Source organism: Gracilibacillus sp. JCM 18966, assembly GCF_055392695.1.
On record NZ_AP043883.1, the window covers coordinates 3,806,319 to 3,921,661 of the forward strand.

At 36.4% G+C, this 115,343-nt stretch carries 108 protein-coding genes, 1 tRNA gene, 1 pseudogene and 3 riboswitches (2 of these 113 cut by a window edge); of the genes and pseudogenes, 18 read left to right on the forward strand and 92 right to left on the reverse strand.

Features of this window, described 5'->3' with window-relative positions:
- The 6 genes from ACZ5N5_RS18625 to ACZ5N5_RS18650 form a co-directional block, all read right to left on the reverse strand.
- Positions 1-63, reverse strand: partial view of an alpha-hydroxy-acid oxidizing protein gene (locus tag ACZ5N5_RS18625; protein WP_054859921.1) — the start only. It extends 837 nt beyond the left edge of the window; 63 of the gene's 900 nt are visible here — the first part of the coding sequence; its start codon is at positions 61-63; its stop codon lies beyond the left edge, outside the window.
- A 170-nt stretch (positions 64-233) separates the two neighbouring features.
- Positions 234-343, reverse strand: a riboswitch (SAM riboswitch).
- Positions 344-361: 18 nt separating this feature from the next.
- The gene (acsA, locus tag ACZ5N5_RS18630) at positions 362-2,041 is read right to left on the reverse strand and encodes an acetate--CoA ligase (protein WP_464372889.1); all 1,680 of its coding nucleotides are present in this window, start codon (positions 2,039-2,041) and stop codon (positions 362-364) included.
- Between the two features lie 22 nt (positions 2,042-2,063).
- Positions 2,064-2,801 carry an ABC transporter ATP-binding protein gene (locus tag ACZ5N5_RS18635; protein WP_425454563.1) on the reverse strand — a complete coding sequence of 246 codons (738 nt, stop codon included), beginning with the start codon at positions 2,799-2,801 and terminating at the stop codon, positions 2,064-2,066.
- 12 nt (positions 2,802-2,813) lie between these two features.
- Positions 2,814-3,587, reverse strand: coding sequence for an ABC transporter permease (locus tag ACZ5N5_RS18640; protein ID WP_245902279.1), 774 nt, complete (start codon positions 3,585-3,587; stop codon positions 2,814-2,816).
- A 104-nt stretch (positions 3,588-3,691) separates the two neighbouring features.
- Positions 3,692-4,693, reverse strand: coding sequence for an aliphatic sulfonate ABC transporter substrate-binding protein (locus ACZ5N5_RS18645; RefSeq protein ID WP_109983523.1), 1,002 nt, complete (start codon positions 4,691-4,693; stop codon positions 3,692-3,694).
- A 33-nt stretch (positions 4,694-4,726) separates the two neighbouring features.
- Positions 4,727-6,523: a PLP-dependent aspartate aminotransferase family protein gene (locus ACZ5N5_RS18650; protein WP_109983524.1), complete on the reverse strand. Its 1,797-nt coding sequence runs from the start codon at positions 6,521-6,523 to the stop codon at positions 4,727-4,729.
- A 102-nt stretch (positions 6,524-6,625) separates the two neighbouring features.
- A riboswitch (SAM riboswitch) is annotated at positions 6,626-6,732 on the reverse strand.
- Between the two features lie 73 nt (positions 6,733-6,805).
- Positions 6,806-6,919, reverse strand: a riboswitch (SAM riboswitch).
- A gap of 293 nt (positions 6,920-7,212) precedes the next feature.
- Between ACZ5N5_RS18650 and ACZ5N5_RS18655 the strand changes: the two genes are divergently transcribed.
- A complete protein-coding gene (locus tag ACZ5N5_RS18655; protein WP_464373796.1) occupies positions 7,213-7,290 on the forward strand; it encodes a hypothetical protein in 78 nt (25 codons plus the stop codon).
- A 13-nt stretch (positions 7,291-7,303) separates the two neighbouring features.
- Here the strand turns inward: ACZ5N5_RS18655 and ACZ5N5_RS18660 are convergent, their stop codons facing one another.
- The 4 genes from ACZ5N5_RS18660 to ACZ5N5_RS18675 form a co-directional block, all read right to left on the reverse strand.
- A complete protein-coding gene (locus ACZ5N5_RS18660; protein ID WP_054787050.1) occupies positions 7,304-8,422 on the reverse strand; it encodes an N-acetylmuramoyl-L-alanine amidase in 1,119 nt (372 codons plus the stop codon).
- A gap of 257 nt (positions 8,423-8,679) precedes the next feature.
- Positions 8,680-9,264: a DUF7010 family protein gene (locus ACZ5N5_RS18665; RefSeq protein ID WP_464367922.1), complete on the reverse strand. Its 585-nt coding sequence runs from the start codon at positions 9,262-9,264 to the stop codon at positions 8,680-8,682.
- Positions 9,265-9,267: 3 nt separating this feature from the next.
- On the reverse strand, positions 9,268-9,894 hold the full coding sequence (locus tag ACZ5N5_RS18670; RefSeq protein WP_245902254.1) for a hypothetical protein: 627 nt from the start codon (positions 9,892-9,894) through the stop codon (positions 9,268-9,270).
- A gap of 265 nt (positions 9,895-10,159) precedes the next feature.
- A tRNA-Arg gene (locus ACZ5N5_RS18675) sits at positions 10,160-10,232 on the reverse strand.
- Between the two features lie 262 nt (positions 10,233-10,494).
- On the opposite strand from ACZ5N5_RS18675, the gene clpP reads away from it, so the two are divergent.
- A complete protein-coding gene (clpP, locus tag ACZ5N5_RS18680) occupies positions 10,495-11,091 on the forward strand; it encodes an ATP-dependent Clp endopeptidase proteolytic subunit ClpP (protein WP_054787051.1) in 597 nt (198 codons plus the stop codon).
- Between the two features lie 35 nt (positions 11,092-11,126).
- On the opposite strand, the gene ACZ5N5_RS18685 is transcribed toward clpP, so the two are convergent.
- From ACZ5N5_RS18685 to ACZ5N5_RS18765, 17 genes are all read right to left on the reverse strand, one after another.
- A complete protein-coding gene (locus ACZ5N5_RS18685) occupies positions 11,127-11,387 on the reverse strand; it encodes an HPr family phosphocarrier protein (protein ID WP_054787052.1) in 261 nt (86 codons plus the stop codon).
- A 124-nt stretch (positions 11,388-11,511) separates the two neighbouring features.
- Entirely contained in the window at positions 11,512-12,465 is a 954-nt protein-coding gene (gene whiA / locus ACZ5N5_RS18690) for a DNA-binding protein WhiA (protein WP_109983527.1), read from the reverse strand.
- 59 nt (positions 12,466-12,524) lie between these two features.
- Entirely contained in the window at positions 12,525-13,481 is a 957-nt protein-coding gene (locus ACZ5N5_RS18695; protein WP_464372890.1) for a gluconeogenesis factor YvcK family protein, read from the reverse strand.
- 4 nt (positions 13,482-13,485) lie between these two features.
- Positions 13,486-14,370 (reverse strand): RNase adapter RapZ, encoded by an 885-nt coding sequence (gene rapZ, locus ACZ5N5_RS18700; RefSeq protein WP_109983529.1) that lies wholly within the window; start codon positions 14,368-14,370, stop codon positions 13,486-13,488.
- A gap of 287 nt (positions 14,371-14,657) precedes the next feature.
- Positions 14,658-15,608 carry a thioredoxin-disulfide reductase gene (gene trxB / locus ACZ5N5_RS18705; protein WP_054859913.1) on the reverse strand — a complete coding sequence of 317 codons (951 nt, stop codon included), beginning with the start codon at positions 15,606-15,608 and terminating at the stop codon, positions 14,658-14,660.
- Positions 15,609-15,678: 70 nt separating this feature from the next.
- Positions 15,679-16,686 (reverse strand): tetratricopeptide repeat protein, encoded by a 1,008-nt coding sequence (locus tag ACZ5N5_RS18710; protein WP_181397429.1) that lies wholly within the window; start codon positions 16,684-16,686, stop codon positions 15,679-15,681.
- Positions 16,687-16,886: 200 nt separating this feature from the next.
- A complete protein-coding gene (locus ACZ5N5_RS18715; protein ID WP_054859912.1) occupies positions 16,887-17,408 on the reverse strand; it encodes an acyltransferase in 522 nt (173 codons plus the stop codon).
- 2 nt (positions 17,409-17,410) lie between these two features.
- Positions 17,411-18,052, reverse strand: coding sequence for a pyrophosphatase PpaX (gene ppaX, locus ACZ5N5_RS18720; protein ID WP_109983531.1), 642 nt, complete (start codon positions 18,050-18,052; stop codon positions 17,411-17,413).
- A gap of 325 nt (positions 18,053-18,377) precedes the next feature.
- Positions 18,378-19,214, reverse strand: coding sequence for a prolipoprotein diacylglyceryl transferase (gene lgt, locus ACZ5N5_RS18725; RefSeq protein WP_464372891.1), 837 nt, complete (start codon positions 19,212-19,214; stop codon positions 18,378-18,380).
- A 27-nt stretch (positions 19,215-19,241) separates the two neighbouring features.
- Positions 19,242-20,201, reverse strand: a complete 960-nt coding sequence (hprK, locus tag ACZ5N5_RS18730) for an HPr(Ser) kinase/phosphatase (RefSeq protein ID WP_109983533.1) — start codon at positions 20,199-20,201, stop codon at positions 19,242-19,244.
- 355 nt (positions 20,202-20,556) lie between these two features.
- The gene (locus ACZ5N5_RS18735; RefSeq protein ID WP_054787055.1) at positions 20,557-20,898 is read right to left on the reverse strand and encodes a phage holin family protein; all 342 of its coding nucleotides are present in this window, start codon (positions 20,896-20,898) and stop codon (positions 20,557-20,559) included.
- 2 nt (positions 20,899-20,900) lie between these two features.
- Positions 20,901-21,098: a PspC domain-containing protein gene (locus ACZ5N5_RS18740; RefSeq protein ID WP_054787056.1), complete on the reverse strand. Its 198-nt coding sequence runs from the start codon at positions 21,096-21,098 to the stop codon at positions 20,901-20,903.
- Positions 21,099-21,201: 103 nt separating this feature from the next.
- The gene (gene bshB2 / locus ACZ5N5_RS18745) at positions 21,202-21,867 is read right to left on the reverse strand and encodes a bacillithiol biosynthesis deacetylase BshB2 (RefSeq protein ID WP_054859907.1); all 666 of its coding nucleotides are present in this window, start codon (positions 21,865-21,867) and stop codon (positions 21,202-21,204) included.
- A gap of 23 nt (positions 21,868-21,890) precedes the next feature.
- Positions 21,891-22,244: a YojF family protein gene (locus ACZ5N5_RS18750; protein ID WP_054787057.1), complete on the reverse strand. Its 354-nt coding sequence runs from the start codon at positions 22,242-22,244 to the stop codon at positions 21,891-21,893.
- Positions 22,245-22,496: 252 nt separating this feature from the next.
- A complete protein-coding gene (gene uvrA / locus ACZ5N5_RS18755) occupies positions 22,497-25,352 on the reverse strand; it encodes an excinuclease ABC subunit UvrA (protein WP_109983536.1) in 2,856 nt (951 codons plus the stop codon).
- A gap of 6 nt (positions 25,353-25,358) precedes the next feature.
- Positions 25,359-27,344, reverse strand: coding sequence for an excinuclease ABC subunit UvrB (gene uvrB, locus ACZ5N5_RS18760; protein ID WP_109983537.1), 1,986 nt, complete (start codon positions 27,342-27,344; stop codon positions 25,359-25,361).
- Between the two features lie 167 nt (positions 27,345-27,511).
- Positions 27,512-29,098 (reverse strand): peptide chain release factor 3, encoded by a 1,587-nt coding sequence (locus ACZ5N5_RS18765; protein WP_109983538.1) that lies wholly within the window; start codon positions 29,096-29,098, stop codon positions 27,512-27,514.
- Between the two features lie 170 nt (positions 29,099-29,268).
- On the opposite strand from ACZ5N5_RS18765, the gene ACZ5N5_RS18770 reads away from it, so the two are divergent.
- Complete coding sequence (locus ACZ5N5_RS18770; RefSeq protein WP_464372892.1) at positions 29,269-32,478, forward strand: DEAD/DEAH box helicase; 3,210 nt, start codon at positions 29,269-29,271, stop codon at positions 32,476-32,478.
- 271 nt (positions 32,479-32,749) lie between these two features.
- Here the strand turns inward: ACZ5N5_RS18770 and ACZ5N5_RS18775 are convergent, their stop codons facing one another.
- From ACZ5N5_RS18775 to ACZ5N5_RS18850, 16 genes are all read right to left on the reverse strand, one after another.
- Positions 32,750-33,907 (reverse strand): PDZ domain-containing protein, encoded by a 1,158-nt coding sequence (locus tag ACZ5N5_RS18775; protein ID WP_464372893.1) that lies wholly within the window; start codon positions 33,905-33,907, stop codon positions 32,750-32,752.
- Positions 33,908-34,041: 134 nt separating this feature from the next.
- Positions 34,042-35,523 carry a S41 family peptidase gene (locus ACZ5N5_RS18780; protein WP_464372894.1) on the reverse strand — a complete coding sequence of 494 codons (1,482 nt, stop codon included), beginning with the start codon at positions 35,521-35,523 and terminating at the stop codon, positions 34,042-34,044.
- Between the two features lie 180 nt (positions 35,524-35,703).
- A complete protein-coding gene (locus tag ACZ5N5_RS18785; RefSeq protein ID WP_277678761.1) occupies positions 35,704-37,095 on the reverse strand; it encodes a murein hydrolase activator EnvC family protein in 1,392 nt (463 codons plus the stop codon).
- A 126-nt stretch (positions 37,096-37,221) separates the two neighbouring features.
- Positions 37,222-38,115 carry a permease-like cell division protein FtsX gene (gene ftsX / locus ACZ5N5_RS18790; protein WP_109983543.1) on the reverse strand — a complete coding sequence of 298 codons (894 nt, stop codon included), beginning with the start codon at positions 38,113-38,115 and terminating at the stop codon, positions 37,222-37,224.
- Positions 38,105-38,791, reverse strand: coding sequence for a cell division ATP-binding protein FtsE (gene ftsE / locus ACZ5N5_RS18795; RefSeq protein WP_054859900.1), 687 nt, complete (start codon positions 38,789-38,791; stop codon positions 38,105-38,107). The genes ftsX and ftsE overlap by 11 nt, the downstream gene beginning before the upstream one ends.
- A gap of 472 nt (positions 38,792-39,263) precedes the next feature.
- Positions 39,264-40,368 (reverse strand): peptide chain release factor 2 gene (prfB, locus tag ACZ5N5_RS18800; protein ID WP_109983544.1). Its coding sequence is split into 2 segments (ribosomal slippage): positions 39,264-40,295 and positions 40,297-40,368, totalling 1,104 coding nucleotides; the frame shifts between segments, so codons are not numbered across the junction.
- 19 nt (positions 40,369-40,387) lie between these two features.
- Positions 40,388-42,895, reverse strand: a complete 2,508-nt coding sequence (secA, locus tag ACZ5N5_RS18805; RefSeq protein WP_277678760.1) for a preprotein translocase subunit SecA — start codon at positions 42,893-42,895, stop codon at positions 40,388-40,390.
- A gap of 466 nt (positions 42,896-43,361) precedes the next feature.
- Positions 43,362-43,922, reverse strand: a complete 561-nt coding sequence (gene hpf / locus ACZ5N5_RS18810) for a ribosome hibernation-promoting factor, HPF/YfiA family (RefSeq protein ID WP_054787065.1) — start codon at positions 43,920-43,922, stop codon at positions 43,362-43,364.
- 450 nt (positions 43,923-44,372) lie between these two features.
- Positions 44,373-44,726, reverse strand: a complete 354-nt coding sequence (fliT, locus tag ACZ5N5_RS18815; RefSeq protein ID WP_054859898.1) for a flagellar protein FliT — start codon at positions 44,724-44,726, stop codon at positions 44,373-44,375.
- Entirely contained in the window at positions 44,726-45,121 is a 396-nt protein-coding gene (gene fliS, locus ACZ5N5_RS18820) for a flagellar export chaperone FliS (RefSeq protein WP_054787067.1), read from the reverse strand. The genes fliT and fliS overlap by 1 nt, the downstream gene beginning before the upstream one ends.
- 15 nt (positions 45,122-45,136) lie before the next feature.
- The gene (gene flaG / locus ACZ5N5_RS18825; RefSeq protein ID WP_054859896.1) at positions 45,137-45,499 is read right to left on the reverse strand and encodes a flagellar protein FlaG; all 363 of its coding nucleotides are present in this window, start codon (positions 45,497-45,499) and stop codon (positions 45,137-45,139) included.
- Between the two features lie 112 nt (positions 45,500-45,611).
- A complete protein-coding gene (locus ACZ5N5_RS18830; RefSeq protein WP_109983546.1) occupies positions 45,612-45,788 on the reverse strand; it encodes a YjfB family protein in 177 nt (58 codons plus the stop codon).
- A 21-nt stretch (positions 45,789-45,809) separates the two neighbouring features.
- Positions 45,810-47,870 (reverse strand): flagellar filament capping protein FliD, encoded by a 2,061-nt coding sequence (gene fliD, locus ACZ5N5_RS18835; protein WP_464372895.1) that lies wholly within the window; start codon positions 47,868-47,870, stop codon positions 45,810-45,812.
- A gap of 91 nt (positions 47,871-47,961) precedes the next feature.
- The gene (locus tag ACZ5N5_RS18840) at positions 47,962-49,281 is read right to left on the reverse strand and encodes a DUF4129 domain-containing protein (RefSeq protein ID WP_464372896.1); all 1,320 of its coding nucleotides are present in this window, start codon (positions 49,279-49,281) and stop codon (positions 47,962-47,964) included.
- A complete protein-coding gene (locus ACZ5N5_RS18845; protein ID WP_464372897.1) occupies positions 49,262-50,383 on the reverse strand; it encodes a DUF58 domain-containing protein in 1,122 nt (373 codons plus the stop codon). Before ACZ5N5_RS18845 ends, ACZ5N5_RS18840 begins: the two co-directional genes overlap by 20 nt.
- Positions 50,380-51,342, reverse strand: coding sequence for an AAA family ATPase (locus tag ACZ5N5_RS18850; RefSeq protein WP_277679285.1), 963 nt, complete (start codon positions 51,340-51,342; stop codon positions 50,380-50,382). Before ACZ5N5_RS18850 ends, ACZ5N5_RS18845 begins: the two co-directional genes overlap by 4 nt.
- A 318-nt stretch (positions 51,343-51,660) precedes the next feature.
- Here ACZ5N5_RS18850 and ACZ5N5_RS18855 point away from each other — a divergent pair, with 318 nt between their 5' ends.
- The 5 genes from ACZ5N5_RS18855 (at position 51,661) to ACZ5N5_RS18875 (ending at position 55,612) form a co-directional block, all read left to right on the forward strand.
- Positions 51,661-52,722, forward strand: coding sequence for an NAD(P)/FAD-dependent oxidoreductase (locus tag ACZ5N5_RS18855; RefSeq protein WP_464372898.1), 1,062 nt, complete (start codon positions 51,661-51,663; stop codon positions 52,720-52,722).
- A 162-nt stretch (positions 52,723-52,884) separates the two neighbouring features.
- On the forward strand, positions 52,885-53,505 hold the full coding sequence (locus tag ACZ5N5_RS18860) for a CalY family protein (RefSeq protein WP_054787073.1): 621 nt from the start codon (positions 52,885-52,887) through the stop codon (positions 53,503-53,505).
- Positions 53,506-53,617: 112 nt separating this feature from the next.
- A complete protein-coding gene (tapA, locus tag ACZ5N5_RS18865) occupies positions 53,618-54,430 on the forward strand; it encodes an amyloid fiber anchoring/assembly protein TapA (RefSeq protein ID WP_464372899.1) in 813 nt (270 codons plus the stop codon).
- Positions 54,369-54,959 (forward strand): signal peptidase I SipW, encoded by a 591-nt coding sequence (gene sipW / locus ACZ5N5_RS18870; protein WP_464372900.1) that lies wholly within the window; start codon positions 54,369-54,371, stop codon positions 54,957-54,959. The genes tapA and sipW overlap by 62 nt, the downstream gene beginning before the upstream one ends.
- 23 nt (positions 54,960-54,982) lie before the next feature.
- Positions 54,983-55,612: a hypothetical protein gene (locus tag ACZ5N5_RS18875; protein WP_464372901.1), complete on the forward strand. Its 630-nt coding sequence runs from the start codon at positions 54,983-54,985 to the stop codon at positions 55,610-55,612.
- Here the strand turns inward: ACZ5N5_RS18875 and ACZ5N5_RS18880 are convergent.
- The 24 genes and pseudogenes from ACZ5N5_RS18880 to ACZ5N5_RS18995 all read right to left on the reverse strand — a co-directional run bounded on the left by ACZ5N5_RS18880 (position 55,590) and on the right by ACZ5N5_RS18995 (position 77,251).
- Positions 55,590-56,600, reverse strand: coding sequence for a hypothetical protein (locus ACZ5N5_RS18880; RefSeq protein WP_464372902.1), 1,011 nt, complete (start codon positions 56,598-56,600; stop codon positions 55,590-55,592). The two genes, ACZ5N5_RS18875 and ACZ5N5_RS18880, sit on opposite strands and share 23 nt — an antisense overlap.
- A 73-nt stretch (positions 56,601-56,673) precedes the next feature.
- Positions 56,674-57,678, reverse strand: coding sequence for a hypothetical protein (locus ACZ5N5_RS18885; RefSeq protein WP_464372903.1), 1,005 nt, complete (start codon positions 57,676-57,678; stop codon positions 56,674-56,676).
- Between the two features lie 85 nt (positions 57,679-57,763).
- Positions 57,764-58,807 carry a pseudaminic acid synthase gene (gene pseI / locus ACZ5N5_RS18890; RefSeq protein ID WP_464372904.1) on the reverse strand — a complete coding sequence of 348 codons (1,044 nt, stop codon included), beginning with the start codon at positions 58,805-58,807 and terminating at the stop codon, positions 57,764-57,766.
- On the reverse strand, positions 58,800-60,242 hold the full coding sequence (locus ACZ5N5_RS18895) for a GNAT family N-acetyltransferase (protein WP_464372905.1): 1,443 nt from the start codon (positions 60,240-60,242) through the stop codon (positions 58,800-58,802). The genes pseI and ACZ5N5_RS18895 overlap by 8 nt, the downstream gene beginning before the upstream one ends.
- Before the next feature lie 11 nt (positions 60,243-60,253).
- The gene (locus tag ACZ5N5_RS18900) at positions 60,254-60,988 is read right to left on the reverse strand and encodes a cytidylyltransferase domain-containing protein (protein WP_054787083.1); all 735 of its coding nucleotides are present in this window, start codon (positions 60,986-60,988) and stop codon (positions 60,254-60,256) included.
- An 11-nt stretch (positions 60,989-60,999) separates the two neighbouring features.
- The gene (gene pseC, locus ACZ5N5_RS18905) at positions 61,000-62,172 is read right to left on the reverse strand and encodes a UDP-4-amino-4,6-dideoxy-N-acetyl-beta-L-altrosamine transaminase (RefSeq protein ID WP_464372906.1); all 1,173 of its coding nucleotides are present in this window, start codon (positions 62,170-62,172) and stop codon (positions 61,000-61,002) included.
- Between the two features lie 11 nt (positions 62,173-62,183).
- Positions 62,184-63,152: a UDP-N-acetylglucosamine 4,6-dehydratase (inverting) gene (pseB, locus tag ACZ5N5_RS18910; RefSeq protein WP_464372907.1), complete on the reverse strand. Its 969-nt coding sequence runs from the start codon at positions 63,150-63,152 to the stop codon at positions 62,184-62,186.
- Positions 63,153-63,157: 5 nt separating this feature from the next.
- On the reverse strand, positions 63,158-64,993 hold the full coding sequence (locus ACZ5N5_RS18915; RefSeq protein WP_464372908.1) for a motility associated factor glycosyltransferase family protein: 1,836 nt from the start codon (positions 64,991-64,993) through the stop codon (positions 63,158-63,160).
- Positions 64,983-65,591 carry a hypothetical protein gene (locus tag ACZ5N5_RS18920; RefSeq protein WP_464372909.1) on the reverse strand — a complete coding sequence of 203 codons (609 nt, stop codon included), beginning with the start codon at positions 65,589-65,591 and terminating at the stop codon, positions 64,983-64,985. The genes ACZ5N5_RS18915 and ACZ5N5_RS18920 overlap by 11 nt, the downstream gene beginning before the upstream one ends.
- A gap of 116 nt (positions 65,592-65,707) precedes the next feature.
- Complete coding sequence (locus tag ACZ5N5_RS18925) at positions 65,708-66,667, reverse strand: flagellin N-terminal helical domain-containing protein (RefSeq protein ID WP_464372910.1); 960 nt, start codon at positions 66,665-66,667, stop codon at positions 65,708-65,710.
- A gap of 126 nt (positions 66,668-66,793) precedes the next feature.
- Positions 66,794-67,024, reverse strand: a complete 231-nt coding sequence (gene csrA / locus ACZ5N5_RS18930; protein ID WP_054787088.1) for a carbon storage regulator CsrA — start codon at positions 67,022-67,024, stop codon at positions 66,794-66,796.
- 1 nt (position 67,025) lies between these two features.
- On the reverse strand, positions 67,026-67,472 hold the full coding sequence (fliW, locus tag ACZ5N5_RS18935) for a flagellar assembly protein FliW (RefSeq protein WP_054787089.1): 447 nt from the start codon (positions 67,470-67,472) through the stop codon (positions 67,026-67,028).
- A 12-nt stretch (positions 67,473-67,484) separates the two neighbouring features.
- Entirely contained in the window at positions 67,485-68,075 is a 591-nt protein-coding gene (locus tag ACZ5N5_RS18940; protein WP_109983561.1) for a DUF6470 family protein, read from the reverse strand.
- Positions 68,076-68,133: 58 nt separating this feature from the next.
- The gene (gene flgL / locus ACZ5N5_RS18945) at positions 68,134-69,054 is read right to left on the reverse strand and encodes a flagellar hook-associated protein FlgL (protein ID WP_109983562.1); all 921 of its coding nucleotides are present in this window, start codon (positions 69,052-69,054) and stop codon (positions 68,134-68,136) included.
- Between the two features lie 9 nt (positions 69,055-69,063).
- A complete protein-coding gene (gene flgK, locus ACZ5N5_RS18950; protein WP_109983563.1) occupies positions 69,064-70,740 on the reverse strand; it encodes a flagellar hook-associated protein FlgK in 1,677 nt (558 codons plus the stop codon).
- A 15-nt stretch (positions 70,741-70,755) separates the two neighbouring features.
- Entirely contained in the window at positions 70,756-71,247 is a 492-nt protein-coding gene (locus tag ACZ5N5_RS18955) for a flagellar export chaperone FlgN (protein ID WP_054787154.1), read from the reverse strand.
- Positions 71,248-71,273: 26 nt separating this feature from the next.
- Positions 71,274-71,522: a flagellar biosynthesis anti-sigma factor FlgM gene (gene flgM, locus ACZ5N5_RS18960; RefSeq protein ID WP_054859875.1), complete on the reverse strand. Its 249-nt coding sequence runs from the start codon at positions 71,520-71,522 to the stop codon at positions 71,274-71,276.
- Positions 71,523-71,655: 133 nt separating this feature from the next.
- A complete protein-coding gene (locus ACZ5N5_RS18965; protein WP_464372911.1) occupies positions 71,656-72,069 on the reverse strand; it encodes a TIGR03826 family flagellar region protein in 414 nt (137 codons plus the stop codon).
- Positions 72,070-72,087: 18 nt separating this feature from the next.
- Entirely contained in the window at positions 72,088-72,528 is a 441-nt protein-coding gene (locus ACZ5N5_RS18970) for a ComF family protein (RefSeq protein ID WP_464373814.1), read from the reverse strand.
- A gap of 135 nt (positions 72,529-72,663) precedes the next feature.
- Positions 72,664-72,786 (reverse strand): annotated as a pseudogene (locus ACZ5N5_RS18975) (ComF family protein); the annotation flags it as partial.
- Positions 72,783-74,135: an ATP-dependent helicase ComFA gene (locus tag ACZ5N5_RS18980; protein WP_464372912.1), complete on the reverse strand. Its 1,353-nt coding sequence runs from the start codon at positions 74,133-74,135 to the stop codon at positions 72,783-72,785. The pseudogene ACZ5N5_RS18975 and the gene ACZ5N5_RS18980, both read right to left, overlap by 4 nt.
- A 132-nt stretch (positions 74,136-74,267) precedes the next feature.
- Positions 74,268-75,110, reverse strand: a complete 843-nt coding sequence (locus ACZ5N5_RS18985; protein WP_464372913.1) for a DegV family protein — start codon at positions 75,108-75,110, stop codon at positions 74,268-74,270.
- Between the two features lie 207 nt (positions 75,111-75,317).
- Positions 75,318-76,019, reverse strand: coding sequence for a response regulator transcription factor (locus ACZ5N5_RS18990; RefSeq protein WP_109983566.1), 702 nt, complete (start codon positions 76,017-76,019; stop codon positions 75,318-75,320).
- Positions 76,020-76,120: 101 nt separating this feature from the next.
- Positions 76,121-77,251 carry a sensor histidine kinase gene (locus ACZ5N5_RS18995; RefSeq protein WP_464373797.1) on the reverse strand — a complete coding sequence of 377 codons (1,131 nt, stop codon included), beginning with the start codon at positions 77,249-77,251 and terminating at the stop codon, positions 76,121-76,123.
- Positions 77,252-77,392: 141 nt separating this feature from the next.
- On the opposite strand from ACZ5N5_RS18995, the gene ACZ5N5_RS19000 reads away from it, so the two are divergent.
- Positions 77,393-78,043, forward strand: a complete 651-nt coding sequence (locus ACZ5N5_RS19000; RefSeq protein WP_054859870.1) for a YigZ family protein — start codon at positions 77,393-77,395, stop codon at positions 78,041-78,043.
- Between the two features lie 73 nt (positions 78,044-78,116).
- Here ACZ5N5_RS19000 and ACZ5N5_RS19005 read toward each other — a convergent pair whose 3' ends face one another.
- From ACZ5N5_RS19005 to ACZ5N5_RS19015, 3 genes are all read right to left on the reverse strand, one after another.
- Positions 78,117-78,260 (reverse strand): hypothetical protein, encoded by a 144-nt coding sequence (locus tag ACZ5N5_RS19005; protein ID WP_181397431.1) that lies wholly within the window; start codon positions 78,258-78,260, stop codon positions 78,117-78,119.
- A 40-nt stretch (positions 78,261-78,300) separates the two neighbouring features.
- Positions 78,301-78,795, reverse strand: a complete 495-nt coding sequence (locus ACZ5N5_RS19010; RefSeq protein WP_109983567.1) for a VanZ family protein — start codon at positions 78,793-78,795, stop codon at positions 78,301-78,303.
- A 179-nt stretch (positions 78,796-78,974) separates the two neighbouring features.
- On the reverse strand, positions 78,975-79,304 hold the full coding sequence (locus tag ACZ5N5_RS19015; RefSeq protein WP_054859869.1) for a helix-turn-helix domain-containing protein: 330 nt from the start codon (positions 79,302-79,304) through the stop codon (positions 78,975-78,977).
- 290 nt (positions 79,305-79,594) lie between these two features.
- Here ACZ5N5_RS19015 and ACZ5N5_RS19020 point away from each other — a divergent pair, with 290 nt between their 5' ends.
- Both ACZ5N5_RS19020 and ACZ5N5_RS19025 read left to right on the forward strand, forming a co-directional pair.
- The gene (locus tag ACZ5N5_RS19020) at positions 79,595-80,182 is read left to right on the forward strand and encodes a class D sortase (RefSeq protein WP_109983568.1); all 588 of its coding nucleotides are present in this window, start codon (positions 79,595-79,597) and stop codon (positions 80,180-80,182) included.
- 65 nt (positions 80,183-80,247) lie between these two features.
- On the forward strand, positions 80,248-82,266 hold the full coding sequence (locus ACZ5N5_RS19025) for a penicillin-binding transpeptidase domain-containing protein (RefSeq protein ID WP_109983846.1): 2,019 nt from the start codon (positions 80,248-80,250) through the stop codon (positions 82,264-82,266).
- Between the two features lie 265 nt (positions 82,267-82,531).
- Here ACZ5N5_RS19025 and ACZ5N5_RS19030 read toward each other — a convergent pair whose 3' ends face one another.
- Together ACZ5N5_RS19030 and ACZ5N5_RS19035 are read right to left on the reverse strand one after the other, a co-directional pair.
- Positions 82,532-83,527: a Gfo/Idh/MocA family protein gene (locus ACZ5N5_RS19030; protein ID WP_464372914.1), complete on the reverse strand. Its 996-nt coding sequence runs from the start codon at positions 83,525-83,527 to the stop codon at positions 82,532-82,534.
- 192 nt (positions 83,528-83,719) lie between these two features.
- Entirely contained in the window at positions 83,720-84,163 is a 444-nt protein-coding gene (locus ACZ5N5_RS19035; protein ID WP_054859868.1) for an IDEAL domain-containing protein, read from the reverse strand.
- Positions 84,164-84,351: 188 nt separating this feature from the next.
- Here ACZ5N5_RS19035 and ACZ5N5_RS19040 point away from each other — a divergent pair, with 188 nt between their 5' ends.
- On the forward strand, positions 84,352-85,392 hold the full coding sequence (locus tag ACZ5N5_RS19040) for an FUSC family protein (protein ID WP_277678777.1): 1,041 nt from the start codon (positions 84,352-84,354) through the stop codon (positions 85,390-85,392).
- Between the two features lie 103 nt (positions 85,393-85,495).
- Here the strand turns inward: ACZ5N5_RS19040 and ACZ5N5_RS19045 are convergent, their stop codons facing one another.
- Entirely contained in the window at positions 85,496-87,211 is a 1,716-nt protein-coding gene (locus ACZ5N5_RS19045) for a methyl-accepting chemotaxis protein (RefSeq protein WP_464372915.1), read from the reverse strand.
- A 194-nt stretch (positions 87,212-87,405) separates the two neighbouring features.
- Here ACZ5N5_RS19045 and pxpB point away from each other — a divergent pair, with 194 nt between their 5' ends.
- Genes pxpB through ACZ5N5_RS19060 form a run of 3 tightly spaced genes read left to right on the forward strand, consistent with a single transcriptional unit; the run spans position 87,406 to position 89,778 of the window.
- The gene (gene pxpB, locus ACZ5N5_RS19050) at positions 87,406-88,095 is read left to right on the forward strand and encodes a 5-oxoprolinase subunit PxpB (protein ID WP_464372916.1); all 690 of its coding nucleotides are present in this window, start codon (positions 87,406-87,408) and stop codon (positions 88,093-88,095) included.
- Positions 88,092-89,036 (forward strand): 5-oxoprolinase subunit C family protein, encoded by a 945-nt coding sequence (locus tag ACZ5N5_RS19055; protein ID WP_245902256.1) that lies wholly within the window; start codon positions 88,092-88,094, stop codon positions 89,034-89,036. Before pxpB ends, ACZ5N5_RS19055 begins: the two co-directional genes overlap by 4 nt.
- A 4-nt stretch (positions 89,037-89,040) precedes the next feature.
- Positions 89,041-89,778 carry a 5-oxoprolinase subunit PxpA gene (locus ACZ5N5_RS19060; protein ID WP_054859863.1) on the forward strand — a complete coding sequence of 246 codons (738 nt, stop codon included), beginning with the start codon at positions 89,041-89,043 and terminating at the stop codon, positions 89,776-89,778.
- A gap of 30 nt (positions 89,779-89,808) precedes the next feature.
- On the opposite strand, the gene ACZ5N5_RS19065 is transcribed toward ACZ5N5_RS19060, so the two are convergent.
- The 8 genes from ACZ5N5_RS19065 to lacZ form a co-directional block, all read right to left on the reverse strand.
- The gene (locus ACZ5N5_RS19065; RefSeq protein WP_464372917.1) at positions 89,809-90,441 is read right to left on the reverse strand and encodes a DUF624 domain-containing protein; all 633 of its coding nucleotides are present in this window, start codon (positions 90,439-90,441) and stop codon (positions 89,809-89,811) included.
- A gap of 104 nt (positions 90,442-90,545) precedes the next feature.
- A complete protein-coding gene (locus tag ACZ5N5_RS19070; protein WP_464372918.1) occupies positions 90,546-91,556 on the reverse strand; it encodes a LacI family DNA-binding transcriptional regulator in 1,011 nt (336 codons plus the stop codon).
- Between the two features lie 94 nt (positions 91,557-91,650).
- On the reverse strand, positions 91,651-92,283 hold the full coding sequence (locus ACZ5N5_RS19075) for a YesL family protein (RefSeq protein WP_464372919.1): 633 nt from the start codon (positions 92,281-92,283) through the stop codon (positions 91,651-91,653).
- A 26-nt stretch (positions 92,284-92,309) separates the two neighbouring features.
- Positions 92,310-93,146, reverse strand: coding sequence for a carbohydrate ABC transporter permease (locus ACZ5N5_RS19080; RefSeq protein WP_464372920.1), 837 nt, complete (start codon positions 93,144-93,146; stop codon positions 92,310-92,312).
- A 14-nt stretch (positions 93,147-93,160) separates the two neighbouring features.
- Entirely contained in the window at positions 93,161-94,090 is a 930-nt protein-coding gene (locus tag ACZ5N5_RS19085) for a carbohydrate ABC transporter permease (protein WP_109983576.1), read from the reverse strand.
- A gap of 69 nt (positions 94,091-94,159) precedes the next feature.
- Complete coding sequence (locus ACZ5N5_RS19090; protein ID WP_464372921.1) at positions 94,160-95,443, reverse strand: ABC transporter substrate-binding protein; 1,284 nt, start codon at positions 95,441-95,443, stop codon at positions 94,160-94,162.
- Between the two features lie 339 nt (positions 95,444-95,782).
- Entirely contained in the window at positions 95,783-95,965 is a 183-nt protein-coding gene (locus tag ACZ5N5_RS19095) for a cold-shock protein (RefSeq protein ID WP_054787101.1), read from the reverse strand.
- Positions 95,966-96,089: 124 nt separating this feature from the next.
- Positions 96,090-99,194, reverse strand: a complete 3,105-nt coding sequence (gene lacZ / locus ACZ5N5_RS19100; RefSeq protein WP_464372922.1) for a beta-galactosidase, LacZ type — start codon at positions 99,192-99,194, stop codon at positions 96,090-96,092.
- A 141-nt stretch (positions 99,195-99,335) separates the two neighbouring features.
- On the opposite strand from lacZ, the gene ACZ5N5_RS19105 reads away from it, so the two are divergent.
- Positions 99,336-100,298: a LacI family DNA-binding transcriptional regulator gene (locus tag ACZ5N5_RS19105; protein ID WP_277678767.1), complete on the forward strand. Its 963-nt coding sequence runs from the start codon at positions 99,336-99,338 to the stop codon at positions 100,296-100,298.
- Positions 100,299-100,315: 17 nt separating this feature from the next.
- Here ACZ5N5_RS19105 and ACZ5N5_RS19110 read toward each other — a convergent pair whose 3' ends face one another.
- The 5 genes from ACZ5N5_RS19110 to ACZ5N5_RS19130 all read right to left on the reverse strand — a co-directional run bounded on the left by ACZ5N5_RS19110 (position 100,316) and on the right by ACZ5N5_RS19130 (position 104,338).
- A complete protein-coding gene (locus ACZ5N5_RS19110; RefSeq protein ID WP_109983580.1) occupies positions 100,316-101,074 on the reverse strand; it encodes a sugar phosphate isomerase/epimerase family protein in 759 nt (252 codons plus the stop codon).
- A complete protein-coding gene (locus tag ACZ5N5_RS19115; RefSeq protein ID WP_464372923.1) occupies positions 101,075-102,070 on the reverse strand; it encodes a hydroxyacid dehydrogenase in 996 nt (331 codons plus the stop codon). It lies immediately after the preceding gene.
- Positions 102,071-102,239: 169 nt separating this feature from the next.
- Positions 102,240-102,851 (reverse strand): hypothetical protein, encoded by a 612-nt coding sequence (locus tag ACZ5N5_RS19120; protein WP_054787106.1) that lies wholly within the window; start codon positions 102,849-102,851, stop codon positions 102,240-102,242.
- 97 nt (positions 102,852-102,948) lie between these two features.
- Complete coding sequence (locus ACZ5N5_RS19125; protein ID WP_054787107.1) at positions 102,949-103,317, reverse strand: VOC family protein; 369 nt, start codon at positions 103,315-103,317, stop codon at positions 102,949-102,951.
- 10 nt (positions 103,318-103,327) lie between these two features.
- A complete protein-coding gene (locus tag ACZ5N5_RS19130) occupies positions 103,328-104,338 on the reverse strand; it encodes a dienelactone hydrolase family protein (RefSeq protein ID WP_109983583.1) in 1,011 nt (336 codons plus the stop codon).
- Positions 104,339-104,519: 181 nt separating this feature from the next.
- Here ACZ5N5_RS19130 and ACZ5N5_RS19135 point away from each other — a divergent pair, with 181 nt between their 5' ends.
- Both ACZ5N5_RS19135 and ACZ5N5_RS19140 read left to right on the forward strand, forming a co-directional pair.
- Positions 104,520-104,771 carry a YkuS family protein gene (locus tag ACZ5N5_RS19135; RefSeq protein WP_054787109.1) on the forward strand — a complete coding sequence of 84 codons (252 nt, stop codon included), beginning with the start codon at positions 104,520-104,522 and terminating at the stop codon, positions 104,769-104,771.
- 184 nt (positions 104,772-104,955) lie between these two features.
- Positions 104,956-106,353 (forward strand): Na+/H+ antiporter NhaC family protein, encoded by a 1,398-nt coding sequence (locus ACZ5N5_RS19140; protein WP_109983584.1) that lies wholly within the window; start codon positions 104,956-104,958, stop codon positions 106,351-106,353.
- A gap of 148 nt (positions 106,354-106,501) precedes the next feature.
- Here ACZ5N5_RS19140 and ACZ5N5_RS19145 read toward each other — a convergent pair whose 3' ends face one another.
- The 6 genes from ACZ5N5_RS19145 to ACZ5N5_RS19170 all read right to left on the reverse strand — a co-directional run.
- Positions 106,502-107,155, reverse strand: coding sequence for an SGNH/GDSL hydrolase family protein (locus ACZ5N5_RS19145; RefSeq protein ID WP_464372924.1), 654 nt, complete (start codon positions 107,153-107,155; stop codon positions 106,502-106,504).
- A gap of 411 nt (positions 107,156-107,566) precedes the next feature.
- Positions 107,567-109,756, reverse strand: coding sequence for a YhgE/Pip domain-containing protein (locus tag ACZ5N5_RS19150; protein ID WP_464372925.1), 2,190 nt, complete (start codon positions 109,754-109,756; stop codon positions 107,567-107,569).
- Positions 109,757-109,940: 184 nt separating this feature from the next.
- The gene (gene yicI / locus ACZ5N5_RS19155; RefSeq protein WP_464372926.1) at positions 109,941-112,205 is read right to left on the reverse strand and encodes an alpha-xylosidase; all 2,265 of its coding nucleotides are present in this window, start codon (positions 112,203-112,205) and stop codon (positions 109,941-109,943) included.
- Position 112,206: 1 nt separating this feature from the next.
- Positions 112,207-114,240 carry a beta-galactosidase gene (locus tag ACZ5N5_RS19160; RefSeq protein WP_464372927.1) on the reverse strand — a complete coding sequence of 678 codons (2,034 nt, stop codon included), beginning with the start codon at positions 114,238-114,240 and terminating at the stop codon, positions 112,207-112,209.
- On the reverse strand, positions 114,230-115,132 hold the full coding sequence (locus tag ACZ5N5_RS19165) for an ROK family protein (RefSeq protein WP_464372928.1): 903 nt from the start codon (positions 115,130-115,132) through the stop codon (positions 114,230-114,232). Before ACZ5N5_RS19165 ends, ACZ5N5_RS19160 begins: the two co-directional genes overlap by 11 nt.
- Before the next feature lie 80 nt (positions 115,133-115,212).
- Positions 115,213-115,343: the 3' end of an ABC transporter substrate-binding protein gene (locus ACZ5N5_RS19170; RefSeq protein ID WP_109983590.1), read on the reverse strand. The gene runs 1,552 nt beyond the window's last position; the window shows 131 of its 1,683 coding nt (coding positions 1,553-1,683); its start codon lies off the right edge, out of view; it ends in the stop codon at positions 115,213-115,215.

Sequence of the window (115,343 nt, forward strand, 5' to 3'; positions counted from 1 at the left end):
TGTCAATTTTTGTTTTGCCTCTTCCTCTAATAATTTTATCCAGTTCATTTTGGTTACTGTCATGTTGTCTCCTCCTATTGTAAATGGTTTTCCTTATCCTTAACCCAAAAGGGTACGCGACCGTCCGTTAGTCAAAGCGACGCTTTCGAATCCTAGAGGCGATGTCCTAAAGACGGCTTTTCTTTAAGAAAAAAACTCCCTCCTGTTCATCAAAACAAGAGAGAGTTATTTCCCTCTTATCTTCCAAACTTTTGACGTTTGCTGGATTTAGCACCTTGTAAACATTGAGTTTATAGGTTGCTGGGCTTCATTGGGCCATTCCCTCCACCGCTCTTAATAAGAGTATGTTGTATTATTTTTTTCATGTTTGTTGTTTTTGAATTTCTTGTGCTTTCAATTGTCTTCGCAAAATCTTTCCACTAATTTTCGTTTTTGGTAGCTCTTCTACTACTTCTATTTCGCGAGGAGCAGCATGTGCTGAAAGATTTTTGCGAACAAATAAGCGAATCTCATCGAGTAATTCCTCTGACTCTGTAAAGCCCTGACGTAAAGTAATAAATGCCTTGACTAATTCACCACGTAATTCGTCTGGCTTTCCAATAACCCCAGCCTCTTCAACAGCTGGATGCTCGATTAATTTACTTTCTACTTCAAATGGACCAATTCTTTCCCCTGCAGAATTTATCATGTCATCATTTCTACCTTGAAAAAAGACATAGCCTTCTTCATCCTGTAAGGCCAAATCCCCAGAAAGATACCAGCCTTCATATTGAAAATACGATTGAAATTTATCTTTATTTCCCCATATCTCCTTCATCAAGCCTGGCCAAGGAGTTTTTACTGCTAATTGTCCTACTTCACCACTATCCAGGATATTTCCTTCATCATCAAGAATACCAACTTCCATTCCTGGTAGTGGTCGCCCCATTGAACCTGGCTTAATCTTTTCAGATGGTAGATTTACAATTAAGTGACCACCCGTTTCTGTCATCCACCACGTATCATGAATTCGTACACCGAGATTTTCCCAAGCCCAATTAATAACTTCGGGATTTAGTGGCTCTCCAACACTTAATACATGACGGAGAGAGGATAGATCATATTTTTCATGGAGTTTTCCTTCTGATAACAGCATTCGAAATGCGGTTGGGGCACTATACCAAATTGTAACACCTAATTCCTCAATTAACGAATACCAACTCTCTGCTTTAAATCTGCCCCCTTGAACCACCACCGTTGCTCTGTTTAATAATGGGGCGAACAATCCATACACACTACCAGTCACCCACCCCGGATGAGAGGTACACCAATAGACATCCTCATCTTTCATATCGAGCACCCATCTACCTGTTACGATATGATGCTGAACGGCTCGGTGGGCATGTAACACACCCTTAGGCTTTCCAGTTGATCCACTTGTATAATGAATTATTAAACCATCTTCCCAGTCAACCCATTCTACAAGCTCATCACCTTCAACAGGTACTAAAGGTTGTTTTTCCAAGTCTTCTACAAATAAAATAGTATGTAGACTAGGAATCTCTTTTTGTGGAACTCTTCCTACTAGTTGTTGATCTGTAATTAGTACTGTTCCTCCACAATCATTCATCCTATCCTTTACCGCCTCTTCCATAAAGGCTTCAAAAAGCGGCCCTGCGATTGCTCCTACTTTGATAACCGCTAAGATTGCTATATAGCATTCTGCTGTTTTTGGTAAAAATACAAAAACACGATCCCCTCTTTTGACTCCCTTTTCTTTTAAAATCCTAGCATAATGATCTGTTTTATCTTTTATTTCTTTAAATGTATAGGACTTTCGCTCTGTTCCATTTATATAATGTATCGCAATCTTATTACCAAAGCCTTCTTCTACATGGCGATCAATCGTTTCATAAGCAGCATTGATCTTTCCTTGCTTCACAGCATTCGATAGGTAATTTTTTGCTTCTTTCCAATCAAATGACGCTTGAATTTGTTCATAATTGGCTAAATTGTGGTCTGCTTCGAAACTTGGAATAGGTTTCACTAGTTGTTGTGTCACGTGTTATGCCCCCTTACAACGGTTAACTTCTATGGTTTAAGTCAAGTGATGCTAGTATATCTGATTTTATCTTGGCTAATTGTTCACTTGCTCGATCTCTTGGTCTTGTTTGATCAATAGTTATTTCTTTTTTGACCACCCCTGGCTGTCCCCGAAGAATAATCACTCGATCACATAAGTATAGTGCTTCGTCAATATCATGGGTCACTAATACGATAGTAGATTGATATAATTTCCACACATCAAGCAATAAATCCTGTAGCTGCATTTTCGTAAAAGCATCTAATGCACTAAACGGTTCATCAAGTAATAAAATTTCTGGTGATGTTACTAAAGCTCTGGCAATAGCTACCCTTTGTGCCATTCCACCTGATAACTCTCTTGGATACAATGCTTCTTTCCCTTTTAGACCAACACTAGCTAAATATTCAATCGCTCGATTTTCTTTATCTTTTCTTTTACCGTTCAAGCCAAATGTTACATTCTCTAATACATTTAACCATGGTAAAAGTCTGGGCTCTTGAAAGATAAAACCAGTAGTATCATGTATTTCCTTTGAAACTTTTCCATTGATTTCTATCTCACCATCGTATTCTGCATCTAAACCGGAAATGGCACGAAGTAGGGTGCTTTTTCCACAACCACTTGTGCCTAATAGGCCGATAATCTCGCCAGGCTTGACCTCAAGATTGACATCTTTCACTGCTGTTGTTCCATTAAATGTACGACTTACCTTTCGTAAAGCTAAACTCAAGTCCATCATTCCTTCCTGTTATTGTCCCATGCGATCCTGCCAGTGAAGTGATTTTGTTTCGATTTTTTTCAGTATCCAATCTGTAAATTTACCGATAATGGCGAACAAAATAATACTAGCTAAAATCGTTTCAGGCTGTGCCATGTTTTGACCGAAGGTAAGCAGGAATCCAAGACCTTGACTGGCTCCCATCAATTCTGCTGCCACAACAAACATCCAGCCAAGGCCTAAGCCGCTGCGCATGCCAACTAAAAAGGATGGCATGGATGCAGGAAGTATGATTCTTTTTATTAGCTGAAATGTATTGAGTCCATACATTTTTCCCACTTCAATCAGCTTGCGATCAACTCCAATAATTCCACTTACAATGTTTAAGTAGACAGGAAAAAATACCCCAATTGCTATCATCACTATTTTAGATGTTTCACCAATACCCATCCATAAAATAAAGAGTGGTACCCATGCTAAGGAAGGGATAGAACGAAAAGCTTGAATTAATGGATCAAATAATTGCTCTGCTTTTTTATAAAAACCTACAAATGAACCTAATATAATTGCTATGACTGTTCCTAAAATAAATCCAACAAACACTCTATATGTCGTAATACCAATGTGCCCCCATAGTGTACCATCTTGGGCCATGTTATAAATTTTTTCTACAATAGTTGATGGTGCTGGGAGCTGATAAGAAGGAACAATACCTGCACGACAAACTAGCTCCCAAGCAATAATTAATAGAATTGGGATGATACTGCCAAGTAAAATTGTCTTAACGGTTGAATGTTTGTTCATATTCTTGGCCTTATCATCTTTTTGATTAACCTTATCTATATAGGCTCCACTTGTTAATTCTTGGTTATCTGCCATGATTGTTCCCCCTCTAATTCCCTACCATCTCATTCTATTATTTCTTTTGCATATTCAGGATTGATTAATTCTTGTGTTAATTTTTCTACATCCGCATCTGGATTTAGTACATCCGCATCCTGTAATACCTTTCCTGCTTCCACAATCGCATCCTCATGAACTTGACCAGGTATTGCATTAGAAAAATCATTTCGTTCCATTTGTATCTTGGCTACTTCTAAATCTATATCTGCTTCTTCTGCTAATAGTTGAGCTGCTTCTTCAGGATTCTCTAAAACCCAATTACGAGCGCGCTCATACAATTCAATTACTTTATTTACATATTCCGGATATTTGTCTGCAAACTCTTGACGAACATTTAAAAAGCCATACGTGTTTAAGTCTGCATTACGGAAGAATAATTGCGCATTTTCTTCTAATTCTAATTTTGCCATATGTGGATCAAGCCCTGCCCATGCATCTACATCGCCTGATACAAGGGCTGAACCACCATCTGCATGCTGCAGGTTAGTCAATGTAATATCATTAATCGTTAAGCCTTCTGAATCCAATGCTCTTACTAGAAAGATGAAGGGGTCTGTTCCCATAGTTGCTGCAACATTCTTTCCTTTTAAATCTTTAATGGATTCAATTCCTGAGCCTTCATTCGTTACTAATGCCGTCCATTCTGGCTTCGAATAGATGTATACATTCTCTATTGGTGCACCACTCTCCTTAGAGATTAAGGCTGCAGCACCTGCCGATGAACCAAAGTCAATACTATCACTTCTTAAAAACTCTAATGCTTTATTACTTCCTTGACTTAATGTCCACTCCACCTCTATATCTTCTTCCGCAAAAACTTCTTCTGCCCATTCGAATTTCTTTAATACTAAGCTTGTTGGCGAATAATAAGCATAATCTAAACGGATTTTTTCAGGCTTTCCCTCTGTTTCTCCTTCTGCTGCACAGCCTGATGCAATAACAAGAATGAAACCAAAAAGCGCGATAGCTAAAAAACTACGTAAATCTATTAATGGTATTCTTTTCATGATAGATTGTCCCCTTTTTTATTTTCTTTTCTATTAAATTTCACAAGCATAAGTGGAAATTGTTCCTCTTAACCGCTGGGCTTCTTTGTACGTACATCTATTGTGTACAACCTGTAACCCTGCTTCTCTTGCCACTTCTTCTGCTTTTGGTGAAACAACACCTTCCTGTAGCCAGAATACTTTTGGTTTAACTTCCACCGCTTCTTTTGCTACTTCTACCGCAGCATCAGGGCTACGGAAAACTTGTACAATGTCAATAGGAACAGGAACACTTTTTAAATCTGGGTATGCTTTTTCTCCTAAAATCTCTGTTTCCCTTGGATTAACTGGAATAATTTTATATCCAAGACGTTGCATTTTTCTTGCTAGACGGTAGCTCGGTCTTGCTTCCTTCCCACTCAGACCAACAATAGCCAATGTTTTTTGGCGAGTCACCTCTTCCCCATTCTCGATTACCCGCTCATATGGAGAATTTAATGCCCATTTAATTACCCCTTCATCATTTACGACGATTTGTTTTGCTTCATCTGCACCGATTCCTGTTGCTTTGGCAAGTGCTTGATCAAGATCATTTTGAATATCACGAATTGATTCGATTCCTACAGATAAACGAACAAGCTCTTCTGTTACTCCTGTTTCCTCTAATTGCTCTTTACTTAACTGTTGATGAGTAGTAGAAGCTGGATGAATAATTAATGACCTAGCATCTCCAACATTGGCTACATGGGACCATAGAGAAACATTATTGATTAGATCTCTACCTGCATCTCGTCCACCTTTAATACCAAAGACAATGATTGAGCCAAAGCCATTGTTCAAAATACGCTTCGCTAGTGCGTGTGATGGATGGCTTTCCAATCCTGGATATCGAATCCATTCCACCGCTTCGTGTTCTTCTAGATATTCTGCTAATTCCTGAGCATTTCGATTATGTCTTTCCACTCTTAAATGAAGTGTTTCTAATCCTTGTAGTAACTGGAAGGCATTAAATGGGCTAAGTGCCGCACCGAAGTCTCTCAATAACTGGACACGCACTTTTGTGATAAATGCTAATGTTCCAAAGTCTATTGCATAACGAATTCCATTGTAGCTCGGATCTGGTTCAGTAAATTGAGGATATTTTTCTGAATTCCAGTTAAAACGACCTCCATCAACTATAATTCCGCCAATCGATGTACCGTGACCACCTATCCATTTTGTCGCAGAATGAACCACAATATCAGCACCTAATGTGATTGGTTTACAACCATAAGGTGTGGCAAATGTATTATCAACGATCAATGGTACACCTGCCTCATGAGCAATCTCTGAAACTTTTTCTACATCCAATACTTGAAGGCCAGGATTTCCGATAATCTCACCATAAACTGCTTTCGTATTTTCATTGATGGCTTGACGGAAATTCTCAGGATCGGTTGGGTCTACAAATTTTACGTTGATTCCGTATCTTGGTAATGTTACAGCAAACAGATTATAGGTTCCGCCATACAAGTTCACACCTGCAACAATTTCGTCTCCCGCACTTGCTAGATTTAAGATCGATAGGGTGATGGCTGACATCCCCGAAGCTGTTGCAACTGCTGCAACGCCATCTTCTAAAAGGGCTAATCTTTTCTCAAAAACATCGACAGTTGGATTACCAATTCTTGAATAGATGTTTCCTGGTTCATCAAGTGCAAATAGTCTCTCTGCATGTTCTGTGTCATGGAAAACGAACGAAGTAGATTGATAGATAGGCACTGCTCTTGAACCTGTTGTTGGATCAGGCGCCTGACCACCGTGTAAATTTAAGGTCTCCGCATCATACGTTGAATTTTTAAAAGCTGTCATGTTAGTTTCCTCCTTGAATATTCCATTCATTTAATTAATATAAGTATAAAGAAAAGCCTTCTTCGACAAGAAGAAGGCTTTGGTTATCTACCAGCTGTCTCCCTCTTATCTATCAGGAATGTTTCCTGCAGGATTTAGCACCTTTTAAGCTGAAGCTTAATGGTTGCTGGGCGTCATCGGGCCAGTCCCTCTGCCTCTCTTGATAAGAGCTATTTAATTTTTATCGGATCAAAAAATCCTCTCTACATGGAGATAGAGAGGATTCAGTGTGAATAATTCGCTCTCTTATCTCTCCAAGCATGATCACTTAGTGGAATTGGCACCTTTATTAAGCTTTTGTGCTTAATGGTTGCCGAGGTTTCATAGGGCCAGTCCCTCCACCTCTCTTGATAAGATTTATTGTCAAATATTGTAATTCCGAGTGGATTACTTATATTTAATTTAGTTATTACATACTTTAGCATGGTAGACCACCACTGTCAACAAGTATTTATAAATTATTGAATATTTTTCTTTTAAGAGTATTCATGATTTATATCGACATGAAATAGCTTTTTTTTAATCCATTCATTTATGTTTTCAAAAAAATAGCGCATACTCATCCTAGAAAGAGGTTTTATTATGATCAACTACAAAAAAAAGTTGCCATCGTAACAGGAGGTGAAAGTGGTATCGGACGAGAAACATGCTTGCAATTAGCCAAGAAAGGTGCACGCATTGCCGTTATTAATATTTCCGATGATAGAGAAACGCCTGCATCCATTTGATGCAGCCACTTCTCTATTTAAAATAAGCTAAAAGACCTTTGGTGATCCCTTCTGCTAAGTTATCTTGATAGTCGCTTGTTCGGATTGTGAGTAAGTCATGAGGATTCGTAATAAATCCCATTTCTAATAAGAGTGCTTTATTTTGATTGTTTCTTAGTACATAGAAATTACTACTTCGAACCCCTCGATCTCTCATTGTGACATGTTGAGATAAAGAGGACTGCATTTCATAGGCAAGCTCTTTACTATCTGGGCCAAAATAGTGTGTGCTAATTCCATTAGCAGAAACTATTGGACTTGCATTAAAATGTAGACTTATAAAAGCATGAGTCTGATAAGCATGACTTATTCTCAAGCGGGTGGCATGATCTACATAGCTATCATTACTTCTCGTTAATAATACCGTTGCACCTGCTTGACGGAGCTCACTTGCTATCTCAGAAAGCACCTCCATAATGACATCCTTTTCAAAGATACCCCCAAGTCCTATGGCTCCAGGATCCATGCCACCATGCCCTGGATCGAGCACAATATTAAAGCCATTTAAGTTCTGCTCATTGCTTACCGTAGTTGTAGTAGCTGTTTGTTCCACAGATTGCTCTGTATCTGACGTAGCCTGGGCTGATGGTTCTTCAGGTATGTATGTGGTACTTTGATGATTCGTCAACCAGCCCGCAATCCATCCAATTTTACCATTCTTTAAATCTACTTTTATCCATTGATCTTCAGTATCAACGACCGAAAAAGACTCTCCAATTGTTGTAAAACCGATAATAGGATAATTTGTACCTGGTCCTGAACGAATCCGAACACCAGTGGCAGTAATAGAAACATCGTTTAAACTATCATTAGTAGCTGCTCGCTCTTGCTCTTCCACCATTAAAAATTGTGAAGCTATCCAAGCCTCTTTCCCATTATAAAAGGTTTTATACCAGCCATATGCCTCATCAAACACTTGTACTTGATCTCCAGCTTGTAATTTACCAAGAATTTGTCCATTTAAAGATGGCTCTGAGCGCACATGTAAATCTGTTGCTCCCACATGATATGTTTTCCCCTCTGCCTCTATAATCAAAGGGAAAACAAAGAAAAACGATAAAAATAAGATGATGGCTGTACTCTTTTTTATCAAAACAATATCACTTCCTTTTTCAGGATTTACTCGATAGTTTCTGATACCCAGAAGTGACCAATACTAAACCTATTTTTTATCGATTTTTGTAGAAAATATGATGATTAGTCATAATTACTGAATAGTCTCCATGAATAAAGATCATTTATTTATACATAAAAAAGCCCCACTACATCGATTAAACGATTTTAGTGAAGCTCTTTTATAAGATAATGCACCCGGAGGGGGCTTAAATTGTTGTACTAATGGAATAAACGTTATGAATTCAATTTTTTCCTGTAATCAATATAAAGAAGTATAGTTAAAATAAGCAAAAATATGATCATAGAAAACGGTATTAACCACAACTCATTCTGATTTAAATTCCATCCAATTAAGATAATAGCAAATGATACAATTGGAGCCATTATAAAATAAGGCTTTGAAAGGTAAAACCATCCATAAGGGAAAAAATGTGCTGCTGTAATGATGGAAAAAAAGATAATAGCTTCTTCTGGGCTTTTACCTATCGCCCAAAAAAGAATTGGAAAATATACGAGCTGAGCAATGTTCAAGAATACTCCTAACTTACCTAAGGGATTACCTTCAAATTTCCAATCTGCTTTCAAGAGATTGGAAAGACCCATCGATAAAGGAAACATTAATCCCGTTGAGAATAACATATAAATATTTTTTAGTTCTAGTGTGATTGGTTGTAAAAATATTATGGTAATAATTAACCAAATGATTACAGCTGACAACAAAAAGGAAACACCATTTTTCCCACTAATCGATAATCTTTTACGGAGATCATTAATTTGCAAACTAATTTCCCCTTCTTTTTTAAAATTTTCATCATTCATAAGCTACTCCATTGTTTGCATATCTTCTGGGTAATGAATGGTGTCAAATACCTCATCTGATTTAGAATCTTTAACATTGATCGTGACATCATAGTCATCTGGAGATGCTCCATCATAAAGTTGATACATCATTCCTGTTATTCCAATTCCCAGCACAGCAAAACCGTCCATACTATTTTCATACCCTTCTCTATCAACACTTAAATGAAACTCTGAAAAATCTTCATTGGAGGTAATGTCTTGAATTGACGGGAAGTCACCACTTGTCTTAATCTCCTCCATGGATTGATCTAATTGTTTTTTTATTTCATTCATCATTTCCTTGTGTTTGGATTTTGACATTTTATAAGTCAAGCTTCCGTCTTCATTCTCTGTTACTTTTAACCCTTCCTCTTCAGCTTTCGCTATCGATTCATCGGTAGATTCTATCATAGAGGAAGGTATGGTAACTTCCACACTTAATAAGTTTTTATCTACTTCAACCGCTTCTTTATCGTCATTCTGATTTGGTTCTGAATCTTTAGTATCTGTATCTATAGCTTCTTTTCCTTCTTCTTCATTTTTCTCGACTTCGAATCCACAAGCAGTTAAAAATATAATACAGAATAAAAAAACTAATAATTTCTTCATGCTCATTTCCTTCCTAGGTATATTTAATAGGATTTTATCACTATTTGTAGGATATTACTATGGAAAAAGCGTCTGTAACTAAAAACTTTGATAATGTCATCATTATTTTGTTCGTTGTTTACTCGATTTCATTCAATTATTTTTCGACTTTCTTTGGAACAAAAAACCCCTCCTCCGGCTAACTATTTAGGTAGACGGAAGAGAGGTGCTTTTATTACCTATATGCAATTCAATGAACTTATTGACATCATATACAAGGATATTACGCGCCCGGAGGGATTCGAACCCCCGACACATGGTACCGGAAACCATTGCTCTATCCCCTGAGCTACGGGCGCATGAAAAAATACGACAAGATTAATTATAGCGAAAGATATAATTAATTTCAACGAAATCTATATTTTTCTTTTGCAACAATTGAATTGATTGTTTAAATTATGTTATTTTCGGGTAGGATGAACATAGATTATAATAGACGAAAAGATCATCCATCCAAGAAGGTCAAAAGTCAATCAAATCTTTTGACCTTTTTTGACCATTAAGTTATGATGTTAATAGTTAAATAATAAAATGATGAAGCAATAAAGGAGGAGTTTTCTTATGAATTTAATCCCTACAGTTATTGAACAAACTAATCGTGGTGAGCGTGCTTATGATATTTACTCTCGCCTATTAAAAGACCGAATTATTATGCTAGGTAGCGCCATTGATGACAATGTTTCTAATAGTATCGTGGCTCAACTATTATTCCTTGCTGCAGAAGATCCAGATAAGGATATCTCCCTATACATTAACTCTCCTGGTGGTTCCATTACAGCAGGTATGGCGATCTATGATACGATGCAATTCATTAAACCAAATGTATCTACCATCTGTATTGGAATGGCAGCATCTATGGGAGCATTCTTACTCGCTGCAGGTGAACCTGGAAAACGATTTGCTCTACCGAACAGTGAAGTCATGATTCACCAGCCACTTGGCGGAACACAAGGTCAAGCTTCTGATATTCAAATTCATGCAAATCGTATTATCGAAATGCGTAAAAAATTAAACCAAATTCTAGCTGATCGTACTGGCCAACCGATTGAAGTTGTTGAAAAAGACACAGATCGCGATAATTTCATGACAGCAGAGCGTGCAAAAGAATATGGTCTAATCGACCGAGTGATGGAAAAGAAACCAACTGATTTAAATTAATACATTGGAAAACCCTGCATCATCGCAGGGTTTTTCTATTCTGAATTTCCTTCTATAAAGCTTACTAGATCTGCTAATGCTTGTTCTTCATCCGTACCATCGACGATTATTTTAATTTCACTCCCTTTGGAGAGTGCTAAACTCATCAATCCCATAATACTTTTCGCATTGATTCTTTTTTGATCTTTTTCAATAAAAATTTCGGCAGTATAATGATTTGCCTTTTGTACAAATTGTGCTGCAGGACGAGCCTGTAAGCCAGGATCTACCCCTATAATAACTGTCTGTTCAACCATTCCCATCCTCCTCATTTTTGAAAGCGTTATCATTTTATTATACTATATCACTTCTTCCAATATTACACAAAAGTTTTTACTTAGCATTTTAAAAGGTAAAGAGCACATGTTTAACACATATGCTCTAGGATTTATTTACAGTAAGTTTTTCACTTCTTATTTGTTCCGCAAATTGATCTATTTTCTTCAATCGGTGGTTAATTCCTGACTTACTAATCTTCCCTCCAGAGACCATTTCCCCTAATTCCTTAAGAGATACATCATTATGTTCTAATCTAAGTTCCGCAATTTCCTTTAACTTATCTGGTAGTGCATCTAGTCCAACCGTTTCTTGAATATATCGGATATTCTCCACTTGTCTAAATGCCGCACCAATCGTTTTATTTAGATTTGCTGTTTCACAATTCACAAGGCGATTTACGGAATTACGCATATCACGAACAATTCGAACATCTTCAAATTTAAATAATGCCTGATGTGCTCCAATATAGCTTAAGAATTCGGTGATTTTTTCGGCCTCTTTTATATACGTAATAAAACCTTTCTTCCGTTCTAAAATTCTTGCATGTAATTCATAATTATTTAATAAATCACATAATGCTTGATTATGCTCTTCATAAAAGTTATAAATTTCAAGATGATAAGAGGAGGTTTCTGGATTATTCACAGAACCACCTGCTAAAAAAGCCCCTCTTAGATAGGCTCTTCGACAGCAGTCTTTCTTAATATACTTATCTGAAATAGTTCGAATAAATTGATACGGCTCTTGAAGTATGTCCATATCCAAGAGCATTTCCTTAACTCCTTCATTCATTCTTACAATATATACATTATTTTTTTTCAGTTTCATTTTTTTCCTTACGAGTAATTCAACAGGATAGGCATAAATTGTTTTAATCAATGTGTATATTCTACGTGCTATTGCTGCATTTTCTGTTTGAACATCGAGTGAATAATGTAAGCGTGAAAAGGAAACTGCTCCATTCATTCTAATCAGGGCAGCCAGCTCTGCACGATTACAGCAATTATCGTTCTCGATTTTCGTTAATTCTTTCTTAATTTCCGATGCAAATGACAACTTTCTCCCCCCTCCTTATACAGGTCGATTCTTGAAGTGTCCCTTACAGACATTTAACACTATTCTAAAAAAGACATAAGAACATCTGCAATTTTATCCTTATCATGTCTTAGAGAATGGTTTTTTTGTTTTACTATATCTGCTTCAATTATTTCTATGTCTAAGCTTTTTAATTTTTCGACATCAATTTTAACAGGAGCAGCATTTTCCTCTGCATAAATTAATTGTACGGATGGATCAATCGATTTATTATGAACAATAATAGATTGAATACATCCTGGTCCAATATGATCCATAATTGCTTGAACATGATCAGAAGCTGTGTAACCATTAGTTTCCCCAACCTGTGTCATCACATTACATACATATACCACTTTGGCGTTTGTTTCCTTTAATGCTTGACCAATTTGAGGAACAATTAAATTAGGTAGAATACTTGTATAAAGACTACCAGGTGAAATGACAACTATATCCGCCTCTTTAATCGCTGTCACTGCTTCAGGTAGTGGTAAAACCGGGTTCGGCTTTAGGAATACTCGTTTAATTCGTTTTCGTGCTTTTGGAATATTGGATTCACCTAATACAATCTCTCCATCCTCATATTCTGCATGAAGGAACATATTTTGATTAGCAATTGGATAAATATTGCCTTCCACATTAAGAACACGAGAAATTTCCTTTATTCCTGTATAAAAATCGCCTGTAACAGATGTCATCGCTGCTAACAGTAGGTTTCCCATGGAATGACCTAATAATCCGTTTCCTTTCGTAAACCGATGCTGAAACAGATCCATTAGCATTGGTTCTACATCGGATAATGCAGCAATCACATTCCTTATATCGCCCGGTGCTGGTATTTCCATCTCTGTGCGAAGGCGACCAGAACTCCCACCATCGTCTGCCACTGTTACAATAGCGGATAGGTCAATGGGATATTCCTTAAGACCACGCAAAAGTACCGGCATACCTGTTCCACCGCCGATCACAACTATTTTTTTTCTATCTGTTTGTGTCATATTTTTATTTTCCCTTTCGCTTATCGATATCACGATGGCTTACATGTGTGACATAGTTCTTTTGAAAATATTTTGCTAAATATTCCGCAATCGCAACAGAACGATGCTGCCCGCCGGTACAACCTATTGCGACAACGAGTTGACTTTTCCCTTCCCGTTTATATTGTGGAAGCATAAATTCTAATAAATCAACCGTTTTATCAACAAAGGCTTTTGTATCCGACCATTTGAATACATAAGAGGATACATCTGTATTTAAACCTGTTAGTGGTCGTAAATTTTCGACATAGTGGGGATTGGGTAAGAAACGCACATCAAATACTAAATCTGCATCAATAGGCAATCCGTACTTAAAGCCAAATGATAACGTATGAATCGAAAAGATTTCTTGCTCTTTTTCACTATATCGTTGCACTATTTTTTCTCGTAATTGCTTTGGTTTTAATTCAGAGGTATCGATAAAATGTTGTGCACGTCCTCTTAATTCATCTAGAATCTTTCTTTCTGCATGGATCCCCTCTAACGGTAATCCATCCTGTGCAAGTGGATGTGATCGACGCGTTTCTTTATAGCGCGAAACAAGTACTTGATCACTCGCATCTAAAAAAAGAATATGCTCCTCTAACCAATTTTCCTGACCCAATTGGTCCAAAGCCTCAAATAAGGAATCAAAAAATTCTCTACCTCTTAAATCCATCACAAGTGCTACTTTTTGAATATTATTCGTTGCATCTCGCATTAATTCTAGGAATTTAGGCAATAACGCTGGAGGCAAATTATCAACACAATAATACCCTAAATCTTCAAAACTTTGCACAGCGACCGTTTTACCCGCACCAGACATCCCTGTTATAATAACTAGTTTTGTTTCTTCCTTTTTTGTCCCCATTGCATTACTCCTCCCATTTCATCCACTTACCGCAAAAGGTTATCTTTTTTTGCTCTCACTCTATTATATACTGAGTGGAGAAGGAGTTACAAATATCGAAAATAAAATTTACTAAGGGATTTAATGGATAAAAAAAAATTGGCATAGGTGAAAACCTATGCCGTCAAGTAATATATTTATTAAAAAGGGGGTCAATTAGTTAACTACATTATATCCTTTTTATATTTCGTCCGTGTTACAGGGAAGTTAATTTCTTTTTACGTTCATATGTCGAAAAGATGACAGGACTAGCTAGGAATATTGACTGACTCCTTTAAATTCTCAATATATGCCTGTGCTGCTTGTGCCGCGATACTTCCATCTCCTGTAGCTGTTACGATTTGACGCAATTCTTTTTCACGAATATCACCTGCAGCAAAGACTCCTGGTACACTCGTTTCCATATTCTCATTTGTTGGAATATAACCTTCCTCATTCGTGATTCCTAGAGATTTAAAAGGCTCACTTAATGGCACCATACCAATATAAATAAAGGCACCATTAGTTTCATGTTCAAATTCTTCTCCCGTTTTTTTATTGAGTAATGTGACGCTTCCTACTTTGCCATCCTTCTCATTGATCGATTTCACAATGGTATCCCAAATAAAATCAATTTTGTCATTTTTAAAAGCGCGGTCCTGTAGGATTTTCTGTGCACGTAGTTCATCACGACGGTGAATAATTGTTACTTTGCTGGCAAATCGAGTCAAATAAACACCCTCTTCTACCGCTGAGTCTCCACCACCGACAACTACTAATTCTTTTTCTTTAAAGAAGGCACCGTCACAAACAGCACAATAGGATACTCCACGTCCACCTAATTCTTCTTCACCTGGTACTCCAAGCTTTTTATACTGTGCACCAGTGGTAATAATTAATGCACGTGTCTTATACTCTTTTGATCCAGCAATCACGGTTTTATATTCGTTTCCATCAATTACTTCTTTTATGTCACCATAAGCATACTCTGCACCAAATTTTTTGGCATGATCAAACATTTTATTCGACAAATCCGGACCTAAGATATGGTCATATCCTGGATAATTTTCGACATCTTCTGTATTCGCCATTTGTCCACCAGGTATACCTCTTTCCAACATTAATGTATCTAAATTAGCGCGTGATGTGTATACAGCTGCAGTCATGCCTGCAGGTCCTGCACCAGCGATAATAACATCATAAATTCTTTCCTCTGACATCGTAGCTCATCCTTTCTTCTAATCCTACACTTATTATCTTATTCAAGATGAAAAAGGTCTAATGTTTTGCTCATGGCTTTTCAGGTGTTTGCCATGGTGGTGATTGTTCTAATAAAATATTATGTTCCTTACATCCTTCTCGCCAAAGATCCTCTGCCTTTTTTTCATCACCTAAAAAATAATAACAAGTACTATACCATCTATAATAAGAAGGATGTCCTCTTAATTTACCTTTATTCAACTGTTTAAATCGATCTAATGCTTTTCCATATAAACCGATTTGTGCAAAAGTTGTCGCCATTCGGAGCTTTTGTTGCTCATGTATCGGAAATGTATGATCGAGAAGAGAAATGATGTGCTTCAACATTTTGACTTCATTTTCATGATAATAGAAAACAGCAAGATTCATATAACTAAAAAGGCTATCTGGATGTTCCTTTAGATACTTTTCTTCTAGCGCAATTGCTTCTTCACGTTCACCTGCGAAAAATAGGGCATAATGATATTCATGTCGAGCTTGAGTGAATTCAGGAAATAAGGTAATCATTTCTTCCAATAGGGCAATCGCTTCCTGCCATTCTTGACGCTCTAAATGATAAAAAGCAGTTTCTTGGTAGATAAGGACATCATCCTCTTCTTCTAATGCCCATTCATCTTCCTCTTCTTCCTCATCAAAATCCAATACGTTTAATAGTCCAATCGCTTCCTCAGCGAATTCACCATCAGGTGCTTTTTCTACATATAGCTCTGCATATTTTGTAGCATCCTGCAATAAACCAAGATGTGCATAATTATTAGCAATTAAATAATAGCAATCCATATAGTCTTCCCCATGCTTTGCTAGTACGTCTGTTAGTAATTGATTCGCCAGATGGTAAGAGCCTATCTCTGTATAAACAATGGACAATTGACATTGATATAAAGGATGATTAGGTTTTTCAGATAGAGCCTTCTGAAACCACTTGATAGACAGCTCAAATTTTCGCTTCTGGTAAGCCTCCACACCTTTTGAAAAATAAAAATCCCCTTCAGGGATGAAAGGTATGACATTTTCCTTTGTTTTGTTAGGTTTGGGCACGCTGATGATTCCATCCTCTCTATTTTTCGTTCTATATCTATAATAATTAGTTGTATTTAATATCGATGACTAATGCATTATAACATATATTTTAAGGATGAAAATACTTTTTTTAAAAATGAGAGAATGAAAGAAGGAGATCTTTTATTATAACCGTCAGCAGGGCCATACTGATAAAGTCTCCTTATTTACACTTTCTCCTATAAGAACTCATCTTGTGTGATTCGTTTTTCCATTTCTTCTTTTGTATAAATAACCTTCATCGGATTTCCTCCAACAAATGATCCTGGTTGTACATCCTTATGGACAATAGTGCCGGCAGCGACAATGGCATTGCTACCAATCGTAACTCCTGGCAAAATCGTACTATTGGCACCAATCATAACCTCATCGCCAATGTACACTTCTCCTAGCCTGTATTCCTTAATCAAGTATTCATGGGCCAAAATGGTTGTATTATAACCAATTACCGAATTCTTACCAACATGTATTTTCTCAGGGAACATAATATCTAGCATGACCATTAAAGCAAAAGCCGTCTTATCTCCTACCTCCATTTTTAGCAATGTTCGGTATAACCAGTTTTTTACTTTTAAAAAGGGGGTATATCTTGCTAATTGGATCACAGTGAAGTTTTTTATAACCTTCCAAAAAGGAACGGTTTTATAGACATGCCACAATGAATTAGCTCCATATACTTTATAACGGTCTGTTTTTCGCATGATTATTCCACTCCAACTATTGCTAATAAATCGCGCATTTCTTCAAGCATGTAATCTGGATCATGCTTTTCTAAGACCTTTCTTCCCTTTAGTGACCATGCAACCCCGGCTGTTTTTACTCCAGCATTATGCCCTGCTTCGATATCATGATAATTATCTCCAACCATCAAAGTTGTCATTGGATTTGCATGTAAGAGATTCATCGCCTTTAATATTGGCTCTGGGTGTGGTTTAGCATTCTCTACATCATCTAGACCAATAAGCACATCAAATAGTTGATCCATTCCTGTAATTTTCAGTCCTAGCTTTGCTGTATCAGACAATTTTGTTGTGACGATTCCTAGCTTCAGCCCAGCTTGTTTTAGTTCATTTATTGTCTCTACAACGGTTGGATATGCTTCTACATATTGCTCATGATGGGCATAATTGTGTTCCCGATATGTCGCCATCATTTCTTCTACTAGGTCAGGATTTACTTTTTGGAAACTATCGATTAAAGGGGGGCCGATAAAGTCAATAATTTCCTCTCTCGTGTATGGTCGATCAGCATATTTCTCTATCGTATGAGTAAATGAAGCGATAATTAATTCATTCGTATCAATTAACGTTCCATCTAAATCAAACAAAACAGTTTCCATCCTCATTTTAATCCTCCTACTTTTATGAAAAAGTTTGGCTGGGACAAAAGTAATAAGGAAGAAAAAATCCGAACATTAATATTTGTGCACTGAAACCGCTCCGTCAAAATACTTCGCTTTTACCGATAGGGCGTCAACATCTGCTCAAGTAAACTTTCGCAGTGTTTCCTTTACAGTGGGCACGGCAATCTGCTAACTTTGCAAAGTCGCAAAGTAAATCCAGCTCGTACTGTTCCCAAAGAGTCTACGTATTTTGACTACGCTCAGTCAGAAGATGTTCGGATTCTCATTCTCCCTATTTAGTTATGTCTCAGTCAATTACTACACCATATTATTTTTTCTCTATTTTTTTACCTTGATACGTTTTATCGGATAATCCTTTCTTACGACGATAAATAATGAGAGCAATCGCAACAATAATTAATATTACAGAAAGTAATTGTGCTGCTCTTAGATTCGCTACCACATATAAGCTATCCGTTCTCATTCCTTCGATAAAGTATCTGCCAATTGAATACCAAATGACATAGGATAAGAATAGCTCCCCTCTTCGTAGTGGATATTTTCGTAATAAAAGGAGTAAACCGAAACCAAAAATATTCCAGATCGATTCGTATAAGAAGGTCGGATGATACATTGTTCCATCTATACACATTTGATTCATGATAAAATCAGGCAAATATTGATGGAAATTGTTATATGTAGCTTCTGAAATTGGACCACCATGAGCCTCCTGATTCATAAAATTACCCCAGCGGCCAATTGCTTGTCCTAAGATAATACTCGGTGCAAGGATATCTGCAATTTGCCAGAATGACAAACGACGAACTCTTGTAAACACAATAGCGGTTAGTACTGCACCGATCAGTGCACCGTGTATCGCAATTCCGCCTTCCCAAACAGCGAAGACCTTCCACCAAGGCCCGCCAGCATAACGATCCCATTCAAATATAACATAATATATCCTAGCAAATAGAATGGCAATCGGAATAGCAAAGACAACTAAATCAATGATATAATCCTTTTTAACTCCTAAACGATCTGCTTCTCTTGTTGCAACCCAAAGTCCTAAAAATGCTCCAGAAGCAATAATCACCCCATACCAATAAATAGGTAAGGAGCCAACCCAGAGAAATACTGGATCTAATGCGGGTGCTTCACATGCCAAGCTCCATCTCCTCCATTTCCGTTCCGCTTATTCGATATCGAGATCAAATTCTGATTCGATTTCGCGTTCTCCATTTTGAATCATTTTAGATAATCTTTGTGAAAACTCCTCTGCTGCGTTGACACCCATTCGCTTCAATCGGAAGTTCATTGCAGCCACTTCTATAATAACAGCAAGGTTACGTCCAGGTCGAACAGGAAGGGTTGCCTTAGGTACCTTTACATCAATAATTTGCATCGTCTCTTCCTCTAGACCTAATCGGTCATACTGCTTTTTTTGATCCCATGTCTCTAAGTTTATGACTAACGAAATTCGTTTATGAGAACGTACAGATCCCGCACCGAATAATGTCATCACATTAATAATACCAAGTCCTCTAATTTCAAGAAGGTGTTCAATCAATGGAGGAGAAGAACCGATTAATCGATCATAATCCTCTTGACGAATCTCGACACTATCATCTGCTACAAGACGATGTCCTCTCTTTACAAGCTCTAATGCAGTTTCACTTTTCCCTACACCACTCTGGCCTGTAATAAGAACGCCAATCCCATATATATCTACAAGTACACCATGGACTGCTGTAAATGGTGCAAATTTCGCTTCTAAAAAATTGGTGATCCGACTTATCACACGTGTTGTCTTATAGGGTGATCGCATAAGTGGCACCCCGGAATTTTCACATGCCTCTACTAATTCTTCCGGAACCTCCATATCTCTTGTTACTACAATGCCTGGTGTAATGTCCGTACATAATTTATAAGAGCGATCCTTTTTCTCCTCCACTGTTAGCTCAGAAAAATAAGATAACTCTGTCTTACCTAATAATTGCAGTCTATCCTTTGGGTAATATTTAAAATAACCAGTTAATTCAATCCCTGGTCGAGATACCTCACTCATAAAGATTTCTCGGTGAACCCCTTCTTTACCTGCAATAAGCTCCATCTTAAACCGATCAAGTAAATCCTGTGTACGAACTTTCGCCATTTCTAAAGCCCCCCTTTAACTACCACTTCATCTGTTGTTTTTGTTCTCGTGTTTTGTGAACGACACCTTACTATATAGCACGAATAATTTCATTATATATTGTAGCATTTTTTTAAAGTTTTCGTATACTTTTATTCTGATTTGTTGAAAAAGTGCGGTATGGATTATGTCCTGTTCATTTCACGGAATCTCTTTATTTTGCTAGGTTAATCTATTAGTAAAACGCAGATGGTTAGCTTTTCTTATACTTTGGACTTCAAAATTTTCGATTCGTCGCTTTACTTCCTGCAAAAAATTTATACTTTCCTAACGTACAAAAAAACCGTTATAACTAAATAGTCATAACGGCTCATTTCTAATCTTTTATGATTCGGTTGATGAATAAGTTTAGTATCGAAAATAGAATAGCAGCAAGAATAGCTGTTCCAAAGCCTTCAATAATAAAACCATCCCCTAATAAAAGCTGTGTAATCATTAATGTTATCGCATTAATGATGAACAAAAACAAACCTAAAGTTAAGATGGTAATGGGCAATGTTAATACTACTAAAATTGGCTTTACGATCACATTAAGAATAGATAATATGAGGCTTGCTAATATGGCGATGAGAAAGCCATCAATAATAATTGAGTCAAATAAATAATCGATAAGCATTAAGGCTAGTGCATTTAGGACGAGAGAAATGAGCCAACGCATTCTTACTCAGCCTCTCTTCTTGGAATAATAATCGCACTTGCTATATAAAGCACAAAAAGGGGAAAACCAGCAGTGAAAATAGTCAAAATCACGTAAATAATTCTTAAAATGGTTGCATCTAGATCAGTTAACTCTGCTACCCCACCGAGTACTCCTGCTAGCATTTTCTCATGATCTGAGCGGTATAGTTTCTTACCCATTGCATTTCCTCCTTAGGAAAATCATTAAAGCCTATAAGTAGAATTCCACATATTCACGATACTAAACTTATTTTATGCTAAATATTTGTTATGATGCCAATCCTTAAGACTTAAAATCCCAAATATAAAAGGATTCTACGCCCAACCAACTTTGTGCTGCCTTTTCAGCATCTTCTGACTCTTTTTTTACCTTTGCCAGCATACCATCTGCTTGTGATTTGTGAGCGGTAATTGCTGCAAATTTTTGTTTAAATACTGGTGTAATGTCATTTTTAATTTGCGGCTCTCCTAATTCCTCGACATGTGTTAAACTAATTGCTTGGGCCCATACAGTAGGTCGCTCGTCTACTGGAAACTTTTCAACAGCCGCTATTGCTGCAGCCCCAAAAGCATCATGATCCGGATGAACGGCATGTCCTGGGTAGTGTGTAATAACTAGACTAGGTTTTATTTTATTCAAATACGAAAATAAATGCTCTGCCATTTCCTCCTTTGATTCAAACTCTAATGTTTTATCCCGGTAACCAAGCATCTCTAATTGAACATCCATGATTTCACATGCCTTGATCAATTCTTTTTTCCGTATTTCTGGTAGGGTTTCTCTTGTAGCAAATGTTGGGTTTCCCATATTTCTCCCCATTTCGCCTAATGTACCACATAAGTATGTAACTGGAATTCCCTTTTCCCTAAATGTTGCAATGGTTCCGGAAGCCCCGAACGCTTCATCATCTGGATGTGGGTATATGACAACAACATGTTCCTCCTGCATGTTGATTCCTCCTTTTTTCTAAATTAGTAATGAAATGGTGTTTCACCTATTTGGAGTGCAACCATTAAACGGCCTTCTCGATCATGTCCTGCCATCAGAAGTCTACCCTCTTCATCTACTTCAAATTGGTTAACGCCCTCTGCATAAATCCAGCCGATGTCTAATTTCAAGCCAACTCGATATGTACTCCCCGTACCGACGACCTTTCCTCTTTGATAGGTTACTTTCGCATTACGTATAAACGCTCCAACATTATAAGCATCTTTATTAAAATGACTAGCATACGCTCCATTCGTCGTTTCCAAATGTACATATACTTCTCTATTGGCTAATTGATCAATTTCTACTTGTAGCTTCTTCATTTCAATTGGTTCCATGTTCGTTGCCTCCTTTGCCTCTTAATGATACATAGAATATTTTATCACAGACATGTTTTAAACGCTTGTAATGGAGCTTAGATAGAAGCTTTTAATTAGATAATAACAAAACTGCACCATCGGATGATGTCATCCATCCAAGGTGCAGTATCTTGAGGTGCTGGAACAAGAGAGTTGTAAGCAGGATCCGATCAATAATATCTGTATATTTTATCCGCTCTGTCAAAATACTTCGCTTTCCGGGGCACGGCTTCAGCTTGTTACTTCGATTCCCATTCTTTTCTTATCTCGTTCTAAAATAGGTTTTAAATAACGACCAGTATGTGATTCTTCTACCTCTGCAATCTCTTCTGGCGTACCAGTAGCTACTATGGTACCTCCACCATCTCCCCCCTCTGGGCCAAGGTCAATGATGTAATCCGCAGCTTTGATTACATCGAGGTTATGTTCAATAATAACGACAGTATCACCATTTTTGACTAGTCTTTGAATAACGTCTAACAATCTAGAAATATCATCAACATGTAAACCAGTTGTCGGCTCATCAAGAATGTAGAGAGACTTCCCATTCGAGCGACGGTGTAATTCACTCGCTAGCTTCACCCTTTGTGCTTCCCCTCCAGAAAGAGTAGTAGCAGGCTGTCCTAGACGTACATAGCCAAGCCCAACATCAAACACTGTTTCCAGTTTTCTTTTAATTTTCGGGATATTTTCGAAAAATTTTAGTGCTTCTTCAATGGTCATGTTTAGAACATCGGCAATATTTTTCCCTTTATATTTCACTTCCAATGTTTCTCGATTATAGCGTTTTCCTTCACATACTTCACACGGAACGTAAACATCTGGTAAAAAGTGCATTTCGATTTTTATAATCCCATCTCCCCGGCAGGCTTCACAGCGACCACCTTTTACATTAAAGCTAAAACGACCTTTTTTATAGCCCCTGATTTTGGCTTCGTTTGTTTGGGAGAAAACATCTCGAATATCATCAAATACCCCTGTATATGTTGCCGGATTGGAGCGGGGTGTTCTACCAATTGGGGATTGATCGATATCTATAACCTTTTCAAGGTGTTCGATCCCTTTAATCTCTTTATGCTTACCGGGCTTATGTTTAGCTCGGTGTAATTTTGCTGCAACGCTTTTGTGTAAGATTTCATTGATCAGACTACTTTTCCCTGATCCAGATACACCTGTTATAGCAGTAAATACACCGATCGGAATTTTAGTATTGACATTTTTTAGATTATTCTCGCTTGCCCCGATAATTTCAATAAAACGCTCTTTAATTTCATGGCGCTCGCTTGGAATAGGGATGAATTTATTACCAGAAAGGTACTGTCCTGTTAAAGAGCCTTTCTTTTTCATTACCTGTTTAGGTGTACCTTGAGCAACAATTTCTCCACCATGCTCTCCAGCTCCTGGACCGATATCAACTAAATAATCAGCAGCAAGCATCGTATCCTCATCATGTTCGACGACAATCAACGTATTGCCAAGATCTCGCATTCTTTCTAATGTTGCAATTAACCGATCATTATCACGTTGATGCAGACCAATCGATGGCTCATCCAATACATATAAAACTCCCGTTAAAGCTGAACCAATTTGAGTCGCAAGACGTATACGTTGTGCTTCTCCACCAGATAATGTCCCTGCAGCTCTCGATAAGGTTAAGTAATCCAGTCCCACATTGGACAAGAAGGTTAGGCGATCATCCAATTCTCGAATGATCATCGCAGATATCTGCCGCTCTTTCTCTGATAAATTCAATGTTGTAAAAAAATGATGTGCCTCCGTGACAGATAATTCGGTAACTTGTCCTATATGTTTTTGATTAACTTTTACTGCCATCGCTTCTTGGTTCAATCGATAGCCTTCACAAGTTGGACATGCTTTTGTTGCCATATATTTTTCCATCTGCTCACGAATGAAATCAGAGGAGGTTTCTCTATATCGACGAGCAATATTGTTTAAAACACCTTCAAAATAAATATCATTCTCTCTCGTCATTCCATAATCATTTTCATAGCGGAAGTTTATCTTTTCTTTGCCACTACCTTTTAAAATTTTATCCAACTGGCTTTTCGGAAGCTTCTTCACAGCTATATCCATATCAATACCATAATGATCACAAACACTTCTCAACAACTGTGGATAGTATTGCGAGCTAGTCGGCTCCCATGCTGAAATAGCCCCTTCATTTAGTGATAGATCACGATTTGGAATAACCAAATCTACATCAACCTCTAACTGTGAGCCAAGCCCATCACATGTTGGACAAGCACCAAAAGGACTGTTAAAAGAAAATAGTCTTGGTTCTAGTTCGTTAATAGAAAATCCACAAATTGGACAGGCATGCTTCTCACTAAATAGTAATTCTTCTTGACCGATAACATCTACTACTACTTGACCGTCTCCTAATCGAAGGGCTGTTTCAAGCGAATCGGAAAGACGTCCTTCTATGCCTTCTTTGACGACAATTCGATCAATAACTACTTCAATCGAATGCTTTTTATTTTTATCCAATTGAATTTCATCACTTATTTCACGCATCTCTCCATCTACGCGTAGTCGAACATATCCTTCTTTTTGGAGATCTTCTAATACTTTAGTATGCGTTCCTTTACGTCCAGTCACAACTGGAGACAGGATCTGAAGTTTGGTTCTTTCTTCATATTCCAATATTCGGTCAACCATTTGCTCGACCGTTTGTGAAGTGATTTCAACCCCATGATGAGGACAAACGGGGTGCCCGACACGTGCAAACAGTAGTCTCATATAGTCATATATCTCCGTGACCGTACCTACGGTAGAACGAGGATTTCTACTGGTTGTTTTTTGATCAATCGAAATGGCCGGTGATAATCCTTCAATTGCATCGACATCTGGTTTGTCCATCTGTCCTAAAAATTGACGTGCATAGGCAGATAAAGACTCAACATACCGGCGCTGTCCTTCTGCATAGATTGTGTCAAAAGCTAGTGATGATTTACCTGATCCTGATAAACCAGTTAAAACGACGAGCTTATCCTTAGGGATCTCTATGGATACATTTTTTAAATTATGGGCACGTGCTCCCTTAATCGATATTGTTTTTTTTGCCATTGAATGTCACCCTTCTGCTTTCCATTCTAAAACTAAATCACGAAGCTCTGCTGCTCGCTCGAAGTCTAATTCTCTTGCTGCTTGCTTCATTTCTTTTTCCATTTTTTCGATTAGCTTGTCTTTCTCTTTCTTTGTCATATCCTTTAGTTTCGGTGTTTCCTCACCATACGCTTCTTCTGTCTCTGCTGCCATCGTTGCTCGAATCACATCACGAACTTCTTTCTTAATCGTTTGTGGTGTAATGCCATGCTCTTGATTATATGCTTGTTGCTTTTCCCGTCGACGATAGGTTTCGTCAATCGCTTTTTGCATAGAGTCGGTCATTTTGTCTGCATACATAATGACCTTTCCATTTTCATTTCGGGCAGCCCTTCCCATTGTTTGAATCAACGAACGCTCTGATCTTAAAAAGCCTTCTTTATCAGCATCTAATATCGTCACTAAGGAGACCTCAGGAATATCTAACCCTTCACGTAACAAGTTAATACCTACTAGAACATCGTATTTACCAACACGTAAATCACGAATGATTTCAATCCGCTCTAATGTTTTTATTTCAGAGTGTAGATAAGCTACCTTCATTCCAATTTCTTTTAGGTAATCCGTTAAATCCTCGGACATTTTTTTCGTCAATGTCGTAACCAACACTCTTTCATTACGTGCTATTCTTTGATTAATTTCCCCAATCAAATCATCTATTTGTCCATCGATTGGTCGAACGTCTACTTTAGGATCTAAAAGCCCAGTTGGACGAATAATTTGCTCCGTCATTTTTGGCGTATGTTCGAGCTCATATGGCCCAGGTGTTGCCGAAACAAAGATAAATTGATTAGCTTTTTCTTCAAATTCCTGAAAGGTTAGTGGTCGGTTATCTAAAGCAGATGGCAATCGGAATCCATGATCTACTAATACTTGCTTTCTTGCCTGGTCTCCATTATACATTCCCCTTATTTGCGGTAAGGTAACATGAGATTCATCAATTACGATTAAGGAATCCTCCGGAAAATAGTCTAGTAATGTATAAGGAGTAGAGCCTGCATCTCGTATTGCTAGGTGACGGGAGTAGTTCTCAATTCCTGAACAAAAGCCCATCTCTGCCATCATTTCGAGATCATAATTGGTTCTTTGCTCAAGTCTTTGTGCCTCCAATAATTTATCCTCTTCCCGGAACTTCTTCAATTGATCGGCTAATTCCTTTTTAATGTTTTCCATTGCAACCTTTAGCTTCTCTTCTCTTGTGACGAAGTGGGAAGCTGGAAATATAGCAATGTGTTCTCGATCTCCGATAATTTCACCTGTTAGAGCATCAACTTCACGAATTCTGTCAATCTCATCACCGAAGAACTCTACACGGACACAATGCTCTTCTCTTGAGGCTGGAATTATTTCAACCGAATCGCCCCGTACACGAAATGTTCCACGCTGAAAATCTATATCATTCCGTGCATATTGGATGCTAACAAGTGTTCGCAATAATTCATCACGTTCCTTCTCCATTCCCACTCGTAAAGAAAGAACTTGACTACGGTATTCCTCAGGTGAACCTAAACCATATATACAGGAAACACTTGCTACAATTAAAACATCATTCCGTTCGAACAATGCAGAAGTAGCAGAGTGCCTAAGCTTATCTATTTCATCATTAATGCTCGCATCTTTTTCAATAAAGGTATCTGTTGATGGCACATATGCTTCTGGCTGGTAGTAATCATAATAACTAACAAAATATTCGACTGCATTATTCGGAAAAAATTCCTTGAATTCACTATAAAGCTGTCCAGCTAATGTTTTATTATGGGCGATAACAAGAGTTGGACGATTTATTTCTTTTACAACATTAGAGATGGTAAAGGTTTTCCCTGTACCTGTAGCTCCTAATAATGTTTGATATCGTTTCTTTTTCTCTACTCCATAGACTAATTCCTTAATCGCGCTTGGTTGATCCCCTTGCGGCTTGTAAGGCGATTCTAGTGAAAAAACATTTTGCTCCATCGTGATACCTCCATTCAACATATTCTCTATTATACACTAACTTCCAACAAAAAGCGAACAAATATTCGTTCGTGTAGTTATATTTTTCATTATAACCAACTAGCGAACGTCAAAACATCCCATAGCAAAAACACAGCTATCGAATTATAGCTGTGCTTCCTCTTACATCACGTCGCTTGGTCATACTGATTCACTTCAAACAAATCAATTAACTCAATATCCGCATGTTTATCTATAAACCATCTTAACGCAAAATCATTTTTAAATAAAACGAGAAACTCATCCTCACGATCCTTTACAAGTAAATTACGCTCATCAAATAATGCTGGATCTACTTGCTCCTTCTTCAACCACCGTGGTATTCTATCACCGATTGATTCAAGCAGGACCTCGACATTATATTCGTGCTTCATACGATGCTGAAATACTTCATATTGAAGCTGACCAACTGCACCTATAATGTAAGAATCCGTTGGATAACCACGAAACAGCTGAATGGCTCCCTCCTGTACCAGCTGTTCAATTCCTTTTCGAAACTGTTTAGCCTTCATGACATTCTTTGCTGTTACACGTTGAAATAGCTCTGGTGGAAATTGTGGTAATTCATCATATTCAAAGGTTTTCTTTCCCTCTAACAACGTATCTCCAATCCGATAAGAGCCCGGATCATATACTCCAATGATATCACCAGGATAGGCTTCTTCTACTGTATCACGAGATGAAGCAACGAACTGCTGTGTTTGGCCTAATCGAATGGTTTTTCCTGTTCTAGCTAGCTGTACATTCATTCCCCGCTCAAACTTCCCTGAGCAAACACGTAAAAAAGCAATTCGATCACGATGCTGAGGATTCATATTTGCTTGGATTTTAAAGATAAAGCCTGAAAAATCTGGATAATCAGGGTGGATTACCTCTTCTTTCGTTCTTCGCGGTCCTGGTGCAGGGGCTAATTTAATAAAAGTATCAAAGAATACTTCCACACCAAAGGGTGCTAATGCACTACCAAAAAATACTGGAGTTTGCTCACCTTGGAGAACCCGTTCTAAGGAAAACTGATCACCAGCCTCATTTAATAATTCCAGCTCCTCAAATGTTTCTTTGTAAGTCGGATGTTCGCTAATCTCTTTATTCTCTTCTAGATCCATATCCTTTAAATCAATATACGTCTCCGCTTCATTTCCATTAAACCGAATAAATTGATCATGATAACGATCCAAAATCCCTAAAAATCTTTTCCCCATACCAACAGGCCAATTCATTGGATATGTCTCAATATTTAATACTTCCTCAATTTGGTCTAATAAATCAAGTGGTTCTCTACCTTCTCGGTCTAATTTATTAATAAAAGTAAAAATAGGAATTCCGCGCATTTTACAGACTTTAAAAAGCTTAATCGTTTGTGCCTCAATCCCTTTCGTTGCATCGATGATCATCACAACACAGTCAACAGCGGTTAATGTTCGATACGTGTCCTCACTGAAATCCTCGTGCCCAGGTGTATCTAGAATATTAACTTTCAATCCTTCATATTCAAAGTTCATCACACTTGACGTTACCGAGATACCCCTCTGTTTTTCGATTTCCATCCAATCTGATGTGGCAAATTTCCCAGATTTCTTCCCTTTCACTGTTCCTGCCGATCTAATCAAATTCCCTTGTAAAAGTAATTTTTCTGTCATGGTCGTTTTCCCTGCATCAGGGTGAGATATAATCGCAAAGGTCTTGCGCTTTTGAACCTCTTCCTGTAATCCCATTCCAATCCCTCTTTCACCGATTTATTGATTTCATTACTTATAACGTCAACTTTTTCCGATAGTTAAAAATAGCAGTTTATTGATCAAAAGTCAATCATGATGAAATCCGTTATTTTTCTTGTTATAATATAATGATGGTTTGCAAAAGTGTTTGATAAGGATGGGATTTTATGCAACACATACAAATGAACGAACAATCGATTCGCCAATTAACTGGTGATCGTTTTTATCATAGAGGACTTCAATATTATAAAGATGGTAAGGTTTACGGCCTGTCCTACAACCCTTCTACAAATTCGTGGAGAGGATTAGTAAAAGGAGCAAAGGTATATACGATTCGCATCTATTTTACAGACAATTTAGATATAGAAACCACCTGCAATTGTCCAGCATTTGCATCACATGAGACGTGTAAACATATTGCAGCGGTTTTACTTGCTATCACACAGGATGCTCAATCGAATCGAAGGAGATATGCGGTGGACCGTGATACACGTTCCGCTCCTACTCAAGATACAGATTTATTTGCTAAGCAATTACTTCACACCTTCCGTGAACAGAAGAAAGCAGATGGATCGCCACAAATGCTCCAAACCGAATTTCAACTTATTCTAAAACGAGCAAATAAAAATACGCAATATGCCTTAGCTTTAGAATTAAAAATAGGGGACAAGAGACCTTATGTCATACGGGATATTCGCTCTTTTTTTAAGGCATGGCTAATGGGGGAATCCTATAAAGTCAACCATTCCTTTACCTATTTTCCATCCCAACATTTTTTTCCTTCATATGACAAGGAATTAATCGAGCTATTATTGTCCTGTTATGAGCAAGAAAGGCTATTTGGTAATAGCTATACACTAAAAATGGAGCAACCAAGAAGTGTTTATTTACCACCAAGTGTTAGTGATCTATTTTTGAAAAAACTATCGAATACGAATCATACATTTAAACAAGAGCTGAACAGAGAATTTAGTTCGATTGAATTTAGCGAAATGACCGAACAGTTAGAATTTAAAATTGACTATTTACAATCAAATGCTTATTCATTAGAAATGTCTGATTTAAGCTCCTATTATTTTCTGGAAAGCTATCGCTATTTAATTAAAGATCATCATATTTATAAGATGAATAATAAGCAAAAGTTAATTTTAGAGAAGCTATTTCGAATTGTTCCACTTCAATCTAAGAAAAAACAACTTATTTCACCATCTGAAATGGATACGTTTGTTCGAAATGTTCTGCCCCAATTCGAACAAGTTGGGAAACTGGAAATGACAGAACGGATGTCTAAACAATTAAACACAAATCCCCTTAAAGGCAAGGTGTGGGTAGAGGAAGTGGAAGGGGCTATCAGATTAGATATTGCCTTTCAATATGGAGAAACAACTATTTACCCATTAAAAGATGAAATCATTGGGGAAGGAATTGTAAAAAGAGATCCTGTAAGAGAAGAGCAACTAATCCTTCTCTTGCGCGATAGTGGTTTTATCGAGATTAATCAAGCCATGTTTTTGTTTCAAGAGGAAGCTATCTATCAGTTTCTTCACGATGGCTTAGAAGCATTAGAGCAGCTAGCTACCGTCTTGGTTTCATCCCAAGTTAAAAATATGATCATTGATCCATCACATTACACGTTAAACTCTATGGTAGATTATCAACCTTCCGAGGGTATGCTAGATATCACATTTGATATCGAAGGAATTACAGAGGAACATGTCACAAATATACTACAAGCATTAATTGAGAAAAAACGGTTTTATCGAATACCGAACGGCGCATTATTACAACTCGAATCTGAGGATTTCTCATCCTTTCAACGCTTACAGGAGCAATTACATTTAACCAAAAAACAATTACAAGAGGGACAAATCAGTGTTCCCGCAGCAAGAAGCTTTCAAATTGAGGAGCTGCTGGAGGCTAACAAGCATCGTTTCACAGATGCCTTTAAGAAAATGCTAACAGAGCTTAAAAACCCTGCACAATTAGAGTTTTCGCTTCCAGATAAGCTCAAAGCAGAAATGCGTGATTATCAAATTACTGGATTTCAATGGATGAAAACCTTGTCCCATTACCATTTAGGTGGCATACTGGCAGATGATATGGGACTTGGAAAAACATTACAAACGATTAGCTACCTATTATCAGAAGTAGAAATGACAGCAGATCGATATCAGGCATTGGTTATCGCACCGGCTTCCTTGCTATACAACTGGCAAAAGGAAATCGAAAAATTCGCACCAACTCTCAGTTCGGCGGTTATCATCGGTTCCAAGACACAACGGGAAAGCCTATTAGAAAGGAATAAGGATACGAATATTTTAATCACATCCTATCCCACTTTAAGAAAGGATCAAGATTTATATGAGGATAGCAGGTTTGATTGTATTATCTTAGATGAGGCACAAGCCATCAAAAATCACCTAACCTTGACAGCAAAGGCCGTTCGTTCCTTACAAGCTAAACAATTTTTTGCATTAAGTGGTACACCGATAGAAAATTCACTTGAGGAGCTTTGGTCCATTTTCTATACGATCTCACCTGGTCTTTTTGGTAGCAAAAAGACATTCAGCAACCTAGACTCCAGCTATATTGCAAGAATTACAAGACCATTCATTTTACGACGTGTAAAAAAAGATGTATTGGATGAGCTTCCAGAAAAAATCGAGTCTGTTCAATATTCTGAATTAACTAAGCCACAAAAAGAGGTATATTTAGCTTATTTACAACGGATACAACAAAATTTAGATAAAACGATTGAACAAGGTACTTTTGATAGAGGTAAGATAGAGATTTTAGCAGGTATCACAAGATTAAGACAAATCTGTTGTCATCCGAGCTTATTCCTTGAAAATTATCAAGGAAGCTCTGGAAAGCTGGAAGAATTATTAGAATTAGTGAAAGATCTGAAATCTCAAGGAAAAAGGGCGCTTATCTTTTCTCAATTTTCGAGTATGCTTACAATTATACGCAATGCACTAGAAGAGGCAGAAATTAATTGTTTTTATCTCGATGGATCGACACCATCTGATCAACGGATGAAAATGACCGAGGCATTTAATGAAGGGGAAAATGGATTCTTCTTAATTTCATTAAAAGCCGGTGGTACAGGTCTAAACTTAACTGGTGCAGATACAGTCATCTTATTCGACCTCTGGTGGAATCCGGCAGTAGAGGAACAAGCAGCAGGTCGCGCCCATCGCATTGGACAGAAAAATGTGGTCCAAGTCATTCGCTTTATTACAGAGGGAACGATTGAGGAGAAAATCTATCAGCTCCAGCATAAAAAACGGGAATTAGTGGAGCAAATTATTCAGCCTGGCGAAACCTTATTATCCAAACTCTCCGAAGACGAATTAAAAGAATTGCTACAATTTTAAACTTGAATATGGAATTGCTCCCGAAGATTAGATATTTAGTCTAATTTTTGGGGGTAGCTTATATTCGAGGATTTTTTTTATAATATAATTTGACATAATGAGTTGTTGCAAGGCAGGATAAAAGAATTTATCTTGGTTAAAGTAGGTTTGATTAGTGAGATCACCAAGATAAAAAAATATATCTCGGCTATACCCAGCTTGCTTACTGAGATAACCAAGATATAGACTATTTCTAGATTTTATCAAAAGCGTCGACCTATCAGCACACATGTTATTCTTTTACAAATAACGCTCCGAGCTCATGGTGCTCTCCTTCATAAAGGGCAGCCTGCGCAAATCGCACCTCTCCATTAGTGTCTTTAATCGAAAGCTTGCAAAATGCACGATTTGCTTGTACTGCGTGATAAAACTGATTTTCTGTTTCTACTTTTTCTCCATTAACCTTCACAATTCGTTCACTTGGCTTCAATCCTAAGGTAACAGCAACCGTTCTTGGTAGGACACCAAGAACCATGACCCCTTCTCCCCCAAGCTGAAAAACAGAATCCTGTTCTTGATCATGTAGTCGAAAGCCATATTGGATAATAAACCTTCCAATCATCGAAACTATAACGGCAATCAACGAAATGAGCGGATAAAAATATCCGGCAATTGCCAACAACACGATGACGCCAGCTAATAGCATGACATTTCTAGCAATCCACCTGGCACCCTTTACAGGTAAAATATTGCTCACTGCATGCTCAAAACCAATAATAAACGGGATCAGCATTAAACCATAGGATTCTCCTCCAACATTTAGTACTGGCCACCAATCTGCAAAAGGCTCAATTGCACCAGACGGTAACAAACAAAATAAAGGGACAATCGTTGCTTTTTTAATGCGATGTCTACCTAGATTCTTTCCACGTTTACTTTTCGTAACTTCTGGATAGGTGTCCATTGTTTTCGTTCGGTATAATAAGATACTTTCGATTATAAGTAATGCAGCAATTAAATATGGTATGTACATAAAATCAATATTGCTCAAGTCTTTCCACCAGCTTACAGGTAAGATAGCTTCGCCAAACACGTCTAATAAATAAACCATAATTGTTAGAATTCCTAATGTATAGCTTGCTGACAAGAAAAAAAATCGTTTAAATAACGATAATACGATCATAATAATCGCCAAAAGATATACAACAGGAAAGGTTACAGTAAGTCCAAGTCCTACTACTAAAATGGATAGAAGCAGTCCACTTATAATGGAGAAGGCCCATGTTCCCTTAGCCTCATGAAAATAAGAAAATACTTTAGTACCAAAAGTAGCTCTTTCTTTCTTCATTCTAAAATAGCTACTCCACCATAGTAATATTAGAAACCAGTACAAAAATGGCTGTGCAAACATTCTTATAATAGCTAAGCCCACTTCTATGATCCATTCCAACATGACCCACCCCTTCCGAACAGCTTGTACTCTCTATTATGATAAAAAAATTAACTTTTGGCTACCCCTAAATTGCATTTATCCAAAAATTAAAGAAGTGAAGGAAACAATAGTCTCCTTCACTTTATATTGGTTTATTTTGTGATTATTTCTAGGGCTTTTTCTAACTGTAGATCGTCTTCCCCATTTCGAATATGTTCCATTAGTTCTGATTGTAAGACTTCAGCTGTATTTTGGTCTACTTGACCTGTTGCTTCTAGATCATTATCTGTCTGGAATGCCTTCACTGCAGACGCTGTTGATTCATCAAAATAGCCATCATTTCTATCGACTTCATATCCTAACCCATCTAACATAATTTGCAAGTTCTCAATACTTGGATCACTTTCGTCAAGACTTAAAGGATCGTCTTCAATTTGAATTGGATTAGCATAGTAATAGTCTGGCATTTTTTGTTCAACCGTTGGTTCCACCCCTTTTTCATGAATCCAGTTTCCTTCTGGTGATAACCATTTAAAACGAGTTAACTTAATCGTAGAACCATCGCCCATAGGCACTGTTTGCTGAACGGTACCTTTACCAAAAGAAGTAGTTCCAACAACCTCATAATTTAATGCTTCCTTTAAAGAAACTGCTAATATTTCCGAGGCAGATGCACTACCTTCATTTATTAACGTAACAACTGGATAATCTTTTGGTGACTCTAGCTTAGAAAAATACCTTGATTTTTTACCCGTTGGATCTTCAATCTGTAGGTAAGGTGTTTCTTTTGGAACAAACATTTTTAAGAGTTCCTCCACTGTTGGAAGTAAGCCACCAGGATTGCCACGAACATCGATAATGAGTCCATCCATTCCTTGTTCCTCTAGCTTAGTTAGTTCTTTTTTAAAGTCACTAGCTGTGTTCTCTGAAAACGAGGTAAGCTCCAAAATACCAATTAGTTTTCCATCTACCTCTTTTGTATCCACATATACCGTTTCTAATGGGATAGCATCACGGGTTATTTCTAATTCAATGAGTTCTTCAACTCCAGGTCTCCGAATTTCAAGACTAACCTTAGAGCCCTTCTCTCCTCTAATTTTGTTCACTGCTTCCTGCAAATCTAAACCTTCTACACTATTTCCATCCACTGTAATAACTTGGTCATTTGGTTTTAATCCGGCTTTTTCTGCAGGAGAATCTTTTATAGGTGCAACAATGGTAACATTTCCACCGACCATGGAAACCTCTGCGCCGATTCCTTCAAAGGAGGATTCAATTTGTTCATTAAATTGCTCCATGGTTTCTTGATCCATGTAGGAACTGTAGGGATCCTCTAAGGAACCTAGCATTCCTTGAATCGCACCTTCAATTAGCTGTTTATCTTCCACGTCTTCTACATAATTTTCTTTAATGACGGTAAATGCATTCATTACTTTTGACATTTTCCCCATGTTCTCTTGTATGGACTCTTGTTGATCAGCCAATTCTAATAAAAGATCTTGATCTGAGCTAGCTGCACCATTATCTAGTATTTCAAATTTGGATAGCAATTGAACACCAAAATATGTACCAAACCCTCCAATAAAAATTGCTACCACTACAATTAAAGCAAAATATCTTTTCTTTATATTCATTGTTCCACCCCATACGATACAATTAATTTAATTCCTTGTATTCAAGCTTATAAAAGCCTTTCCTATTTTATACTATTATTTCATTTATATTTTTAGTATAAAAATTCTCACATTATATATTATGACCGTTTAAAAAAGACATCACAAGTATTTTGTGATGTCTTACTAGTATTTATTTCTTTATGGTAGATAATTCGCTGGATTTACTCCCCCATGATAGCTCCATTTTCCAATATGAACTTCAAAGTGTAAGTGACTACCGTAAGAGTCTCCAGTATTCCCCATCCCGCCAATTTTTTGACCTTGGGAAACATTCTGCCCAGCACTTACACTTATGCTATTTAAGTGTGCATAGACCGTGGTTAGATCTAAAGCTGTATGATAGATATAAACAACATTTCCATAGCTTGAAGAGTAATTGGCTCTTGTCACTACACCAGATGCTGCGGCATGCACTGGAGTTCCTACACTATTCGCAATATCTAATCCATAGTGGAAGCCACCACCATTAAAAGAACGGTAACCATATTCTGAAGATCTTCTTCCGGTTGTCGGCCATTGTAAACTACCGCTACCACCTGCTGATAGGCCTGATCCTCCAGAAGAAGATGGGCTATTAGAAGATCCGCTACTATTTGATTTTTCCTCAGCTAATTGATTAATCTTCTGTTGTGCTTCTTTCTTTGCTTTTTCAATGATTGCTGCTTGATTTGCTAAGGTTTCTTGTTGTTCAGCCAAAGACATTTTATGACTATGTAATTCTTGCTCTTGTTGCTCTAGGTCACTCATTAAATCCTGCTTTGTATCCATCTGTACATTTAAATCTGCCTTAATTTGATCCAGCTCTGCTTTTTGGGTCTCAAGATTCGCTCTATCTGCCTCTAATTCCTTTTTATTCGCTTCTAGAGATGCTTTTTCTTGTTCGATTTCTTTCTTGTTTGCTTCTACCTTTTTCTTATTTTCACTTAATTTTTTCTTATCAGCTTCTTGATCTTCCATGATTGTTTTATCGGAATCCATGATCTTATTTACCGCTGTGGCACGATTAATAAAATCACCAAAGCTTTGTGCACCAAAAATGACTTCTAGGTAACTTATATTTCCACCATTTTGTTGAATAGAGCGCAATCTGTTTTTTAAAAGTTTCTCACGCTCTTTTATCTTCTCTTCTAGTATTTTAATTTCTTCTTCTAATGCTTTTATTTCTTCATTCAAGGTATTGATTTTTTCTTCTGTTTCTTGAATTTCATTTTCTGTTTGTGTAATCTTACTAGTTGTTTCAGCAATCTCTTGCTCTTTTGCCACTAATTGTTGTTGAGTAGATGTTAATTCAGAATCAATTTGATTGATTTCAGAGTTAGTCTCTGCTTGTTTTGCTTGATTTTCCTCTAACTCCTCTTCTGTTTCGCTTACTTTACCTTCTATTTCACTTGATTCACTCTCCACACTTTTTTTATCACTTTCTAAATCATTGATTTTATCCTTTAATTCATTTACAGATTCAGCTGAAACTGTACTCGAAGCACTAAATATGAATAATATAGCAAAAATCATTGTGAATAGCTTCTTCACACCTATTCTCCTCTCTTCTTGTAAAACATTTCTCGTCTTTATATGTAATAATTCGTGTTGTTCTATGTTTCTATGAGGAAAGCGATTCTAAAGCAAGTTCCTGCTTGCTTTAGAATGCTAATTAGACTAAACTTTTAGGAATTTTCGTACACTCATCAAGCTTCCCCAAACACCAATGGAGACTCCAATAGCGATAATTAGTCCTGCCACTTGAAAAGCAAATGGATTAAATGGAAGTATTTTTACAAAATTAAATTGCTGCAATAGCACTAGATTACCTGATAGATAGTAATATCCTATCATGATGATAGCTATTGGAATAATACTTCCTAGTAGACCTAGAATCATTCCTTCCACAAAAAATGGCCAGCGAATAAACCCATTCGTTGCACCTACTAGTTTCATAATCCCAATCTCTTTTTTCCTTGCTAAGATTGTAATCTTAATAGTATTGGAGATTAGGAAAATAGCTGTAAAGACTAATGCTGCAATTAATACAAGACCAATATTTCTTGCATATTGATTAAATGTGAACAATTTCTCCACATAGTCTTGTCCATAGTTAACCTCATACACGCCATTCAATTCTTCTATTTGACTTGCAACCTTTTCCGTATCTGTAGGATCTGTTGCTTTAACGATAAATACATCATTCAAAGGGTTATCTTGTTCATACAAGCTCCATGCCTGACCTTGTTCCCCCATGCTCTCAATCAGATTATCGAGTTCCTCTTCCTTTGTCGAAAATTCTACTGTTTCTACTTCCTCAATGCTTTTAATATTCTCTTCTAGTTGATCTACCTCTGTTTGTTCTACTGTCCTGTCAATTAGTGTTTTAATTTGTACATCATCTTCCAATGCTCCAGCTATGTGATTCAAATTTAACATCACAACTAAAAATACGCCTACGAGAATCAAAGTTGTCGTCACTGCGCCTACTGATGCTATTGTCATCCAACCATTTCTAACTGTATTTTTCGCGCCTTCTTTTAGGTGTCTTTTTAGTGTATTAAATTTCATAGCCATATTCACCTCGATGCTCATCACGGACAATAACGCCGTCTTCCATTGCGATTACACGTTTTTTAATCGTGTTTACGATCTCTTTACTATGAGTCGCCATGATGATCGTTGTTCCACTTGCATTGATATCTTCTAAGATGTGCATTATTTCCCAGGAAGTATTTGGATCAAGGTTACCTGTTGGCTCATCTGCAATTAATATACCTGGGTGATTGACTATTGCCCGGGCAATAGCTACCCTTTGCTGCTCTCCACCAGATAATTCATCTGGTATAAACCTCGCTTTATTTTTCAATCCTACTTGATCTAGCACATTCATCACTTTTTTACGAATGCTCTTTGGATTTTCCTCTATTACTTCTAAAGCAAAAGCAATATTTTCATAGACTGTTAGCTTTGGTAATAATCGAAAGTCTTGATAGACAACACCAATATTCCGTCGAAAATAAGGTACTTCTTTCCATTTGAGCTTCGTTACGTCTTGATCATTGACTAGTATTTTACCCTTCGTTGGGATTTCTTCTCTGAACATTAATTTGGTGAAGGTAGATTTCCCTGCACCACTATGCCCTACTATGTAAACAAATTCACCTTGCTTAATGTTCACACTTATTCCATTTAGTCCGACTACTCCGTTCGGATAAGTCATGTATATATCTTGCATCTCAATCATATATAAAATCACCTTTTTATTAATTTTAGTCATATTTCGCAGCATTTACCCAAAATATGATACATTCAAACCTCACAGTTGCAATTATAACATTTTTCGCGCAGAAATTCGGCTAAATTTTTATTACATTTGTGTTTCGTTTGATAGTTCTTTTTACCCAAAATCACAATAATAGTAATAAAGAACCATGAACTTATGTTCTTTTTAGGATAAATTCCCAATAAAATTAGAGCTTCATTGTATTTCATTAAATAATTACAATACTTTGCAATATGGAGAATATTTTCCCAGTCATTCTATATGTATAAAGAACTAGTTTCAATTACCTGCTTTTAGACCATATGTAAAGATTACCATTATGGAGTTTTTAGAGGAGAACCTCCTTCATCGCTGTTTATTTTCTACAATTTATGTATCTATTCGACAAAAAGCTGCAAGCCCACAAAGGTGGGATTGCAGCTTTTTCTTCCTATTAATTATTCATGACAGATCGCAAATAGGCGTCAATAAAGTTATCAATTTCTCCATCCATTACTGCCTGAGTATTACCAGTTTCGTGATCAGTGCGATGATCTTTCACCATTGAGTACGGATGGAAAACATAAGATCGTATTTGACTTCCCCAGCCTATTTCCTTTTGTTCTCCACGAATTTCATTTAATTCTTGTTGCTGTCTTTCTATTTCAAGTTGGTATAGTTTTGCTTTTAACATTTTCATTGCTTGATCTCTATTTTTAATCTGAGATCGCTCAGATTGACAGGTTACTACTGTATTTGTTGGTAAATGTGTAATTCGAACTGCTGAATCTGTTGTATTTACATGCTGTCCTCCCGCACCACTAGAACGGTACGTATCGATTTTCAAGTCTTCTGTTTTTATATCGATATCAATATCATCATCTAATTCTGGCATCACATCACAGGAAACAAAGGAAGTGTGTCGACGGCCTGATGAATCAAATGGCGAAATACGAACAAGTCGATGTACCCCTTTTTCAGCCTTCAAATAGCCGTAGGCATTATGCCCTTTGATTAATAATGTCACACTTTTCACACCAGCTTCTTCGCCAGGTAAATAATCCAATGTCTCAACTTTAAAACCTTTTGCCTCTGCCCATCTTGTATACATTCGAAGTAACATACTAGCCCAGTCCTGTGATTCCGTGCCTCCAGCACCTGGATGCAATTCCAAAATGGCATTATTCTTATCATAGGGTTCACTCAATAATATATATAATTCATATCGATTGAGTGATTCCGTTAAGTTAACGACATCCTTTTCAAGCTCTTGATGTAAATCCTCATCCTCTTCTTCTTTTACTAGTTCATAAGAGACTTCTGCATTTTCAAGACTTTCCTCATTTTTATCAAATGTTTGTACAAGTTCTTTTAAACTATTTGCTTCATTAATAATCTTTTGTGCTGTATTTTGATCATCCCAAAAGCTTGGGTCTGTCATTATTTCTTCTAATTCAGCGATGCGAGCACGTTTCGTCTCTAAGTCAAAGAGACCCCCTAAAGTCCGCTATACGTTTAGCCATTTTATCTAGTTCTTGTCTAATTTCTACCAATTCCATCTTTCCACCTCATTTATGTTTACTTACCATGGCATTGTTTATACTTTTTACCACTACCACATGGACATGGATCATTTCTACCCACGCTCTGTGCTTTTACATAAGGTTTTTTTACTTTTTTCTTCTCTTCTCCACCTGATACTGCTTGTGTATCTTTTACCACAGCTTCCCGTTTTAAATTCTCCCGTATCTGTGCTTTCATTACATATTTAGCAACCTCTTCGTTTATAGAAGCAATCATTTGTTCAAACATAGCAAAGCTTTCCATTTGATATTCTCTAAGTGGATCATTTTGTCCATATGCTCTGAGATGGATACCTTGACGTAATTGATCCATTTGATCGATGTGATCCATCCATTTCGTATCAACCGTACGTAACAGGATAACTTTCTCGAATTCACGCATTTGTTCAGGCGTAAGCTCAGCTTCTTTTTGGTCATATTTTTCATGTACTTTTGCTAATATCGTATCCTGAACCTCAGATTTTTCCTTCCCTTTTAGGTCGGCTTCTGTTATCCATTCAGGCTCTAATAGGGTTGCATGGATATACTCTATTAAACCAGAAATGTTCCAGTTTTCAATCTCTTCTTCCGGCATATACATATCAATCGCTGCTTCCACTGTTGTTTCAATCATTTGTTCAATGATTTCTCGCAGGTTATCAGATTCAATAACATCAAAACGTTGCTTATAAATAATCTCACGCTGCTGACGTAAAACATCGTCGTAGGAAAGAATTGTCTTACGAGCATCAAAGTTATTCCCTTCTACTCGTTTTTGTGCAGATTCCACTGCACGGGAAACCATTTTACTTTCAATTGGTTGCGAATCATCCATGCCCAGTCTTTCCATCATGGCTTTCATATTATCTGAACCGAATCGACGCATTAATTCATCTTCCATAGACAGATAAAATTGAGTGATACCGGGGTCTCCTTGACGACCAGAACGACCTCGCAGCTGATTGTCAATTCTACGAGACTCATGACGTTCTGTTCCTATGACAGCAAGTCCACCTAATTCCTTTACCCCTTCACCTAATTTAATATCTGTACCACGACCTGCCATATTGGTAGCAATCGTAACAGCACCTTTTTGGCCAGCATTTTCAATAATCTCAGCTTCGCGGAAATGATTTTTTGCATTTAAAACATTATGCTGCACACGAGCACGAGTGAGGTATTTTGAAATTAGCTCAGATGTTTCTACAGCCACTGTACCAACTAATACTGGCTGTCCATTTTCGTGTCGACTTTTTATTTCTTCTACAACAGATTTGAATTTACCTTCCATTGACTTATAAATTAAGTCTGGCTTATCATCACGAATAATCGGCTTATTCGTTGGGATTGCTACGACATCCATATTATAAATATTACGGAATTCCTCTTCTTCTGTTTTTGCCGTACCAGTCATCCCTGCTAATTTTTTATACATTCTGAAATAGTTTTGGAATGTAATAGAAGCAAGTGTCATACTTTCATTTTGAATTGGTAAGCCTTCTTTAGCTTCAATGGCTTGGTGAAGACCATCACTATAGCGGCGTCCTTTCATTAACCGTCCAGTAAATTGGTCAACAATGACTACTTGTCCTTCCTCCACAACATAATCCGTATCACGATGCATAGATACATGTGCTTTTAATGCTTGATTAATATGATGCGTTAATGTCACATTATTTAAATCAAAAAGATTCTCTATGTTAAAAAATCGCTCGGCTTTGTTCATTCCTTCTTCTGTTAGTTGAACTCCTTTTGATTTCACATCATATGTGTAGTCATCTTCATTTTTCAATGTTCGGACAAAAGAATTTGCTTGTTGGTACAATGCTGCAGACTTTTGTGCTGTACCTGAAATAATTAATGGAGTTCTCGCCTCGTCAATTAAAATGGAGTCTACTTCATCAATCACTGCAAAATTAAGCGGTCTTTGGACCATTTGCTCCTTATAAAGCACCATATTATCACGCAAGTAGTCAAACCCGTATTCATTATTCGTACCATACGTAATATCTGCTTGGTATGCTTCTCGTTTTTCTTCCTTAGAGAGACCGCTTTGATTCAATCCAACAGATAGTCCTAGGAACTCATATAATTCTCCCATCTCACGTGCATCACGATCTGCTAAGTAATCATTGACCGTAATAACATGAACACCTTCACCTGGTAATGCATTTAAATAGACCGGCATAGTGGAAGCTAATGTTTTCCCTTCCCCTGTCTTCATTTCCGCAATATCCCCGTGGTGCATCGCAATCGCACCAAGAAGTTGCACATGGAAAGGGCGCATCCCTAATACTCTTGTAGAAGCTTCTCGAACTACTGCATAGGCTTCTACAAGTAGATCATCTAATGATTCACCATTTTGATACCTTTCCTTAAATTCCACTGTTTTATTTTTTAATTCTTGATCAGACAATTGCTGCATTGTTGATTCTAATGCATCAATTTCTGTTGCTATCTTCTCTAAACTTTTTAATTGTCGTTGATTTCCATCACCAAAAACTTTTTTCATTAATCCACGCATTCTAGCCGCTCCTCTTTTCTACCAGAAAGTTCAATTACGTCTATCTTATATCATAACATTTGCATGAATAAAATGACAAGAATCCTACGATATAAGTCCTTATTTATAAATTGCGTCAACACTATCCTAATCTCAAAGATGGTTTAAGCTATGTTAAAACAAATGCACGATCTGAGGAAAAGAAGTAGTCGAAGGAAGCGACTACTTCTTTATATAGAGAAGGTTGAAATTGGAGGAGCAAAAACACCTTCTCTGGAGAGGAAGTAAATTAGTTATACCACGTTTATTTCTAAGAGCAAAATAGACAAATAGCGATTTTTGACGTATTCTCATTCTACAATTTCATCTTATGGACATTAGAAAAGGAAAATAGAATGGTCATATTCTAGCTAAAAAAAAGCAATTTGATCATAAAAAGAGGTGGCCAACTCTAACTAGAATAGGCCACCTCTTCTCTATTATTTATTTAACTTGGTTCGATCAAGCCGTAACGGCCATCTCTGCGCTTATATACTACATTGGTATTTCCAGTAATGGCATTTTCAAAAACGAAGAATGCATGTCCTAACATATCCATTTGTAGAACCGCTTCTTCTGAATCCATTGGTTTTAGATCAAACCGTTTTGTTCGGACAATTTCAATTTCATCATCATCAAACTCATCTTGTTCCTTTGTTAGTACCGCTTCCTTCTCCAATTCAGCAAAAACATGCTTAGGAGCTCCTTGCTGACGGAATTTACGGTTTACTTTTGTTTTATGCTTACGAATTTGCCTTTCTAGTTTGTCAACAACAAGGTCAATAGCTGCATACAAATCCATGTGCTGCTCTTCTGCACGAAGCAAAAGATTCGTCATCGGAATTGTTACCTCAATTTGTTGCTCCTCATTATAGACACTTATATTTACATTTACATCAGAAGTAGGAGTGGAATCAAAATATCTTTCTAATTTCCCTATTTTTCTCTCAACATATTCCTTAATAGCTCCTGTAACTTCTACATTCTCACCACGGATGTTGTATTTCATAAAAAGTGTCCTCCTTTCAAACTATAAAGCTATATAAGCTATATATCTATAATACCACACTTGAGATAGAATAAACGAGCAATATGTCAAGATCATTCAAATAATTTTTACAAAAACTTAACTCAGCCATTAAAGTGATCTTTAAGGAAAGCCTTAAAATTGAATTACGCTCGTACATCTATGTTATTAACGTCATTTTAAGCAAAGTCCCAGCCAAAAATGATGCTTACTCTTGCTATAAACACCATTTCAAGCTAAAACCCAGTCGAAAATGACTCTTATTCTTGCTATAAACACCATTTCAGACTAAAACCCAGTCGAAAATGACTCTTACTCTTGCTGTAAACACCACTTCGTCTATTCTACAGCCCAAAATGACTTTTACTTTAAGGATGTCTTCTATACAAAAAAGCCTTGCTTCCTATAATGGATGCAAGGCTTTGAACATCATCACTTTTTAGAATCCATGAATCTCCCATCAAGTGTGGATATACTTTGATAAGGATTTAAATATTTTGTATTTGATCTTTGTTGCTTTTTATTATTGCGCATATCCTTTTTTATGCTTTGAAAAAGCTGCTGCAGCTTGTCATTTAGCTGTCGGTCAAGAATCACTGTTTGCTTCCCAAGCTCTTCTTCCTCTTGCGTATATGGTGGTTTAATTTGTTCCATCCATTGTTGTCTATTGTCGATCATTTCTGTGATATGGTCAATTAATTCCTTGCGTTTTTGGCTACCTGATGGAACATTTAGTAAACTTAGCATCTCTTTTGTGAGCTGATAATATTTTTGAATGGCTTCCATTATGCTTTAGCACCTTGCCCGTATTGTCTTCTACGTTCCGTTTGAATGACTTCCTTCCATGTATCACGAAACTGGCGAATAATCTCTTCAGCCTCCGATAACCTCTCTAGGTCATTATGGACATTTGCTTGGGTCAATGATTGGTAAGCAAAATCATATAATGGTAGCATTTCTTGAGAAATTGTAGCCTTCGGATTCAGTGTTACCATTAATTCTCGTATAATATTTTGAGATTTTTGTATATATTCATTCCGTACTTGATGATTATTTTCTTCGATTGCTTTTCTAGCTTGCTTTATAAATTTCAAGCATCCATTATAAAGCATTAAGGTTAGTTCTCCTGGAGTTGCTGTTGTAACTGAATTATTTTGGTATGCTTGATATTGTTTAGCCATAAATTGAACGCTCCTCTATATTTTTTCGTCAACGATAAATCCCATTAATTCCGCCATTGAGGCGTACACATCCAATAATTTTTTCGGAGGAATTTCTTTTACAACTTCATCTGTCTGAGAATCCACAATGGTAACATAATATCTATCCAATTTTTCATGAAATTCATAGCGAATACTTGTATCATATGGTTCTAAAAAAGAATTAAGTCCATCCACTAAATCCTTTGTTTCTATCATAGAAATTTCATCATTATCTGAATTAGGTTGTAATTCATCACTCTCTTTTACTTTAGAACTATCTTTTGGAAGCAAAGATATATCTTGTGCTGATTCATGCTGAGGGGAGAGAGTTCCAATGTTCATTTTACTTATATCCATAACAACAATCATCTCCTCTTACGCCATTTAATTATAGTATCGGTTAAAAGTATTATTTTGTTAGCTTCTGATAGAAAAATCTAGAGCAACTTGAGCTCTAGATTTTTCAGCACTATCCTTTGATGTCAATGCTACTTCCCAGATGAGGTTGCATGGATTGTTCTAGCATTTTTATCATTTCGTTCGAATCTACTTGTTGCTCATTGATTGCTTTCTTTAATACGGCAATACTGGCCTCTTGTTTTACCTGTGCTTGATTCATTGCAATCGACATTGCTGCGATATCCATAAAAATCCCTCCCTATTATCTTTAGCTCATTCCGCCTCCAAATTGTTGCATTAAATAGCTTGATTGCTGATTATATCGTGCAATGGCTTGCTCCATTGCTGTAAATTGTGACCAGTATCTTTCCTCCACTTGTGCTAAACGATTTTCAAAATTAGAAATTCGATCCTCGATATCTTCTAGATTTCGGCCGATCGTAAATTGGTAATTCGTTGCGGTTGCTCTGCCGGCTCTTTCGTAGATTTTATCCATCGCACCTTCTACGGAATCTGTCAATCTTCTAACAATTCCTTTTTCACCATAGGAGTCTCCATCTCCACGGAAAAGGTTTTCTACTGCATCAGGGTCCGCTTCAATGGCTTCTTTTAGCTTTGCTTCATCAATAACGAGCTTACCGCCCTCCATGTAGTTTTTTGTGGTAGTAATTCCGATCGCAGCTAGCTGATTGAATACACCTGTTGATTCATCATTATTGACTGGTGTGTAAAAATCCCTTCTCATTTCTGATAATACACTCTGAAGAATTGGGTCTCCTTTTAACAAACCACTCTTTGCCATTGCCTCCCAATCTTCCTGTTGCTTTTCTGAAAGAGACTCTCTTTCTTCGTCTGTCAAAGGCTTGTAATCTCGGTGGTACTCTTCATTTAATTTATTATTAATATTGTCTATTAAAGTATTATAGGTTTCTACAAATTCTTTAATATTTTCGAATACTTCTTCCGTATTATTGGTAACCCCGATCGTTACTGGCTGTGCACCGTCTACCTCGTCAAAGGTTTGTTTAAGACTAAATGTCACTCCATCGATTTGGAAACTATTTGAATGTCTTTCTGTACTTAGTCCATTTATCGTAAACTTAGCATTTGTTCCTTCCTCATAATTGGTTCGGTTATTTGAAAATTGCAACACAGAGGTCATGAAATCTCCACTTACTTGAATATCCTCTGTGGTAGAATCAAAATCTCCTGTTTCTGTTCTAGATAAGGTCAATTGGTCAGAGAAAGAATCATACATCATAGAAACACCTAGCTTTGCACTATTGACTCTGTCCACGATTTTATTTAATGATTCATTTCCTGAAACGATAAAATTCCGGTGTGTTTCTCCATTAGCAGTGCTTGCACCAATTGAAAAGGAAGTATAATTTTGCTGGTAGGTAACACTAATATCAGTAGTTTCTGTCAGCTTTTTGTCAAATGTAATGGCACCTGAATTTGTGTTGATTTTCCCTATTGAATTACCCGATCCATCTACTAAAGCATATTCGTTCGTTCCTGTTGATGCCCCGATAGAATAGTTTGTCCCATTAACGGTTAAAGAAAAATTGCTATCAGCTACAATCGATCCACCATCTAATTTATAACCATTAGAGCCTTCCGACAAGGTTGTATCAATTGTTTTGTTATCTTTCACATATTGAGCACTAATGGTATCACCTGTTTTTACTGCACCATCAGCAAAAGTTAATTCCCCTGTACTAGCATCAAAATATACTTGATTTGCTTCTAAATTATTTGCGGAATCAACTACCTCAAATCCTTTTCCATTGACTTGGATATCTAGTGATGTATCGACATCATACACAATATTGTCATCCAACTTAACAGTCTGTCCTGATTCCACTTTAATATTTTTCTTCTCGATAACCCCTTTATTCCATGTTAAATTATTAGCTAGTTTGTCAGCTTCATTGTACAAGCTTTTGGATGCATCTATTTTATTCGTTTGGTCACTAGAGATTTTCCCATCATTTACCCATGACGCAGCTGTTGCTAGTTGCTCCACCTTAGAAATTTCAAAAGATGTCTGATTGGCAGCACTAGATGCTACAGCAGTAATAAAATCTTCATTCGATGATGTAACTTGTCGAGCACGAAATCCCGTTGTTAATCTCATATTAAATAGTGAATTATCTCTAAAATCTAATAACAACGTATTGATAGAACGATAATCATCACGTTTCCATTCTAAGACTTGCTTTTCTTGCTCCATTTTTTGCAATGGAAGTCTTTCTACCTTCATTAAATCATTTACGATTGACTCAATGTCCATTCCGCTTGCAAATCCACTAATTCTCATCTTCATTCACGTCCTTTTTACACTCTTTTTTTCTATATCGGAATAAACTCCCATTTGTTAAATGGATATTTTGAACTATATTTCAATGAGCCAATCGTTATTTTATTGTTTTCCAAATACTATTCAGTTCAGTTTCCATGGTTTTATCCAACTTATCTTTCCCATATCTCGCATCATCATATAGCTCTCTCAACCGAGCTAACTGTTCATTCTGTTCAGCATTTTGTAACACTTCATGTGCCGTCATTGAATGCCTCCACTTATGTTGTCTTTTAAGCTCTGTTGCTATCTCTTTATATAGAAAACGTGCTTTCTCTGCTGGAGACAGCTGCTCAAATTTCGGTTTGCGTTTCACGATTCTCGTAATCGCTTCTTGGAATTCTTCCTGTTTTGTTTTTCTCCAATCCTTCCAGTTGAACAAGCTTTGTTTTTCATCTGAGTAGTCTGTCGATATTTCATCTGTTTTTCTTCGTGAAAATACTTGTGTTATAATCTGCCATAATTTTAGTAAGACTGTTTTAATAGCTCTTCGCACCTTCTTGATAAATATAGCAAGAAATAATAGGAGGAGAAAAACAATTAAAACAAATCCTAAGATAATCATGATCTGTTCCATCAACTCCGCAAAAAATGAAGGATCCTTTGGTTCTTCTTCTGGTAGCATTGGCGTCATACTGGATTCTTGCTTCTCTTCTCGGATAATCTCTTCCTCCTTCGAGAATAAAGAAGCAAACCAAATGAAAAATCCAATGATGGAGCGTGTACCATTATAGAGTGCTGATTGAATGATGTGGAGATTGGTGATGGCAAGAACAAATAGTATAGTAATGATTATAAATAGATCATTCATTTTTTTCATATCCTGATTTGGTTTATGCTTGCCCTTGGCGAGAGACTCTCTTTGTAAATGTTGTTGATTCGTAATAAACAACAGACAAATGATAAAGCTAACACCGAATATTGTTAATAATCCTTTGAACGGAGTTAAGCTAGCAAAATAATGAAAAGCCAAATAAGCGACAAAATAACTAGGCAATCCAATTGCCCAAAGAAAGCGACTTGGCAAAATATCCTCCCATTCATTTTCCCCATGCTGCACCCCTCGAAATGCCACGACGATGGTGACAATGAAACTCCCTATGTATGAGAACAAGGACTGCCCTATCAGGATGGTTAAGAGTACTGCTATCGTAGAAGCAAGCACGATGGATAGCACACGCTTCTGCTTTAACAATGTACGAATAATGGCTGTTAAAGTCAATAAGACATATAGGGAGAGGAGCCATGGAAAAATAAATTCCTGTCGATGAATAAGTACACCAATCAACAATACAAACGGAAATAAAGCGAGATACTCCACAAGCCCATGCCAACATAATGGTAGTAAATTCTTCTCTTTAGCTAACATTTTCTTCACCCACTTTTCCCGCATCTTCCTCTAATAACACCACTTCCACAGCATTACCAAGCTGTCTTAATCGAGCCATTTGGATTTCCATTTTTTCTGTAACTCTGCGTGAAAAAATAATGATATCTGTTTTCGTCAAGCCACGATCAATATCCTCCTGTAGAAAAGCACGGAAATTTCGCGACCGATCCATCTTAATTTTGGCAATAGAATCTAAAATATATTCGGATTGCTGGCCACTGCTTGCCGGCTCTATTCTAATCGAAGGCTTCATACGATCTGTTGTGTTCGTAAATGGTTCAACAAAATATCCATTACATCCAAAGCCTGTTGCAATACCCTGTTCTAATGTATATGTAGCTAACGAAGCCGCATAGGATAATCCCTTTTCAATCATAACTGGATTATCAATAGGTAACCGAATGTCTTCATCCCAATCAAAATTAACATATATCATTAAATAGTGATCAGCCGTATAGTCCTTTTTGTTAATTTGTAAGGATTGAGCACGAGCAGTTGCCTTCCAATTAATCGAGTTCAATGGATCTCCTTTCTGATAATCCCTTACACCAGATTGTAAAAAGGGATCCTCGATTAGCCAGCGCTTCACGGTTATATCTCCAAGCCAGCTATGAGAAGGTAACGGAATATCTTCAATGGGTACCAACTTTGGATAAACAGTAACAGCTGTTTTTGCATTAAATGAATCGAATACTTCCCCAAATCCAATCGCATCTCCCGTCGTCACCGAAACGGTTTCAAGTGGGTAATACCCTCTTTTTGCTCCAATGAGATAATGCTTTCTCGTTATTTTTTGGTAAGGAAATAAGCTGAAAAGAGTCCGATGAAACATCTCTTCTTCCTTACTTTTTCCAATCTCGGATTGCAATTTTAAATTTCCACTCATTTTAGATTCCAAACGGATCCACGGAACCGGTAACAACTTGTTATTTGCAATTTCATCGACCATTTCAATTTGTTCCCCTTCAAAAACAGTTTTCTGCTTGAAGGCACGATGATATGTTATTCCCTTTAAGCCCCATTTACTATAAATCATTCCTTGCAAGAATATAATGATTAATAAGACAACTATGATCCAGGCAATATTCATCCCTTTACCAAATCCTTCTCAGTTGGCACTGGGACATCCTTTAATATATCTGCTATTACATCCTCTACCTCTCCATCTCTAATTCCAATACGCTTAGCCAAAACCAATCGATGGCCCAGCACTGGCTTAGCCATTTTTTTCACATCATCAGGTATAACGTAGGTTCGACCTTGGAGTAAAGCATACACCTGTACAGCTTTTAAAAGGGCTTGACTTCCACGTGGACTAACACCTAACACGATTGCTTCATGATTTCTTGTTTTTTCAATCAGATCCATTAAATAATGAAGAACATCCTCACTCACCTCTACCTCACTATAGACTTTTTGCATACTAATAATCGCTTCCGTGTCTATCACAGCTTTTAAGTTATCTAACGGGTTTAGCTGTTTAAATCTTTTTAATATTTCCATCCCTTCTTGCTTGGACGGATAACCCATATGTATTTTTAATAAAAAACGGTCTAGCTGTGCTTCAGGTAACGGAAATGTTCCTTGGTTTTCAACTGGATTTTGTGTGGCGATAACTAAAAAGGGTTCATCCAACCGATGTGTCTCGCCGTCAATAGTCACTTGGCGCTCCTCCATACTTTCCAGTAGACTTGATTGGGTTCTCGGAGTTGCCCGATTAATCTCATCCGCTAATAGAATATTCGTAAAAATCGGTCCAGGTCGAAACTCAAACTCCCCCTTCTCTTGGCTATAAAAATGAATACCTGTAATATCAGAAGGCAACAGATCTGGTGTAAATTGAATCCTCTTAAACTGTCCTTCCAAAGATCTTGCTAATGCTTTTGCCATTAAGGTCTTTCCTGTGCCCGGTACATCCTCTAATAGAACGTGACCTGAAGCAATGATTGCTACCATTAATAAGTCCATCGTATCTCCCTGTCCAACAACGACCTGCTTCATATTCTCTTTTATTTCTTCCGCAACAGTTTGCACATTTTGTAATTCCATTAAATAATCTCCCTCTCTTTTTTGTACACGCTTACAATATCTATATTTCATTTATACCATGAACTATATCTTATTATCAAAAAATTACGTTAATTCTAAAAAAGAGAAACTCCTAAGGGAGGTATGATACAAAGTCAGACACTGTGATAAATATAATTTTCTTCTAAAGGAAAAAATGAGCATTAAATAAAGAATTTTCTGAATTTAATGTGTTTTGCTCTTTCTATAGGAAAAGGATAGTTTTTTTGAACTAATTTTGTTAGTCTTAAATATAGAAATAATCACTATGAATTATATGATAGACGAGGAGTTTTGAAGATGAGAAAAGTTGTCATCATTGGTGGTGGCTATGGTGGTATGAATGCCTTACATCAATTGCTAGATCATGATTTACCTGATGATGTTCACATTAACGTAATTGATCGAAATCCATACCATTCATTAAAAACAGAATTTTATGCCATTGCTGCTGGTACGAAATCTGATAAAGAAGTACGGATTGATTTTCCAATCCACGAACAAGTTAACTATACCTTTGGAGATATTATTGAGATCGATACAGAAAATAACCAGATCCGTTTAAAAAATAATGAAGAGGCTGTAACCTATGATTACTTACTGATTGGGCTTGGCTGTGAGGATAATTATCACGGCATCCAAGGTGCAATGGAATATACAGAAAGTGTACAAAGTATTGCAAATGCTCGTCAAGCTAATATAAAAGTAAATAATTTGCCAGCATATAGTCAAGTCTCTGTCGTAGGCGCTGGACTAAGTGGTATCGAAGTAGCTTCCGAAATTAGAGAAAGTCGTCCTGACTTAAATATTCGTTTATTAGACCGAGGTGCATCTGTTTTATCTGCATTCGACGAAAAAATCCAATCCTATGTGGAAGAGTGGTTTCATCGTAACGAGGTCGACATTCTTCACCACTCAAACGTAGAGCTAGTAGCAGAAGGTATTTTTTATAATAATGGTGAGGGTATTGAAAGTGATGTCATTATCTGGACTGCAGGTGTGCGTCCGAATTACTTAGTTCGTAGCTTACCTTTTGAAAAGGATCGTCACGAAAAAATTATCATTAATGATTTTTATCAAGTTCCCTCCAATGATAATGTATTTATTGTTGGTGATTGCGCTGCGTCCAATTATTCACCAAGTGCACAGCTTGCCGGAATTCAAGGAGAACAAATAGGAGAAATATTAGCCGCGATATTACGAAATGAAACACCTAAAAGGCCAAAAGATATTAAACTGAAAGGACAATTAGGCTCTCTCGGCAAATCTGACGGCTTCGGTAACATGTATCGTCAGCCTGTCACTGGACTACTTCCTAGACTAGCAAAATCAGGGGTACTTTGGTTAAACAAACGACATTAAAATTAGATATACAAAGAAAATAGAAGAAAATAGAAGGAAATCACTTGATAAATATTTAAAACGAGTGATTTTCTTCTTTTTTGGTTCTTTTCTTTTTCGATATATGCGTTATAATACACTTAATGTTCTTTATATAGAACAAAATTTTGAGGAGGAATTAACATGTCGTTAAAGAAAAAGCTTGGAATGGGATTAGCGTCTGCTGCACTTGGAATTGCATTAATTGGTGGAGGTACATATGCCTACTTTAGTGACACAGAAGTGTCGGCAAATTCATTCACTGCGGGTACATTGGACTTATCTGTCAATCCTTCTACCATTATTGATGTAGACAATTTAAAGCCTGGAGATTGGATGAGCCGTTCTTTTGAGCTAGTAAATGATGGTAGTTTAGACATTTCAGCAGTTGATTTGCACACAGATTATACTGTCATTGATGCAAATGGTGACAATGGCTCTGAAGACTTTGGTGAGCATATTCGAGTAAACTTCCTTAAAAACTTAGATAAGGATTCCTTGTTCCAATATCCTCATGAGAATGTCATCACGTCTGCAACATTGGCAGAGCTTCAGGGAGAAGTTCCAGATGCCGTTGAAAATAAAATCTGGGCATTCCTTGGTTGGGGTGACGAAGCAAGTGGAATTGAAGTAGGAGAATCCGATGATTTAATCGTCCAATTCGAATTTGTGGATAATGGTCAGGATCAAAACGTCTTCCAAGGCGATTCTTTAGAGCTAGAATGGACATTTGAAGCACAACAAACGGAAGGTGAAAGTAGATAATGATTTTACATGGGGAGAGAATGCTTCTCTTCTCTCTCCCTTATTTTTATGCCTATATGCTTTCATATGTGTATAAAAATGAGAATGTCCTAATTTAAAAGGGGGGACCAGCTTGAAATTATTTGTTCGTTATAAAAAACTAATTATGCTATTTGCATTACTGATTTCTATTTGTTTAATTGGTCTATCCGGGCTAACCCATCTTACTTCTGTTACCCAATCGAAATTGATCCATTCAACGAGGGATTCTTTTACTGTTCAACTAGGGAATTGGTGGGATAAGAGTGAGCTGGTTATTGCTGAACAATCGTATCAAATGAAAGATGCTTGCCCTTCTGTCCAAATTCATTTTACTGTTCAGAATCAGGGGGTTTCAATGTTAGAGTCTACTCATTATTATCTTTATTTTTCAGAAAATGGATCTCCTATAAAGAATGGAAATATAATCAAAGAGGGTACGATCTCACCCCTTGCCTCAATGGAGGAAAAAACGTTAGTATTCCCTAATCTACAAAATGGACATTACCAGCTCAAAGTAAATCAACATCCACTTTACCAAAATAAAAAGGAACAACAGTTTACAAAAAGCCAAGTCATTAAGGCATTTTGTGAATTAGAAAAGGAAAAAGTCAATAAAGAGAAGATAGAGTCCACACCAACTAAAGAACAGACAACCGATCATCCGACGCAGAAGAAAACTCAAACCGAAGAGATAAAGGAAAATACAGAACAGAAAATAGAAAAAACAACGGAAGAGAATGCTGACGAAATAATAGACAATGAACAGGAAATAGAGAAACAAGAGGAAGAAGTAGAAAAAGATCATAAAGATGAAGCTTTGAATACAGAGGAGGAAAACGAGGATGGAGAAAAATCAAATGAAGGAATCGAACAAGAAAATAAAGTTCAAGAAAGTACTGAGTAATACTATAACAGCCATATTGTTCGTCCTATTAATTACGATTTCTATCTTCGTGATTATAACAAGAGTTAGTGGCAATGAACCGGAACTTTTCGGATACCAGTTAAAAGTCGTCCTCTCAGGGTCAATGGAACCAACCTTCCGAACAGGTTCTGTAATTGCTGTGGAGGAATATACCAAAAACTCCTCCATAGAAGTCGATGATGTGATAACATTTGTGGACGAATCTGATCAACTCATTACTCATAGAGTTGTCGACATTCAACAGAATGGTACTCATACACTTTATCAAACGAAAGGGGATAACAACCGTACTCCCGATCAATCTCTTGTCCAAGATGACAATGTAGTGGCGACATATTCTGGAATGACCATCCCCTATTTAGGCTATATTGTGCATTATATGCAATCACCATTAGGTAGTGCTTTATTATTGATTATTCCAGGTCTTGGTTTATTAGGCTATGGTATGTATAACGTTTGGAGTACGATTATTAGGCTAGAGCGTAAGGCTAAAAATATTTCCGAGTGAATGCTTAGGAGGAGGTGTTAATCATGAAAATACTTTTCATTCGAAGTGGGATAATAGGCATCGTGAGTTTGTTCTTATTCTATTCATACCCGATCCATGCTACAGCCTCAAATTTAATTGACATATCTGGCTCACTTACAAAAACGAATCATTTATTTTCAATTGAAAATATTAAGCCAGGTGATTGGGCTGATCGTGAATTGATAATCTCCAATGCTAGTAAGGAAGAAACAACCTATGACTTCGATATCCGTTTTGTGAATGGTTCCAAAAAGTTTTTTCATGCATTAACAATGGAAATTCGTTATGGTGATGCCGTTCTCTTCCATAATAAATTACATGAATTATCTGATCTCCCCTCTCAAACATTAGCTGTAAATGGTCAGGACAATTTAAACATGAGACTCTCTTTTCCAAAAGAGCTCGGCAATGAATACCAAGGTCTTTCGGTAGATGCAGAAATTATCATTACAGCCAAGAGTAAAATAGGGGAGGAAGATAGGATACTTCAGCTTTCCACCAACAGTCCAACAAGCGCTGATAAGCTCCCAAATACAGCCTCCTATATTTTCAACTTCTTACTAATAGGATCTGTTCTTTTATTATTGGGAAGTTGCATTATCTTGCTTATTAAGAGGAAGGATTTTGCTTAATATATTGATCGAAGCTTTGTTGATATTGAAGAACAAAAGCTGGATCAATATATCGTTTTAAACAATTTAAATAATTCTTTTGAATAGATTTTATGAAGTTGTCTTGTAAACGGAATTCAAAAAAGTTAGCTTTTGGCGTTTCTAATTCAAGTAAGTTGTACAATTTGGCAATATCTGAGTTTGTAGCACGCTCGACTAGCTTTCGATATAGTGAATGAATCTTTAATGATTCATATTTTTCCATTACATTGTCATATGGTACAAAATTTAATAATTTTTCATTTTCATCAGGAGGCATTTGATTAAGATATGATAATAAGAATGCTTTTTCTAAATCGAGCGATTGATTCAGCTTATTCTCTATTCTTGTCTCAATTGCTGGAAACTGAAAAGTATCCGTGATCGTATGCCAGAATTTATCTTCGTTTTCTTTTAACAATTCAAATGGCAAAACTAAAATCTTTTCGAAATACCGCTTGTAATACCTTAATATCATTTTCAATTGGAGCGAATAAAATAAAAACAGCCCTTGTTCTTCAACAAAGTCCTGTGCCGAGCCAGACCATCCTTGTTTTATCGATTGAATATAAATAGATCTAATCCAAGAGATCGGTTCTCTAACTGTAATAAGAAGCTGATTCGTTCTTGTTTTATAACGAAGTTGACTACTTGTATAATCAATAAATTTCCAAACCCGCTTTTGATGATTTATTTCATTTAAAAAAGCTGTAGAAAAGCCCTCATTACTTAATATCATTATTTGATTATCTTGTTTGGGCTTATCTGTAGCAATATTTGTCTTGATGAGACTATTCGTTTTACCCATCCTCACATTTCTTCTTAGATAATGAAGATACTTCTTACTACCTATATTGGCCAAACAATAATTAGCATCATTCATCCATACCCTCTGCATATAGGTAGTGGCAGTTTTCATCATTCCGATATGGATGAGATCGAAGTTCATTGGATCACCAGCTTTTTTCACGCAATATATTAATGATTATTTATATAACTGATATATACTATTCAAAAAAATTAATACCGTTCGGATTAAATACCTACATTTTACTATTTTTAGTATACTGGTCCAATTCCTTTTGATACATATCAGCTATATCTGGAATAATATTTTCCCTAAGGAAGTCTATATAATTTTTCTGTATGGAGTCTAGTAAATGCGGAGACAACTTAAAACTAAAAAAATCTTTATCCGGTGCTTCCAAATTAAACAAACCATATAAATCTCTAACATTCTGTTCCGTAGCGTTTTCAACAAAGCGTCTATGTACCCATTTTTCATTACTAAGGTGTGTTTTAACTATTAACTTCTTTTCCCGCACATTTTGATAATTATCAGATTCTAGTAGTGTGTCTGTTAATAATCGCGACATTTGGTTCATTTGTGACAATAAAAATGTTCGCTCCAAATTTAAAGATGTATTAATTCTTTCAGATAATCTTGCCTCTACTACTGGAACTTGGAACGAATCAGATATAATCCTCCAAAATATGTCTTCACTTTGTTTAAGAAATTCAAATGGTAATACTAAAATATTATCAAAATATCTCTTATAGTAATTAATAATCATTCTTAAATTTAATGAATGAAGTACAAAATTTTCTTGCTTCTCAACAAAATCTTGAGCGCTACCTGACCATCCTTCTTTAATTGATTGAATATAAATTGATTTAATCCACGAAATAGGTCCTCTAATAGTAATTAAGAGATTATTTGAGTTCACATTATTATTGAGAGACCTACTACTGTACTCTATAAAATTAGGAATCTTATCTTGATTGTCAATGTCATTTAAAAAAGCAGTAGAGAACCCTTCATTACTCAATACATTAGCCTTACTATGTTGTTTAATAATTATATCTGAACTAAAACTTGCCTTTACTTGCTTCTCTAACTGTTCATTTTTTATATTATTTCTTAACTCATGGAGAAATTTCATACTATTGTTCCATGAGAGAGAATAGTTTGAATCTATCAAGAGTAAATTTTGCATATAAGTTGTAGCTGATTTCATCATACCTATATGTATAAAATCATATTTCATTTTCTTCATCCTAGATTGTAAAATTATTTTAGTCTTTTTTAAGTGATAACCTATCTTTCCGATATAGGCATTCTTTTCATTTATTTCACTCTACATATTTCCAACTTAATGGCGTTCCTTTAATAATATCTTCAGTAGCATTCTTATTCATAATCTCATTAATATGTTTCGGATTTATACCATGTCCCGGCCGAATAGACCGTATATTTTCATTTGTAAATCTTTCGCCTTTTTTTATGTCTTTAACAACAAATAATGATCTAGACAAAATTCGACTCTTCCTTTTATCCTCTGTCAACTGATAATCCACCTTGCCAATCGACTTCTCTGCTTGTCGAACTGCTGTAACCATATTCTTAAATTCTCGTCCATCTAGTGAAAAACTAGCGTCGGGGCCACCTAAAGATTTGTCTAATATTAAATGCTTTTCAATAACTCTTGCACCCATTGCAACAGCAGTTATTGGCACTGTGGTACCAAGAGTATGATCCGATAATCCAACATATACACTAAATGTTTCTTTCATATTTTTCATTGTTAAAAGATTAGCATCCTCAATTTTAGCAGGATATGAGGAAGTACACTTTAATAAAATAATTTGTTCATTTCCCATTCGTCTACATGCTGATATTGCTTCTTCTATTTCAGCTAATGTGGCAATTCCAGTTGAAATTATTACTGGCTTATTTTTTGATGCTACATATTCAATCAATGGTATATCGGTGATTTCAAAAGAAGCGATCTTATATGCAGGAACATTTAAATTTTCTAGGAAATCTACTGCTGAGTAGTCGAACGGACTCGAAAAACATATTAATCCAAGTTCATTGGCATAATTCATCAGTTCTTCATGCCATTCCCAAGGTGTATATGCTTCCTTGTAAAGATCGTATAATGTACGTCCATCCCAAATGGTACCAGTGTTAATTTGGAAATATTCATTATCACAATCAATAGTAATAGTATCTGCTGTATATGTTTGCAGTTTAATAGCATCTGCTCCCGCTTCTTTAGCAGCCTTAATAGTATTTTTTGCTACTGTAATGTCATTACCGTGGTTTGCTGATAATTCTGCAATAATAAAAACTTTTTGAATAATGTTTTTGTTTCCAATTAACAATTCAAGCACCTACCGTTATTGTATATTTAAGATAATCTCCTTGGTTCTCTACAAACTTAAATCCAGCTCTTTCAAATAGTTTTTTTGAAGCAATATTACTAATCTTAATATAGGCTATAATGTTTTTAACATTTTCAAAATATTGCGTGCATTCTTGAACACTTTTTAGTAAAATTGATAAACTTATTCCATTTCCTCTATATTCTTTTTCAATACTTATACTTATTAGTGCTACTTTATACTTAATTTCGAAGCGAACTTGCCCTACAAATTTATTATTTTTATCTTCAATAATGAGGAATAGATATTGATCATTATTGATTACTTTATTAAACCATTCCCTATGATTCTTCCATATTATTTTTTTTCGATTAATCGAATTAGCTCTGACAGTAGAATCATTTGATAAGTGATAGACATTATAGATATCTTCGTTAGTAGCTACTCTCAATCTAAACTTTTCTTCTATATAATGGTTAATTAGGAAGTAGTCAACAATATTTTTAGTACTATTTCGATCAATAAAATTAGAAAATTTTTCATATTGATTCTTTCTAACAGGATATGGAATATTTTTTTCAAAGTTATTTAACAAATTTCTAAGCGGATCATCTTCCAAATAATTTATAAAATCATTAGTTAGGCTTAATTCCAATAAATTACTTACAATTGATTGTTGGTTTTCTGCTACTTTTATTGGTATAAAAGGGGTTCTTGTAGCTATTAATTCATATATTGTTTGTCCGGATCCCGTAATAGTTAGATCTGACATTAGCATTAACTGCTTCATTTCTTCAGCTGTTAAATCAGTGTATACTTGGACATTATCAAATTCTTCACTTTCAATATTGATAATTTTTTTTCCTGATACAACATGGAAGAAGATATTTGGATATTTTCTACAAAGACTCTTAATAATCTGTTTTAAAAAAGCAGTTATATCTGAACCACCTAATGTAATTAATACATTGGCCAAATCCTTTCTTATGGGTCTACTTTCAATTTTAGTAAAGTTTTGTCTTAAGCATATTACATGTGGACCTGCTATATAACGGGTTAAAGTTGTAGAATCTACAAATTCTTTTTTCTTCAATGATGGTATGATAACAGTCCCTTTTGGATACTTTATTCTGTAGTAATCATCGAGAAATAAACATGTTCTTGCTAAATTTGATATAACCTCATAAGTATCTTCTTCTGCAATGTATGAATCAACAATACAGTAGTCATCTTCTTTTATAAAATCTTTTAAATACGAGTGGGAATACCAGTTTATACTTTCAAATTTTACATCTTTTAGTATTTCAGTTGATTCAAAGTCCCCATAAGTAATAAAATGTGTCTCAATACCTCGTCTTCTCAATTCTTCATAAATAGAAAAGCATCTAATAATATGACCAAAGCCAATATTGCTACCACCTTCAGTGAATATTAATACTCTCATAAGTGAACCTCTCAATTTATCCTTTTTTGCTCAATATGTGCGTTTAAGTTGATTAGGTCTTTATTCTTATCAAACAATTCTAATATTTCATTTATATAAAAGTTGTGTTCTCCCATGTAAAGATTATTATAGATCTCTTCAATTAATCGATAATCCTCTTTGGTATCAAGCGTCCATCTATGATTAGAGTTATCTTCCTTATTTTTATAATAAAATATTTTAGCTTCATTTTCATATATATATGGAGTCACATGTTCTCTTTGATAAGGTAGAGTCGCATTTATATACGCCTTTTCTAAAGCTTCTCTTGAGAATATTTCAACGTCTAAGCCTCTCGGAAAGGTCCTGAGAGATGCATCTGTTCCTGCATTTGTAACTAGTGAATAATTATTATTGATAAACACTTCCACCATTTCATCTATCACAATTGGATCGATTAGTGGACAATCCGAAGTAATTCGAATAATGATATTTGCAGAAGATTGAAGAGTAGCCTGATAATATCTTTCTAACACATCATTCTCTGATCCTCGATACACTGTGTGACCAAGATCTGTAACTTCTTTAACAATTTGATCATCATCTTTCTGTATAGTAGTAGCTATAACAATATTGTCTACGTTTTTGGTTTTAGAAACACGGTTGATTACGTGTGAAAGTACCGTTTCCCCTTTTATCTTTTTAAGTACTTTACCTGGTAGTCTAGCTGAACCCATTCTAGCCTGAATAATTGCAACAACTTTCAATTGAAATCACCTTAATTTCTTTTGGAATACTTCGTTATGATATTAATAACAACCTTAATTACATGACTTATTTCTTCATCTGTCATACTTGGAAATAGCGGCAATGTAATAATTGTTTCATAAAAATGCTCAGAATTTGGACAAATCCCTTTACGAAAACCCAACTCTCGATAAAATGGCTGATAATAAACTGGTATGTAATGGACATTTACGCCAATATTTTTTTTGCGTAATTCCTCAAAGATCGTTCTTCTACTGCCACTTAGTTGATCTAAATTTAAACTAATTACATACAAATGCCAGCTACTATCATTATATTCCTTCTGTATAGGAATATTTATTTCCGATATATCAGTAAAAGCCTGATTATATTTATGGACTATTGATTGTCTTTTCCTTAGAAATTCATCTGACTTATTTAATTGACTTACACCTAAAGCCGCTTGGATATCTGTCATTCTGTAGTTATAACCTAAAAATTGCATCTCATAATACCAAGGTCCATGGTTATCTGTGAATTTAGTCTTATTCCTTGTAATACCGTGTGACCTAAAATCAATTAATTTCTCATAATATTCTTTATTGTTGGTGGTTATAATTCCACCTTCACCCGTGGTAATATGTTTAACCGGATGAAAGCTGAACATGGTCATGTCACTTATGCTCCCTACTTTTTCCCCTTTATATCTTGCCCCTAACGCATGTGCTGCATCTTCAATTACCACTAAATTGTGCTCAAGAGCAATTTCTTTAATTTGGTTCAAATCACAAGGCTGTCCAGCGTAATCAACTGGTATGATTGCTTTTGTCTTCTCTGTAATTTTTTTTCTGATTTCACGTGGGTCAATATTACAAGTTCCTTTGTCAATATCAGCAAATACAGGTGTTGCTTCCATATACAAAATGCAATTACTACTAGCTACAAAGGTCATAGGTGAAGTAATTACTTCATCTCCATTCTGAATTCCGGCAGCATAGCAAGCACCGTGTAGCGCTGCTGTTCCATTTGAAAAGGCAACAGCATACTTTGCATCAACATATTTTGCAACAGATTCTTCAAATCTTCGAACTGTTGGACCTGTAGTCAAATAATCACTTTTTAACACAGAAATTACTGCATTAATATCATCATTATCAATCGTTTGACGTCCATAGGGTATGAAAGCACTATTATCAATATTCATTATAATACTCCTTATTCATCAATAAGAGTCTTAAGCTCTTCAATTCTTAACCAATGCTCGTTTGTTTCACTACTGTATTTAAATCCATCTTTTAATATTTTAGAATCCTGTTCTTTAGTTTCATCCCACCACGGAAATTCAGGCTGTATAATATAATAATTATCACGTTCCACTGTTCTTCTAGCGTCATCCTCTGTAATCATCACTTCATGGAGCTTCTCACCAGGCCTTATACCAATAATATCAATCTCACACTCTGGACCAATTGCCTTTGCTAAGTCTGTAATCTTCATACTCGGAATTTTAGGTATAAATATTTCTCCGCCCTTCATTCTATTAAAACTATCTATAACAAATTGCACACCCTGATCAAGTGTAATCCAAAAACGTGTCATTCTTTCATCAGTTATGGGTAAATGCCCGGTTTCTTTCATTTTTTTAAAAAACGGTACAACACTCCCTCTACTTCCCACCACATTTCCATATCTCACTACAGCAAATCTTGTATTTTTATCTCCAGCATACGAATTTCCTGCAACAAATAGTTTATCAGATGCTAGTTTTGTCGCACCATATAGATTTACCGGTGCTGCAGCTTTATCTGTACTAAGTGCTACAACTTTTTGCACCCCTTTATCAATTGCTGCTTCAATAATGTTTTGTGCGCCATGAATATTCGTTTTTACTGCTTCAAACGGATTATACTCACATGCATCTACATGCTTCATCGCAGCAGCATGAACAACATAATCAACGCTATCAAAAGCTCGATACAAACGCTCTTTATCCCGGACATCCCCAATAAAAAAACGCAGTCTCTCATCAGTAAACTCCTGTTTCATTTCATATTGTTTTAACTCATCACGACTAAAAATGATTACTTTTTTGACATTTAGATTTAATAATTGTTCAGTAATCTTTTTACCAAATGAACCAGTACCTCCAGTAATAAGTATTGTTTTATTTTCAAGATAACTCATTAAGTCTACCCCTTTTCTTGTACTATCTTCTCTATAAGCTCATTGAAATAAGAATCTAACTCTTTATATTGCTGTGTGAGTTGCTGTAAAAAAACACCAAAGGTTACTAGAAAATAATTCACTTTTACATCTATTCTCGTTTCAAATTTTATTTTCTTCGTTTTTTTAACTAAATTTTCTATTTGAACCCTCAACATAGGTAATAAGAAAGATAAATAATATTTATTACTTTTTAATTTTTTGAATTTTTTGTCAAATTTAGCAAATTCTTTTTCAATATATTGTGAATTTTTTACGTTAGCGCTATTCTTAGATAGTTTCCCTATAAAACTATTCAATTCACCAAGTTGATGTTCAAATGTTGATTTTTCAGATTTTAACAATAATAGATTTTTTTTCATCTTGTCAATTTCATATCGTGGGTCTGTCTCATACCATCTATGATTAACCTGTTGATCATGAACAAAATGCTTATCAATCACTTCTTGTAAAGGTATAAAGGGAGCACCTGTTATTTTTGCACCCTTTTTAGTCGTGTTATAAACATTAACATTTGAAGTGGCTTTAATATATGCCTCTAGTTGCAGTCGCATTCGATTATATCCATCATCAGTCCATATATCATCGTTATTCACATCTTTAATTGACAATAGTTTTTTTTCAGTTGATATTTCATTATCATATTCGATCCCTTTAGCATACCTTCTATTATTCTGGTAGGATAGATTTTGTCCAACTAAATAAATATTTTCAAAACCTAAATTTGTTAATAACTGATATGTAACTACCGCAATAGAGGGTGCATCATAAACTACCTTAAAATCATCCACATCTTTTAATAAAAAAGGGGCTACTGTATCTTGGCTAGTAAACATATGAAGCAAGGGTCCATTGTAATCAGCCAATGTTTCGTATCCAACTGTACTACCAAAAATTAACGGTATATTAGCAATATTTTTATCCTTTACTTTTTGAATGACCATTTGATTTCGTTCCTGTGGGTCATATGTGCATGTGGCATCAGGATAGATCCCCTGTTCTATTAAAGAATTAATTGCTGAACCAACCGAAAAGATATAAGCTAGTCTTTTTTCTTTTATCTTTCGTAAATTTTCAAATTCCTCATTCAAGCTAGGCCCTGCAGCAACTAGAATGGCCGATTTACCTTCAAATTGGGAGCGATCAACATCTTTTAAGATGTTTGGTGTTTTCACGATTGTGGGAAAATTCTTTATTGCATTGATAGTCCATCTTTTTTGAAATGAAAAGCTTGTTACGATTTTATTTTTTTCATTTTTAAAGAAAGAAACAACAGAGTCGTAAAATTTCTGTAATTCCTCCTGGTATAATTTCTCATAAATCGGCAGACTAAAGATTTGAAAGTTTCCGTTCGATCTCATACTAATGTTATTTATTTGTTCGTCTATTTGGAGACTTTGATAAAAAATCGTATGCAATTTCTGATTTGTTAAATTAGATAAATCATACTCACTTAAAAATGTTGCAAGTACATCTTTATTTGGTTCATAGATAGAGAAATTAACTTTTCGATATTTGTTAATTAATTCATCTAAATGATATCCTAAGCCTATTCCGAAGATAATAATATGATTAGTACCTTCTTCTATGGTAAAGTGATCAACTAAACGTCTTGCTTCATTTTGTGGATCATATTTGCTATGAATATATTTAAATGTCTCTCCATGCTTGATCTTTAATGTTGGAGTATTCTTTTTTGTTTGTTCAACTAGAATATGATCTTCATTTAAAACATGCTGCGTTAAATCATTTAATAACTCTCTGTTATATAATCTCAAATAATTCCTATTTTCAATTAGCATCTTTACGACTTCCTTCTATGTCAATAGTATAAGTAATTATGCTTTTTAGCTTCTCGTAGGTAGGTTTAAATTCGTATAAAATAACATCAGCCATTAGTGTAGTATCATCATTTTCTATGCCTTCATTTAGAATTTCAACTTGTTCTTGTATTTTATTATATGAATCTATATACTCTATCCAATTACTTGGTTTCTCTTCAAATGAATCAATTTTTGTAATCAATTGTATAAGCCATTGTAATCCTTCTGTAAATTCTGCAAAACCATTCCACTCTTCATTAGTCGGATTGGAATAAAATTTATAACCTAGGTCCTCTAAAGGGATGATTGCTTGATTAAGATACTCTTCTGCAGAGTGTAATGTATCATTTATAAATTCCTGTTTCGATTTTGCGATGATTTGCACTGTGTTTATTGTCCCCAAATACCTGTCTAAATATTGTTCTAAATCATCATAAATATCCTTACCGTCTATGACTAAATGACTAAGTAATGATCTGTTATTTACTAGATTATTTATCTCTTCAATTACCTCATCCGCTGAGCTAAGGCTATTCAATTCCACTATTTTTTCTTCGTTATTTAAGATTAATTTCATATTATCCTCCAGTATTACTATTCGTAATAATTATATCGACATATTTCTATAATAATTTAGAGCAAAAATAAAAAAAGGATCTGGAATTAATATCCAGACCCTTTTCCATAATATTATTATCCTAATAATTGAAGTACAGATTGTGGTTGTTGATTTGCTTGAGCTAACATTGATTGAGAAGCTTGGGAAAGAATATTTGCACGAGTCATCTCCATCATTTCTTTTGCCATATCTACATCGCGAATACGTGATTCAGCTGCAGATAAGTTCTCAGAAGAGTTATCTAGGTTAGAAATGGTATGCTCTAAACGGTTTTGGAATGCACCAAGATTTGAACGTTGAGCAGATACTGTTTCAATTGCATCATTGATTACTTCAATTGCTGCAGAAGCTTTTTCATGATCCGCTACAGACAATCCATTTGCCGTACCACTTGTTCCGTCTTCAAGTAATACACCACCATCAGTAGAGTAAGCTGCACCTGAAACTGCTCCATAACCTGAAGCACCCGCCATCAATCCTGATACTGAAGCACCAACTGTATGAGCTCCACTTCCAGTTAATCCTAAAGCTTCAGCACCCATATCTTGGATTGAAATAGTCATGCTTTGACCGTTATTCGCACCAACTTGGAATGTTGCAGTAAAGCCAGAAGCTCCACTTACATTCAACATCTTTTGAGTGTTAAACTCAGTAGTTTCACTGATACGGTTGATTTCTGTAGTTAATTCGTTAATTTCTTTTTGGATTTCGTTACGATCCACACCTACGTTTGTATCGTTGGCAGCTTGTGTAGCTAGCTCACGCATACGTTGAAGGATATTTTGAGTTTCTTGAAGAGCACCTTCAGCAGTTTGGATCATAGAGATACCGTCTTGAGAGTTACGGCTTGCTTGATCTAAACCTTTGATTTGAGCACGCATTTTTTCAGAAATTGCAAGACCTGCTGCGTCATCTCCAGCACGGTTGATACGTAGACCTGAAGAAAGCTTCTCCATTGAGTTTTGCATTGCGCCTTGGTTGATTCCTAGTTGGCGATAAGTATTCATCGCTGGAATATTAGTATTGATAATCATAAGTAAATTTCCTCCTTGAAAATTATGTTTTCCCACATCCTTGTGGAGTTACCGACTAATGTAATTGCGGCCGTCAACCACATCAACCAGCTTCTAATAGTATTATCGGCTCATGTATCGTGATGTTTAATTATTTTTATTATTTTTTTTCAATAAATCAATGATACTGTCTGAAAGATTCGCTGCATCACTATTCTCCGCTTGAATCGACTCATAAACCTCTTGTCGATGGATATCGACATCTCTTGGGGCTGAAATACCTATTTTCACTTGTTCTCCATCAACCTCGAGTATCTTGATCTCGATATCTTCACCAATTTTTATTGCTTCATTAGACTTTCTTGTTAAAACTAACATACTACGCCTCCTTCGTGTTGGAGGATTGCTGGAAGATCGCTTCCCTCGTGGTATATTTTGAATGCATGGCAACTAATTGTTTGGCCTGTTTGTTTGATTGATTAATAATAACTGGTGCTTGAAGATTGGCTGTGCTGGTAGTTAAAGGTTCCCTTACTGTTACAATAGATAATGCTCTTACTTCCTCCTTCTTTTCGATAGAAAGCTGATTTATCGTAGCATCATCTAATTTAAACTGATAGTCTTTCACAAACAAAAACGGATCGATCACCACAAATGCAGGGTTTTGTTGATGAATAGATTGCAATACTTGAAATAAACCACTTTCTTCAAAATTCAATAACACAAAATCTTTTTCATCTAAAAAGCCTGGTATTCCTTGTGGAAAACGAATAATGTCCTCTTCTTTTATTTCTACCACACCAAAATATTTCGTTTCGATTCTCATATGTCACCTCTTTTATAGATCCATTTCAAAATGATTGCCTACAAATTTCATATTAGTAAAATCAATTTCCAGCCAGTTTTTTTGTTTTAAATAGACCTCTACTCCTCCTGGTTGATACTGAAATTGATTTTTCGTTTGTTCTGTACGTATAATAGGCTCGTTTGCCTTTGCTTTAATATCCACCCTAGCTGGTTGGTAATCAAACTTCACACCATCCAAGGAGGGGATCCAGCCAATATTAAACTGCTTCATCGGTCTTTCCCCGTTTTGTTTCGCTATTTGTGCAATACGATTACCACCATTTTCGATTTTCATTAATTGATCACCTTGATGGCGACGTTTTTTTGAGCCTTGTATAGCGGTTTGCATGGCTTCTTGTGCCATTTTTTTCACAGATTGCTCAACAGGTATTATACCAACATCTGCTAACGCTTTTGATTGGTCTATCGTTAACTTACCTGGTTCCACATTAATTTGGAGCTCTGCTTCTGGCTGTTTAATTGTTTGTTTAGCAGGTCCTGAATCAATGCTAAGCTTTGCATTTTTAATATTCAGTCCAATCATGGCATTCTGTGACTGAATGCTTATTTGAGGTAATTGCATGATCATTTCTCCTTTTGCGAAAAAGCCTCACCTTAGAATGTAAGGTAAGGCTTTTTAATCAGCGTAAAAAGTCAAGTAAAGTAGGCTGGATCACTCTCGCTCCTGCGCTTAGTGCTGCACGATGGACTGCTTCTTGTGATGTTAAATTCAAAATGACTTCTTCTAAGTCTGCATTTTCATTTTTTGACATCATATCCGTTGCGGTCACTTGTTGTTCTAATACCCGATTTTCGATTAAATCAATTCGATTTTGTCGAGCTCCAAGGTCTGCTCGAGCATTGACGTTATTATCTATATGTCCATCAATTTTTTCTATAAATTGGGCAATTTCCTCATCTGATGCATTATCATCATCTAAAGTATTTGCGAAATCAGTTAGGTCTTTGAATAGGTCTTCTGTAAATACTTCATTCCCTTTTGTATTTACTTGGATTTTTGACCCGGTAGAAACTTCAATATTTACTGCATCTTGATTGCCATAAAATTGAAAGAAATCTGGATTTGCTGCTGAAGTATCCTCTCCATCTAATACATATGGTTTGTCTCCACCATTACCAGTTGTTGCGGTTCCACTGAAAATATACTTATTATTTACTTTCGTGTTAGCAATCTCTAGAATATGCTCTTTTAGTTGTCTCACCTCAGAAGCCATATTGCCTCGCTGGCCTTCTTCATAAGTACCATTTGCCCCTTGAACAGCTAGCTCCCGTAAACGTTCAAGCCCCTTTTGTACTTTTTCAAGCGCTGAATCTGTATTATCCATCCAGTTATGTACTTCCCCAATATTTCGTTCATATTGCTCTAATTGATTCACCTGTGTGCGATAATTCATCCCTTTCATCGCAATCACTGGATCATCAGATGGTCGATTTATCTTCTTTCCTGTAGATAATTGCTCCATATATTTACCTAAGCTATTATAGCTGTTACTCAAATTACGCAGCATATTGTTCGTTAACATACTTTGTGTGACTCTCATTTACTCTACTTACCTCCCTACTAATCCCATATTGTTAATAATTCGATCTAACATCTCATCAACCACCGTCATGTTACGTGCAGCAGCATTATAAGCATGTTGGAATTGAATGAGATTTGTCATTTCTTCATCCAGTGAAACCGTACTAATAGACTGTCTTGTTTCTACTACCTGTTTACGGAGAATTTCCGAGTTTCCTTGCATGCGAATGGATTCTTCTGCCTTTACTCCCATTTCTCCAATGATTGATTCAAAATAGCTCTTGATAGAAGCTTTCTCATCTAATGTTGGAACAAAATCCGGAGCTGTATTGTTAGAAGTGATGTATTGTTCTACTCGTTTTGTATAAACATCAGCAAGTGAGATAGCATTTTCACCGTCTCCTGATGCTCCATCACTACTAGCTGCTATTAAATCTGTATCATTTTTAATTGCCTCTGCAACATCAATGGTATCGGCTGTGCTTCCTACGAAAAAGTCAATCCCCTGATCTCCTAAGCCATCCCCATCTGAATCTACTAAGGAGTAACCATTTTTATGTACTGCATTGAATTCATTGACAAAATGCTCAACCATTACATCTAATTCATCTAGCATTTCGTTATATTCACCGGCAGGTACATTCGTTCCGGTACCATCATAATTAAAATCTTGTAAATAACCTGCTCCATCTACTATTGCATTCAATTTACCCTGGACTTCATAATTCTCCCCATAAATAAAAACTTCTTGGTCATAATTAGCAACAAGTGCCTCTATTTGTTCTTCAGAGGTCAGATCTCGATCTGGTTGTGCAAAAAACATAGCTTGTACATTATTTTGATTATCAAAATCAACAAATACGTGGTTAACTGCCTCATCACTACCAGCAATAATGTCTACACTACCATTTACTAAGGTAATTGGGTCTGATCCATTGTTTTCTACACTAGTATTCTCTGTATTAAGAGTTATTGTTACAATCCCTTCTGCTATCGGACTAGGTTGTCCAGTACTCTCACGATAACTCACATTTATATCTACATATTCCGATAACTCATCAATCAAACTATCCCGTTGATCATATAAATCATTTGGAACATAACCGTGTGGCTCTATTTTTGCAATCTGACCATTAAGCTGATTAATTTGATCAATTATAGAATTAACATCTGTCTCTCCAACCCCAATTTCATTTTTTAAATTGGCTCGGACATCTTGTAAGGAGGAATGAACATACTGAAAGGATTCTGCTAATGCTATTGCTCTTTCTTTTACCACGGAACGAGCACCTGAATCCTCTGGGTTAACGGATAAATCTTGTAATGCTTGCCAAAACTGATCCATTGTATGAGACAATCCTGCTTCCGATGGTTCATTAAGAATAGTCTCCATCTTGGACATGATATCTGCTTTAGACGTATAATACCCTACCTTCGCATTCTCCTGACGATATTGCTTATCAATAAAACTATCTCTTATTCTCTCAATAGATCCTGCTTCCACACCTGTTCCAATCTGCCCCGGAATTTGTGGGCGATTCCTAGACGCTGGCGGGAATGGTGTTGTAGCATTAAAATTCACCCGTTGCCTCGTATATCCTGCTGTATTAGCATTTGCTATGTTATGACCTGTTGTATATAAGGCGGTTTGCTGTGCATGTAAAGCACGTTTTGCTACCTCTAATCCACCAAAGCTTCCTAACATTTTTTCTCCTCCTCATTATGCCTTTGAATCAAATACGGATCGTTTCGACAAGGAATCCTGTGAAGTTTTCCCATTCCCATAGTTCAAATTTTTAAGGGATGGCTGTACCATATCCAAGGACAAACGAACAAATTGAAGTGATTGTTCCGTCAATTGTTTATTTAGATCCTCTTGTCTTCTTAGATCTAACAGTAATTCTGCTAGCCTTAAGGTTACCGCTTCAAGAGCAGTTCTCTCTTCTCCTTCTGCGTATTGCTCAATAATAGTGGAGACTGAAGTATTCTGATCAAGCTGATTTGAATTAGCCCAGATCTCCACCATTTCATTACGCTTCTGTTCCATTTGATTAATCGCCTGCACATGCTTTTGCTCTTGATTCAATAAGCGTTGTAATCCCTCTATATTGCCTTCCTTCAGCACTTCTGTTTTTTGTTTTGAAACGTGAAGTAGACTTTCATGTAACTGAATCATTTTCTCTAACTGTTGCGTTATTTTCCGAACTGACATGTAAGTGTCTGCTCCTTTTAGCTTAATTATTTCCAAAAATTCAAGATTTTCCTTGCTGTTTCTTTTACATTTACTTTATATTCGCCTGTTTCGATTTGCTGCTGAATTTCCTTCACATAGGCTTGGCGACTATCCTTTGCTTGCATTTCTTTTGCTTTATTAGAAATTTGTAATTGGTCTTCCTGACGTGTAGTGGATTTATGGGATGTTTGTTTTTTCTGTATCTGTTGTTGATATGGATTAACATTCGTATGGTTTGGTCCGTTCACTTTCATGACCACTCACCTCTTTCCTAACTATTGCGTATCCTATATTCTATATCATGTATATCGACAACTCAGCCAAAAAGTTAAATATATTTTTAGTATAACTAGGTTGAGCGACAATGAGAAGTAATTTTTAAGAACGCTAGTCTTTCGTAAAATATGTTCGAATTTTCTTTTCGTCTTCTTCATTTCGTTGCTTTATTTGATCTATCTGATGATGTTTTTTTAAATCATATTTTATGTCATTCTTACATTTATCACATAGTACCCCAGATGACACGGGCTCACCACATCGTTCACAAGAAGTATACAAATTAGGAAACTGAGATCGCCGTAAACGTTTATCCTTCACGAATTGTAGAATAATTTCATGTTCGACTTCTGTTGCTTCTGAAATCTCTGTTATTGTTGCTTGTCTATTTTTTCTTATTCGTAAAAACTGAACTACCCTTTCATATTTTTTCTCTTCTTCCTTCATACAATCTGGACAGATCGATCTGTTTATCTTCGCAAAAACTTTATCACAATATTCGCAATTTGCCAGTTCAGCCATCATGGGCTACCTCCCTTTTATCTATCGAATTAACGTAAAACTATATACATGTGGGCAACCAGCTAATTTCAATGTTTTGGCTGCATGATAGATTGTCGTACCTGTTGTATAAATATCATCGACAATAACAGCGGTTTTGTTTAGGCCTGTTTCTAGATAAAATGGATTGTTAGATTCTAAACGAGCTCTTTTAGATTTTTTGGATTGTTTTTCTGTTTTTGTTGGATCCCTTTTTAAAATCGATGGAATAATAGATTTCTTTGATATAATCTTTGCAATAGCTTCTGATTGATTGAAGGCACGCTCATATAACCTCTCTTCTGTTAGTGGTATTGGTATCATAACAAAATTTGAATCTAATTTTGAAAAATGTTGATCAAATACTTCGAGAATATATGGTTTGAATATTTCAATTAAATGGTAATCACCTCTGTATTTCCATTGTGCGATAATTTCTTTCATGAAGGAGTTATACTGGAAAACTGCACGGTTTTTCTCTAGTACTTCTTTACACTCCCCACGTGTTTCCCACCTTATGCAATCCGAGCATAGCCCTTGTTGCTTCATTTGTCGACCACATTTTTCGCATATGTCTCCTTCTATCTGTTCTATCTTTTTTTGGCATTCTTCACATAGGTTGCTAGCTTTATTAGGAAAAAGAAAATTGGACCATGTCACCTCTGTTTGAATAAAGGACTGACAAATTAAACAGTAGCTCATAACGCTTTTCCTTTCTGGTTCATTCGTTTTATTTGCTTGACCGCTTGAATCATAGCTTCTGTCTTACCTTGATGAATCAACAATACATCTCCTGTTGGATCTTTTGGGCTTCTGCCAGCGCGTCCAGCAATTTGAACGATTGCTGCTTCATCAAAAACGTCGTGACCAGCATCGATCATAACCACGTCAATGGAAGGAAAGGTGACGCCTCGTTCTAAAATAGTTGTTGTTATTAATACATTTATTTTCCCTTCCCGGTATGCTGTAATTTTCTCTTTTCGTTTTGGATCATCGGCATGAACGGTAGCAAGGTCCAGACCTTTTTCCTCTAGTAATTTCGCAAAAGGAGTTAGCAGCTGTATCGTTGGAACAAATAGTAACCATTGTCGCTTCGGATCATGGCTATCTAGAAACGCTTCTAAACTATGAAGCATTTTATTTTGAGAGATTTTTCGCTTGAGACCTAACTCAAGCCTTAAACGTGGAACAGGTAGTGGATAGCCATGAAAACGAATCGGGACAAAGATAGCTTTTAATTTGTTCGATTCAATCAATCGTTTTTGTTTTGGGCGAGGCGTTGCGGTGAGATAAATTTTAGTGGCATATTTTTTGGCAGATCTTACTGCAAACTGATGTAGTAATGGATCATGATGAAATGGAAAGGCATCGAGTTCATCAATGATAAGTAAATCAAATGCATTCTGATAACGGATTAACTGATGGGTAGTTGCGATAATAAGCTGCCCAACACCTGTCCTATCCCCTGTTCCGCCATATAATGCCTCCATTTCTGTATTTGGAAACACCTCTTTTAGACGGGGGTATAATTCTTGGACAACATCTGCTCTTGGTGTAGCAAGACAAATCCTTTTATTATGTCTAATCGCTTCTGTAATTGCTGGATAAAGCATTTCTGTTTTACCTGCACCGCAAACCGCCCAAATCAGTAGCTCTTGCTTCGGTTTACTAGTAGCATGAAGGATAGCATTTGCTGCTAACTGCTGATGCTTAGTTAGAGAACCTTCCCAGAAGCATGGATTTTTTTGCTGTGGCCAGAAGATATTAGGTCCCGTCCAAATGAATAATTTCTCACAGAACAGTACTCTACCAGTTCGAATACAGTTGCGACAATATACATGAGAAGTTTGGCAACGAGAGCATGGGATATTAGCAAAGTGATGTGGGGTAGTGGTGTGGCATCTATTACATTTATATTGAAGAAATTTTCTTGAGATTGCTGGTATTTGTTGAAGGTAGCCAAGCTCTACTAGATGGTGTAATCGATCATTGGGGATATTAATTTCTTCACGAAGTAAAATTTTCCCTGCTAAATAATGACTTTCTTTCATACAAACCTCCTATTCTACCATTTTGTTCGTCATCAATAGAAGGAGTTGCAAACTAAAACCTAAGGTAATGTCTGCATGACCAACCTCCTCCTCTGATGAAAGTCTCGCTTTATTTCAATACAGAAAAATTGCTTATTTTTTGTACCATCCTATCCCTAAAGACCCTTCTCCCAAATGTGTCCCGATTACCGGACCAAAATAGCTAAGTTCGAAGTCGACATGAGGATATTTTTCCATTAACTGTTGCATGATTTCATTTGCATCTGCTTCTCTATTAGCATGGATAATGGTTGCTCGAAGCGGTTCTCCACTACTTGCATCCTCATCAAATAACTGAAAAATTCGTTTTAAAGCTTTCTTCTCTGTTCGGATTTTTTCAAATGGGACGATAATTGTCTCTTCAAAATGTAAAATTGGTTTAATTTGAAGCATACTTCCGATTAGGGCTTGAGCTCCATTCAATCGGCCACCTCGATGTAGGTGTGAGAGATCATCCACCATAAAGTATGCTCTCAAGCTTTTCTTTATTTCATCAAGTCTTTGAAGAATAGTGGGAGCATCTTTCCCTTCTTCAGATAATCTTGCAGCTTCTAATACGTAAAATCCCTGAGCCATACAACTAATCTCTGAATCAAATGGATAGACCTCTATATTATCTGCCATTGATTGTGCAGTTCTAACCGTTTGATACGTGCCACTAATACCACTAGATAAAGTGATAAAGATAGCTTGATCATATTCCTTTGATAGTTCCTCTAGTTTTTCATTTATCTTACCAATGGATGGTTGGGTTGTTTTGGGTAGCTGTTTAATTGTTTTCACTTTTTCATAGAATTCATTTGTCGTGATATCTACCTCTTCTTGATAGGCCTTATCACCGAACACTACACTTAGTGGCACCATGTGAATATGATTTTTTTCTCTTTGCTGTTCAGGTATATATGCTGTACTATCTGTAATGATTGCAACCTTCATCACATCGTTTCCTTCCTATAATTTATATTGCCTTCTATTTTACCTAATTATGAATGGGATGCATAGTAATATTATATAAATTTCTAAGTGTTCATTCTGCTATGTCCGGTTCTTTTTAGTTAGAAATCTATATATTTTGCTATAATACCCGTTTTTCCTCCCACCAAATAATAAAATCCCCGAACATCTCCGGGGATTTCGCGTAATTTATAAAATTTCAACCCAACCTTTTTTGATCGCGATAACGACAGCTTGGGTTCGATCCTTAACTTTCATTTTTTGCAGGATACTACTCACGTGATTTTTCACGGTTTTTTCACTTATATAGAGGGATTCAGAAATTCCTTTATTGCTTTTCCCTTCAGCTAGTAATTGTAGAACCTGGCATTCCCTTCGAGTAAGTAAATGCAATGGTTTACGATGATCGATTTTCTTTAATTTAGATAATGTATTATCCGAACCATAAAGCGCATCTTCTTCTGCTATTAATCTGCGGTACTCTTGAACTAAGTTATGGGTTACTTTCGGATGGAGGTAAGATCCGCCTTCACTTACAACAGTAATTGCTTCAATTAGGGCATCAGAATCCATTTCTTTCAACAAATAGCCTTGAGCGCCAGATTTTAATGCATGTGTTACATAATTTTCATCATCATGGATGGACAAAATAATGACTTTAACTCCAGGATATTTTTCTAATAATTCTGCAGTAGCTTCGACACCATTAACATCAGGCATGTTAATATCCATCAAGACTACATCAGGCTTGTACTTTTTAACTAGGTCAATGGCAATCGAACCATCATCCCCTTCTGCTAATACGTTAAAGCCTGATTCTAATTCTAGAATTCGCTTGACACCTTCCCTAAATAGTTTGTGATCATCGATTAGTATGATATTTGTTGTCATGTAAAAACCTCCTAGATTTTATTCTATTTTTATCTATGCTTTTAGGAAAACGTTCTTTTTTACTAGCTCAAAGTTATTATACACTGATTCTAAATAATGTGTTAATTTTTAGTTATTGGAATTCGTATCAAAACCTGTGTTCCTTTTCCGAGTTCACTTTTAATTTCTAGTTTGCCACTTAACATTTCAATCCGTTCTTTCATCCCTATAATCCCGAATGATTTTTCATTTTTAAGAGACTGATCAAAGCCTTTTCCATTATCACGTATTAAAACAGTAGCTTGATCCTTCATAATCTCTAGCTTTACATCAATTCTAGGTGCTTCAGCATGCTTTAAAGCATTTTGTATCGATTCTTGTATTAACCGAAAGAGTGCTACTTCATATTGTCCTGCTAATCTTTCCTCCGGTGCTCTGTATGTAAAATAAATCTCTCCATGCTGATCCTCGAGTGTAGCTATATATTTCTTTATCGTCGGAACAAGTCCTAAATCATCTAAAGCCATTGGTCTGAGATCATAAATAATCCTTCTAACCTCATGTAATGAATCACGAATCATAACACGAGTGCTTTTCAGCTCTGACATCGCATTTTCTACATCCCCTTTACGATAAGCACGCTCGACAATGTCGGATCTAAGCAGGATATTCGCAAGCATCTGTGCAGGACCGTCGTGCATTTCTCTTGAAAGTCTACGCCTTTCCTCCTCTTGTGCTTCAATTATCTTCAAGCCAAAAGCTTGTTTTTCTTGGGCATTTTGTAGTATATCTGATATATGTTTGAAATCTTCACTTAAATAATTGAGGATGATCGAGATCTTCCCCATAACATTCTCAGCTCTCGCAACGGTGCCTTCGATGGTTTTCAGGCGTAGCTCGATCTCATCCCTTCTATGACGTAAAGATTTTTCCTTATCACGCTTCATAATGAATTCTGACTGAATTTGATGAGCTACATCATAAGCATTTCGTATCGCATCCTCCGAATAAGTGGCGAAATTTCTACTCACCTCTGAAAGCTTTTTTCGTGCTAAGCTAGACTTACGCTCTAGTTCATTACCTTCTTCGATGGTTTTGGCTACTTGCTTCTTCAAGGTTGCTAGCTCTTTCGTCAGCGCTTCATATTCTTTACGTGATTCTTCAGTGATATCGAAAACATCATCCTTACTATTTTTGACTGTTTCGATCATTTCTTCTATTATAGAATCTAATTCATGCTCCAGGTTCTCCATATTATTCAACTTTCACCACCTAGTCTCATTTACACATTTTCGATATAATTAGTACTTTTTATGGGGGTATAAATAATTTTGTTGTAGTACGATTTTACACATTATTTGTGTGATAATACAAGTTTTTTAGGAGGAAAGACAATGCTCGATCAATATTATACTGTAAAACACGAGGGAGTTGATGAACAAGTCATCCAAAAATCTCGTTTTATCGGTTATGTAAAACGTGTAGAAACCGAAGAAGCTGCTCAGCAATTCATTTCTCAAATAAAGAAAAAACACCATGATGCAACACATAATTGTTCTGCATATATGATTGGAGAACATGACCAACTACAAAAAGCAAATGATGACGGCGAGCCGAGTGGTACAGCTGGTGTACCTATCCTAGAAGTCTTAAAAAAAAGGCAGTTAAAAGACACAGTAGTTGTCATAACTAGGTATTTTGGTGGTATAAAGCTTGGTGCTGGTGGCTTAATTCGTGCATATGCAAGTACCACATCTCTTGCAATCAATTCTACTGGTGTTGTGGAAAGAAGTCTAATGCAAGAAGTAATCCTAACCATTGACTATCCATTACTTGGAAAAGTCGAAAATGAACTACAACAATCCTCTTTCATTTTAGACAAGATAGAATACTTAGCACAGGTAACACTACATGTTTATGTAAAAAAAGATGAAACAAACAAATTTAAGGATTGGCTGATAAATCTTACTAATAGTCAAGTTATCTTAACAGACGGTGACGTGAAATATATCGAGGTTGATCTACCTATTACTAATGACCTTTAATCACATTTCCCTGGGAATAATTTTTTAAAAGAGTGTGGCAAATCTATAATTCTAGTTGCACACTCTTTTATTTTTACTTTTTTAATGTAATCACATTAGATTGTTTGATTTCATCTGATAGTTTTTTTATAAAATCAGAAGAATTTTCAATTTGATCACGCTCTGTTTCATCTAACATTTTTTGTAGGATAGATTTGTAAATTTCCTGTTCGGACAAACTCTCAACCCCTTTTTCGTACCCTCTAGTATATAATATGTTAGTGCATGATTTTTGTTCGATGCTGAATGATACGAAGAATAGAAATAATAAGCACAGCGATGATTGCACCTATCCCATCCAAAAAGATATCCCCTATATATGGGGTGCGATTTGGTGTCCAACCTTGATGCCATTCATCGAAAATAGCGTACAATATCGTGGAAAAAAATGCAAATAAAACTGCCATTCTACTACTAGCTATCGTTCTCGTAAATGCATAGTATAGCAATAGACAAAGAATTAGAAACACCGTAACATGTGCTCCTTTTCGAATAAAGAATTCGATGAATCCTCCGATCCCAAGAGATGCGATGCTTACTTCTGATTGATGATATACAAAGGAAACATGATCAAATATCGGTTCCAAAAAGGTTAGATCCAAATATTTTGCTAATGTTGGCTTTAAATCTTGGTCTTCGTAGGGCTGTGAAGATGAATAAAAGATAACCCCCATCCAAAGTAATGCTGGTATATAATAGGTATACTTTTTCATCTGCCTCTCCTTTACTTACGAATAAATTATCCCCTATGCCGACTCTACTATACCATTGGCAATTACCTATTTTATTTCGGGGGTATTTTGATAGATTATACAACATATTATAAAAACAAAAAAGAATGCGCGAAAGAAAAAAAGCCAGTCTCTTGAGTAAGGACTGACTTATTATTAGTTTAATGTGATTGTTTTTTCCATTTATTAAATTCTAAAAAATCTTTAAATTCCTCTTTTGATACACCTGACTTCATGGCTTCTTCCGCTAATTGTAACCATTCATCGTCTAATTGTTGGCGAAGTGTTTCATTATCTGCACTCATTAACAGCTCATTGACAGATACTCCAAGAACCTTTCCTACCTTTTCCATAAATTGAATAGACGGATTGGACTGAATTCCACGTTCAATGGAGCTTAAATATGATTTAGCAACTCCAGCTTGTTCTGCAACCTCTGAAAGAGACATTCTCTTTTCTTTTCGGATTCCTTGTATTTTTTTGCCAATCATAGTGACTCACCTACTTTCTATTTTCCAATATCATTATAGCACAATCTTCCCATTTGTTCTATATAAAGTTACATTTTTTGTCGAAATCATGAATAATATATGAATAAAACGTGTATTTTAGACGAATAATTAGTTCTAAATACCTATTTTAGTTCTTGAAATAGAATGGGTATTTTTACAAGTATAGGCATTAAATAACGAAAATATGATGAATTTTTTTATTTTGCTTTGCGTGCATTTTTCACCATTTACCAGTATAATATGTATAACATATGTAGTGAGGTGTTTCAATGAGGAAATTAGCCTTAATCTTTATCATTGCTGGTTTAGTATTACTAGGAGTTGGGGGCTATCAATATTTCAAGATCCAAGCGGCTGAAAAGCAAGCGGCAACAGAGGCAAAGGAATTCCTAAAGCAACCTTCAGATCAAAAGTCAGCAGAAGATTCTTGGAAGTACTCTTCTGATACCTTTTTCCCTGAAACAGGGCTTGAGGTTGGTTTTTTAAGAATTCCTACACTAGATGCTGAACTTCCTATCGTGGAAGGAACGGATCCTGATGACTTGGAGAAAGGCGTTGGGCATTATAAAGGCTCAGCATATCCATTACAAAATGATCAAATTGTACTGTCTGGACATCGAGACACTGTCTTTCGTAGTCTTGGTGAAGTGAAAATTGGTGATACTTTTGTGATTGAATTACCATATGGTGAATATACATATGAAATGGTAGATTCAAAAATAGTAGATGCAGATGATACAACGATTATAAAGTCTACAGCACCTCGAGAAGAGCTTGTGATTACAACCTGCTATCCATTTTCTTATGTAGGTAATGCACCAGATCGCTACATCATTTATGCAAAACCTGTTTACTAAAAAGCGTATGATCTTATACGCTTTTTCTATTTATCACAACAAATAATGAGGGGGAATAATTTGTGATGAAAAAGTTTTTATTTTTAGGCACTATACTCTTTACAGTATTACTCATCGGTTGCCAAGAAAAAGAGGAAGTGGAGCCAGAGGAACGCTTACAAGAGTATGCTGATCATTGGATGAACCAGGAGTTTGAAAAAATGTATAAGATGGTAGCGGAAACAGAGAAAGAAGATTTTATTGATCGTTACCAAAAGATATATAAAGACTTAGAAATAAACAAAGTGGATGTTTCGTTTGACGTCCCAGATACAGAAGAAAAAGAAAAAAACGACGAAGCAGAAACAGAAGTATTTCCTCTGAAAGTCAGTATGGAGTCTGTTGCAGGACCGATCACTTTCGATACCGAAGTCGAAATGAAAAAGGTCGTTAAAGAGGTGGAAGGTGAAGAAAAAACGGACTGGCTTGTTAATTGGAATCCTGGACTTATTTTTCCTGAAATAAAAGATGGGGGCACAATAGGTTTAGAAACCATTGAGCCTAAAAGAGGAGAAATCTATGACCGAAATCGAGAAGGACTTGCTGTTAATGCAAGTGTCTATGAGTTAGGCGTCGTACCTGAACAGTTCACGGATGATAAGATCAAGAGTGAGAAAGAAACCATTGCTAAAGCATTAGGTATTACTGTAGAAGAAATAGATAATGCTTTAGATGCTAACTGGGTCCAACCTAATTATTTTGTCCCATTAAAGGTTGTTCCTTCTTTAACAGATGAAATAGAAAAGGCGATTAGTTCTGTCCCAACACTAAAAACCCAAACCACCACAGGCAGAATTTATCCATTAGGGGAAGCAGCGGCCCATTTAGTAGGATATATTGCACCAGTTACAGCAGAAAAATTGGAAGATTTAGATGATGCCTCTTATTCAGAGAATGATATGGTTGGTTATCGAGGATTAGAAGAACTATATGAAGAACAACTTCGTGGAGAAGCTGGGGTCAAGATTACCGTTGAAAAAGAAGGGCAAGAGCCTGTTATTCTAGCGGAAAAAGAAGTGAAAAATGGTGAAAATCTAAATTTAACGATAGATATAAAAGCACAAAAGAAAATATTTGAACAAATGGACAATGAACCTGGAACGGCCACTGCTATTGATCCTAAAACAGGAGAGACATTAGCTTTAGTCAGCAGCCCTTCCTTTGATCCAAATGCCTTTATTTATGGATTGAGTAATACCCAATGGACAGAATGGCAGGAAGATCCGAATAACCCATTACTAAATCGATTTGCTTCGACCTTTGCACCTGGTTCCGTTTTTAAACCGATAACTAGTACAGTTGGCTTGGAAAATGGTTCGATTGATCCTAATGAAACATTTGAAATTGACGGTCTCACTTGGCAGAAAGAAGGCTGGGGAAATTATTATATAACAAGGGTTTCTCCATCTAATGGACCTGTTGATTTAGATGATGCACTCGTACGCTCAGATAATATTTATTTTGCCATGCAGGCATTGGATATGGGAGCAGATGCCTTTGTGAAGGGATTAAAAGAGTTCGGATTGGGCGAAGATGTTCCGTTCACTTACCCCATTGAAAAAAGTACGATTTCCTCTGATGGAAATATTACTGAGGAAGTACTTCTAGCAGATTCTAGTTATGGGCAAGGGGAAGTACAAATGAGTGCCCTTCATCTCGCAAGTGCTTTTTCGATATTTCTAAATGATGGAAATATGGTAAAGCCTACTTTGTTGTTAGATGAGGCAGATGGCGAAAGCTGGAAGCAAGGATTAATATCTGCTGAGAATTCCTCATTAATAAAAGAATCCATGAGAAGAGTCGTTACTCATGGCACGGGAAAAGCAGCCAACTTAGATAGTATAGAAATTGCTGGGAAAACAGGTACTGCAGAATTGAAACAATCCAAGGATGAAGAAAACGGTCAAGAAAATGGCTGGTTTGTCGGATATCCTACAGACGGAAGTATCCTCATTTCTATGTTTATCGAGCATGTGGAAGATAATAATGGAAGTGGGTATGTAACAGAAAAAGCCGCAAACGTTTTGGCTGAGCTTAAAGAATAGAGTAACGGACATTCCGGAAGTGATCTGGAATGTCCGTTTTAGTTATTGTTGGCTTTTGTGTCAAGAGTTTAACAATACTAGGATATATTTTTTATCTTAGCTATCCTGCTTGGCAACTGCTATATTACCGAGATATATCTTTTTATCTTGGCTATCTTGCTTGGTATCAACTATATTGCCAACATATATCTTTTTATCTTGACTATCCTGCTTGACATCGATCTTGTTACCAAGATAAACCCTTTTATTCTACATTTTTATCACACTATAATTTAATCACTTTGTTTTCTCGACTACTTTGATAAACTGCATCTAAAATAGCCATCTGTTTTTTCATTTCTTCCACATTATAAGCTAATGGTTTTTGTTCTAAGACAGAACTAGCAAAATTTTCCACCATTAATTTATATTGATCACCAGCTTCTTTATGAGTGACAGGTGTTTGCCCTTCTTTTTTTAACACCAATTCTCCAGCCATATTCTCATTCTCATCTGGACGAAAGGCTGTCGTTACGGTTATCGTACCTTTAGAGCCTACAACTTCGTAGGATTGACGGTTAATTGTATCAAAGCTTGTATCAAATACTCCTAATTTCCCATCATGAAAGGTTAGCACTCCTATCATAGTCGTATCTACTTGAGACTCTCCTTTTTTCGTAGAACTAGCATAAACCGATATAGGCTCGTCTGATAAAATATTTCGAATTGCATGTAATGTATAACAACCGACGTCATACATTGCCCCTCCTCCTAGGTGGTTTTGCAAGCGGATATTTTGATCATTATCTAAGTAAAAGGAAAAGCTGGCCCTCATCATAACTATTTCTCCAATTTCTCCATTGCTGATTAACTTCTTCACTTTCTGATGTTGTGGATGAAATTGATACATAAATGCTTCCATAAATGTAATTTTGTTTTGTTTTGCTGTCTCTATCATTTCTAATAATTCGCCATTATTCAAAGCTACAGGCTTCTCACACAATACGTGCTTTTTAAAATTCGCTGCTTCGATCATCCATTGTTTATGCATGGAATTAGGTAGCGGAATATAGACAGCGTCAATTTGCTCGTCTTTTAACAATGCATCATAGCTATCATAAGCTTTAGGGATAGCCCATTTATCTGCCACCTCTTGTGCCTTTTTCAACTTACGACTTGCTATCGCCACAACCTCTCCATTACTAGATCGTTGAATAGCTGGAATAACCTGCTCTTGTCCAATTTTTGCAGTACTTAATACGCCCCATCTTAGTTTTGGCATATGTAGCTCCTCCTTCTTATGCTATAACCGAACTATATTGTCCAGTGATATAAGTATTCGCCTCTGCGTCGGTAAATACAACTGCTTTTGGAAATTCTACTCGAAATCCCAAGTACTTCCTACTCTTTATCATACAAAAACTTTTATAGTTACAAGTAAAAAAAGCAGGTATGTTCACCTGCTTTCAAGTAATTACATCTCATTTAATTTTGTTGTATATAGTTGAAATTTTGCTTGATCTCTTTCATCAAGAGCTTTATCTATTAATCTTAATAAATTATTTCTTTCCAATTCCATAATCGCATGGTCAATATTATCCTTTTTATTTTTTGTTTGTGGCATGACCATATATGAACTTAAAACGATGGACAGATGATCTTCAAAGTCTTTTATTTTCATAAGATCTTCTAATGTAATGCGATTATATTTCTTTCCTTTTTGGAAAACAAATACAGCATCCTTATTTTCTATTTCCTGTGTATCGCGATTGATTCGGATTTCTCTCGCTTCGAGTGGAACAAAATGGTATACTTTTTCATCCATTAATAATGAAAAGTATTGATATGCTAACATCACCCGAATGTAGTTGCCTTCTTCCTTTACGTAATAGGGTTTGAACATTTTAACCGAAAGCAAGTCTGCCACCTCCTCAAAAATTCGCTGAAACAACATTCTAGAAGATATATCTCTTATTTTACATCATATGCACCGAATAAGAAAGCGTTTACACTTATTTTATTTTTATTTCAAAAAAATTAGTACTATAGTTTTTTTTCACTTGTTGCGTTATACTATCGGATAGAAAGTTGAGGGAGTTTTACGTAATGAAGAATTATTTAAGCAATCGGATTCTTGGTAGGCGTATTATTAAGACAGCATTAGCCGTATTCTTTACTTCCGTCATTTGTGAGTGGTTGGAATGGCCACCTGTTTTTGCTGTCATAACCGCTATTGTCTCCATCGAACCAACTGTTGGTGAATCTATTCGAAAGGGGATTGTCCGGTTCCCAGCTTCTGCTATCGGATCTTTTTATGCAGTCCTCTTTATATACTTTTTTGAAAATTCACCAATTACATATACATTGGCTGCTTTTTTCACGATTATTACTTGTTATAAGCTTGGATTACACGCAGGACTTCTTGTGGCCACATTAACATCTGTTGCAATGGTAGAAGTAATTCATGCTAATTTATTTATTTCATTTGTTATTCGTCTCGGAACAACAACCGTTGGGCTACTCGTCTCCACTATAGTGAATATGTTTATTTTGCCACCAAATTATACGAAGCGGATTTCGATGGATTTACATCAGCTCTTAAAAGGAACAGGAGAGACACTAGAGCTCATCGTTGATCCATTAATGAAAAATGATCGTAATCAGCAGAAGAAAGAACGTATTTTGTCTCGATTTGATCAAATGAAGCGATCCTTAGATAAAACAGAAAAATTGTTACACTATCAAGCAGATGAAGCCAAATATCATCGCTTAAAAGAATCGACCAAAAAACTTTTTGATCAAGAGCAAAAAAATTTAACCAAAATTCGCCTTATTCACTATCATATTGGAAATCTTATCAATACACCTATTCAGTCAATCTGTTGGTCGGAAAAAGAATGTCAAGATATCTTCCATCTGGTGCACTCATTAGCAGACTATATGAGGCATCCTGATCACTATAAAGCGAGTATCTACAGAAAACAAGTAAAATTGTTAATGGACCAATTTTGGGCGAGTAAAAAGCCTACGAATGATATGAATACAAATCTATTCACACCTGAAATTATTGTATTATATGAATTACTATCCATTTTTAATCTTACTGAGGACATCCTAAAAATAGAAAATAAGGTAAGAGCTACATAATCTATTCACTTAAATTATAAAACCCGTGTCAGTATAGGATGCCCTGAAAAATTAGAGTGAAATCTAACCTTTCGGGGTTGCTCCCTAGACACGGGTTTGTTATTTAGATCTTGAATTGTCTCACTAAACTATTTAGCTCTTCAGCTAATTTTGCTAATTCATCCGAATTGGCGGATACCTCCTCCATAGAACTACTCGCTTGCTGAGCAGATGCTGATGTCTGTTCAACTCCTGCAGCAGATTCTTCAGAAATGGAAGCAATTTCTTCAACAGATGTATTAATTTCTATACTACTTGAAGAAACCTCTTCAAAATTTTTATTAATAGTTTCGAGACTGCTCACCATATTGTGGACGGCGTCATTAATCTTCACAAAGGTTGTACCTGTTTGTTCAATTTGGGCCGATCCATGCTCTACTTCGTCATATCCCTCTTCAAGTGCTTTTGTAACAACTGTAGATTCCTGTTGAATATTAGTGACAATGGACGTAATATCTGTCACCGAGCTCCCTACCTGTTCCGCTAATTTTCTTACCTCATCAGCAACAACAGCAAATCCTTTACCATGCTCACCAGCTCTAGCTGACTCAATGGCAGCATTTAAAGCAAGGAGATTTGTTTGTTCCGCAATGTCTTTTATAACAGAAACAAGCTTTGATATCTCTTTAGTCTGTTGATCTAGTCCTTTTACTTTTGCTACTGCGTCTTTTACAATCTCGTTCACACGCTTCATTTGCTCGACCGAAACACCCATCATATCACGACCGTCTTCTGTCATGGACAACACGTTAGCAGAGGCCTGTTCAATTTTTGCTCCATTTTCATTAGCATGACTAATAGCATTAGAAAAATCTGCCATTTTGGTAGCGACATCACTTGCTTGACTTGCTTGTGTTTCTGAACCCGATGCAAGCTCCTGCATTGTTGTCGCAATTTGCTCTGTACCATTTTTTACTTCGTTTGCTGATTGATTTAACTCTTCACTCTGTGCACTAACTGTATCCGACACAGAAGAAACCTGGGTAATAATTTTTCGTAAATGTTCACTCATTGCATTCATTGAAGAAGCTAGTTGTCCAATTTCATCTTTTCCATTGTAATCAATTGCTTTAACACTTAGATCGCCTTCCGTGATACGATTACTCGTTTCCACTACCTTATTCATATTTTTGGTAATATTACGCGATACAAAGAAAATTAATAATATACTAATAATCGCAGAAACAATAATGGATGCAACTAACGTAATAATAGCAATAAGCTGATCCGATTTTGCTTTTTCGATTGCCTCTTCTTGTTGTTTATCCACTAATTGTTGGAGCTGATCTATTAATGGAATAGCCTCTGCTTGAGCCTCATGTGCATCTATCGCACTTCCATAGGCAGCTTCTGTTTCTCCTTGTCTCATATAACCAATGATTTCATTAAAACTACTACTAACCTTCATATCAAGCTCGACAAATTGATCAAAAAGCTCCCTTTCCTCTGTTGTATCCATTTTGCTGTCTAATTCTTTGGAAAGTGCAATGATTTGTTCATTTCTTTCATTAAATTCCGTTTCCACTTCTGTCGTTGGATTTAGTACATATTGATAAATACGGGCACTTTTGGACCTTAGAAGTGAACCCATTTGGCCAACGGATGATGCGCGATCACCTCGACGTTCTACTGCATCGATGTCATCGGCGATATTTCGCAAAGAAAAAATAATGATAATAGCAGAAATAATAAATAATGAAAGCACAATTCCTAGTATAATCCCATACTTTTTACCTATTCTGGCATTTTGAAAACTTAATTTTCCCCAAATACGCTTCAAGCTGATCTCCTCCTGTTCAATTAAGTCCATTGATTCACATCGTGATTATAAATTTGAATTTATAATAAGACTATCTTATCATTTATAGTTATATTTTACTATTAATTTTTCTGGGAAATTCCATTCTTTTTATCAAAGGTTGTTGTTTTTACCGAAGCTTCTCCTCATGATAAAATATAATTGGAGGGATCAATATGCAATTTTTTACGCTTGCAGAAAATGCCTTGATGTTACAGCTCGGTGATAAAGTAAATACAGCACTACACCAAAAACTACGACATATTCAGAAATCGATCGATCGTTTGCAAAATCCCACTATTATTGAAACCGTGATCGGATATACAACTCTCGTCATCTACTTTGATCCATTTCAAACATCTCATCGCGAAATCAAAAGGATTCTATCTCACTGTATCGATCAAACCAGCTCTATGATAAATTCTCAACCTTCTACTATTCATCAAATACCTGTTTGCTATGAGGATAGCTTTTCACCGGACCTTTCGTATGTCGCTACAACAAATGGACTAACCAAACAGGATGTGATTAAACGTCACACGGATAATACCTATCTTGTCCATTTCATCGGATTCTCTCCAGGATTTCCATTTCTAGGAGGGATGGACCTAAGTATCGCTACACCTAGAAAAACTCGCCCAAGAATGAATATTCCAAAAGGGGCCATCGGTATCGCGGGTGGACAAACAGGGATTTATCCTAGTTCTTCCCCTGGAGGCTGGCAAATCATTGGTAGAACACCGATAGAACTCGTTGACCTTTCGAACGAGCAACCAACCTTATTGCGTGCCGGTGATCAGCTAAGATTTTATGCAATTTCTAAACAACAATACTTGGAATGGAGTGGGGGGAAGCGATCAAAATGAGAGTGATTGAGGAAGGCTTACACACAAGTATTCAAGATTTAGGTAGAATAGGATATCGATCCTCCGGGTTTCCTATCAGTGGACCAATGGATTCATTTTCAATGAAACTAGCGAATTATCTTGTCGGCAATAAGGAGAACACTGCCGTTGTCGAAATGAGTTTTGTCGGTCCAACCATTGAGTGGACAAAGGATGCCATTATTTCGATTACTGGTGCAGATATGGTACCACGTCTTAATGGGAAACAAATTTCATTATATCGTCCGATTATCATAAGAAGTGGGGACATCCTGCAATTTCGTACTGCGCGAAATGGTCTGTATACCTACCTTGCGATTAAAGGGGGATTAGCCATTTCCAAAAAATTAGGTAGCAGGAGTATGCTCGTTCGTACGGAGGGAACAGGGCTTCTCAGCCGAAAATTACAAGTTGGTGATCAAATTCCGATCAACTCTATTACTACTCCAAATATCAAGCTAAACTGGTCGATGAATCCAAATACTTTTGAGATATATTCATCTACTGAGGTTATACATTATATCGAAGGGCCACAGGCAGATTGGTTTAAACAAAACCAACTCGATATTACGGAGTGGTCTATCTCGACAAGATCTAATCGCATGGGGTACCGGCTAATGGGGGATGAGATTGAGACAACAAGAACCCAACAATTATTAACAGAACCGACTAGCTTTGGCTCTATTCAAGTACCACCAGATGGTCAACCAATCATTCTAATGGCTGATAGTCAACCTACTGGGGGATACCCAAAAATTGGCCAAGTTATACTAGCCGATTTACCAAAGCTTAGCCAATTACTACCAACTAAGCGATTTATGTTTGAGAGATGCACTATATCAAATGCCTATAAAGCACTGGCTACCCAAAAACAACTTTTAACCAAACTAAGCCATACACTTAAACAAAAGTGGGAGGGATGAGACCATGATTAAGCCTGAATTAAACTGTGATCTAGGAGAAAGCTTTGGTATATTTTCAATTGGAAATGATCAAGAAATTTTGCCGTTTGTTGATGCCATAAATATTGCTTGTGGTTTCCATGCAGGAGACCCACATACAATGAAACAAACGATTCAATTAGCGAAACAGCACAATGTACATATAGGGGCACACCCAGGTTTTCAAGACATTCAAGGCTTTGGTCGCAGAAGGATTAATCTTTCTTCTGAGGAAGTATATGATCTTGTGTTGTACCAAATTGGTGCCCTATATGGATTTACGAAGGTTGAGGATGTAACTCTCCATCATGTAAAGCCACATGGCGCACTTTATAACATAGCCAGCTCTGACAAAGAAATTGCATTAGCTATTGCTCAAGCGGTTTATGATTTCGACAAGAGCTTGATCCTCTACGGATTGGCTAATAGCTTTATAACGAGAGCTGGAGAACAGATTGGTTTGAAGGTTGCACATGAAGTTTTTGCCGATCGCACCTATCAATCAAATGGTACGCTTACAGACAGAACATCAGAAAATGCTGTGATCCATGATCTCGACCGCTCGATGCAACAGGTAGAGGAAATGATGAAAACAGGACACGTAACATCAATAGATGGTCAAAAAATACCTATCCAAGCAGATACAATATGTGTCCATAGTGACACCACAAAAGCATTGACCTATGTAAAACACCTCAAGCAATTTATCACACAGTTGAATTGAAAAAAACCTCGAAAGAATTCCGAGGTTACACTAGCGGTAATTATATTTTAACAAGCATTGATCTAGAAAGTCAGATGGTAGTTTTTTAAGTGATTTTTGCCATATACGCATATGCATAAAAGCAAAAAGACCAGAGCATGTAAATAAGATAATTGGAAAAAGCAATGATCCAAAAATAATCATACCTCCAACGATTCCTATAAACGAAACTTGCGGAAGGATGGAGATGGATGTAATCCATGCATTCTTCCAGAGTTTTCTCCCCCGTAAATGAGAGGTAACAATTAGTGGCAGTATAGATAAAACGGTAAGTAGGATTAGACTTGTAGCAAATAACACAAGCCAACTCATTGTCTGAGGCATCTTTAAAATCATATCTGACCATAAAGTAGGATACATATAGAGCAACATTAGGACAAAAGACAAATTAGTGCTTGGAAGAATCGTTCTCCTGAAATAAAATTTAAATGTTTCAAAGAAACTCTTCCAGATATTAAGATCAATACCTTTCTTCGTCCACTCTACAACAACCGCGTACATGGAAATAGTTGCAGGAATGACTGTAATCACTCCTAAAGAAAAGAAGAACCATAAAAACTGCAAAGTCAAAAATGCTGCAAAAACATGTAACATGCGGAAAAATCTTGATTCCGACTGGTTCATTCCATCACCTACTTCACAAGAAATGTTTAGATTTTGTTTACAGTATAACCGTTTGGACAAATAGTAAACATATTCTATACAAATCAATGAAATAAGTATTTACGCTATACTTCTCCAGATTTTCTTATAATTAATTCTGGATCAACAAATACCGAATTCTGTACTTGTCTATCATTTATTAAATCATGCAATATATGTGCTGTTAATAATCCAATCTTCACTTGATCCTGCCTAACGGTAGCAAGAGGAGGGTCACTATAACGGCACGCTTCTATGTCATCACAGCCAACTATTTTCATCTGTTCCGGGATGGAAAGACCTTTTTCCTTTATCGCCTTTATCGCACCTAGTGCCATCATATCTGAAGCAGCAAAAACCGCCTCTGGCTGTTCTTCCTTTTGTAATAGTTGAAGCATGTTTTCATAGCCACTTTCTTCAAAATAATTCCCGTATTTGACCCATTCTTCGCGATAATCCATCCCATAGTCATTCATCGCTCGAATAAATGCATTTCTTCGAACTATCGTTATATTAGAATCTCGATTCCCACCTAGAAAGGCAATTTTACGTATTCCTTTAAGATAAAAATACTCCACCACTTGTCTTGATATTTTTTCATTATCAGTCATGACATAGCTAGAGCGATCTCCCGAAAGCTTTAAATCTACTGCCACGGTTGGTATATCACTTTGGTCTAATTCATAAATATCATCCTCTATCTGTTCTCCCGCAATAATAAGACAACCATCCAGTTGATAGTGCTTACTTCTTGCAACGTAATCTTCTTTTCCAATATTAAAGGATTGATTAGAAAAAACTAAAATGTCATAGCCAAGTTTACCTACCGCGTTTTTGAATGAATTAATCACTTGATTAAAAAAAGGGTGATTGAACTCAACATGTACTTCTCCGGCATAAATTAATCCAATCATATTGGATTTTTTCGTTGCTAAAGCCTTAGCAGAAAAACTAGGCTGGTAACCGGTTTCTTCGATTACCTGCTTTACTTTTTGAATAGTTTTGGGGCTTAAACTGCCTGTCTGATTCATCACCTTGGAAACAGTACCAGGCGATACCCCAGCCATTTTGGCGATCTCTCGTATAGTTAGCTTCATCTTTTCTCCCTCTAAACATCTGTCTAATATCTATCATCTACTTTTATTTAGTATAATCTATTTTTAGTTTCTAGCGATTCATATGTCAAGTATATCAAGTCAGAATTTCGGATGTTTGCTGAGAATTCTTAGTAATCTGCTCAAGTTTTCTTAGCAAGCTTTGGAATATGTGATATAGTACAAATGCCAAAAAACTACCAATTAAAAGCAGGAAGAATGGCATGATATAAGTGAATAAAAAGGTCACTACGATACAGCCAATACATGCTAATGTATGTGGCAGGCAGCTAATTGATAAGAACAGGGCGTTTTTGATTATAGCGAACACTCCAAGTTCATAGTGAACAAGTACAAAGAATAGATAAATGGTTAAAAAGAGAAAGAGAATTAACAGGAAGGTGTACAAGCTTAAAATAACCCATTTACCTGTGAACTGTACATGAGATAATATCATACCATCCATGACTAAAAAGACCATTGCAATTTTCCACATTAACCCGATTAAAAAGCTCTTCCTAAAGTTTTCGATAAAATAACGATAATAAGTGGAAATAACGCCAAAGTCTGTTCCTTCTTTATGCCACTTCCTTACGGTTGCAAACAAAGCAGTTGTAGCAGGAAATATGGTTACAATAAAAAGACAGCTGACCATCCAAAGCAAATTAAGCAAAACAAAGTTTGCAAAAATATCTAACACCTTAAAAAATACATTACCTTTATCCCTCACATGCTCCCCTCCCTCTTGCTCTTTTATTAGCTTTTAACTGCACCTTCCGTTAGACTTTGGATAAACAAACGGTTTAGTAATAAAAAGACAATAATTAACGGTACCGTCGCCCAAAAAGTCCCTGATAAAATCATACCATTGTCACGTACATAGTTATCGATTAATCCACGTAATGCCACTTGAATGGTAAAAGAAGATTCCTCTCTTAAAACAACTAATGGCCACAAGAAATCATTCCAAATATACATAAACTTGATAATCGCTAATGTAGCAAAGGCTGGGATGATAACAGGAACTGCAATATTCCAATAAATTCTTATATTGGAGCAACCGTCGATCTTTGCTGCATCAACTAGCTCATCCGGAACATTACTACTTATATATTGCCTCATCCAAAAAATACCGAAAGCATCAATAAGACCTGGTACAATAATAGCTTTCAAATCATTTAACCAGTCTAGTTGTGTAATAATATAATACTGTGGGATCAATCCAAGCTGTGGTGGTATCATCATTGTGACGAGTATCGCAATAAACAAAATATTTTTTCCTTTGAAATGGAATTTGGCAAAAGCAAATCCCGCTAACGAACATAAAAATAAAACACCGATCGTTGTGATAGTGGATACAATAACGGAGTTCCACATTGCGCCAAAGAAATCAATCGTATTGATCACATTGGTGAAATTGGTTACCAATTCTTTTCCTGGAATGTATGCAGGAGGCAGACTATTGATCGCACTGTTATTATTCGTCGCCATAACAAACATCCAGTAAAAAGGAAAAATAGAGAAAAAAGCAGCAAGAATGAGTATTAAATAAACAAATAGCTTTGAAAATGAAAACTTATGTGATCCATTCATGTTCACATACCTCCTTATCGCCCTAATCGATTCGCTATCCATACATTTACAGAGGATAGGAGAATGATAATAATAAATAAAATAATCGCCGCTGCTGATGCTGGTCCAAATGAAAGATTAGCAAATGCTTCTCTATATAAATAGAGCACTACAGAAATACCTTCCTCTCGATAAGTTCGACCTAAGAAGATTAATGGTTCTGTAAATAATTGAAGTGCACCTATAGTAGATGTAAAAACAGTTAAAATAATTATCGGACGGAGCATCGGGATGGTAATATATTGAATTTTTTGCCGAACGGTAGCTCCATCGATTTGAGCCGCTTCGTATAATTCATGTGGAATCGCCTGTAATCCAGCTAAATAAATAATAGTGTTATAGCCGACCCATCGCCAGAAAACCATAGAAGAAATAGCTATTTTGACACCCCACCATGAAGTGGACCAACTAACAGGGTCTTGACCAAACCAGCTAAGAATGACGTTCATCAAACCGAACTCTTGACTATTGAACATGACGCCAAAAACAATGGCAACAGCCACTGTCGAAGTAACGTATGGCATAAAAACAGATACACGGAAAAAGCCTTGCATTTTAATTAAGGCAGAATTAAGTGCATATGCTAGAATTATCCCGATAATTAACTGAGGAATGGTTCCGAGAATCCACATTATAAGTGTGTTAGATAAAGAAACCCAAAACACTTTATCTGTTAAAATCCATTGAAAATTTTGAAGTCCAACAAATTCCATTTCCCCTAATCCATTCCATTTTTGAAAACCTAGATAAAAACTAAACAAAATCGGAAATAAACCAAAGATTGCAAACAGAATGAAAAACGGAGAAATATATAAATAACCAGAAATCGCTTCTTTTTTCTTTTCTGTAAAAAATGATTTTTTTGGGATTATGTCAGTTTTGGCATTGGTTTGCCCCATTTCCATACTCCTTTCCCTTCTAGCTAAGGTATGGGACCTACGATAGACTTTCTATGTTAGGTCCCATTTTCTAAATTATTGTCTCTCTAATTGGGAATTGATTCTCTCAACCGCTGCATCCCATTCTTTTTCAGGATCTGCACCTTCTATCGCTACATTCAAGAGCGCTGTACCCAATTCGGTATCTACAATGGAATAATTCACACCCATGTATACTGTTTTTACAGATTGAGCAGCCTCTGCGAAGATCTTAGCAGTTGGTGCATTATTAAAGAATTCATCAGTCGTAGCTAGAAAATCTTCATTCTCATACACATCTGGAGTAGATGGGAAAAGTCCAGCAATCTCAAAGGATTTTAATTGTTGTTCAGGTGCTGTTAACCATGAAATGAATTCAAATGCCTCTTCAGGATACTCTGATTGCTTCGGAATAGTTAGAAAAGAACCTCCCCAGTTACCAGCACCTTCTGGGATTTTTGCAATATCCCACTTTCCACTTGTATCTGGTGCATTTGCTTTCACATTAGCAACCATCCAACCTGGAGCTCCTGGCATTGTCGCATAAGAACCTTCTGCCATAGCACTTCCCCATTCAGGTTCCCAGAGTTCATTTTTGCCAACAAGACCTTCCTCAATCATCTTAGTCGTATAATCATATGCTTCTTTTACTGTATCCTCAATAATTAATTCGTCCTCTTCATTAAAATATTGCTGTTCTAACTGGTCCCTTAATGAATTAAACACAAGCTGAGGTGAGTCAGATATTGGTTTTCCTGTCTTGTCTTTTATCGTTTTTGCTGTTTCATAATAGGCTTCCCATGAATCGATTTGAGCGGCAACCTCTTCCCGATCAGTAGGTAATCCCGCTTCTTCCATAACATCCGTACGATAGAACATGGTTGTAGGTCCGATATCTGTAGGTAACCCAATTTGGAACGATCCATCCGCAGATTGTGCCTGTGCCCATTTCCAATCTAAGAAATTACTAGAAACATCTTCTGCACCATAATCAACTAAGTTATAAAATTGATCCTGTGCTTCTAGGAATTTTTCGACTTGACTAATTTCAATCTGTGCAATATCAGGCGCCCCGCTTCCAGCAGAGATAGATGTAAATAAGTTATTATGCATATCATTCATTTCGCCCTCATTTATGTTGATCTTCACATTCGGGTTGTCTTTCATATACTCCTCTACTAGCTGATCATACCCAGTACTTCCAAATATCCAAAAATCTAGTTCTACTGTATCGTCACTTCCACCATCACTGTCAGATCCAGCGCTCTCGTCATTATTACTACATGCGACTAGTCCTACGAAAATCAAAGAAAACACCACTAATATTAACCATTTTTTCATGTGAAAAAACCCCCATTTTTTAGTTTCTTCAGTCATTCAAACTATCGTGCTCAAAAAGAAATCGGTTTCCTTCGTGATGAAAATAAAAGATTTCATATTTCGCTGCAGCCTGATGAAATCGCTTACTTAAAAGAAGTATATTATTAAATCTGATGAAAATCAATCCTTTTTTTGCTAAAATACTTAATAAATTGCTTTTATTAAGAAAACGGTTTCTTTAATTGATACTATTTTATAAAAGATTAAGCTTTGTCTTAACCTTTAAAACGAAAAGTATTCTTCGCGTATAATAGTGAAAAGAAAAAACTGCTCTCCATATCATGGAGAACAGTTTTTGACTTATTTTAATTCTGGTATTACTCGAACTTCTCTTTTCATTTCTGAATGACAGATTGGACATGTTGGTTCTTGTTCAAAGGAATAATTTTCACGCATCCATCCCTGACAATCATCACTCAGACAGGACCACACATTCGTTTCTACATTTTTGACAGGTTCCTTCTGGTTATTAAAATAAGCCATTCGGCACTCCCTTTCATGATATTCACCATGACAACAGTGAAATAAGTAGGTATCCCGTTGATTTTCAGGACGATGTTTGCCATACTATTCCTTATTATACGCTTATTTCGAATTTAATACAAAGTTATTTCGAAATTCCTTTAAAGCTAAATCGATAACGATAATTCCTGTTTGCAAACAAACGATATTCTGGATGAGTTTGTTGTCCCCAGCTATCATCTCCACCAACACCCATCTGCCAGCCGTTAATTGTCACGACCACTTTGTTTGGTTCAGGCAATTTATAGTGATGGCTTGCCTCTTCCAATTCCTCTATTGCATAATGTAGAGCATTTGCTTCTATCGTCGGCTCACCTTCCACCCGTACTCCTAGACCTGCATTGTTTTTGACCTCGAACCAACGAACCCCACATTTATTCCCACTTTCTTGTGGCTTTAAGTATGGCTGTAATTGGTCACTAACAATACCCTTGTATATACTAACTTTCCCGCTTAGTTGGCGATCCAAATAGGTTTCATGAGGACCCTTTCCATACCAACTTAATTGATCAAAGCTCCTATCCATTTCCCATCGCATCCCTATAGCAGGAATCTCTGGAAGTCCTTCACCTGGTTGTAGTTGCTGTTCCACTTCAACCGTTCCATCAGCACGTACCACATAAATAACTTCTACTACACTGATAGGCTTTGTAGGTAGTTGATAGATTGCTTTCACTCTCACACCATCAGCATTATTGGTTACATTAAGTGAAGCTAAATTACGAGAAAAGCTTGCATTTCGCCATATCTCACTTCGTTTATCTAACTCACAACCTCGATCATTGTCTGTCATCGCTCGCCAAAAACTAGGTATAGGGGCAGCTGTTAAAAGTTCGTTATCCTTTATCCTATAAGAACTAAGCATACCTGTTGCCTTATCAAACGTAAGTGAAAAACTTTCTCCTGTTATTTTAAACGTATCTTCCAATTCCTGTAGTTGTAATGCCCCTAAAGCAAATGGTTTATGACGAATAGCAGGTTCTGCATATTGAGTAAATGCTACTTCATGATCTGCTGTAGCCCAGCTTGGTGTCTTATCATAAACGACCGACAATGTTAGCACCTGTTCCTTATCATTTGTAAATAGTGCACCAGGATATTCTAAAGAAATCTCTTGTGTCTTTCCTGGTTCTGCCTCTAATGGTGCCATTCCTGATGCTTTCGTCAAGCCTTCCTCTGCAACTGTCCATACTAGTTTAAATGCATTTAAATTGGTAAAAAGGTATTTATTGTGAAGCTTAACAGTACCTTTTTTGTGATTTATTACTTCAAAATCGATATTTTGATAGCATGCCTTTACTTCTTCTAATTTTGGCGAAACAGTCCCGTCCGCAAATATTAAGCCATCTCCAGAAAAATTGCCATCATGTGGAGATTCCCCAAAATCTCCACCATATGCTAAAAAGCTTTTGCCATCTGAGGTTTGGTGCCACAATGCTTGATCCTTCCAATCCCAAATAAATCCTCCTTGAACGATGTCATATTTATCAAAAAGCTCTGTATACTTGTGAAGGTTCCCTGTAGAGTTTCCCATAGAGTGTGTATATTCACAGAGAATGTAAGGCTTCTTTTCTCCAGGCATATTAGCATATTCCTCTACCTGCGCAGGACTTCTGTACATTGTGCTTTCGATATCAGATGCCTTCTCGGAATCACGATAATGGAAGACCCCTTCATAATGGACAAGTCTAGTTGGATCTGTTTCCTTAAAGTACTGATGCATTTTCAAAAAGTTGTCTCCACCAAACGATTCATTTCCAAGTGACCAAATGATGATTGATGGATGATTTTTATCTCTTTCATACATCGACTTACAGCGATCTATTAAATTATTTGTCCATTCTGGTCTACTCCCAGGCACCGTGTTCTCAAGCGTTTGTTGCCCATAATACCAAGATCCATGTGTTTCTAAATTGGTTTCATCAATAACATACAGCCCATATTCATCACATAAATCATACCATTTCGGATGATTTGGGTAATGGGAAGTTCTCACTGCGTTAATATTATATTTTTTCATTACAATGATATCATCGATCATATCTTGAACCGTTACTGCTCGTCCCCGATCTGCGGTGAATTCATGTCGATTGACGCCTTTAAAAACAATACGCTTCCCATTAATATGCATAATATTGTCGATCATTTCAAACTGACGGAATCCAATTTTAGTAGCAAAAACCTCTAACAACTGATCTTTGTCATCCTTTAAACGGAACACTAATGTATATAAATGAGGAGTTTCTGCGCTCCATTTTTTTGGCTGTTTAATTTCATTACTTGAAGAAATGGAGACATGTTCTTTTTCGTTTATTGGTAGGATTGCCGTTTGGGTAGCCACTTGATGGTTTTGATCATCCAACAGCTCCCATTCTAGCTTGGCATCGACATATTCTTTTTTAAAGTAATTAATTACATCTGCTGTTATTTCCAGTGATGCGTTTTCATAATTTTTATCAAAAGTCGTACGAACACGGTGATCATATAGATGTAGATTGGGCAAAGCATATAGAAATACGTCGCGGAATATACCACTCAACCGCCAAAAATCCTGATCCTCTAACCAACTGGCATCTGACCAACGATAAACTTCCACTGCTAGTTTATTCTTTCCATGCTTCAAATATGGAGTAAGATTAAATTCAGCAGGTGTAAAGGTATCCTCACTATAACCTACTAATTCACCATTTAACCATACATAAAAAGCAGATTCTACTCCTTGAAAGTTGATGATAACTGGTTTATTTTCCCAATCATTTGGTAAGGTAAAGGTAGTAACATATTGCCCTACTGGGTTATAATTAGTTGGAGCAAAGGGCGCCTCAATTTCATCATGATTGATCCATGGATAGCGGACATTGGAATATTGTGGATAATCATATCCTTCTAGCTGCCAATGTGCTGGAACCTTTATTTTATCCCAACCTGAACTATCAAAATCCTCTCGATAAAAATTGGCAATTTTAGCATCAGGATTTTTGGAGAAATGAAAGGACCATTCCCCATTTAGATTCTTGAATAAGTCTGATTTTTCTTGATCAAGGCTTAGAGCTTCCGACTCTGTTAAAAATGGTGTAGCAAGTGCATGTTGTGGCATACGATTTAGTTCAAAAATTTCTGGGTTATTGTTCCATTCCGGATAACCATTTTTAGGTGCTTGATACTGAAATTTGGTTTTCTTTAAATCCATTTGTCATACCTCCTATTTGAAATCGGATTCATAAACAACTAGACAATTCATTGCAATTAGCATAAAATATCAAGTAAAATAAGTCAAGTTAAATTTTACTATTAGTTTTACTTACTATGTATTTGGAAGGATGTTATTACTATGGCAACTATTAAGGATATCGCTGAGAAAGCTGGTGTATCCATCGCAACCGTTTCACGTGTTTTAAATTATGATGCAAGTCTATCTGTAGGAGAGGATACAAAAAAACGGATTTTCGAAATTGCGGAAGCACTCTCTTATCAAAAAAAATCCTCTCGTAAAAAGCTATTTCGTCGGGTTGCTTTTATTCACTGGGTTACAGAGGCAGAGGAATTGTCAGATCTCTATTACATGGCGGTTCGACATGGTATAGAAGAAGAAGCGGAGAAATATCATATACATTTACTAAAATATCTACTCTCAGAAATTGACCAAATTCCTAATGATATAGATGGAATTATCGCAGTTGGACGCTTTAGTAAAAAAACACTTAATCAACTTAAAATGAAATCCAATCATGTTATTTTGATCGAGTCAGAAATGAATGAAGGCTGTGATGCCGTACTAACCAACTTTGAAACGGTTATTCAACAGGCTACCGATCATTTAATCGAAAAAGGGATGGAAAAGGTTGGTTTTATAGGAGTAAAGGGTACTATTGATAAGGATATTCGTGAAAAGGCAATGAGAAGCTATTTAGCTGAGGCCAATAGGCTAGATGAATCTCTATTTTTAATTGGAGATTATCATGTGGACAGTGGATATGAGCTAATGAGTCAATTTATCGAATCTTACAGTAATCAACCAATCGGTTTTGTTACAGCGAATGATCCGCTAGCAATCGGAGCAATTAAGGCATTAAATGAAGCCAAAATAGAAATACCTCAACAAATTAGCATTGTCGGAATTAATGATATCAGTGTATCGAAATACATTTATCCGGCATTAACCACTGTTCGGATTGAAAAAGAATTAATGGGAAAAACGGCTGTAGGTTTACTAATGGAGAGATTGCGTGAAGAACGAACAGTGGCGAAGAAAGTGTTCATTGATACTGTTTTAATCAAAAGAGAAACAACCTAAAAGGTATTTAGGTTGTTTCAAATGATGTTATCTATCCAGTCTTTCAATACTTTTGCATCTCTTAAAAACTGCTGTTCATCATCCTTCTTAACAAATTCCATTAATAGATGACGATCTCTCTTGTCCTCTACTATTTTTCTCAGATAGGCAAGCCATTCCTGCTCTCCTTCTGCTAGCGCATAACGTTTTTCCCATGTTTCCCAATGAAAAACATGGACATTTGAGATCCATCTCCTAACCGCTTCAATACTTGCTAAACGCTCTTCCACTGAAGCTTGATTCATCGGCTGCCAATAAAGGAATACATTGTCATGTGAAATCTCTTCCATTAGCTGACGGGCACTCTCTTTTGTATCGGTTAACGTACCATTATGATATTCCAAATGGATGGAAATACCCTCCTTCTCAGCTATTTCTGCAATTCTAAGTGCATCCTGGATTACCTGCTGCCGGTAAATTTGATCCGCCTCATTACTACCTAAACCACCTGGCCAAACTCGTATTTTGGTGGCACCTAGAGCACTGGCAGTCTCTACTATTTTCTCAAAGGGATAATCATTTCTATCTCCAACACGGTAGTAGGACCCGTAGCTCGCTACTTCCATTCCATAGCTCTTCGTTTTTTCTGCTACCTTCCTCGCATGATCAAGATCGTCTGGGGGAACATGAACATCTCCTCCCCATTCTACACTGTCTAATTCAGCCTTAGCGGTGATTTCTAGAACTTCTTCTACTGTTTTATGACGGAATGTAACCGAGCATATACCTAATTTCATTCATGCCATCCTCTCAAATTGTGCTTTCGTAATCCTCCACTTAAGATTTTCCCCTTTAATATATCGGCCCAATTCTTGTAGCATATATTCTCCCATTCTTCCACACTCTATGCCTTCGCTTCCTGCAAGATGGGGGGTTAGCACGACATTTTCCATGTGATAAAGTGGTGATTCCTTCACAGGTGGCTCTGGATCTGTTACATCGAGAACTGCTGTTATATCTGTTCTTCTTTGAAGTACTTCTATCATTTCTAGTTCCTTGACTATAGCCCCTCTTGCGGTGTTTAAAAAGCTCGCCCCTTGTTTCATTTGTTCAAAATGCTCTCCTGTTATCATGCCAATCGTTTCAGGTAATAAAGGAGCATGTAAGGATACTACATCGGAAACCTGAAAAATCTCTTCTAAGGTTGTTAGCTTTACCCCAAGCTTTTCAGCTTCCTCTTTAGAAACAAATGGATCATATGCTATTACCTCCACATCAAACGACGAAAGTAGTTGGGCAACCTGCCGTCCAACCGTGCTCAATGAAATGAGTCCGACTATACTTCTAAAAGCACCACATATAGGAAAAGGCTTTTGCGGAAATTGTCGTTGATTGCGAATTCCTCTAACAAATTGCCAGCCATTCTTTAGACAAAATAATATTTGAGATAAAGTGAATTCGGCTACTGGTTGTCCATTTGCATTTACTGCTGTTGTGAAGATTATTCCTTTATTCCACGCCTCCTCTGTTGCTAATTGTTTAATAGAGCCTGCTGCATACAATACTGCTTTTAAATTTGGCGCATAATCGAGTAAATGTTGATCTATTTTAGGTCCTCCCCAACCAGTCAACAAGATTTCCACCTCATTTAAAATGGACGGATCCTGTTCTAACTCACTGGCGGTCAATTGAGGAGAAGGTATGTCCACTAGCTGCGCAATTTCTTCCCTAATAAACGTTGGATACACAAGATCAAACGGTTCTCGGTTCATTACATAAATAGCTTTTTTCATGATAAAACTCCTTTATCTTCTATATTAGTTCATATATGGCGAGAAGATTGATCAATATTTTACTTAAAATAATGTTATTATGTTTTTCTTGAAAGCAATGGGTTCGATAAGGCATTTCATTTCTAATGTTAAAACGACAAGCGTGAGTCACCACTTGTCGTCCTTTTTGTTATGGTAATAATGCTTCTAAAAAGTCATCTGTTAAATCTACTTGTTCAGCATTGGAAGGAAAAACTAATACGCGACTTTGATAATGTTGATTATCCTGAAATACATCCAGCTTATTTGACTTAATTCCATAAGCAGTTCCACTACCAAAGTCAACAACTTCCACCCCATGTTGTTTGAGTTTTTCTACATCAAATAAATCTTCAATAGGAGTAAGCCCTTCTTGTTCTACTAGATCTAATGCAAAGCTTTCGTCTGTTACCATTACGTCCACCATTCCAGCAGCAATTTTTGCTATTAATTTCTGTACTTGATCATACGACTGATTAGACAAATCGCCACCATCATAAATAATATTATCTACCGCTACTTCGAAATCCTCGTAGTGAGCTTCATTGATTTGATCAGAAAATACATTCACTTCGTCATAAGGTATGGGAGCAACTACCATCATATTGTATAGAACTTCGTCCTCTTTCAAAACACTCGAGATAATAGATCCTAAAATAAACAAACCCGCTATAATACCTATAATATGAATCTTATAATATTCCCAAATATAATCAACTGCCTCTTTAAAAGACATCGTTTTCAAAGTTTCCCATAGCTTCATTTGTTTCTATCCCCCCAGAAAAGCTTTCTTTTTTAAAAAGTATAACATAATGAAGAGAAATAGAAATCGTTTACTTAATATTTTCACAGACTTTCCATTATTTCCATTCCAGCAATTCCAAGCGATTTCCAAAAGGATCATTTACATATATTCTGTTAGCGCCAGGAAGATTATTGTCATCCATAAACTCAATATGATGGTTCGTGAGATGGTCCTTTAATCCATCCAAATGTTCCACTTCAAAGGCGGGATGTGCTTTCTTAGCAGGTTGGAAAGGATCTTCTATTCCAATGTGAAGCTGATAGTCGCCAAATTGAAACCAGACACCACCACGTTTCTTCAAATTTTCTGGTTTTTCTATCTGTTTCATTAATAATATATCCTTAAAGAAATGAATAGCCTTTGCTTCTGATCCGATTGGTGCAGCGAGTTGAACATGATCAAGTCTTTTCCAATTAAAACTCATAATACCACTCCTACAAGAGTTGATTTTTTAACCAGTCGTATGCTTTTCGACCACTAATTTCATGTGAGCCTGGAAATATGTCATAAGCAAATTTTTCCGGTCTGTTATGATATGCCTCTTCTATTTCCTTTATTGCTTCTAAAACAGATCGATGTGGAAAAATAGGATCTTTGTCTCCGGCTTCGATAAACAATGCCCTTGGTGCGATTAAGGAGATCCATTCTGGTAATTCTGCAAAATTTAAAATGCCTGGTACATAGTTATCAATACAATGGCGCATAGCCATAATGCTACCTCTAAATGTGTTGGTGAATCCTGTTAGTACGGTTGCCTTCACTCGTAAATCTAAAGCGGCAGTATATGCAGTTACTAATGCACCTCCTGAAAAGCCCATCATTCCCAGTTTATCTGCATTAACATCAGGATGTTTTTCCATATAAGAGAGCACTTGACGAGCCTCCCATATTCTCAAGCCAGCAAGCGTCTTCCCTTCCATCAAAAGGTTTGTCGCCATCGCTTCACAGGAATTTTGCTTTCCTTGTTTGATATCACGAGTTAACATCCTCTCCCCAAATCCAATTACTTCCGGAGCAAATACCTTTAACCCCTTTTTGACGAGTTTGACAGCAAAATACTGGTGAATGCCAGGTTCCCCGTCATCCTCTTCCCCGTTTTCCTTAAGACCAACAATTTCCTTCACACCATAACCATGTCCATGTAATGCCAAGACCGATGGATAAAAATTTTGCTCACTTTTTGGTGTTAATACATACATTTTACATTCTAATAAAGGAGTAATAGGAAATAGAAATAATTCACGAGTATATTCTGGAAATTCTCTTTTCTCCAATAATTCTGGTTTAGCTGTTAGCATTTCCTCTTCCAATTGGGAGAAGTCACCCAATAAATTTAGTAGACCTGTTTTTAGTGTCAGTTTTCTTTCGACTGGACCAACTGCTTTGACGGAATCTGTTAAAGCATGATCGTAAAACTGATCAAACAATTCATCTAATTTATTCATTCACACTACTCTCCCTTTTCATAGCTTTGAAAACGTTTTTTTAGTTGTAGTTCTATTATAAACTAAATTTGAAATAGAGAAAGCAAAAAAATTTGAATTACGATTTAGAGTTAGAATTTTGTGAATAAATCAAGGAGTTACGACAAACATTAAAATGATTGAAAATCAAGGAGGTTTTAATATGGCACGCATTGGTGTAGAAGAGTCTTTAACAGATGTACAGCAAAGACTACAAGAGGATGGCCATGAAGTGATTACATTAAGACAAGAACAAGATGCAAATGGTTGTGATTGCTGTGTCATTTCCGGTCAAGATCAAAATATGATGGGGATGCAAAATGCTGTGATTCAAGGTTCTGTCATTAGTGCTCATGGACTTAGTGCAAATGACGTATGCCAAGAGGTACAACAAAGATTACAACAGCAACAGTAATCGAAAAGTATGTTATATCAAATGAGCACAAGTGATGTAATCATACATCACTTGTATTCATTTAGACATCATTTTCTACTTTAGGTGCTTGCTTTTCTTTATGAGACTACTAATGTTATAAGAATATTTTCCACTATTTTCACACAACCTAACAAAAATCTGATCAACCAAAGGAGAGGAAAGGATGGAAGGAAGCTGGATTTCAATTATTCCATTTGTCGTTGTTATTATTACTGCGATCAAAACAAAACAAGTTTTTCCTGGGCTCACGCTTGGACTAATTGTTGGAGCATACTTCGTTGAACCTTCCTTACTTGGGGGGATTCAAAGAGCAACTCAATATATTGTAGATAGCTTAACAGATATTAATAACTTAAAAATTATTATTTTCTTATATATGTTTTCTGGACTTGTCGGAATAATCAAAGTGTCTGGCGGGATCAGAGGATTTGTGGATCTAAGTGCTAAAACGATTGATTCCAAAAAAGAAGCTGTTCTTTTAACATGGGCTTCTACTCTTGGGACCTTTAGTGCTCCAAGCTTTCGTATCGTTACTGTTGCGCCTATTATGAAGGCTTTATTAAAGAAAATAAAAATGACAAGAAAAGAACTTGCCTTTATGATCGAAACAAGTACACAGCCTGTTATTGTTTTAATCCCTATTGCAACAGCATTTGTAGGATATATGGTGTCTGTTATTGAAATGGGGTTACAAAACCAGGGAATTGAGGCAGACTCCTATACGCTGTATGTTCAGAGCATTCCTTTTAATTTCTTTGCCATTTCAATGATTATTGTTGGTACACTATTTGTTTTATTTCGCCATTCAAAGGAACGGGTGACACACGAAGAAAATGACCCATCTGTTGTGAAAGAAGAACAAGAACAATCCTCTGAACATGAGACACCTTCTAGACCTTGGAACCTGATTATCCCTGTTGCGCTTGTTATTATTTTTACCCTGTTTTTAACATGGTGGGATGGCTACTCCAAGGGATATGATTTTTTTCAAGCTTTTATCCAAGCAGATGTGCTTGAGGCAATGGTTGTCGCCTTATTCATCACATTGTTAGTAACAATTGTAATGTTGCTCTTCCAAAGAAATTCATTAAAAACAATGATTCATGAATTTATCGAGTCTGGTAATAACTTAATGTCAGTAATATTACTTCTTTCTGTTGTTTGGGCACTATCTTCTGTAACAGAGGACTTAGGCTTTTCTGAGTTTGTCACCAATAATGTTAGCTGGGTACCAGCCTTATTTATTCCACCTGTCATGTTTGTCATTGGTGCTTTTGTTTCCTATTTTATCGGCTCCTCTTGGGGAACGTGGGGGATACTAATGCCACTTGGTATTTCATTAGCAACAGCTGCTGATGCTCATTTACCATTAGTTATTGGGGCAGTTTTTGCAAGTGGATCGTTCGGTTCTATATCATCACCATTAAGTGATAACAATAACACGATTGCACAAATCCTTGATATCAATGCACTTTCCTATGCGAAATACAAGCTATTACCTGCGATCATCTCAGCAGGTATTGCCACTGTTTTGTTTGGCGTAATGACCTTTATTCTTTAAAGGCTTTGATACCATAATTAGGGATTTGCAAAAATACGATCGACATAAATTAAAGGTGCAATACCTGCCAAATAGTAAAATAGCTGTTGAATTAAAAGGTGATAGAGGAAGGTTCGTAAACCTACTCTACCACTTTTTTAGTTGAATTTTATTTCGTCCAATCAAAGCCTATTTTGTTTAAAAATGCTTTTGCTAAAATAGTATGACCTATTTCATTTGGGTGCACTCGGTCCCATGCGATGGTTGCAGCATATAAATTTTTTAGAATTTTGTTAAAGGCAGCCTGTGTATCAATAAATAAACAAGCTTCCTCCTCCGCTATCTGTTTCACCACTTTTCCATACTGGTCCATTTTCGCTCTCATTAGATCATTTTCATTTATTTCTATGTAATATGGGGTCATTAAAAGAATATTCTCAGTCTGTAATTTTGACTCTTTAACGAGTGCTGTTAAAGTCTCCTGATATTCTTCTATGTATACATGGTGATCCTTAATAAAAGGGGAATCGAACTGTCGCCATACATCATTTATTCCAATCATAATGGATAACCAATCAGGATTTTGTGTAATGACATCCTCCTGCCATCTCGCTTTTAAATCACGCACTGTATTTCCTGAAATTCCTTTGTTAACAACTCGAATTCCTAATTCAGGATAATTCGCTTTTAGGAAAGCATCGACAATGGAAACATATCCATTACCAAGCGCATGAAACAAGCCTTCACCATGTGGCTTTGCACGATCACAATCTGTAACTGAATCTCCAATAAATAATAATTTCTGCCTTTGTTCTAATAACATGAAAATCCCTCCTCAACCATTTTATTCTATCACAACCAGAGCGAAAAGGGAGCGCTTTCCTGATTTTTAAGACGATTATTTGGATTAATCTAAAACACCCGTGCAAACATGGTTTTTTAGAGGTGAGTTCACGATTAGTCCTACTCTTGACACAAATGATAGAGGGAATACATTTAGAACTATTCACTTTACGATTTGAATAGTGAACTGACCATTCTCACAAAATGGCCTTAGAATTTTATTCATTGTGAGCTCGTTCAAACTATCGTGACTTCATATCTGGTTAATGTGCTGTAACTCGATCGATTGTGAGCTGAAGTTTCTTTATTGTGCTCTCAAGCTCTCTAATGCAAGCTCAGTCTTCCCTATTGTGCATTTTTAAAAAAGTAGGAAGATAAAATCTCCCTACTTTTAATGAAACAAGCCTGATTCTTTTGATTTCTTTTTTAGTTTATTCGTGTAATGATTAATTGGTTTCTTCAAAAATGCTCCGATAAGAATGGCGGCAATCCCGAATAGTGTGAGTATCGAAGCGTCTGCATAGACCTTATCCCAAACTATTCCACCTACTGCCTCCCTCATGAGATTAATTCCATAAGTAAAAGGCAAAAATGGGTGAATTACCTGAAAGAATTCTGGTAATAAAACAGCAGGATAAGTACCCCCAGCTGCTGCGATTTGTAGGACGAGAAGTACAATCGCCATCGCCTTTCCGACATCTCCAAAGACGGACACTAATGTGTAAACAATAGAGATAAAAATCAAGCTAATCAATAATCCGAAGAGAACAAACCATACTGCCGAGTCTACGCTTACTCCTAATAAGAATAAATCTCCAAAGGTGACGATGAATGTTTGTAATATTCCGATGACATAAAAAGTCAGTAATCTTCCAAAATACATATGTCTTTCGGTATAAATAGAAGGATCATGTGGCTCTGTAGACATTAGAGATATTAATAATAGTCCACCAACCCAAATAGCTAAAACAGTGTAGAATGGAGTCATTCCTGTTCCATAATTCTCAATTGGAAAAACTTTATTCGTATCTAATGTCACAGGCTCCTCAAAAAATCCCTTTTCTGCATTCGGATCATTTTGGAGGAGTTTAATAATCTCTTCCATATCTGTTTCGCTTTGAATGCTTCGAATTTTGTCAGCTAATGTATTGATCTTATCATTTACATAAGGGAATTCGCCTAGCACATAATTAAGCATTTCTTCTCCTTCGGCTAGGTTTCCTTCGGTATTATTCAACATTTGTTCAATTTCTGGTAATGTATTTTGGACTTCCACTAGAATGTTTTTCGCAGTCGTCAACGTTGATTCTGCTTGCTTGATTTCTTCTTCTACTCTTGGTGCGATGGTTTGTTGATATTCCTTTACAAAAGAGTCAATGGTTGTGTTCACATCATCTGAAAATTGTGTTAATGATTGAAACCTTTCATCGATTTCCTGTTGTTTCTCCTGTATCGTTGATTCAACTTCTGATGTATTTGTCTTCATTGTGTTTATTGATTCTTTTATTGAGGCAATTTGATTTAATGCTGTTTCAATTTGTTGATCATTTTGTTCTGATTCCCCATTATCGGGATTATTTTCGTTATTATTTTGCTCCTGTAATTGTTTTAATGCCGTTTCTATTGTGTTTAAGCTTTCTAACGTACTATCTAATTGCCCATTTACCTGATTTAAAATTTCACTACCTTGAGTAATTTCTGGTTGATTATTCTCGATTTCATGGAGAAAATCATTAATTTTTTGGCTAGTGGATTGGATCTTTTTCAAATCCTGCTCTATCTTTGGTGCCATTTCCTTCAAGCGATTCTCCGCTTTTTCCAAATAAGCAAGCGTATCATTCACTGTAGTTAGACCATTATTTGTTGCATCTTTCACAGTCGGGATTAAGCCTTGGGCATCATTGATCATCCCTTCAGCTTTATCTGCATCGCTAAGGGATTGATTTAATATTTGATGAATTTCTGGTAAATTTTCCTCCAGTGTAAAAATATAGTTTTCAAATCGCTTAATATCTGGTAAAGATTGTTCCATTTCTATACCAAGATCATTAAACATCTCAAAGATTACACCATTTACTTCCGAAATAAATTGACTACTCACCTTATCAACAATCGCCCCCGCACCTTTATCTGTAATCTTTGGTGCGATTGCATTAATCTTTTCGTTCACGTAATATTCTATGTTTGCTTTTTCCGGGTTGTCTGTGATCACGGTTGATAATTTCTTTGAAAAATCCTCTGGTATGATGATTGTAGCGAAATAATTACCATATTCTAGCTCATCCATAGCTTTTTCTTTGGTCACGAATTGCCAATTCATCGTATCATTTTCTTTTAATGAATCCACCAGTGTTTCTCCTACATCAATTGATTCACCACGAACTTCCCCACCGGTATCTTCATTCACAACACCTATTTTTATATTTTCTGTTCTTCCATACGGATCCCAGGATGCCTCAATATTCATCCATGCATATAAGGATGGTAGGATAATCAAACCACCCAATAATATAGCGGCAACCCAATTTGTTGTTCCATGCTTTAAGTCTGTCTTAAATAGATGCCAAAAACCAAATTTCAATTTTTCTTCGCCTCTTTAATAAAATTTTGATAACCAAAATTATAACACTACTTAAGGTTATTATGAAAGGAATACCATTAATAATGAAGCTTCTCGGCAAGACATTTCTCATGCCTTGCACGCCTATAGTAAAAAAGCTATCTTACTGGTTAGATTCAACCAATAAAGATAGCTTTATTCTATATTATAGCTTTATTTTCACTTGTTCTGTACCTTGCTCTGGACTAACCTTCGTATGTCCAACCACTTCAACATGGTATGATTTATCCAATCCTTCAACATGAATGAGTAATTCATTATTTTTTCGAGTTACTTCGATGGAACCTACCTCTTTTCCGCTTGCTTCAACTAACCTCTTGCGGATGATTACTCCATCCTCGATTTGGTAAAGCTTAAAGGTTACGCTATCGACATAATCATAAACTGGAGTATCCTCACTCATGCCAATCGGTAAAATGGTATTCGGACGAACAAACAATGGTAAGCTAAAATAATCATATGGCTGCTTAAGCCATGTTCCACCCTCCACTACTTCCCCTGTTAAAAGATGTGTCCACTTTCCCTTTGGTAAGTAAAAGGAGCCAATCCCTTCCTCATTAAAAATTGGAGCAACTAGTAGGCTATCTCCTAACATATATTGACGATCGAGTGTTTCACAAAGTGGATCTTCAGGAAATTCCAATACCATGGATCGCATGACTGGTATCCCTGTCTTACTATTTTCTACAGATTGTTCATATAAGTATGGCATCAAACTATTTTTTAGTTTCGTAAAATGGCGTGCTACATCAACAGCTTCCTCATCGAAATTCCATGGAACACGGTAGGATGAGCTACCATGGAAGCGGCTGTGGCTAGACAGTAGTCCAAATGCCGTCCAACGTTTAAACACATCTGGAGTTGCTGTATTTTCAAAGCCACCAATATCATGACTCCAATAGCCAAAACCGGAAGTGGTTAACGACAAGCCTCCTCGTAAGCTTTCAGCCATAGCATCATAGGTAGAGTCACAATCTCCTCCCCAATGAACGGGGAATTTTTGACCACCAGCTGTTGCAGAACGGGCAAAAACAATCGCTTCTTCTTCCCCTTTTTCTTGTTTCAGTAGATCAAATACGACATCATTATATAGATAAGCATAATAATTGTGCATTTTATTTGGATCAGATCCATCAAAATAAACGACATCTGTTGGTATTCTTTCCCCAAAGTCTGTTTTGAAGGAATCCACTCCCATATCGAGTAATCCCTTTAGTTTTTCCTGGAACCACTTACTAGCTTCTGGATTAGTAAAATCAACAATTCCCATCCCTGCTTGCCATAGGTCCCATTGCCAAACATCACCATTCGGTTTCTTCAATAAATAACCTTTTTTTAGACCTTCATCAAACAGAAGCGATTTTTGTGCAATATATGGATTGATCCATACACAAATTTTTAAACCCTTATCCTTCAATCGTTTTAGCATTCCTTCTGGATCTGGAAAATTACGACGATCCCAGAGGAAATTGCTCCATTCAAACTCCTTCATCCAAAAGCAGTCAAAGTGAAAGACACTTAATGGTATGCCACGCTCTGCCATACCATCAACAAAATGATTGACTGTTTCTTCATTATAATCAGTTGTAAAGGATGTGGATAACCATAAACCAAATGACCATGCAGGTGGTAATGCTGGGCGACCAGTTAATGTTGTGTAGCGACTGACCAATTCTTTTGGTGTTGGTCCATTAATGAAATAATAATCAAGATATTCTCCTTCCACACTAAACTGTGTACGAGAAACGGTTTCCGATCCAAGCTCAAAACTTACCTCCTCAGGATGGTTGACAAATACACCATAGCCTTTACTGCTTAAAAAGAACGGAATATTTTTATAGGATTGCTCGGAGCTTGTTCCACCATCTTTGTTCCAAATATCTACCGTTTGGCCATTTTTTACAAACGGAGTAAAACGCTCACCTAATCCATATAAATGTTCTCCAACGCCAAGCTTTAGCTGCCCACGCATATATGTTTTCTCCTCTGGACCATTAATCCAAGCAAGTCCTTTGCCATCAGCATCCGTGAGCTTACCATTCTGATTTTTGAATGACAAGGCAAAATCCTGTTTCTGTAGTGTTAAATACAAACCACCACTGGAAAAGGAAATTTCATCTTCTTTATCTTCTACGTTGATCGTATTTACCCCATCTAATACATCAAAATTTGGATATTTTGCTTTTTCTCCTTTAAAATGCCATGTTTGAACACGAATCACATCATCGATAGGAGAGGACAATTGGATCGTTAATAAAGGACCATCTAGTGTATCCCCTCGATGATTAATATACTTACACGGTGCATATAAGGTTATGGCACCATTCTGCTGTTCCATCTCATGAATTGTTTTTGGAAAATGTATTTGATAACCCTCTCGGATCATCCAATTACCATCTGTAAATTTCATGCTAGTTTTCCTCCTTTAATATCAGCACATCTCTACCTGCTATTTCTGCTTTTCCGTTATATTTCTCACCGGTAATTTGATCCACATACGTACGCTCACCTGTATCGAAGGTATTGTTATCTACAGAATGATTTAGGACAAAAATGATGGTGTGACCATCTTTTTCTCGTGCAATAACCTCTACGCCTTCCTCAGAAGTGAATATACCCTGCACCTTTTTGTTCGTACAAATCGTATCCACAAAATCTTGAACAAATGCCTGATCAGGACTTGAGGCGATGTAATAAGCTTCCCCTTTTCCATAATTATTTTTGGTTAAAATTGGCATACCTTGATAAAAATCGGATCCATATGTTGCTAGCACTTCTGCATTTTCTGCATGAATTAAATCAAATAAAATATTGCATTTATATTTGCCTTGTAGGGAACCGAATGATTGATTAAATACAATCTCGTTGTAATGGGATGGCTCTAATGCATCAATTTCTTCTGCCCAAACGCCTACAAGCTCACGTAGTTCACCAGGATAGCCTCCTAATGTGACAAGATCATTTTCATTGACAATTCCACTGAAGAAGGTCGTCACAAACGTACCTCCATTTTTAACAAACTCCTTCAAACGATCGGCATGGCCTTCCTTCACCATGTACAACACTGGAGCAATAACAATGTCATACTTACTTAAATCCTCTTCGACGGATATCATATCAACTGGAATATTGTTCCGATAGAAGGCATCATAATATTTGTGTACTTCTTTGACATAATCAAGGGCAATCGATGGACCACTCGACAGCTGGATTGCCCAACGATTTTCCCAATCGAACACAATAGCTACTCTAGCATTCACTCTACTACCAATAATTTGATCTCCGAGCTTTACTAGTTCTTGTCCAAGCTGTGCAGATTCACGGAATACTCTCGTGTGCTCATGACCGACGTGTTCAATTACTGCACCATGATATTTTTCCGTCGCACCTCGAGAACGTCTTAATTGGAAAAACATCACCGTGTCCGCACCATGTGCTACCGCTTGATAGCTCCATAATCGCATCACGCCCGGTCGTTTCAAGGCATTATATGGTTGCCAATTTTGCTGACTAGGTGTTTGCTCCATTAACATAAAGGGTTGTCCACTTTTTAAGCCTCTCATTAAATCATGGGTCATTGCGGTCATACTAACTGGTGTATCAATCGATGGATAGTTGTCCCATGACACGACATCCATTTCTTTTCCCCATTTAAAATAATCGAGTTCAGGATATAATCCCATCAGATTTGTTGTCACTGGTATATTAGGTGTATGCCTTTTCAAGGCATCACGTTCCAATTTATAGACATCTAGTAAACTATCTGATTGAAAACGACGATAATCTAGTGAAATACCCTGAAAATTCGTATTTTGACCGCCTTGCCACTCTTCGCTTAGGCCATTAGGTGGAACAATCTCCTCCCAATCATAAAAGGTATGCCCCCAGAAACGTGTATTCCACGCTTCATTGACCGCTTCTAATGTTTGATATTTATCCTTGAGCCAAACACGAAATGCTTTTTGACAATTTTCACAATAGCAATAACCACCATATTCATTTGAAACATGCCAGATTAAGACAGCAGGGTGATCTTTATATCTTTCTGCCAATCTCTCCGCTATTCGTTCTGCATATTTATGATAGGTTGGGCTATTTGGACAGGAATTATGTCGACCGCCAAACTGTCGTTTTTTCCCATCAAAATCTACTCGGCGAACATCTGGATAGCGTTTTGCCATCCATGCGGGGTGTGCTGCTGTACTTGTTGCTAGACAAATAGACACCCCATCTTGATATAAGCGATCAATTGTTTCGTCTAACCATGAAAAGTCATAAGTATTCTCATCTGGTTGATTCAAAGCCCATGAAAAAACATTGATGGTTGCAACATCTATTCCTGCGAGCTTGAACATTCGTTGGTCCTCAGCCCATGTTGCTTCATCCCATTGTTCAGGATTATAATCACCGCCATACCAAATCTTTTGTAATTTATCATTTATCATATTTTTCCTCCTCTAAACATTTATATAAAGCACCAAGGATTCCAGCATCATTATGATGCTTACATGGTACAATTTTTGCTTGAATATCGTGCCAAGATGGGATGTTATTTAATTTCACTAATAGATTTTCATATAAATCGGATCGAACGCTAATAGCCCCACCTATTAAGATTCTTTCGGGATTTAATACGGTTGCTAGATTAAATATTCCATAGCTAATAGAGGCAAACCATTGATCAAGTAGCTCTCTTACCTTTACATCTGTTTCTGCTTCTTGGAAGACTTGCTCTCCATCTACCCAACAATCATCATCCATATGCTTTAATTGTTTAAATTGATGAATAAGGGCACTAGTAGAGGCAATTTCATGCATTGTTTGATAGCCATTTCTCATCCCATCCACAATCATTAATCCAAATTCTCCAGCTTTAAATGAATGTCCATTTACTAATTTTCCATTAACGACTATTCCCCCTCCTATACCTGTCCCGATTGTCATGCAAATAAAATGGTCACAACCAACCGCGTTCCCACTTAATTTCTCTGCAAGTGTCGCACAATTCGCATCATTTTCTATTAGAATGGGTAAATCTACTGTTTCCTCTAATTGTTCTTTTATGTTCGTTCCATGTAAAACCGCAATTGCTCCTGCAAATTCTGCAAACCCTGTCTGTGGATTAATAAAACCTGGAAAACTTATGCCAACCTTTTCAATAGCATATTTCTTACTCATTTCATTTATTGTATTCGCTAAGTCTGATAGGAATTCCTGCCTCGAACTTAGTCTTGTTCGATAGCTATCTTGAAAAATAAACTCTCCCATGTGCGTTAAAACACCATATTTAACGCTTGTTCCTCCAATATCCATGCATAAGTATTGTTTTCTACTCAATCCTGTCACTCCCTTCTCTCAGCTTAGATAGATGGAGCCTGATCCAAATGATTGGAATCAGGCTCATGGATTTATTTACATTATTCGTTCGTTTCCCAAAGCTCCATTTTATCTTTTGTCATTTGTGTCATTTCTTCATTTGCTTTTTGGATATTCATTGCTTCTAATTCAGCGATCATATCCTCCCATGCCTTGTCAAAGTCCGCTGGAT

What these genes read in the sequence shown, in the direction of transcription:
- ACZ5N5_RS18635 (WP_425454563.1), bottom strand. Translation starts at nt 2,801, where the DNA reads ATGGACTTGAGTTTAGCTTTACGAAAGGTAAGTCGTACATTTAATGGA.
- ACZ5N5_RS18640 (WP_245902279.1), bottom strand. Translation starts at nt 3,587, where the DNA reads ATGAACAAACATTCAACCGTTAAGACAATTTTACTTGGCAGTATCATC.
- ACZ5N5_RS18645 (WP_109983523.1), bottom strand. Translation starts at nt 4,693, where the DNA reads ATGAAAAGAATACCATTAATAGATTTACGTAGTTTTTTAGCTATCGCG.
- ACZ5N5_RS18650 (WP_109983524.1), bottom strand. Translation starts at nt 6,523, where the DNA reads ATGACAGCTTTTAAAAATTCAACGTATGATGCGGAGACCTTAAATTTA.
- ACZ5N5_RS18665 (WP_464367922.1), bottom strand. Translation starts at nt 9,264, where the DNA reads ATGAATGATGAAAATTTTAAAAAAGAAGGGGAAATTAGTTTGCAAATT.
- ACZ5N5_RS18670 (WP_245902254.1), bottom strand. Translation starts at nt 9,894, where the DNA reads ATGAAGAAATTATTAGTTTTTTTATTCTGTATTATATTTTTAACTGCT.
- clpP (WP_054787051.1), top strand. Translation starts at nt 10,495, where the DNA reads ATGAATTTAATCCCTACAGTTATTGAACAAACTAATCGTGGTGAGCGT.
- ACZ5N5_RS18685 (WP_054787052.1), bottom strand. Translation starts at nt 11,387, where the DNA reads ATGGTTGAACAGACAGTTATTATAGGGGTAGATCCTGGCTTACAGGCT.
- ACZ5N5_RS18695 (WP_464372890.1), bottom strand. Translation starts at nt 13,481, where the DNA reads ATGACACAAACAGATAGAAAAAAAATAGTTGTGATCGGCGGTGGAACA.
- rapZ (WP_109983529.1), bottom strand. Translation starts at nt 14,370, where the DNA reads ATGGGGACAAAAAAGGAAGAAACAAAACTAGTTATTATAACAGGGATG.
- trxB (WP_054859913.1), bottom strand. Translation starts at nt 15,608, where the DNA reads ATGTCAGAGGAAAGAATTTATGATGTTATTATCGCTGGTGCAGGACCT.
- ACZ5N5_RS18715 (WP_054859912.1), bottom strand. Translation starts at nt 17,408, where the DNA reads ATGCGAAAAACAGACCGTTATAAAGTATATGGAGCTAATTCATTGTGG.
- ppaX (WP_109983531.1), bottom strand. Translation starts at nt 18,052, where the DNA reads ATGAGGATGGAAACTGTTTTGTTTGATTTAGATGGAACGTTAATTGAT.
- hprK (WP_109983533.1), bottom strand. Translation starts at nt 20,201, where the DNA reads ATGGCGAAAGTTCGTACACAGGATTTACTTGATCGGTTTAAGATGGAG.
- ACZ5N5_RS18735 (WP_054787055.1), bottom strand. Translation starts at nt 20,898, where the DNA reads ATGCGTTGGCTCATTTCTCTCGTCCTAAATGCACTAGCCTTAATGCTT.
- ACZ5N5_RS18740 (WP_054787056.1), bottom strand. Translation starts at nt 21,098, where the DNA reads ATGGGTAAGAAACTATACCGCTCAGATCATGAGAAAATGCTAGCAGGA.
- bshB2 (WP_054859907.1), bottom strand. Translation starts at nt 21,867, where the DNA reads ATGCAGGAGGAACATGTTGTTGTCATATACCCACATCCAGATGATGAA.
- ACZ5N5_RS18750 (WP_054787057.1), bottom strand. Translation starts at nt 22,244, where the DNA reads ATGGAACCAATTGAAATGAAGAAGCTACAAGTAGAAATTGATCAATTA.
- uvrA (WP_109983536.1), bottom strand. Translation starts at nt 25,352, where the DNA reads ATGGCAAAAAAAACAATATCGATTAAGGGAGCACGTGCCCATAATTTA.
- uvrB (WP_109983537.1), bottom strand. Translation starts at nt 27,344, where the DNA reads ATGGAGCAAAATGTTTTTTCACTAGAATCGCCTTACAAGCCGCAAGGG.
- ACZ5N5_RS18765 (WP_109983538.1), bottom strand. Translation starts at nt 29,098, where the DNA reads ATGGGATTACAGGAAGAGGTTCAAAAGCGCAAGACCTTTGCGATTATA.
- ACZ5N5_RS18770 (WP_464372892.1), top strand. Translation starts at nt 29,269, where the DNA reads ATGCAACACATACAAATGAACGAACAATCGATTCGCCAATTAACTGGT.
- ACZ5N5_RS18780 (WP_464372894.1), bottom strand. Translation starts at nt 35,523, where the DNA reads ATGAATATAAAGAAAAGATATTTTGCTTTAATTGTAGTGGTAGCAATT.
- ftsX (WP_109983543.1), bottom strand. Translation starts at nt 38,115, where the DNA reads ATGAAATTTAATACACTAAAAAGACACCTAAAAGAAGGCGCGAAAAAT.
- ftsE (WP_054859900.1), bottom strand. Translation starts at nt 38,791, where the DNA reads ATGATTGAGATGCAAGATATATACATGACTTATCCGAACGGAGTAGTC.
- secA (WP_277678760.1), bottom strand. Translation starts at nt 42,895, where the DNA reads ATGCGTGGATTAATGAAAAAAGTTTTTGGTGATGGAAATCAACGACAA.
- hpf (WP_054787065.1), bottom strand. Translation starts at nt 43,922, where the DNA reads ATGAAATACAACATCCGTGGTGAGAATGTAGAAGTTACAGGAGCTATT.
- fliT (WP_054859898.1), bottom strand. Translation starts at nt 44,726, where the DNA reads ATGGAAGCCATTCAAAAATATTATCAGCTCACAAAAGAGATGCTAAGT.
- fliS (WP_054787067.1), bottom strand. Translation starts at nt 45,121, where the DNA reads ATGGCTAAACAATATCAAGCATACCAAAATAATTCAGTTACAACAGCA.
- flaG (WP_054859896.1), bottom strand. Translation starts at nt 45,499, where the DNA reads ATGGATATAAGTAAAATGAACATTGGAACTCTCTCCCCTCAGCATGAA.
- ACZ5N5_RS18830 (WP_109983546.1), bottom strand. Translation starts at nt 45,788, where the DNA reads ATGGATATCGCAGCAATGTCGATTGCAATGAATCAAGCACAGGTAAAA.
- fliD (WP_464372895.1), bottom strand. Translation starts at nt 47,870, where the DNA reads ATGAAGATGAGAATTAGTGGATTTGCAAGCGGAATGGACATTGAGTCA.
- ACZ5N5_RS18845 (WP_464372897.1), bottom strand. Translation starts at nt 50,383, where the DNA reads ATGAATATTGCCTGGATCATAGTTGTCTTATTAATCATTATATTCTTG.
- ACZ5N5_RS18850 (WP_277679285.1), bottom strand. Translation starts at nt 51,342, where the DNA reads ATGGAATTACAAAATGTGCAAACTGTTGCGGAAGAAATAAAAGAGAAT.
- ACZ5N5_RS18855 (WP_464372898.1), top strand. Translation starts at nt 51,661, where the DNA reads ATGAGAAAAGTTGTCATCATTGGTGGTGGCTATGGTGGTATGAATGCC.
- ACZ5N5_RS18860 (WP_054787073.1), top strand. Translation starts at nt 52,885, where the DNA reads ATGTCGTTAAAGAAAAAGCTTGGAATGGGATTAGCGTCTGCTGCACTT.
- sipW (WP_464372900.1), top strand. Translation starts at nt 54,369, where the DNA reads ATGGAGAAAAATCAAATGAAGGAATCGAACAAGAAAATAAAGTTCAAG.
- ACZ5N5_RS18875 (WP_464372901.1), top strand. Translation starts at nt 54,983, where the DNA reads ATGAAAATACTTTTCATTCGAAGTGGGATAATAGGCATCGTGAGTTTG.
- ACZ5N5_RS18885 (WP_464372903.1), bottom strand. Translation starts at nt 57,678, where the DNA reads ATGAAATATGATTTTATACATATAGGTATGATGAAATCAGCTACAACT.
- ACZ5N5_RS18895 (WP_464372905.1), bottom strand. Translation starts at nt 60,242, where the DNA reads ATGAGAGTATTAATATTCACTGAAGGTGGTAGCAATATTGGCTTTGGT.
- pseC (WP_464372906.1), bottom strand. Translation starts at nt 62,172, where the DNA reads ATGAATATTGATAATAGTGCTTTCATACCCTATGGACGTCAAACGATT.
- pseB (WP_464372907.1), bottom strand. Translation starts at nt 63,152, where the DNA reads ATGAGTTATCTTGAAAATAAAACAATACTTATTACTGGAGGTACTGGT.
- ACZ5N5_RS18915 (WP_464372908.1), bottom strand. Translation starts at nt 64,993, where the DNA reads ATGCTAATTGAAAATAGGAATTATTTGAGATTATATAACAGAGAGTTA.
- ACZ5N5_RS18920 (WP_464372909.1), bottom strand. Translation starts at nt 65,591, where the DNA reads ATGAAATTAATCTTAAATAACGAAGAAAAAATAGTGGAATTGAATAGC.
- ACZ5N5_RS18925 (WP_464372910.1), bottom strand. Translation starts at nt 66,667, where the DNA reads ATGATTATCAATACTAATATTCCAGCGATGAATACTTATCGCCAACTA.
- csrA (WP_054787088.1), bottom strand. Translation starts at nt 67,024, where the DNA reads ATGTTAGTTTTAACAAGAAAGTCTAATGAAGCAATAAAAATTGGTGAA.
- fliW (WP_054787089.1), bottom strand. Translation starts at nt 67,472, where the DNA reads ATGAGAATCGAAACGAAATATTTTGGTGTGGTAGAAATAAAAGAAGAG.
- ACZ5N5_RS18940 (WP_109983561.1), bottom strand. Translation starts at nt 68,075, where the DNA reads ATGCAATTACCTCAAATAAGCATTCAGTCACAGAATGCCATGATTGGA.
- flgL (WP_109983562.1), bottom strand. Translation starts at nt 69,054, where the DNA reads ATGAGAGTCACACAAAGTATGTTAACGAACAATATGCTGCGTAATTTG.
- flgK (WP_109983563.1), bottom strand. Translation starts at nt 70,740, where the DNA reads ATGTTAGGAAGCTTTGGTGGATTAGAGGTAGCAAAACGTGCTTTACAT.
- ACZ5N5_RS18955 (WP_054787154.1), bottom strand. Translation starts at nt 71,247, where the DNA reads ATGTCAGTTCGGAAAATAACGCAACAGTTAGAGAAAATGATTCAGTTA.
- flgM (WP_054859875.1), bottom strand. Translation starts at nt 71,522, where the DNA reads ATGAAAGTGAACGGACCAAACCATACGAATGTTAATCCATATCAACAA.
- ACZ5N5_RS18965 (WP_464372911.1), bottom strand. Translation starts at nt 72,069, where the DNA reads ATGATGGCTGAACTGGCAAATTGCGAATATTGTGATAAAGTTTTTGCG.
- ACZ5N5_RS18970 (WP_464373814.1), bottom strand. Translation starts at nt 72,528, where the DNA reads ATGAAAGAAATTATCGCACAATGGAAATACAGAGGTGATTACCATTTA.
- ACZ5N5_RS18980 (WP_464372912.1), bottom strand. Translation starts at nt 74,135, where the DNA reads ATGAAAGAAAGTCATTATTTAGCAGGGAAAATTTTACTTCGTGAAGAA.
- ACZ5N5_RS18985 (WP_464372913.1), bottom strand. Translation starts at nt 75,110, where the DNA reads ATGAAGGTTGCAATCATTACAGATAGTACAGCATATATACCTGAACAG.
- ACZ5N5_RS18990 (WP_109983566.1), bottom strand. Translation starts at nt 76,019, where the DNA reads ATGACAACAAATATCATACTAATCGATGATCACAAACTATTTAGGGAA.
- ACZ5N5_RS18995 (WP_464373797.1), bottom strand. Translation starts at nt 77,251, where the DNA reads ATGGAGAACCTGGAGCATGAATTAGATTCTATAATAGAAGAAATGATC.
- ACZ5N5_RS19000 (WP_054859870.1), top strand. Translation starts at nt 77,393, where the DNA reads ATGCTCGATCAATATTATACTGTAAAACACGAGGGAGTTGATGAACAA.
- ACZ5N5_RS19010 (WP_109983567.1), bottom strand. Translation starts at nt 78,795, where the DNA reads ATGAAAAAGTATACCTATTATATACCAGCATTACTTTGGATGGGGGTT.
- ACZ5N5_RS19015 (WP_054859869.1), bottom strand. Translation starts at nt 79,304, where the DNA reads ATGATTGGCAAAAAAATACAAGGAATCCGAAAAGAAAAGAGAATGTCT.
- ACZ5N5_RS19020 (WP_109983568.1), top strand. Translation starts at nt 79,595, where the DNA reads ATGAGGAAATTAGCCTTAATCTTTATCATTGCTGGTTTAGTATTACTA.
- ACZ5N5_RS19025 (WP_109983846.1), top strand. Translation starts at nt 80,248, where the DNA reads ATGAAAAAGTTTTTATTTTTAGGCACTATACTCTTTACAGTATTACTC.
- ACZ5N5_RS19030 (WP_464372914.1), bottom strand. Translation starts at nt 83,527, where the DNA reads ATGCCAAAACTAAGATGGGGCGTATTAAGTACTGCAAAAATTGGACAA.
- ACZ5N5_RS19040 (WP_277678777.1), top strand. Translation starts at nt 84,352, where the DNA reads ATGAAGAATTATTTAAGCAATCGGATTCTTGGTAGGCGTATTATTAAG.
- pxpB (WP_464372916.1), top strand. Translation starts at nt 87,406, where the DNA reads ATGCAATTTTTTACGCTTGCAGAAAATGCCTTGATGTTACAGCTCGGT.
- ACZ5N5_RS19055 (WP_245902256.1), top strand. Translation starts at nt 88,092, where the DNA reads ATGAGAGTGATTGAGGAAGGCTTACACACAAGTATTCAAGATTTAGGT.
- ACZ5N5_RS19060 (WP_054859863.1), top strand. Translation starts at nt 89,041, where the DNA reads ATGATTAAGCCTGAATTAAACTGTGATCTAGGAGAAAGCTTTGGTATA.
- ACZ5N5_RS19065 (WP_464372917.1), bottom strand. Translation starts at nt 90,441, where the DNA reads ATGAACCAGTCGGAATCAAGATTTTTCCGCATGTTACATGTTTTTGCA.
- ACZ5N5_RS19070 (WP_464372918.1), bottom strand. Translation starts at nt 91,556, where the DNA reads ATGAAGCTAACTATACGAGAGATCGCCAAAATGGCTGGGGTATCGCCT.
- ACZ5N5_RS19080 (WP_464372920.1), bottom strand. Translation starts at nt 93,146, where the DNA reads ATGAATGGATCACATAAGTTTTCATTTTCAAAGCTATTTGTTTATTTA.
- ACZ5N5_RS19085 (WP_109983576.1), bottom strand. Translation starts at nt 94,090, where the DNA reads ATGGAAATGGGGCAAACCAATGCCAAAACTGACATAATCCCAAAAAAA.
- ACZ5N5_RS19090 (WP_464372921.1), bottom strand. Translation starts at nt 95,443, where the DNA reads ATGAAAAAATGGTTAATATTAGTGGTGTTTTCTTTGATTTTCGTAGGA.
- ACZ5N5_RS19095 (WP_054787101.1), bottom strand. Translation starts at nt 95,965, where the DNA reads ATGGCTTATTTTAATAACCAGAAGGAACCTGTCAAAAATGTAGAAACG.
- lacZ (WP_464372922.1), bottom strand. Translation starts at nt 99,194, where the DNA reads ATGGATTTAAAGAAAACCAAATTTCAGTATCAAGCACCTAAAAATGGT.
- ACZ5N5_RS19105 (WP_277678767.1), top strand. Translation starts at nt 99,336, where the DNA reads ATGGCAACTATTAAGGATATCGCTGAGAAAGCTGGTGTATCCATCGCA.
- ACZ5N5_RS19110 (WP_109983580.1), bottom strand. Translation starts at nt 101,074, where the DNA reads ATGAAATTAGGTATATGCTCGGTTACATTCCGTCATAAAACAGTAGAA.
- ACZ5N5_RS19115 (WP_464372923.1), bottom strand. Translation starts at nt 102,070, where the DNA reads ATGAAAAAAGCTATTTATGTAATGAACCGAGAACCGTTTGATCTTGTG.
- ACZ5N5_RS19120 (WP_054787106.1), bottom strand. Translation starts at nt 102,851, where the DNA reads ATGAAGCTATGGGAAACTTTGAAAACGATGTCTTTTAAAGAGGCAGTT.
- ACZ5N5_RS19125 (WP_054787107.1), bottom strand. Translation starts at nt 103,317, where the DNA reads ATGAGTTTTAATTGGAAAAGACTTGATCATGTTCAACTCGCTGCACCA.
- ACZ5N5_RS19130 (WP_109983583.1), bottom strand. Translation starts at nt 104,338, where the DNA reads ATGAATAAATTAGATGAATTGTTTGATCAGTTTTACGATCATGCTTTA.
- ACZ5N5_RS19135 (WP_054787109.1), top strand. Translation starts at nt 104,520, where the DNA reads ATGGCACGCATTGGTGTAGAAGAGTCTTTAACAGATGTACAGCAAAGA.
- ACZ5N5_RS19140 (WP_109983584.1), top strand. Translation starts at nt 104,956, where the DNA reads ATGGAAGGAAGCTGGATTTCAATTATTCCATTTGTCGTTGTTATTATT.
- ACZ5N5_RS19145 (WP_464372924.1), bottom strand. Translation starts at nt 107,155, where the DNA reads ATGTTATTAGAACAAAGGCAGAAATTATTATTTATTGGAGATTCAGTT.
- yicI (WP_464372926.1), bottom strand. Translation starts at nt 112,205, where the DNA reads ATGAAATTTACAGATGGTAATTGGATGATCCGAGAGGGTTATCAAATA.
- ACZ5N5_RS19160 (WP_464372927.1), bottom strand. Translation starts at nt 114,240, where the DNA reads ATGATAAATGATAAATTACAAAAGATTTGGTATGGCGGTGATTATAAT.